The organism is Psychrobacter sp. Pi2-1, assembly GCF_904846645.1.
In the GTDB taxonomy this organism is placed as follows: domain Bacteria; phylum Pseudomonadota; class Gammaproteobacteria; order Pseudomonadales; family Moraxellaceae; genus Psychrobacter.
The window spans coordinates 1-115,343 of the sequence record NZ_CAJHBO010000007.1; the positions used below are offsets into that span (position 1 = coordinate 1).

General features: G+C 43.2%; 100 protein-coding genes, 1 tRNA gene and 1 pseudogene. 49 read left to right on the plus strand and 53 right to left on the minus strand.

Going from position 1 to position 115,343, the window contains the following annotated elements; genetic code table 11:
- Positions 1 to 269 precede the first annotated feature (269 nt).
- Together murJ and JMX91_RS05580 are read left to right on the plus strand one after the other, a co-directional pair.
- The gene (gene murJ / locus JMX91_RS05575; RefSeq protein WP_201548060.1) at positions 270 to 1,820 is read left to right on the plus strand and encodes a murein biosynthesis integral membrane protein MurJ; all 1,551 of its coding nucleotides are present in this window, start codon (positions 270 to 272) and stop codon (positions 1,818 to 1,820) included.
- Between the two features lie 129 nt (positions 1,821 to 1,949).
- Complete coding sequence (locus JMX91_RS05580) at positions 1,950 to 2,573, plus strand: hypothetical protein (protein ID WP_201548061.1); 624 nt, start codon at positions 1,950 to 1,952, stop codon at positions 2,571 to 2,573.
- A gap of 11 nt (positions 2,574 to 2,584) precedes the next feature.
- Here the strand turns inward: JMX91_RS05580 and JMX91_RS05585 are convergent, their stop codons facing one another.
- Entirely contained in the window at positions 2,585 to 3,295 is a 711-nt protein-coding gene (locus JMX91_RS05585; protein WP_265089169.1) for a GNAT family N-acetyltransferase, read from the minus strand.
- A gap of 125 nt (positions 3,296 to 3,420) precedes the next feature.
- Here JMX91_RS05585 and ribF point away from each other — a divergent pair, with 125 nt between their 5' ends.
- Positions 3,421 to 4,488, plus strand: a complete 1,068-nt coding sequence (gene ribF / locus JMX91_RS05590) for a riboflavin biosynthesis protein RibF (protein WP_201548062.1) — start codon at positions 3,421 to 3,423, stop codon at positions 4,486 to 4,488.
- An 81-nt stretch (positions 4,489 to 4,569) separates the two neighbouring features.
- On the opposite strand, the gene JMX91_RS05595 is transcribed toward ribF, so the two are convergent.
- The 4 genes from JMX91_RS05595 to JMX91_RS05610 form a co-directional block, all read right to left on the minus strand.
- Positions 4,570 to 4,809 carry a DUF2789 family protein gene (locus JMX91_RS05595; RefSeq protein ID WP_201548063.1) on the minus strand — a complete coding sequence of 80 codons (240 nt, stop codon included), beginning with the start codon at positions 4,807 to 4,809 and terminating at the stop codon, positions 4,570 to 4,572.
- Between the two features lie 289 nt (positions 4,810 to 5,098).
- Positions 5,099 to 6,082 (minus strand): malate dehydrogenase, encoded by a 984-nt coding sequence (locus tag JMX91_RS05600; RefSeq protein ID WP_265089172.1) that lies wholly within the window; start codon positions 6,080 to 6,082, stop codon positions 5,099 to 5,101.
- 381 nt (positions 6,083 to 6,463) lie between these two features.
- Positions 6,464 to 7,144, minus strand: a complete 681-nt coding sequence (locus JMX91_RS05605; RefSeq protein WP_227679294.1) for a hypothetical protein — start codon at positions 7,142 to 7,144, stop codon at positions 6,464 to 6,466.
- Between the two features lie 492 nt (positions 7,145 to 7,636).
- Positions 7,637 to 9,769 carry a lytic transglycosylase domain-containing protein gene (locus JMX91_RS05610; RefSeq protein WP_201548065.1) on the minus strand — a complete coding sequence of 711 codons (2,133 nt, stop codon included), beginning with the start codon at positions 9,767 to 9,769 and terminating at the stop codon, positions 7,637 to 7,639.
- Positions 9,770 to 10,116: 347 nt separating this feature from the next.
- Here JMX91_RS05610 and miaB point away from each other — a divergent pair, with 347 nt between their 5' ends.
- Entirely contained in the window at positions 10,117 to 11,610 is a 1,494-nt protein-coding gene (gene miaB, locus JMX91_RS05615) for a tRNA (N6-isopentenyl adenosine(37)-C2)-methylthiotransferase MiaB (protein ID WP_201548066.1), read from the plus strand.
- 94 nt (positions 11,611 to 11,704) lie between these two features.
- Here the strand turns inward: miaB and JMX91_RS05620 are convergent, their stop codons facing one another.
- The 5 genes from JMX91_RS05620 to JMX91_RS05640 all read right to left on the minus strand — a co-directional run bounded on the left by JMX91_RS05620 (position 11,705) and on the right by JMX91_RS05640 (position 17,011).
- Positions 11,705 to 11,959: a hypothetical protein gene (locus JMX91_RS05620; protein WP_201548149.1), complete on the minus strand. Its 255-nt coding sequence runs from the start codon at positions 11,957 to 11,959 to the stop codon at positions 11,705 to 11,707.
- Positions 11,960 to 12,109: 150 nt separating this feature from the next.
- Positions 12,110 to 13,324: an RtcB family protein gene (locus tag JMX91_RS05625; RefSeq protein ID WP_201548067.1), complete on the minus strand. Its 1,215-nt coding sequence runs from the start codon at positions 13,322 to 13,324 to the stop codon at positions 12,110 to 12,112.
- A gap of 787 nt (positions 13,325 to 14,111) precedes the next feature.
- The gene (locus JMX91_RS05630; protein WP_201548068.1) at positions 14,112 to 14,840 is read right to left on the minus strand and encodes a LysE family translocator; all 729 of its coding nucleotides are present in this window, start codon (positions 14,838 to 14,840) and stop codon (positions 14,112 to 14,114) included.
- Between the two features lie 176 nt (positions 14,841 to 15,016).
- Positions 15,017 to 16,309 carry an acetylornithine deacetylase gene (argE, locus tag JMX91_RS05635; RefSeq protein ID WP_227679295.1) on the minus strand — a complete coding sequence of 431 codons (1,293 nt, stop codon included), beginning with the start codon at positions 16,307 to 16,309 and terminating at the stop codon, positions 15,017 to 15,019.
- Between the two features lie 48 nt (positions 16,310 to 16,357).
- Positions 16,358 to 17,011 carry a UPF0149 family protein gene (locus JMX91_RS05640; protein WP_057761477.1) on the minus strand — a complete coding sequence of 218 codons (654 nt, stop codon included), beginning with the start codon at positions 17,009 to 17,011 and terminating at the stop codon, positions 16,358 to 16,360.
- A 212-nt stretch (positions 17,012 to 17,223) separates the two neighbouring features.
- Here JMX91_RS05640 and JMX91_RS05645 point away from each other — a divergent pair, with 212 nt between their 5' ends.
- Positions 17,224 to 17,664: a hypothetical protein gene (locus tag JMX91_RS05645; protein ID WP_057761479.1), complete on the plus strand. Its 441-nt coding sequence runs from the start codon at positions 17,224 to 17,226 to the stop codon at positions 17,662 to 17,664.
- 108 nt (positions 17,665 to 17,772) lie between these two features.
- Positions 17,773 to 18,234 carry a cell division protein ZapA gene (locus JMX91_RS05650; RefSeq protein ID WP_201548069.1) on the plus strand — a complete coding sequence of 154 codons (462 nt, stop codon included), beginning with the start codon at positions 17,773 to 17,775 and terminating at the stop codon, positions 18,232 to 18,234.
- 78 nt (positions 18,235 to 18,312) lie between these two features.
- Here the strand turns inward: JMX91_RS05650 and JMX91_RS05655 are convergent, their stop codons facing one another.
- The 4 genes from JMX91_RS05655 to JMX91_RS05670 all read right to left on the minus strand — a co-directional run bounded on the left by JMX91_RS05655 (position 18,313) and on the right by JMX91_RS05670 (position 22,695).
- Positions 18,313 to 18,603: a hypothetical protein gene (locus tag JMX91_RS05655; protein ID WP_224737782.1), complete on the minus strand. Its 291-nt coding sequence runs from the start codon at positions 18,601 to 18,603 to the stop codon at positions 18,313 to 18,315.
- A 314-nt stretch (positions 18,604 to 18,917) separates the two neighbouring features.
- Complete coding sequence (gene glyS / locus JMX91_RS05660) at positions 18,918 to 21,011, minus strand: glycine--tRNA ligase subunit beta (RefSeq protein ID WP_201548070.1); 2,094 nt, start codon at positions 21,009 to 21,011, stop codon at positions 18,918 to 18,920.
- Positions 21,012 to 21,020: 9 nt separating this feature from the next.
- Complete coding sequence (gene glyQ, locus JMX91_RS05665) at positions 21,021 to 22,022, minus strand: glycine--tRNA ligase subunit alpha (protein ID WP_227679301.1); 1,002 nt, start codon at positions 22,020 to 22,022, stop codon at positions 21,021 to 21,023.
- A gap of 460 nt (positions 22,023 to 22,482) precedes the next feature.
- Complete coding sequence (locus JMX91_RS05670) at positions 22,483 to 22,695, minus strand: PspC domain-containing protein (protein WP_201548071.1); 213 nt, start codon at positions 22,693 to 22,695, stop codon at positions 22,483 to 22,485.
- A gap of 743 nt (positions 22,696 to 23,438) precedes the next feature.
- On the opposite strand from JMX91_RS05670, the gene nadR reads away from it, so the two are divergent.
- The 3 genes from nadR to JMX91_RS05685 all read left to right on the plus strand — a co-directional run bounded on the left by nadR (position 23,439) and on the right by JMX91_RS05685 (position 26,012).
- Positions 23,439 to 24,497 carry a multifunctional transcriptional regulator/nicotinamide-nucleotide adenylyltransferase/ribosylnicotinamide kinase NadR gene (gene nadR / locus JMX91_RS05675; RefSeq protein ID WP_201548072.1) on the plus strand — a complete coding sequence of 353 codons (1,059 nt, stop codon included), beginning with the start codon at positions 23,439 to 23,441 and terminating at the stop codon, positions 24,495 to 24,497.
- A 127-nt stretch (positions 24,498 to 24,624) separates the two neighbouring features.
- Complete coding sequence (pnuC, locus tag JMX91_RS05680; protein ID WP_201548073.1) at positions 24,625 to 25,356, plus strand: nicotinamide riboside transporter PnuC; 732 nt, start codon at positions 24,625 to 24,627, stop codon at positions 25,354 to 25,356.
- Between the two features lie 221 nt (positions 25,357 to 25,577).
- The gene (locus tag JMX91_RS05685) at positions 25,578 to 26,012 is read left to right on the plus strand and encodes a DUF962 domain-containing protein (protein WP_102091859.1); all 435 of its coding nucleotides are present in this window, start codon (positions 25,578 to 25,580) and stop codon (positions 26,010 to 26,012) included.
- Positions 26,013 to 26,196: 184 nt separating this feature from the next.
- Here the strand turns inward: JMX91_RS05685 and JMX91_RS05690 are convergent, their stop codons facing one another.
- The 3 genes from JMX91_RS05690 to JMX91_RS05700 all read right to left on the minus strand — a co-directional run bounded on the left by JMX91_RS05690 (position 26,197) and on the right by JMX91_RS05700 (position 28,336).
- Complete coding sequence (locus tag JMX91_RS05690) at positions 26,197 to 26,808, minus strand: nitroreductase family protein (protein ID WP_057761493.1); 612 nt, start codon at positions 26,806 to 26,808, stop codon at positions 26,197 to 26,199.
- An 87-nt stretch (positions 26,809 to 26,895) separates the two neighbouring features.
- Positions 26,896 to 27,609: a pirin family protein gene (locus JMX91_RS05695; RefSeq protein ID WP_201548074.1), complete on the minus strand. Its 714-nt coding sequence runs from the start codon at positions 27,607 to 27,609 to the stop codon at positions 26,896 to 26,898.
- Between the two features lie 346 nt (positions 27,610 to 27,955).
- On the minus strand, positions 27,956 to 28,336 hold the full coding sequence (locus JMX91_RS05700; protein WP_057761496.1) for a DoxX family protein: 381 nt from the start codon (positions 28,334 to 28,336) through the stop codon (positions 27,956 to 27,958).
- Positions 28,337 to 28,473: 137 nt separating this feature from the next.
- On the opposite strand from JMX91_RS05700, the gene JMX91_RS05705 reads away from it, so the two are divergent.
- Positions 28,474 to 29,379, plus strand: coding sequence for a LysR family transcriptional regulator (locus tag JMX91_RS05705; RefSeq protein ID WP_201548075.1), 906 nt, complete (start codon positions 28,474 to 28,476; stop codon positions 29,377 to 29,379).
- A gap of 27 nt (positions 29,380 to 29,406) precedes the next feature.
- On the opposite strand, the gene JMX91_RS05710 is transcribed toward JMX91_RS05705, so the two are convergent.
- Together JMX91_RS05710 and JMX91_RS05715 are read right to left on the minus strand one after the other, a co-directional pair.
- Entirely contained in the window at positions 29,407 to 30,810 is a 1,404-nt protein-coding gene (locus JMX91_RS05710; protein ID WP_201548076.1) for a Na+/H+ antiporter NhaC family protein, read from the minus strand.
- 208 nt (positions 30,811 to 31,018) lie between these two features.
- Positions 31,019 to 31,093, minus strand: a tRNA-Gly gene (locus JMX91_RS05715).
- Positions 31,094 to 31,622: 529 nt separating this feature from the next.
- Between JMX91_RS05715 and JMX91_RS05720 the strand changes: the two genes are divergently transcribed.
- The 4 genes from JMX91_RS05720 to JMX91_RS05735 all read left to right on the plus strand — a co-directional run bounded on the left by JMX91_RS05720 (position 31,623) and on the right by JMX91_RS05735 (position 34,035).
- Positions 31,623 to 32,435, plus strand: coding sequence for a M48 family metallopeptidase (locus JMX91_RS05720; RefSeq protein ID WP_057761502.1), 813 nt, complete (start codon positions 31,623 to 31,625; stop codon positions 32,433 to 32,435).
- Between the two features lie 284 nt (positions 32,436 to 32,719).
- The gene (locus tag JMX91_RS05725; RefSeq protein ID WP_057761504.1) at positions 32,720 to 33,040 is read left to right on the plus strand and encodes a BolA family protein; all 321 of its coding nucleotides are present in this window, start codon (positions 32,720 to 32,722) and stop codon (positions 33,038 to 33,040) included.
- A gap of 74 nt (positions 33,041 to 33,114) precedes the next feature.
- On the plus strand, positions 33,115 to 33,474 hold the full coding sequence (locus tag JMX91_RS05730) for a SirB2 family protein (RefSeq protein ID WP_102094089.1): 360 nt from the start codon (positions 33,115 to 33,117) through the stop codon (positions 33,472 to 33,474).
- A gap of 165 nt (positions 33,475 to 33,639) precedes the next feature.
- Positions 33,640 to 34,035: a hypothetical protein gene (locus JMX91_RS05735; protein ID WP_057761508.1), complete on the plus strand. Its 396-nt coding sequence runs from the start codon at positions 33,640 to 33,642 to the stop codon at positions 34,033 to 34,035.
- Positions 34,036 to 34,225: 190 nt separating this feature from the next.
- On the opposite strand, the gene trxC is transcribed toward JMX91_RS05735, so the two are convergent.
- The 4 genes from trxC to JMX91_RS05755 all read right to left on the minus strand — a co-directional run bounded on the left by trxC (position 34,226) and on the right by JMX91_RS05755 (position 36,678).
- Complete coding sequence (gene trxC, locus JMX91_RS05740) at positions 34,226 to 34,663, minus strand: thioredoxin TrxC (RefSeq protein ID WP_201548077.1); 438 nt, start codon at positions 34,661 to 34,663, stop codon at positions 34,226 to 34,228.
- A gap of 148 nt (positions 34,664 to 34,811) precedes the next feature.
- On the minus strand, positions 34,812 to 35,432 hold the full coding sequence (locus JMX91_RS05745; RefSeq protein ID WP_201548078.1) for a class I SAM-dependent methyltransferase: 621 nt from the start codon (positions 35,430 to 35,432) through the stop codon (positions 34,812 to 34,814).
- A 75-nt stretch (positions 35,433 to 35,507) separates the two neighbouring features.
- Positions 35,508 to 35,696: a DUF2892 domain-containing protein gene (locus JMX91_RS05750; RefSeq protein ID WP_201548079.1), complete on the minus strand. Its 189-nt coding sequence runs from the start codon at positions 35,694 to 35,696 to the stop codon at positions 35,508 to 35,510.
- Positions 35,697 to 35,811: 115 nt separating this feature from the next.
- The gene (locus JMX91_RS05755; protein ID WP_201548080.1) at positions 35,812 to 36,678 is read right to left on the minus strand and encodes an MBL fold metallo-hydrolase; all 867 of its coding nucleotides are present in this window, start codon (positions 36,676 to 36,678) and stop codon (positions 35,812 to 35,814) included.
- A gap of 330 nt (positions 36,679 to 37,008) precedes the next feature.
- Here JMX91_RS05755 and JMX91_RS05760 point away from each other — a divergent pair, with 330 nt between their 5' ends.
- From JMX91_RS05760 to JMX91_RS05785, 6 genes are all read left to right on the plus strand, one after another.
- Positions 37,009 to 37,344: an ArsR/SmtB family transcription factor gene (locus JMX91_RS05760; RefSeq protein WP_265089171.1), complete on the plus strand. Its 336-nt coding sequence runs from the start codon at positions 37,009 to 37,011 to the stop codon at positions 37,342 to 37,344.
- A gap of 46 nt (positions 37,345 to 37,390) precedes the next feature.
- Positions 37,391 to 39,094: a SulP family inorganic anion transporter gene (locus JMX91_RS05765; RefSeq protein WP_201548081.1), complete on the plus strand. Its 1,704-nt coding sequence runs from the start codon at positions 37,391 to 37,393 to the stop codon at positions 39,092 to 39,094.
- Between the two features lie 236 nt (positions 39,095 to 39,330).
- Complete coding sequence (locus JMX91_RS05770) at positions 39,331 to 39,657, plus strand: beta-lactamase hydrolase domain-containing protein (protein ID WP_057761519.1); 327 nt, start codon at positions 39,331 to 39,333, stop codon at positions 39,655 to 39,657.
- Between the two features lie 64 nt (positions 39,658 to 39,721).
- The gene (locus JMX91_RS05775; RefSeq protein ID WP_057761521.1) at positions 39,722 to 40,054 is read left to right on the plus strand and encodes a TIGR01244 family sulfur transferase; all 333 of its coding nucleotides are present in this window, start codon (positions 39,722 to 39,724) and stop codon (positions 40,052 to 40,054) included.
- Between the two features lie 387 nt (positions 40,055 to 40,441).
- Positions 40,442 to 41,299, plus strand: coding sequence for a bile acid:sodium symporter family protein (locus tag JMX91_RS05780; RefSeq protein ID WP_201548082.1), 858 nt, complete (start codon positions 40,442 to 40,444; stop codon positions 41,297 to 41,299).
- A gap of 195 nt (positions 41,300 to 41,494) precedes the next feature.
- Positions 41,495 to 42,256, plus strand: a complete 762-nt coding sequence (locus tag JMX91_RS05785) for a glutathione S-transferase family protein (RefSeq protein WP_227679296.1) — start codon at positions 41,495 to 41,497, stop codon at positions 42,254 to 42,256.
- 84 nt (positions 42,257 to 42,340) lie between these two features.
- Here the strand turns inward: JMX91_RS05785 and JMX91_RS05790 are convergent, their stop codons facing one another.
- Together JMX91_RS05790 and ahpF are read right to left on the minus strand one after the other, a co-directional pair.
- Complete coding sequence (locus tag JMX91_RS05790; protein WP_201548083.1) at positions 42,341 to 43,789, minus strand: alanine/glycine:cation symporter family protein; 1,449 nt, start codon at positions 43,787 to 43,789, stop codon at positions 42,341 to 42,343.
- 259 nt (positions 43,790 to 44,048) lie between these two features.
- Positions 44,049 to 45,626 (minus strand): alkyl hydroperoxide reductase subunit F, encoded by a 1,578-nt coding sequence (gene ahpF, locus JMX91_RS05795; protein ID WP_201548084.1) that lies wholly within the window; start codon positions 45,624 to 45,626, stop codon positions 44,049 to 44,051.
- A gap of 439 nt (positions 45,627 to 46,065) precedes the next feature.
- Here ahpF and JMX91_RS05800 point away from each other — a divergent pair, with 439 nt between their 5' ends.
- Positions 46,066 to 46,314 (plus strand): YdcH family protein, encoded by a 249-nt coding sequence (locus JMX91_RS05800; RefSeq protein WP_057761532.1) that lies wholly within the window; start codon positions 46,066 to 46,068, stop codon positions 46,312 to 46,314.
- Between the two features lie 170 nt (positions 46,315 to 46,484).
- On the opposite strand, the gene ahpC is transcribed toward JMX91_RS05800, so the two are convergent.
- The gene (gene ahpC, locus JMX91_RS05805; RefSeq protein ID WP_057761534.1) at positions 46,485 to 47,051 is read right to left on the minus strand and encodes an alkyl hydroperoxide reductase subunit C; all 567 of its coding nucleotides are present in this window, start codon (positions 47,049 to 47,051) and stop codon (positions 46,485 to 46,487) included.
- A 268-nt stretch (positions 47,052 to 47,319) separates the two neighbouring features.
- Between ahpC and JMX91_RS05810 the strand changes: the two genes are divergently transcribed.
- Complete coding sequence (locus tag JMX91_RS05810) at positions 47,320 to 48,231, plus strand: hydrogen peroxide-inducible genes activator (protein WP_057761536.1); 912 nt, start codon at positions 47,320 to 47,322, stop codon at positions 48,229 to 48,231.
- Positions 48,232 to 48,270: 39 nt separating this feature from the next.
- Complete coding sequence (locus JMX91_RS05815; protein ID WP_201548085.1) at positions 48,271 to 48,942, plus strand: hypothetical protein; 672 nt, start codon at positions 48,271 to 48,273, stop codon at positions 48,940 to 48,942.
- On the opposite strand, the gene JMX91_RS05820 is transcribed toward JMX91_RS05815, so the two are convergent.
- The 7 genes from JMX91_RS05820 to JMX91_RS05850 all read right to left on the minus strand — a co-directional run bounded on the left by JMX91_RS05820 (position 48,908) and on the right by JMX91_RS05850 (position 57,729).
- Positions 48,908 to 49,522: a methyltransferase domain-containing protein gene (locus tag JMX91_RS05820; RefSeq protein WP_201548086.1), complete on the minus strand. Its 615-nt coding sequence runs from the start codon at positions 49,520 to 49,522 to the stop codon at positions 48,908 to 48,910. The genes JMX91_RS05815 and JMX91_RS05820 overlap by 35 nt on opposite strands.
- Positions 49,523 to 49,743: 221 nt before the next feature.
- On the minus strand, positions 49,744 to 50,277 hold the full coding sequence (locus tag JMX91_RS05825; protein WP_320157587.1) for a M48 family metallopeptidase: 534 nt from the start codon (positions 50,275 to 50,277) through the stop codon (positions 49,744 to 49,746).
- Between the two features lie 216 nt (positions 50,278 to 50,493).
- The gene (locus JMX91_RS05830; RefSeq protein WP_201548087.1) at positions 50,494 to 52,056 is read right to left on the minus strand and encodes a DUF1513 domain-containing protein; all 1,563 of its coding nucleotides are present in this window, start codon (positions 52,054 to 52,056) and stop codon (positions 50,494 to 50,496) included.
- 3 nt (positions 52,057 to 52,059) lie between these two features.
- On the minus strand, positions 52,060 to 53,211 hold the full coding sequence (locus JMX91_RS05835) for an imelysin family protein (RefSeq protein ID WP_201548088.1): 1,152 nt from the start codon (positions 53,209 to 53,211) through the stop codon (positions 52,060 to 52,062).
- 83 nt (positions 53,212 to 53,294) lie between these two features.
- Positions 53,295 to 54,971 carry a di-heme oxidoredictase family protein gene (locus tag JMX91_RS05840; RefSeq protein ID WP_413786778.1) on the minus strand — a complete coding sequence of 559 codons (1,677 nt, stop codon included), beginning with the start codon at positions 54,969 to 54,971 and terminating at the stop codon, positions 53,295 to 53,297.
- Positions 54,972 to 55,256: 285 nt separating this feature from the next.
- A complete protein-coding gene (locus tag JMX91_RS05845; protein ID WP_201548089.1) occupies positions 55,257 to 56,717 on the minus strand; it encodes an imelysin family protein in 1,461 nt (486 codons plus the stop codon).
- A gap of 355 nt (positions 56,718 to 57,072) precedes the next feature.
- Complete coding sequence (locus JMX91_RS05850; protein ID WP_057761553.1) at positions 57,073 to 57,729, minus strand: OmpA family protein; 657 nt, start codon at positions 57,727 to 57,729, stop codon at positions 57,073 to 57,075.
- Positions 57,730 to 58,104: 375 nt separating this feature from the next.
- Between JMX91_RS05850 and JMX91_RS05855 the strand changes: the two genes are divergently transcribed.
- From JMX91_RS05855 to minE, 5 genes are all read left to right on the plus strand, one after another.
- The gene (locus JMX91_RS05855) at positions 58,105 to 59,058 is read left to right on the plus strand and encodes an acyltransferase (protein ID WP_201548090.1); all 954 of its coding nucleotides are present in this window, start codon (positions 58,105 to 58,107) and stop codon (positions 59,056 to 59,058) included.
- A gap of 390 nt (positions 59,059 to 59,448) precedes the next feature.
- Positions 59,449 to 60,546 (plus strand): hypothetical protein, encoded by a 1,098-nt coding sequence (locus tag JMX91_RS05860; protein ID WP_224737783.1) that lies wholly within the window; start codon positions 59,449 to 59,451, stop codon positions 60,544 to 60,546.
- 71 nt (positions 60,547 to 60,617) lie between these two features.
- The gene (gene minC / locus JMX91_RS05865) at positions 60,618 to 61,442 is read left to right on the plus strand and encodes a septum site-determining protein MinC (RefSeq protein ID WP_201548091.1); all 825 of its coding nucleotides are present in this window, start codon (positions 60,618 to 60,620) and stop codon (positions 61,440 to 61,442) included.
- A gap of 289 nt (positions 61,443 to 61,731) precedes the next feature.
- On the plus strand, positions 61,732 to 62,544 hold the full coding sequence (gene minD, locus JMX91_RS05870; protein WP_057761560.1) for a septum site-determining protein MinD: 813 nt from the start codon (positions 61,732 to 61,734) through the stop codon (positions 62,542 to 62,544).
- Between the two features lie 2 nt (positions 62,545 to 62,546).
- Positions 62,547 to 62,837, plus strand: a complete 291-nt coding sequence (minE, locus tag JMX91_RS05875; protein WP_057762631.1) for a cell division topological specificity factor MinE — start codon at positions 62,547 to 62,549, stop codon at positions 62,835 to 62,837.
- Positions 62,838 to 62,914: 77 nt separating this feature from the next.
- Here the strand turns inward: minE and JMX91_RS05880 are convergent, their stop codons facing one another.
- From JMX91_RS05880 to pilG, 9 genes and pseudogenes are all read right to left on the minus strand, one after another.
- Positions 62,915 to 63,442, minus strand: a complete 528-nt coding sequence (locus JMX91_RS05880; RefSeq protein WP_201548092.1) for a cytochrome b — start codon at positions 63,440 to 63,442, stop codon at positions 62,915 to 62,917.
- Positions 63,443 to 63,580: 138 nt separating this feature from the next.
- Complete coding sequence (locus tag JMX91_RS05885) at positions 63,581 to 64,078, minus strand: hypothetical protein (RefSeq protein ID WP_201548093.1); 498 nt, start codon at positions 64,076 to 64,078, stop codon at positions 63,581 to 63,583.
- A gap of 17 nt (positions 64,079 to 64,095) precedes the next feature.
- Complete coding sequence (locus JMX91_RS05890) at positions 64,096 to 65,091, minus strand: chemotaxis protein CheB (protein WP_201548094.1); 996 nt, start codon at positions 65,089 to 65,091, stop codon at positions 64,096 to 64,098.
- Complete coding sequence (locus tag JMX91_RS05895; protein WP_201548095.1) at positions 65,081 to 71,956, minus strand: Hpt domain-containing protein; 6,876 nt, start codon at positions 71,954 to 71,956, stop codon at positions 65,081 to 65,083. The genes JMX91_RS05890 and JMX91_RS05895 overlap by 11 nt, the downstream gene beginning before the upstream one ends.
- Before the next feature lie 30 nt (positions 71,957 to 71,986).
- Positions 71,987 to 72,883: a CheR family methyltransferase gene (locus JMX91_RS05900; RefSeq protein WP_227679297.1), complete on the minus strand. Its 897-nt coding sequence runs from the start codon at positions 72,881 to 72,883 to the stop codon at positions 71,987 to 71,989.
- Positions 72,884 to 73,028: 145 nt separating this feature from the next.
- Positions 73,029 to 74,315: pseudogene (locus tag JMX91_RS05905) on the minus strand (methyl-accepting chemotaxis protein); the annotation flags it as partial.
- Between the two features lie 303 nt (positions 74,316 to 74,618).
- Complete coding sequence (locus JMX91_RS05910; protein WP_160022438.1) at positions 74,619 to 75,149, minus strand: chemotaxis protein CheW; 531 nt, start codon at positions 75,147 to 75,149, stop codon at positions 74,619 to 74,621.
- A 3-nt stretch (positions 75,150 to 75,152) separates the two neighbouring features.
- Entirely contained in the window at positions 75,153 to 75,515 is a 363-nt protein-coding gene (locus JMX91_RS05915; protein ID WP_057761573.1) for a response regulator, read from the minus strand.
- Between the two features lie 179 nt (positions 75,516 to 75,694).
- The gene (gene pilG / locus JMX91_RS05920; RefSeq protein ID WP_057761576.1) at positions 75,695 to 76,072 is read right to left on the minus strand and encodes a twitching motility response regulator PilG; all 378 of its coding nucleotides are present in this window, start codon (positions 76,070 to 76,072) and stop codon (positions 75,695 to 75,697) included.
- Positions 76,073 to 76,758: 686 nt separating this feature from the next.
- On the opposite strand from pilG, the gene JMX91_RS05925 reads away from it, so the two are divergent.
- The 7 genes from JMX91_RS05925 (at position 76,759) to JMX91_RS05955 (ending at position 85,250) form a co-directional block, all read left to right on the plus strand.
- On the plus strand, positions 76,759 to 77,982 hold the full coding sequence (locus JMX91_RS05925) for an efflux RND transporter periplasmic adaptor subunit (protein WP_201548097.1): 1,224 nt from the start codon (positions 76,759 to 76,761) through the stop codon (positions 77,980 to 77,982).
- Between the two features lie 259 nt (positions 77,983 to 78,241).
- The gene (locus tag JMX91_RS05930; RefSeq protein WP_057761578.1) at positions 78,242 to 78,964 is read left to right on the plus strand and encodes a response regulator transcription factor; all 723 of its coding nucleotides are present in this window, start codon (positions 78,242 to 78,244) and stop codon (positions 78,962 to 78,964) included.
- A gap of 85 nt (positions 78,965 to 79,049) precedes the next feature.
- Positions 79,050 to 81,179 carry a sensor histidine kinase gene (locus JMX91_RS05935; protein WP_201548098.1) on the plus strand — a complete coding sequence of 710 codons (2,130 nt, stop codon included), beginning with the start codon at positions 79,050 to 79,052 and terminating at the stop codon, positions 81,177 to 81,179.
- 256 nt (positions 81,180 to 81,435) lie between these two features.
- The gene (locus JMX91_RS05940) at positions 81,436 to 82,206 is read left to right on the plus strand and encodes a methionine ABC transporter ATP-binding protein (RefSeq protein ID WP_201548099.1); all 771 of its coding nucleotides are present in this window, start codon (positions 81,436 to 81,438) and stop codon (positions 82,204 to 82,206) included.
- Between the two features lie 49 nt (positions 82,207 to 82,255).
- Positions 82,256 to 82,912 (plus strand): methionine ABC transporter permease, encoded by a 657-nt coding sequence (locus JMX91_RS05945; RefSeq protein WP_413786650.1) that lies wholly within the window; start codon positions 82,256 to 82,258, stop codon positions 82,910 to 82,912.
- Positions 82,913 to 83,082: 170 nt separating this feature from the next.
- A complete protein-coding gene (locus JMX91_RS05950; RefSeq protein WP_201548100.1) occupies positions 83,083 to 84,063 on the plus strand; it encodes a MetQ/NlpA family ABC transporter substrate-binding protein in 981 nt (326 codons plus the stop codon).
- Positions 84,064 to 84,401: 338 nt separating this feature from the next.
- Positions 84,402 to 85,250, plus strand: a complete 849-nt coding sequence (locus JMX91_RS05955) for an aldo/keto reductase (RefSeq protein ID WP_102091823.1) — start codon at positions 84,402 to 84,404, stop codon at positions 85,248 to 85,250.
- Between the two features lie 100 nt (positions 85,251 to 85,350).
- On the opposite strand, the gene ccmE is transcribed toward JMX91_RS05955, so the two are convergent.
- From ccmE to ccmA, 5 genes are all read right to left on the minus strand, one after another.
- On the minus strand, positions 85,351 to 85,851 hold the full coding sequence (ccmE, locus tag JMX91_RS05960; RefSeq protein ID WP_101206027.1) for a cytochrome c maturation protein CcmE: 501 nt from the start codon (positions 85,849 to 85,851) through the stop codon (positions 85,351 to 85,353).
- Positions 85,852 to 86,094: 243 nt separating this feature from the next.
- A complete protein-coding gene (gene ccmD, locus JMX91_RS05965; RefSeq protein WP_201548101.1) occupies positions 86,095 to 86,316 on the minus strand; it encodes a heme exporter protein CcmD in 222 nt (73 codons plus the stop codon).
- 16 nt (positions 86,317 to 86,332) lie between these two features.
- Positions 86,333 to 87,121, minus strand: coding sequence for a heme ABC transporter permease CcmC (gene ccmC, locus JMX91_RS05970; RefSeq protein WP_160023569.1), 789 nt, complete (start codon positions 87,119 to 87,121; stop codon positions 86,333 to 86,335).
- 300 nt (positions 87,122 to 87,421) lie between these two features.
- Complete coding sequence (locus JMX91_RS05975; RefSeq protein WP_180958136.1) at positions 87,422 to 88,078, minus strand: heme exporter protein CcmB; 657 nt, start codon at positions 88,076 to 88,078, stop codon at positions 87,422 to 87,424.
- A 135-nt stretch (positions 88,079 to 88,213) separates the two neighbouring features.
- Entirely contained in the window at positions 88,214 to 88,843 is a 630-nt protein-coding gene (gene ccmA, locus JMX91_RS05980; RefSeq protein WP_201548102.1) for a heme ABC exporter ATP-binding protein CcmA, read from the minus strand.
- A 162-nt stretch (positions 88,844 to 89,005) separates the two neighbouring features.
- Here ccmA and JMX91_RS05985 point away from each other — a divergent pair, with 162 nt between their 5' ends.
- From JMX91_RS05985 to JMX91_RS05995, 3 genes are all read left to right on the plus strand, one after another.
- On the plus strand, positions 89,006 to 90,115 hold the full coding sequence (locus JMX91_RS05985; RefSeq protein ID WP_227679298.1) for a hypothetical protein: 1,110 nt from the start codon (positions 89,006 to 89,008) through the stop codon (positions 90,113 to 90,115).
- Between the two features lie 30 nt (positions 90,116 to 90,145).
- A complete protein-coding gene (locus tag JMX91_RS05990) occupies positions 90,146 to 90,967 on the plus strand; it encodes a YbjN domain-containing protein (RefSeq protein ID WP_201548103.1) in 822 nt (273 codons plus the stop codon).
- A 296-nt stretch (positions 90,968 to 91,263) separates the two neighbouring features.
- Entirely contained in the window at positions 91,264 to 92,178 is a 915-nt protein-coding gene (locus tag JMX91_RS05995) for a histone deacetylase (RefSeq protein WP_201548104.1), read from the plus strand.
- Positions 92,179 to 92,211: 33 nt separating this feature from the next.
- Here the strand turns inward: JMX91_RS05995 and JMX91_RS06000 are convergent, their stop codons facing one another.
- Both JMX91_RS06000 and coaBC read right to left on the minus strand, forming a co-directional pair.
- Entirely contained in the window at positions 92,212 to 92,994 is a 783-nt protein-coding gene (locus tag JMX91_RS06000; protein ID WP_201548105.1) for a sulfite exporter TauE/SafE family protein, read from the minus strand.
- A gap of 80 nt (positions 92,995 to 93,074) precedes the next feature.
- A complete protein-coding gene (coaBC, locus tag JMX91_RS06005) occupies positions 93,075 to 94,502 on the minus strand; it encodes a bifunctional phosphopantothenoylcysteine decarboxylase/phosphopantothenate--cysteine ligase CoaBC (protein ID WP_201548106.1) in 1,428 nt (475 codons plus the stop codon).
- Between the two features lie 128 nt (positions 94,503 to 94,630).
- On the opposite strand from coaBC, the gene radC reads away from it, so the two are divergent.
- The 3 genes from radC to JMX91_RS06020 all read left to right on the plus strand — a co-directional run bounded on the left by radC (position 94,631) and on the right by JMX91_RS06020 (position 100,494).
- Positions 94,631 to 95,314 (plus strand): RadC family protein, encoded by a 684-nt coding sequence (radC, locus tag JMX91_RS06010; RefSeq protein WP_201548107.1) that lies wholly within the window; start codon positions 94,631 to 94,633, stop codon positions 95,312 to 95,314.
- A gap of 349 nt (positions 95,315 to 95,663) precedes the next feature.
- A complete protein-coding gene (locus JMX91_RS06015) occupies positions 95,664 to 98,594 on the plus strand; it encodes an acyl-CoA dehydrogenase (protein WP_201548108.1) in 2,931 nt (976 codons plus the stop codon).
- 523 nt (positions 98,595 to 99,117) lie between these two features.
- Positions 99,118 to 100,494: a dicarboxylate/amino acid:cation symporter gene (locus JMX91_RS06020; protein ID WP_201548109.1), complete on the plus strand. Its 1,377-nt coding sequence runs from the start codon at positions 99,118 to 99,120 to the stop codon at positions 100,492 to 100,494.
- Between the two features lie 96 nt (positions 100,495 to 100,590).
- On the opposite strand, the gene JMX91_RS06025 is transcribed toward JMX91_RS06020, so the two are convergent.
- Positions 100,591 to 101,346, minus strand: coding sequence for a TSUP family transporter (locus JMX91_RS06025; RefSeq protein WP_201548110.1), 756 nt, complete (start codon positions 101,344 to 101,346; stop codon positions 100,591 to 100,593).
- A 464-nt stretch (positions 101,347 to 101,810) separates the two neighbouring features.
- Here JMX91_RS06025 and nhaA point away from each other — a divergent pair, with 464 nt between their 5' ends.
- The 3 genes from nhaA (at position 101,811) to JMX91_RS06040 (ending at position 105,282) form a co-directional block, all read left to right on the plus strand.
- Positions 101,811 to 103,013, plus strand: a complete 1,203-nt coding sequence (nhaA, locus tag JMX91_RS06030; RefSeq protein WP_102091810.1) for a Na+/H+ antiporter NhaA — start codon at positions 101,811 to 101,813, stop codon at positions 103,011 to 103,013.
- 215 nt (positions 103,014 to 103,228) lie between these two features.
- Positions 103,229 to 103,831, plus strand: coding sequence for a DUF2799 domain-containing protein (locus tag JMX91_RS06035; RefSeq protein WP_201548111.1), 603 nt, complete (start codon positions 103,229 to 103,231; stop codon positions 103,829 to 103,831).
- 77 nt (positions 103,832 to 103,908) lie between these two features.
- The gene (locus JMX91_RS06040; RefSeq protein WP_201548112.1) at positions 103,909 to 105,282 is read left to right on the plus strand and encodes an oxygenase MpaB family protein; all 1,374 of its coding nucleotides are present in this window, start codon (positions 103,909 to 103,911) and stop codon (positions 105,280 to 105,282) included.
- 132 nt (positions 105,283 to 105,414) lie between these two features.
- Here the strand turns inward: JMX91_RS06040 and JMX91_RS06045 are convergent, their stop codons facing one another.
- Positions 105,415 to 106,149, minus strand: a complete 735-nt coding sequence (locus JMX91_RS06045) for an NUDIX hydrolase (protein WP_057761619.1) — start codon at positions 106,147 to 106,149, stop codon at positions 105,415 to 105,417.
- A gap of 619 nt (positions 106,150 to 106,768) precedes the next feature.
- Here JMX91_RS06045 and JMX91_RS06050 point away from each other — a divergent pair.
- The 3 genes from JMX91_RS06050 (at position 106,769) to JMX91_RS06060 (ending at position 109,687) form a co-directional block, all read left to right on the plus strand.
- Positions 106,769 to 107,584: an SDR family oxidoreductase gene (locus JMX91_RS06050; protein WP_201548113.1), complete on the plus strand. Its 816-nt coding sequence runs from the start codon at positions 106,769 to 106,771 to the stop codon at positions 107,582 to 107,584.
- A gap of 4 nt (positions 107,585 to 107,588) precedes the next feature.
- Positions 107,589 to 108,860 (plus strand): AGE family epimerase/isomerase, encoded by a 1,272-nt coding sequence (locus JMX91_RS06055; RefSeq protein WP_201548114.1) that lies wholly within the window; start codon positions 107,589 to 107,591, stop codon positions 108,858 to 108,860.
- Between the two features lie 263 nt (positions 108,861 to 109,123).
- Entirely contained in the window at positions 109,124 to 109,687 is a 564-nt protein-coding gene (locus JMX91_RS06060) for an NUDIX hydrolase (RefSeq protein ID WP_201548115.1), read from the plus strand.
- Positions 109,688 to 109,769: 82 nt separating this feature from the next.
- Here the strand turns inward: JMX91_RS06060 and JMX91_RS06065 are convergent, their stop codons facing one another.
- A complete protein-coding gene (locus JMX91_RS06065) occupies positions 109,770 to 112,850 on the minus strand; it encodes an insulinase family protein (protein WP_201548116.1) in 3,081 nt (1,026 codons plus the stop codon).
- Between the two features lie 296 nt (positions 112,851 to 113,146).
- On the opposite strand from JMX91_RS06065, the gene JMX91_RS06070 reads away from it, so the two are divergent.
- Together JMX91_RS06070 and JMX91_RS06075 are read left to right on the plus strand one after the other, a co-directional pair.
- Entirely contained in the window at positions 113,147 to 113,608 is a 462-nt protein-coding gene (locus JMX91_RS06070; RefSeq protein WP_201548117.1) for a universal stress protein, read from the plus strand.
- A gap of 99 nt (positions 113,609 to 113,707) precedes the next feature.
- Positions 113,708 to 114,169, plus strand: coding sequence for a universal stress protein (locus JMX91_RS06075; protein WP_057761630.1), 462 nt, complete (start codon positions 113,708 to 113,710; stop codon positions 114,167 to 114,169).
- 107 nt (positions 114,170 to 114,276) lie between these two features.
- Here the strand turns inward: JMX91_RS06075 and JMX91_RS06080 are convergent, their stop codons facing one another.
- Positions 114,277 to 115,212, minus strand: coding sequence for a LysR substrate-binding domain-containing protein (locus tag JMX91_RS06080; protein WP_201548118.1), 936 nt, complete (start codon positions 115,210 to 115,212; stop codon positions 114,277 to 114,279).
- Between the last annotated feature and the right edge of the window lie 131 nt (positions 115,213 to 115,343).

The window sequence follows — 115,343 nt, forward strand, 5'->3', positions numbered from 1 at the left end:
ATGTCATCGAAGCTTTTCATGCTACCAGCCATCTGCTGGGCCAGTTTTTTAATGTCGTTTTGGTTAGTCATTGCTTATTCTCCTGTTAATGGATTATAAGCAGTTACACAGTTTTTAGGAAACTCCCTCGGCTTCCATATTTTATATTCCACATCCAATCCATTTATCTCGATTGTGAAAGTGCTATAATTCGTCAGTTTTTTTGCAACAGCAAATCAGTACACTACCTCTTACACAACCCTGTACACAACTTAGCAAGATAGGTTCTCATGGCAAAAAGTCGGTTATTTCGTTCAACCATGGTGGTCAGCAGTATGACCATGTTATCGCGTATTTTAGGTTTGGTACGCGATGTCGTATTGCTAGGAGTTTTTGGGGCTGGCGGTTTGATGGACGCCTTTTTGGTCGCCTTCAAAATCCCGAACTTTTTGCGACGACTGTTTGCTGAAGGGGCGTTTAGCCAAGCATTCGTTCCTGTGCTATCCGAGTACAAGGAAAAGTACAGCTTACAGCAAGTACAGATTTTAGTCAGTCGCACCTCGGGCGCACTCTTGCTGGTGTTGTCGATGCTGACAGTTGTTGTTATCTTAATCGCGCCTTGGGTAGTGACGTTGTTTGCCCCCGGGTTTGCCGATCAACCTGACAAATTTGCCATTACCGCTGAATTACTCCGCCTTACCTTCCCTTATTTGCTGTTTATTTCTATGACGGCTTTTGCCAGTGGTATCTTGCAAAGTTATGGCCGTTTTGCTGCGCCCGCCTTTGCCCCAGTCCTATTGAATTTATGTATGATTGGTGGTGCGCTGATTTTTGCGCCGATGTTTGATACGCCTATTATGGCGCTCGGCTATTCCGTGGCGATCGCAGGACTATTGCAATTCTTAATACAACTGCCTCAGCTATGGCAACAAAAACTACTGGTCGCGCCCAAGATTGACTTTCAGCACGAGGGTGTTCGCCGCATTCTAAAATTAATGCTGCCTGCTATCTTTGGTGTGTCTGTCACTCAGATTAACTTATTGCTGAACACCGTTTTTGCCTCATTGATGATTGGTGGTTCGGTGTCTTGGCTCTACGCGGCTGAGCGTATGAGCGAGTTACCACTAGGGCTGATTGGTGTGGCGATTGGTACGGTCATATTACCAAGTCTGTCAAAAAGTGAAGCACAAAAAGACGATGTTAGTTTCAAAAAGACCATCGATTGGGCCGCGCGCCTTATCATTTTGGTCGGTGTGCCTGCCTCGGCTGCGCTCTTTGTACTCGCAGATGTGCTGATGCAAGCCCTGTTCTTACGTGGTGAGTTCACCCTTCGTGATGCCCAGATGAGTGCACTGGCATTACGTAGTATGGCAGGTGGTATCTTAGGATTCATGCTGATCAAGATCTTTGCCCCTGCATTCTTTGCGCGTCAAGACACCAGAACACCTGTCAAAATCGGCATCATCTCTGTCATCGCCAATATGATTTTTAGTGTTATTTTTATTGGAATATTTTATTTCTTAGAGATACCGTTACATGGTGGTCTGGCATTGGCTACGACTGGCGCCGCTTTTGTAAACGCAGGCTTGCTATATTACTTCTTGCACAAGCGTGATATTTTCCGTTTCGGTCCGCATTGGAAAAAGCTGTTTACGCAGTTTGCTATCTCGACTGGCTCTATGATTGGCGTGCTTTATTTTATGCTGCCTTACTTTCCTACCGATGAAGCTCAGTGGCAACGTATCGTCGCGCTGATCATTATGTGTGCCGTCGGAGCGCTGGTTTACGGTGTGGTATTGCTAGCGACTGGTTTCCGTCCGCGTCAGCTAAAGCACGGTTAGGACAAAGTATAAGTAAATCCATAACGGGCTTACCAAACCAAAACAAGCCTGTCATGAGAAATGACAATGCACGCTGCTGATAATTGTCATAATAGATCACTAATGAATAAATGACATTTGAGGTTTAATATGACAACGAAACAGCCAATCTTCCAGCGCTTACCAATTCTGTTAGCAACTGGTGTACTCAGCACTGGATTACTTATTAGCGGTTGTAGCAATAATGAGTCGGCTGAAACTGCTACCGATAATGAAGATGTGGCAGCGACTGTTGATACCTCAGAAGACGTCACATTAGACAATGATACGACTGACCAAGCGATGGCCGATGAAATTGCTAGCGAAACAGGCGAAATTACAGATGGCACTGAAGATAAGACAGCGATTGATAGTGACAATATTAATCCAGTTACTGATGAGACTAAACAGAAAAGCCTAGTGACCAATCCAACTCAAGCCGGTACGCCAGAGGATACTGTCAAGCAAGCCCTAAACAGCTTATATTATGGTGACGTGAAGGATGCGGCGTCATATTACCAAGTTGATATGGCAAACTTTGAAGAAGAGCTTGCCAATACTCAGTCTGCGTTTCAACAAACGGTGGATGGCGTTACGATTACTGATACCAAATACAACGATGACAAAACTCGTGCCACCATCACTGGCGAGCTGATGCTAAAAGGACAGAGCGAACCTGCACCACTGACCTACCAGCTACAGAAGATAGAAGGTCAATGGAAGATTTTAGGGTAGAGCATCTTAAGCTAAATTGCCTCAGGCGCTTTATCTGAAATATCGTCTGACGTGACTGCTTTACCCAGCATCACAACATCAGCGATAAACCCTTCCATATCGCAGACTTCGGGCATATATCCCCACTGCTCAAAGCCAAGCTTACGAAATAATCCTAAGCTTGGATGGTTGTGAGCAAAGACAAGGGCGATAATATTTCGAATACCTAGGCTTGGTGCTTGCGTCAACATCCAACGGGTCAGCAAACTGCCTAACCCTTTGCCTTGATAATCTTGATTTAGATAAATGCTAATCTCGGTACTGATATGATAGGCAGTACGTGCGTACAAATCACTAAAGCTGCCCCATGCGACTATCGGTGCCTTTGTTTGATCTATATTATTTGATGGTAATGCCTTGACCACATATATCGGTCTGGTTGCACTATCCAAATGCTCTTCAAACCAAGCGGCACGCTCTTCTAGCGTAACCAATGCAAGATTGGCTGTTGCTTGTTTGCCCGGTATGCTTTGATTATAAATGGCTAAGACTTCTGCTAAATCTTCTTTATTTGCACGCTGCACAACGAACTGATCGGTGAGCTGATATGTCGATAGTTCGGTTGGTATGGTATTTAAGGCAGCAGCAGACATAAGATCTCCATCGTTGTCGAGATTGTTGTTAGGATTGGTATTAGCATCATTGGCAATAAAGAATGGCCACCCTATGCGCCATAGTTGCATTACACGTAGACTATAGGATGTTAGTGTGGCTATTTTACTTTATAATGGCTGGTTTTAGACACATCAATTTTAAGCATAGATGTGTTTTTTCGTTTTTTATTTGGTCTCATCATAGCTGAAAACTTATGAAAACCTATTTTCTTGAGCAACTGATTTCGTCGCCACACACTTCATCTACGGACACTGTCCCAGTAGAGTTGGCATCTTGCGTGCTCACTATCGGCAATTTCGACGGTGTGCACCTTGGTCACCAAGCCATGCTAGCCCAAGTTCGTGAGATTGCACATACCCAAAATTTGGGTGCGGCGGTCATGATTTTTGAGCCGCAGCCACGCGAGTTTTTTGCACCTGCTAAAGCACCTGCACGTTTGACGAATCTGGCAGAGAAGCAAGCACTGCTAGCAGAGTATGATGTTGAAACATTGATCGTAGCAGGTTTTGATACAGAATTTCGCTCGCTATCAGCACAAGCATTTGCCGATATATTAGCCAAGCGTTTGAACGTAAAAGCGTTGGTGCTGGGCGATGACTTTCGCTTCGGCCATGATCGTACTGGCGACAGTCAGTTTTTGCGTGATTATGGTTTGGATGTGACCAACCTGCATACGGTCACTGATAATAATACTGATAGCGACAGTATTGATACGATCGATAACGACGCTGCCCGTATCAGCTCTACTCGTGTTCGTGACTTACTATTGGCAGGTGACCTTCAGGCGGCCAACAGATTACTTGGTCGTGACTATGCAATCACAGGAGTGGTTGTGCGCGGCGACCAGATAGGACGAACAATAGACTTCCCTACAGCAAATATCGATTTGCAACGTATAAAGCCTGCCCTGCATGGTATTTTTGCAGTCGACGTGGTGAGCTTAGATGATAATGGTAATGTGATCGCTGATGGTTTGACTGAGCTTGCCACCGACGGTCATAAAGGTGTTGCCGGCTTGCGTCCGCATAGTTTGTTTGGCACGGCTAATATTGGCAAAAGACCTTCTGTTGATAAAGGTGATGACTGGCGACTAGAAGTCCACTTTCCGCAGTTGCAAGCTGATTTATACGGACTGAACTTACACGTACGTTTCCTGCACTTTTTGCATGGTGAGCGTCGCTACGATGGCTTGGAAGCATTGAAAACTGGTATTAACCAAGATGTCGCTGATCTACTTGAATGGCGTAATCATCAAATATAGTATTTGATGATACTTTATCTACGAAAAAACCCCATAATACTATCCGTATCGTGGGGTTCTTTATATTGATTCTATGCGTTATTAAGCATCAGGATGCAGACGGACATTCAATTCGTCAATTGTCTCCACCCATACCGCATCTTTGCTCCATTCTTCTTGCAAGAACATGCGCTGGTTGTCATTCCAAATATCAGACTCTGTTAACTTTTCTTCTTTTGCTAATTGATTGTTCGCGATAAACTTATCAATTGCTTCGTCAGAGCTCTCTAAACCTAACTGAGCAAATAGCTCATTCATGTTATATTCTGGTTCACCCAACATACTTTTCTCCTTAAATGGTACGTATAAAATCATAGTTATTATTCAAATTAACACGTTTATTGTAGCAAGCTTTATTCTAATAGCTGTTAATCAACGTTTATCTAACGTTATCAATTGTATTGTCGGTAATCGACACCTAGCTATTTGAGGTTATAAACAAGGTTACCCCCATTTAACCTATCATCATTTAGCTTAATATTACCGGCATAAAAAAAGCCCTCTTATATACGAGGGCTTTTTTCTTTCTACTTATCACCTAGCTTGAGCTGAATGATATAAAGGCTTCGCCTTATGGTAGTAGATGTGCTACTGCATCACGCTCTTCGCTAAGCTCTTGCTCAGTGGCAGCCATTTTTTCTTTAGAGAAATCTGATGACACATCAACGCCGTCTACGATAGACCAGTCGCCGTTAGTACAAGTGCAAGGGAACGAGTAGATAAGGCCTTCAGCGATACCATATTCGCCGTTTGAGTAAACACCCATAGATACCCAATCGTTTTCATCAGTACCTAGCGCCCACGTACGCATATGTGCGATAGCAGCATTAGCAGCCGAGGCAGCAGATGATGCACCGCGAGCCTTAATGATTGCTGCACCGCGCTGTTGTACTTCTGGGATATAAGTGCCTTCGTACCAGTCACGATCAACCAACTCTAGCGCAGGCTTGCCATTTACCGTACAAGCGGTTAGATCTGGATACTGAGTTGATGAGTGGTTACCCCAGATGATCATTTTTTTCACGTCATTAACCGTGCTGTCAGTCTTACCAGCCAACTGTGCCATAGCACGGTTGTGGTCTAGACGCGTCATTGCAGTGAAGTTGCGTGGATCAAGATCTGGTGCATTGCGCTGAGCGATAAGTGCGTTGGTGTTGGCAGGGTTACCGACGACCAATACTTTCACGTCACGGCTAGCAACTTCGTTCAATGCTTTGCCTTGTGCTGAGAAAATCGCAGCATTGGCTTCTAGCAGGTCTTTACGCTCCATACCTGGACCACGAGGACGTGCGCCAACTAATAAAGCATAATCGATATCTTTGAATGCAACATTCGCATCATCAGTCTGAACAATACCCGCCAATAGTGGGAATGCGCAATCTTCTAGCTCCATAACCACACCTTTTAGGGCGTCAAGCGCTGGCGTGATTTCAAGTAATTGCAAAATAACTGGCTGATCTTTACCTAGCATCTCGCCAGATGCAATACGAAATAGCATCGCGTAGCTGATGTTACCAGCGGCACCAGTGACGGCAACACGTAAAGGCTGTTTCATTGACATTGAATACTCCCTAATTAATGATTATGTAGCTTATGATTCTAATTGATGATTATCGTTTTAGATATCGACTTGTTCGCTGCAGAACAGCATGTATAAACCGAGAGCTAGTGTAGCACTTCATCGCAGTGACCGTCTAGATACAGTCATAGACCCGTCAGGGATTATATTGTTACATTTTATACGAGAGGATTTCTGCAGAGGCTAAGCGCTTACGGATAAAGCACTAGAGGGCTTTATCACATGATAACTAAAGCACATTTTCACTACGTTATGCGTAGATATAATGGTCAAAATAGGCAATTTGCACCATTAAATTCGGCTAAGTGAAATGGAAAACGGTATCAAAAAAAGTTTGGGCAAGTAACTAAGCAAAGGCTATCGTCCACCTGAAATGATAAATTTACTGCCACAGCTGTCTACAACGTCATGACAAGTGCCAAAGTCACTGCCTTCATAACATACGTGTATATCAGTGAGTATCGATTGGCGACGGCTGCCTTCTTGACAGATAAGATCCACACTATTTGAAGACATACCACTATTGAGGCGGGTCATTTGACTGATAAACCGTGATTTAGAAACGGTATAACTATTACCAGTATTTAGCTCATTCGGTAATTTTAGTCCACCTGCATAGTTAGTAATCTGTCGAAAGTAACTGCTGGCGCTAAGCGGACTACAAGCTCCATAACGTTGCCACGTCTGGCTACGCACTGTTGTGTCAGGCATGATGCGGTTAACGACTTTTAGTTGTAGCGGGGTAAGGCGTGGCTCACTACCGCGACCGCAGCGCTCGCCATATCCCATATCTAGACCAGATACGGTTAATGAATACCCTTCTAAACACTGGCGCATACGTGCCCGCGTTGGCTGCATATTACATAATGCTGGTGTCATCTCAATCATCAATACGCGCTGACCAGTCTTAACCGTGCTAGCCGCCTGTACTGGCAGCAATACAACACCTTGTATAAGCAGTAAAGCGCCAAAGCTCATCGTCGCTTTGATACTACCTACACTGTGTTTGCTAGCCAAATCTGCACGCAATTGCACCATAGAGTTAGCAGCCTTGTTGCTTGCGTTTGTATCTGTCTTTGTATTTGCCTTCGATAAAGAGCATATCCGATTAGATAACGAATATTTGGTTTTTGGCGACGTAGACAGACTAAAATATTTTTTGATCATAGGACTGAGGGCAGTTAGTTAGCAATGATAAGACATAGGCTATAACTTAAATCATTAGACGCGATACATAAAACACGCATTGACCTAAGAACAAGACTGAAAAATAGGGTTTCCCATTAAGGCAATGGTAACAAAACGTTTTTTTTAATCTATAGCAAAAACGTAAACGTTGTCGCCTTCGTCAAGAATTGCGCGCTGATCAGATAGGTATTTGTCAGATGATTATGTATGAAACAACTGATAAACGACTACATATAAAATAACGGTCTATAAAGTCATTCATCACTGGTCAAACAATCTAGTGTACAAAAATAAACCACTAACAAAAAATTATTAGTGGTTTATTGTTTATAACATCACTGACTAAAATGAAGCAGGTACTGTACCCATACGCTGACTGATTGGCTGACTACGACCTAAAAGGCTACTATAGATAGTGGCGTTTTCCATCACGTGTTTGACATAGTTACGTGTCTCAGGAAATGCAATCGACTCTACATACTGATCTGCGGCGAGAGAACCATAAACTGGCTGCCAGCGTTTGGCGTTATTAGGACCAGCGTTATAGCCTGCGGTTGCCAATACTGGTTGATAATTGAGTTTGCCCAAGATATCACCCATATACCACGTACCATAACGAATATTGGTATCACCGCTGTTGGCACGGCTCGCACTATACATCTCGCCTAGATTACGAGCGATATATTTTGCGGTATCAGGCATAACTTGCATCAGTCCGCTCGCGCCTACGTTTGAGCGCGCAGAAGATACAAAACGGCTTTCTTGACGCATAATACCGTACGCCCATGCTGGATCAATACCTGCTGACTCACTATAACGCACAACTGCGCTTTGATGCGGCATTGGATGCGAAAGTGCTAAGCTATCCACTCTATCAGTATTATCAACCGCATAAATCGCTCGATCGAGCCAGCCCATATCATAGGCTTGACGAGCAGCGGCAATAATCAAATTGTCATCACGATTGTCACGAGCTTGCTTCACTGCCCAGTTCCACTCGCGGTTGGCATAAGCACGACTGGCCTCAGAGTTATATAACGCAAACGCACGAGCAAAGTTAGCATCTTGCATGACGCGCGCGCGATCAGCGGTACTGACGTTAGGCAAATTACTACCGCCTAAACGGCTAGCATCAAAACGTTGCCCTATTTTATCTTTTGCCATCAGGCCATAGTAGTCATTACTTTTTGCTAAGTTCTGATACATTTTCTTAGACGTATTGCGCTTATTACTATCGCTTGACTGCTCATACGCACGAGCTAGCCAATACTGCCACTGAGCTTCTTTTTGCGTTTCGCCGTCCATTTTTGAGATAGCTTCTACCACATCATCCCAACGACTGAAGCGAATCGCCGCCATGGCATAGTCTTCAGCTTCTTCAAAATTAAAGTCATTGTCCAAACTATTGCGGAACCAATCGACTGCTTCAGCGTTAAAGCCATCATCAGTGTTGTGATTCATACGCTGTACGCCAAGCGTACGATAAGCATAGCGTCGGGTTTCGTCATTCAACAATTTGACCGCGCGCTGATTGTCTTGCTTGATATCAAAGTCTAATTGTAACGCCGCTTCGCGATACGACTTGTCAGCCACACGGCCAATAGCATACAGATACAAATACTGATTGGTTTGACTGGCAGGCTCACGAGCAAAACGGCTAAAGAAAGAAGACGGATTTAGCTGAATTTCACTGAGCGCCGAATAAGCAATTGGCGTACCAAGGCGTGAGGACAATGCCATAATATCACCGGTCTTGCCTTTACGTAGCATACGCTTGAGACGAGCCGCACGATCTTGGTTACTAATCAGTGCGTTGTTGTTCATCTCCATCGCTAGCTGATCGCATAATGCTGGTTGCTTTTTGGTGGTTAGCCAAACATCAGATTTGGCTGCCATGGCACGCATGGTGTCACCACCATTATTAAACCCAAGCGCAACGGCACAGCGCTCACTGGCATCGGCATTGGTAATTAAATTGGCTACCTGTCTAACCGAGGCATAATCATTCGATCCTGCTTTAGTCTCCGCAAAATCAGCCACTAATTTCTCAGCCATGACCGTATCTGGATACTGACGCACAAACTGCGAGACCGCCGCTGAACTCTGTGAATTGAGATCTAGATTCATACGCCAATAGGTCGGATACATCGCAAACAAGCCGCCGCTCATGACTTGCTCATAGCTATAGAGCGCACTCACATCACCGCGATCTGCGGCGATAGCGGCTGCCATAAATGAGTCGATACTGGTGTCTTGCTGATAATCTTGTTGATAGTTACTTTCTTGTTGGTAGCTTTCCTCATCGCCCCACGTCAACTCGGCACAAGCGACTTGTGACACACCAAGTGCACTTACCGCTGTTGCCACGCTCAACGCGCTCAGCCGTAGCGTCCCTACTGTGATTCGCTTTGACGCGTGTTTTTGACTGATAGACTCTTCATCCTTGATGCTATGCGCAACACGCAACTTTGTCATACTGACTCTCTTTATGATATCTCTACAAATATGTGAATAACGGTTCGCTAAGTACCGCCAAGGGTATAGCAATCATCATACTATACTCATTGTGCTTTCAACTATCTCCTTTACCTTTTGTTAATAAATAGGACAGCACGGTGTAACATAGAAGTGATAACGAGCCGCAGTTTTTATGAATAGTAATATGAACGACAGTAAATAATTGATACTGCTATGAATTATTTATCATATTGATACCTCATCGCTCGTGCTAATTTTTCACATTGGCACAGGGTTGTGATAAAATACGCCACCTGTTAATCGGCTACTCCGCTATATTTTTGGTCAATCATGGACTTATCCTTATGAGTGTTACTGTATTCAATCCCCGCATCGATGACGATGCTGTTGCTGAGACGACTGTCACCGCACGTGCTGTCACTGCACTCAAAGAAGCAAGTTCAGCCCAAGCGCCCGTCGAAAAAGCAGCGACAAAAAAGGTCTTTGTCACCACTCAAGGCTGTCAGATGAATGTCTATGACTCTGGCAAAATGCTAGACGTGCTAGGCGACTCCCATGGTATGGAAGTGACTCATGATATCGATGAGGCCGACGTACTACTGATGAACACCTGCTCTATCCGCGAAAAAGCGCAAGAAAAAGTCTTTTCAGAACTGGGCCGTTGGCGCAAACTAAAAGAAAAACGCCCTGACCTCGTCATTGGCGTCGGTGGTTGTGTCGCTTCACAAGAAGGCGATAATATTCAGAAGCGTGCGCCTTATGTCGACATGGTATTTGGCCCGCAAACCTTGCATCGCCTGCCAGAGCTGTATGATCAATCAAACGAACAACGTGAAATCGCACCTAAAAATCGTATCGGTACGATTGATGTGTCATTCCCTAGCATCGAAAAGTTTGATTTCTTACCAGAGCCAAGAGTAGAAGGCTACAAAGCCTTTGTCTCTATCATGGAAGGTTGCTCAAAGTATTGCTCATTTTGCGTGGTGCCTTATACGCGTGGTGAAGAATTATCGCGTCCACTTGATGACGTCTTGGCTGAGATTGACAGCCTTGCCGCTCAAGGTATCCGTGAAATCAACCTATTGGGTCAAAACGTCAACGGCTATCGCGGCGAAAAAGACGATGGCAGCATTTGCCGTTTCGCTGAGCTATTACACTATGTATCGCATGTCGATGGTGTCGAGCGTATTCGCTATACGACCAGCCATCCGCTAGAGTTCACTGATGATATCATTGACGCGTACGCACAATTGCCAGAGCTAGTATCGCACTTACATCTACCGGTTCAGAGTGGCTCAAACGCTATTTTGGCAGCGATGAAGCGCAACCATACGATTGACGTTTATATTAATCAGATTAATAAGCTAAAAGCCATTCGTCCAGATATTCACTTGTCGAGCGACTTTATCATTGGCTTCCCTGGTGAGACCGATCAAGACTTCCAAGATACCTTGAACTTGGCAAAAGAGTTGAACTTCGATCACTCTTACAGCTTTATCTACTCTAAACGTCCAGGCACGCCAGCCGCTGAGTTGCCAGATGATGTAAGCTTCACGACCAAAAAAGCTCGCTTGGCTGAATTCCAGAAAGTCATCATTGACTCAACGCTTGCTAAAACGTATGAAATGGTCGGCACTACGACTCGCGTCTTGGTTGAACAAGTTGCTAATCGTCATCCTGATTGCTTAATCGGTACAGCAGATAACACTCGTACCGTCATGTTCCCTTATGACGAAGACAAAATGGATGAGTTACTTGGTAAAATCGTCAGCGTGCGTATTACTGATTTCGTTAGTCCGCACATGGTCAAAGGTGAGCTAATCGAAGTATTGGCATAGCGGTTAAGGTAACAATGGTTAAGTTTGAATAAGAATAAAAAAGCCGTTCACTATAATAGCGAACGGCTTTTTTGTGCGTGAATATTAACTACCACTATTCTGATAACCAATCTGTCTTCCGTAACTGCTGCTTGGTCTCGCGGCGACGTTTTTTGCGGACGATATCGATATCTTCTTTCTCATGAATACCACCTTTTCTTAACAGTGGATCTAGTGCCAAATAGTTGCGTGGTTTGACAGTACTTAGCGACTGTTGCGCACCTGTCATATTTTGACGTTCTAACTGCGCTTGCTGCTCTAACTGCCGTTCAATTTGTTTGGCCTTTTTTAAGGTTTGTTTTAAGCTCATGTTTTTACCTATATTTTCAATAATTCTAAATCTGTTTTATATATTCGAATGACAGCATAGTGAGGTCACGACTAGGAAATCGAGCGCAAATAGTACACTTAGTACATTTAGCTCGATTGAAACTGTCGTGACTCGCTATGGTTTTATTCGCTAGCCTTTAATACACATGACCTGCTTTAGCGTATGCACCACTTCGACCAAGTCAGCTTGATTGGCCATCACTTCATCGATGTCTTTATAAGCGCCGGGTATCTCATCGATGACGCCTTTGTCTTTGCGACACTCGACGCCATCCGTCTGCGCCTTTAGCTCATCGATAGTGAACGCTCGCATGGCTTTGCCTCGACTCATCTGGCGCCCTGCCCCATGTGAACATGAGCAAAACGATTCAGCCTCGCCCAGACCACGTACGATAAAGGACTTTGCGCCCATAGAGCCTGGGATAATACCTAGCTCACCTGCATAAGCACTGATAGCGCCTTTACGCGTCACATAGACCTGCTCACCGAAATGTACCTCTTCATTGACATAATTATGATGGCAATTAATGGCTTCTTTGGTCAGCTGAAATCGTGGCAATCCTGCTTGTGGCGACTGCAGTGACTTAATCACTAAGCGCATCATCTCGCGGCGGTTCTCTAACGCGTAGTCCTGTGCCCAGCTTACTGCTTCGACATAATCAGCAAAGCTATCAGACCCTTCGGCAAAGTAAGACAAATCTCGATCTGGCACATGACCAAAGCGCGATTGACGTTCTTTTTTGGCAAGGTTAATAAAGTACTGACCGATACAATTACCGATGCCGCGGCTACCAGAATGCAGCATCACCCAGACATCGTTGTTTTCATCCAAGCACAGCTCAATGAAATGATTGCCACCGCCGAGTGTTCCCAACTGCTTTGCCCAAGTACGCTCAAAACCTTTAAGCATTTTAAGCAAACCTGGGTGTTTATCAGTAATCGGTTTTAGGCGTTTGCCTAGTGGATCAAGTGTTGAGTTCTTGGCTTGGATTTGCTTATGCATGTTGAAGCCGACTGGCACTTGCTGCTCAACGATCAACCGCAGTGACCTTAAGCTATCAGGCAGATCGCTCGCCGTCAGGGACAAACGTACTGCGTTCATACCGCAGCCAATGTCTACCCCAACTGCGGCAGGAATGATGGCTGACTTGGTCGGTATCACGCTGCCGACTGTTGCGCCTTTGCCAACGTGCACATCGGGCATCACTGCAATGTGGGAATGCACAAACTCTAGCTGGGCTAAATTGCGTAACTGCTGCATCGCACCTTGCTCAACATCGGTGGTGTAAATTTTGACTGGCACGCCGTGTTTGGGATTTTTGTTTAATACTAATTGAATGCTCATAATTTATTACTTCCATTTTATTATTTTATAACCATGCATTTTTTATCATTACCAATTTTATAATTTTTAGACATTACTTATGTATCTCAATTAAACGAAACGTTTAACAAGAAATGAAATTAATAAATTATAAAATTTAGGTAATAAAAAACCGTATTCTTATTAATTAAAAAATCAATAAAAATTCATGGTTAATTTATTATGGACATTTTAAAGAAAGATAATATAGATCAGAACCGTCGGCCACAGCGTAAATATTATATGCATAGAAAAGCTTTAGCTGAATCATAGCCTGAGTCGCTTTATTAGCAATAGCGGTAAAGAAAAATGTTAGGTAAACAGATAACAGCAAGCGCAATATGGCTTAGCACAATCGCAGAGCAAATTTGGCACAGTAGACTTAGAAAAGAGATAGCGCAAGTAGATACAGAAAGCTATTCGTTGATATCGATAGATGGGATATCACTCAATAGCTTATATAAAAATTTAGCCAAACCTTTTCGAAGGTGTCATTGCTGTCATGTGGTTTACACATGTAATCTTTAAAAACGTCTTGGTAGTTATATAGGACACGATGATTCCTCCATAGGTTGTGGCTAATGTCAGGGCGACAATAGCAGGTTAATTGAAACGATTTATCGCTTATGAAAGATAAGCAATATAAATCAATGAGCCAATAATAACGATTTAAAAATTAAAGTCAATAATTAATTTGGCCTGTATAGAAAATAATTTAATAAACGTGTGTTTAATTAATCACTTTGATTTAAAATCGTATCGGTAGTTTTTAAGCTATAAAACTATTTATCACTTCAGCCAATAGGGCAGCAGCGATAATTATAAATATTACCCCACATCCACGATTGAGCCAAGCTAAGCGGTTACCAACATCGAGCCAGCTTGCCAGCTTTTTACCACCTAGCGTATATACGATTTGCCAAATTGTTTCGCTCATGAATAAACCAATGGTCAGTAGGACATATTGTGGCCATAGTGGCGCGCTAAAATTGATAAATTTAGGGAAAAATGCCGCAAAGAACAAGATAGCTTTCGGATTAGATAATGACACCCAAACACCAGTACGAAACAAGGTCATGTTGCTCGGCGCTATTTTAGTAGCAGCACTAGAGAGCGAACGCGGCTGTGGTGTACTGGGTACGCCGTCAGTGGCAGCATAGTCTGCTGCTACCTCGGCACTCAACTCTTTAGCATCACTCATCAAGCTACTGTCACCAGCATCGCGCCAAGAGCTGATACCCAAATAGATTAAGTATGCAGCACCCACGGCTTTGATAATAGTCAGTAGCCACGGTGACTGGCGACTGATTACGTCCAAGCCAAGCAGTGTCGATAGCAGTAATACAAACAAGCCAAGGCTCAGACCTGCTAGCGTCCATAAGGTTCGTTTGACGCCATAGTTCATGCCGTACTGAAATGCCAGCAGCATATTAGGACCAGGGGTCGCTGAGATAAAAAACGTACTTGCGAAAAACACTGCAAACAGATGCCAAGACATCAACCCACCCCTACTTTGTCATGTGTAAATGGTTCTAAGACGAACGGCTATACGACTTAAATACGCGACTAAAAAATAAACACCGCCATTAAGACGGTGTCACTTATACCTATATGTCAAAAAAGTCTCGCAGAAATTATTAAAGTAACGACACGCCTTCTACTTAATAATTACGATTACATGGACGGCTGAGTCGTACAGCTATCTAACAGCTTCTTTAAGAATGCATCACAGCGTTCAATTTCGCTAAGCTCCACATATTCATCCGCTTTATGCGCCTGTTCAATACTACCAGGGCCACAGATGATCGTTGGAATACCTGCATTGGTAAACTGACCGCCTTCAGTCGCGTAAGCCACTTTATGACGCTCATCATCTCCTGTCAGCGCAGCGATTAACGATTGCAACTCAGCACTATCATTATCAGTCATTGCTGGGACGCTTTCTTCTTGCATCAGCTCAATGCCAGTCTCTGGCGCGCGTGCTTGCATTTGGGCATTTAGCTCAGCGACTTTTGCCTGAATGGGCGCTAGTATATCGTCTTGCGTCATATGCGGCAGGTTACGATAGTCAAAAGTAAACTCGCATAGGTTGGGCACGATATTGGTCGCTGTACCACCATGTATGGTACCTACTGACAATGTCGAATAAGGCACTGTAAATAATGCATCCCCGTCTTCTAAAGTGTCATCACGAGCGCTCAGCTCTTCAGCAAGCGTATCTACATAGCCCACCAGTTTGCTGGCATAGCTGATTGCATTGACCCCTTGAGCAATCAATGACGAATGCGCTGATTTGCCATGAACACGGCAACGATAAACCGCAATACCTTTATGTGCGACCACCATCGCCATATTGGTGGGCTCACCGACGATACAATAATCAGGCGTGATACCACGTGCTTTTAGGTCTGCCAAAATCAATGGCGCACCCAAACAACCAACCTCTTCATCGAACGACAAGGCCAGATGCAATGGACGACGTAGCTGACCGCTATTCGATAACTGCACGGCTTGTGGCAATACCGTAAGCGCACAAGCGATAAAGCCCTTCATATCACACGCACCGCGTCCGTATAGCTTGTCACCACGTATCGTCGCGGTGAACGGCTCTGATGTCCAGTCCTGACCATCGACTGGCACCACATCCGTATGACCAGATAAGACCAGACCGTTATTGATAATATCAGCATTTTCACCAGCTGGTACGGTCACAAACAAGTTGGCTTTGGTTTTAGCTTCATTAAAGGTCAAATCTACCGTCAAACCCAACAGCTCACAGTACGACTTTACATCATTAATCAAAGCCAAATTAGAATGGCGACTAACTGTATCAAAGGCGATGAGACGTGTTAACCAATCAAGACTTTGAGTAGGATGCTCGACACTTTTCAGCTGGACATCGCTGCTACTGTCAACGTTATCGCTATTAATGACGTTGTCGCTATTACTACTGTTATTTTGGATCATAAAATATCCTTACTACAATTTTCAGAACTATGATATGTCAGAGCTGACTTACGATGGATTGTTATGATTCATCACATCAACCACTGGCGGCATTGGTTTTGGTAGCTTACCTTCTGCCTGTAGCTCTTTGGTTGTTTTGGCATCGATAGACAAACCAGCGATGAGCGCGATATCTTTGACAGCCTTACGTTTACGCGTGGCAAAGCTTACGGGTACCATACGAGCAAATTCATAGATATAGAGATAAGACTCTTCGCCACCTTCAAAATCTTCATCATCTTCGAGACGAATTGCGCCAATCTTAGCCAAATCAGATAGCATCTCGTTTTCTTCACTGGTCAAACCACAATCGGTAATACCGAAACCGGTCATAAAACCGTTTGCCCACTGTTTCAACGCCATCACGCGCTCGTATAAATCATGTTCATCATCTGGGATGAGCGGCATATACGCGTAGGCATCATCTTTGTCTTTGAGCTGAAACACGATGTCTTCCGCTTCTTCTGTCAGCAAGGTCAATGCAGGCTCTGGTAGCGGGGCAAAGCTGAGCTCTTCAAATACCTTAGCCCAAGTTGCTTCGTCAGGCGCATTACAAGCCGTCATAAGCCCTGTCATCATGCCATGCACTTCGCTGATAGACACGTCAGTCCAATCATCAAACGCGGTCAGCCAAGTATTCCAGCCAGAGATATTATCATTCATAATAGATGTCCTAGTAATTGATTACTGCTTATAAAATAAAAATAGTCGCGATAAAATGTCATGGACAAGTCATCGAAAAATAAAAGTGAAAAGACAAAGCCTGATGCTTGTAATTACTTTGTTGATATAGATATTATGCGGTCACCTATGGCATTATTAAATGCAGCGAACAAAATTCATTCACGCTTACTTGTTAAGGATAAAAACTGACTATGTATGATCAACTTAGAATATTAGAAAAAATGGTACTCGACATCAAAAAACAGTATCAGCTTGTCAGTGCTGAACTTAGCAGCTTAAAACAACATCCTGTTACTGATTCAAAAGAATTTGCCGCACTAAAAACCAAATTAGACAACAGCCATAACGAACGTGACGGTGCCAAGAAACAACTGAACGATCTCGACAAGCGCTATCAGAGTCTTGCAGAAGCGCACCATATGATCGGTGAAGAACAAGACAAACTACAAAAACAGATCAGCCAATTACAACAACAAAACAGCGAACTGCAACAACACAATAATGAGCTAAAGCAGCAGTATAGCGATATCAAACAACAAAACAGTGAACTGCAAAAGAAGAACCAATTGGCAGCCGAGCGTACGCAAGTCGTATTACAGCGCCTAACCCGTATCGATCAAGCAGAAGGCTAACGTTTTCTTGTAGCAGATAGCAAAGACGTACTGTTTATTCAACTGCATAACGCTATTTGTAAAATCTGATATCACTCATTTCACTGACCAGACATTGTAGGATTTATCATGACCGATGACCAAAGCAAACCGATAGAAAAGCAACCAAAAAATACTCAAGCGCCAAGTGCTCCAGTAACAAGTGCTCCAGTACCAGCGCAAAAAACGACACCAGCAGCATCAAATATATCAAGCGCCATGGCACAATCTAATACCAAAACACCTAAAGCGCCTGAACCACAAATCAAAAAAGTTGATATTGCGATTGCTGGAGTTACTTATCCGATATTTTGTCCTGTACATGAGCAAGAAGAGCTACTGTCAGCGGTTTCGTATATCAACAACTATGCGCTCGATCTAAAAAGAGATGCGCCAAGCCTTAGCCAAGAAAGCATACTGGTACTGTGCTGCTTAAACTTGTATGAAAAAATCCATGCCAATCAAAGAAGTGACGAAGATCGCTTGCAGAAAGACAAACAGTCCGAGGCATTGCTCAATAAAATCATGAAAGATGCTCATTCTATTCTGTAGATGCATCGTATTGTATTAAACACATAAGCGCCTAGCCAATAAAGTTAGGCGCTTTTTTATGGTCAATCATTTATCTATTTATGCATAAGGCGTGTAGGTCTTGCCTGCGTGAAAGTCTGCCTGATGCTCATAATTGCAAAAGAATAACTCTTGGTTCGCTTCAACGTTGCCATCGGTAGCTGTGCTTGGTTTGGTTTCAAGTACACCGCGATATTCAGCCAAGCTGTTGCCACAGAAATTGCACTGACGCGGAGTGGTCACATCCCCTTCTTTTGGCATCATACTTTTAGGTGCACGCGGGTACATAAACTTATAAAAAGCCCACATTGAAGCCCAAATAATAAGGATGACGATAATAACAGCAAACACGGCAGTGCTCCTTCGATTACGGGTAAACGTGAGAAATAATGAAATCTACTAAATAAGATTATTTAACAGGTCTTGATAGCATAAATTTTACCGTCAATAATAGCGATAATACAATGCCTTTACCGTTTAATTGCTAATTGCGCTAACTGACTGGCTATATCTAACGGATAACTATATGAGTAAACCAGTCAACTGCATAGAAAAAAACCTGGCCACGATAAGCCAGGTTTTTTATCAAAAGTAACTGTCAAGTTAAAGCAATAATCAGGTTAAAGTAACTATCAGGCTAAAGTAACAATTAGCTTTTAGCAGAGTTACAGCTGTAGCTCGCTAATATCAGCTACCGTCAAGAACAAGGCGCGAACCTGCTTTAGTAATGCCAAGCGATTGTTTTTAAGCGCAGCATCTTCACTATTAACCATTACTTGATCGAAGAACTGGGTCAACGGCTCATCTAAGCTAGCCAGCGTTTGCAATACTTGCGTATAGTCCGCTTGCTCCAGCAGTGGTTGTACCACTGTCTGTGCTTGTTTCACATTCGCATATAAGTTTTGCTCAGCAGATTCAGACAGTAGTGCTTCATCGACTGTATCAGCAATGCTCACTTCTGACTTGGCCAATATATTAGCAACACGTTTGTTTGAATCAGCCAACATCGACGCTTGTGACAGCTCGCTAAATGCTTGCACGGCACGGATACGCTGATCAAAATCAAGCGGCATATGCGGGTTAATCGCTTGCACTGCTTGAATCGTATCGACACTAACGCCTTGCTCTGTATACATCGCACGATAGCGCGAGTTTAGGAATGCCATGACTTGGGTAAAAGTATCACCCATTTTGGCAATCTTACTACCTTCAGCATCGCTATAGCCTTTGATCGCTTGCTCAACGAGCGCTACCAGATTAATCGGCAACTGCTTTTCGATCAAAATACGCAAGATACCAATAGCAGAACGACGTAAGCTAAACGGATCTTTTGAACCCGTTGGCGCTTGGTCAATCGCAAAAATACCAACGAGCGTATCTAAACGATCAGCCAATGCTAAGCAGATGCCAATCGGTGTCTGTGGTAATACATCACCGCTAAACTTGGGCAGGTACTGCTCTTCTAAGCTTGCCGCAACCGCTTCAGGTTCCTCATTCAAACGCGCATAATACGTACCTGCGATACCTTGCAATTCAGGGTACTCGCCGACGAGCGAGCTGGCCAAATCTGCTTTAGATAAGATACCCGCACGTACGGTTTCATCGACATTAATATCGTGGCCTTGCTGCTGCATCAACGTGGCGATAAACGCAGCAAGCTTGGCAATACGCTCAGATTTCTCCCAAATCGTACCCAGTTTGTCTTGGAATACGCGAGTTTTCAGACTCTCTGTGAGTGCAAACAACGGCTGCTTTTGATCCTGCAAGAAGAAAAACTCGGCATCAGCCAAACGTGGACGCACGACTTTTTCATTACCTTCGATAATCTGATTGGGGTCTTTAGACTCAATATTGGTGATAAAGATAAAGTAAGGCTGCAATTTGCCCGCTTTATCGGTCAAGCAGAAATATTTCTGATCCGCTTGCATGGTCGAGATAAGCGCTTCTTGCGGCACTTGTAAAAAGCGCGCCTCAAAGCTTGCTCGTAACGCAATGGGGAAATCAACCAATGCGGTGACTTCGTCTAACAAATCTTGCGGTACGATGGCATCAGAATTGACTTCATCTGCCAATGCTTTGACTTGGTTTTTGATCAGCATCTGACGCTTATCAAAATCCGCCACGACTTTTAGACCATCTAATAGTTGCTCATAGTCATTGGCATGAGCAATATCATGGTAGTCAGGGCTATGAAAGCGATGACCACGAGTTTGCGAGCCTGTCTCATGCCCTTGGATAGTGGCATCAATGACAGTATCATCCTGCATCAATACGACCCACTGTACGGGACGAACAAACTCGTTGCGACTTGCGCCTGAGCGCATACGTTTGGCAATCGGTAGGCTATCTAACGCCGTTTGAAAAATAGCCGGCAGTAGCTCGGTAGTCGCTTGACCACTGATCGTTTGCTCAAAACCAACATAGTCACCTTTATCGGTGTTAATGGTCGTAAGCTCGCTGGCTTCAATACCCAAGCCTTTAGCAAAACCCATCGCCGCACGGGTTGGATTGCCATCGCTATCAAATGCCGCTTTAATCGCTGGTCCGCGTTTTTGCTCAGTACGATCTGGCTGCTTATCGCTAATACCTTGAATCTGAATTGCCAAACGGCGCGGAGCAGCAAAGGCTTTGATACTATCAAAGGTAATATCTGCTGCAGTTAATTGCTCAGTAACACTGGCTTGTAGCGCATCACGTAATGGTTTTAGGCTCTTTGGAGGTAGCTCTTCACACCCCAGTTCAAATAGAATAGTACTCATGGGATGCTCCTATTTATCGTTAGTAGATTGGTTAGTGTCAGTATTTTCTTTTGCTACGCCATCTGCTGCTAAGGTGTCTGCTGCCACGTCTTCTTTTGGTAAATACTTATCAAGTGCGGCTTGGCGATGTTCTTCATCAGCCAATGGGAAGCCTAACTTGGCACGAGCTTCTACATAACCAAAGGCAACCTTACGAGCAAGCGTACGCACACGTAGGATAAAACGCTGACGCTCAGTCACTGAAATAGCGCCACGTGCATCAAGCAAGTTAAACGCATGAGATGCTTTTAATACCATCTCATAAGCTGGCAATGGCAATCCTGCATCGACCAATTTGTCTGCTTGTTGCTCATAAAAATCAAACATCTCGCCCATCATTGGCACATCAGCGTGCTCAAAGTTGTAGGTAGACTGCTCGACTTCGTTTTGATGAAAAACATCGCCATACGTGACACGGCCAAACTCACCGTCTGCCCAGACCAAATCATAAACGCTATCAACGCCTTGTACATACATGGCCAAACGCTCAAGCCCGTAAGTGATTTCGCCAGTGACTGGGAAGCACTCGATACCGCCGACTTGCTGGAAGTACGTGAACTGCGTGACTTCCATACCGTTTAACCAAATCTCCCAACCAAGTCCCCACGCACCAAGCGTTGGCGATTCCCAGTTGTCTTCTACAAAACGCACATCATGCACCAATGGATCAATACCGATGGCTCGTAGTGAGTCCAAATACAACTCTTGGATGTTCGGTGGATTCGGCTTTAGCACGACTTGGAACTGATAATAATGTTGCAGGCGGTTCGGGTTATCACCATAGCGCCCGTCAGTAGGACGACGTGATGGCTGTACATACGCTGCATTCCAACGCTCAGGACCTAACGAGCGCAAAAACGTCGCGGTATGAAAAGTACCTGCACCGACTTCCATGTCGTAGGGCTGCAATACAACGCAGCCTTTATCGGCCCAATAATTTTGCAAAGTTAAGATTAAATCTTGAAAAGTCATCGGTTGAGAGTCTTTATCTTGTGTCATCGGGGTTATCGCTTGGGATGTCATAGTTTCGGTTTTCATAGTAAAGCCATTGTGAAATGAGTATTATTAAATAAATCTCTGATAGCGCACGCGCGACCTATTCGGCAACGACTCTATCTGCCTGCTCACCTTACTAAAAATTGACTATTTTATCCATATTTACATCAACTAAATTTGCATAGTGGGCACAAAACCTCGGTTGTATAGCGTATTTTCAGGCAAATCATCATGGAAGTCGCACTAATACAATAAATAAAAAAATACCCAAATGCGCTAGCATTCGGGCAGGAGGAAAATTGTATCTTGGGCATCCTGATTAATCAGGCTTTTTATTTTTTGGAGGTCTACTGTTTTTAGCAACTACGTCTAACTTAAACTTGACTCTTTAACTGGTTCAAAAAACCTAATTTTAAAGATAACCATCAGGCTCCTATTATTGATAAGACTGACTATTAGCTCTTGGCATGATTATCCATAGGATGATATAAATCAAAATGCCTGGTACTGCTGCGCTTAACGATGAGATAATGACAAATAATACTCTCACCCATGTTGGCGACCAACCAGCATATTCTGCAATGCCACCCATCACACCTGCTATCATGCGATTGTTTGGTGAGCGATGTAATTTTGCTAACTTAGCCAAATCAAATACCTCTCTATTTTCTATTCTTGTTTATTTTTTATTCTATTTTTCTGATTGTCTTACGTATTTAGCCAAAACATTATCTTGCTTTGCTAACTTACGAACCAGTATATCAATAATTCAGGATTTATCTGTTGAAGGTATAGCAGTACTTTGTGAGTTTATGCTACTCAAGCTTACCCTAATCTGTCATAGCACCATGCAAGCCCCTGATTTTAAATAGTTATTTCAAAATGTTTCAAAAACACCTTTGTTGCTATAACCTTGCAATTTAGCTTCACGTATCTCGTTATTTTTAATTTAATCAAAGAGATAAGCTCGCTTTATAACGCTAAAATCGAGTCAAACTTTTAATAGTCTGAATAATATTTTAGCTAACCAACTTTGCTCAGTGAAAAAATCCTCAATTAAAAAACGTGCGATTTCGTGTACGTACGATATACCTTATTTTTACAATAACCCACCTGCAAATCATCTAAAACCTTTATACCATGCTGAGAAGCAACTCAGATTTCAGACGTTCTATGATGAAAACTAGGATACTGCTCAACTGTTAGATAAAAGTACCTTTACGAAGAATATTAGAAGTAAAGAATATGGTTGGTTTACGATTCTTAATAGGTGTCTACTTTGGATCTTGATAGATGTCTAGTTTGGATCATTTAACTTAGACAGCATCGACCGTATTTTTTGGAATAGACATGGAACACTGAGAGTAAAATAAAAAAATAATAAGGATAACTATGTACGACACTGGATTGATGATTGGACATTTCGAGCCGCTGCATTTAGGACAGATGCGCAGCATATTGGATGCAGCAGGACAAGCCAAAACCTTGCATATCGTCATTATGGCGCATCCATCGCCGCATCCAGATTTTGCCATTACCTTACAAGACAAAGCGCGCTGGCTACAGATGGCTTGTGCCGATTTACCATTTATTCATATTCATACGACTCATGAGATAGAGCTACCGCTGCACGAACATCTGTATAGCACTAGCGATGATGTCAGTATCGATGTCGCTGCTAGTAATGCCAAATTGCAACGTTTGATGGACGCCTTATCACTATCAACAGAGACTGTATTGTTTATGGCGGAAAACCATCCGCTCACTCGCAATGACATACAAGAGCAGCTGCTTTTGCCAGTCGTTACTACGCCGCTACAGCCGGAATTTGACTCTTATGCGATTGCGCGTGATCCCGTTGCCCATTGGTCAGCACTTCATCCGCAAGCACGCGCCGACTATACCAAGACTGTCGCTATCGTCGGCGGTGAAAGCTCAGGTAAGACAACGCTAGTCCATAAGCTTGCCAACTATTATGGTGCCAGCTTTGCCCTAGAGATGGGACGTCTGTATGTCGGTACAGATTTGGGTGGTAGCGAGGTTGGGCTGCAATATAGTGATTATGGTCCTATTTGTCTCGACCATGCTGAGGCAATCCGAGAAGCTAAAGCCAATGCAACTGCCCCTATCACCATCGTTGATACTGACTTTGTCACTACGCAAGCATTTTGTGAAGAATACGAGGGTCGCACGCATCCTTTTGTAGCTGCTTGCATTGATGAGTTTCGTTTAGACCACACCATTATGCTAGATAACAATACGCCATGGATTGATGATGGTATGCGATCTTTGGGTACGCCTGAAGCGCGTGGACGCTTTGAGCAGCGTTTGATCGATATTTTTGCGCGTCACGATATTGCACCGCATATGATTGATCAGCCCGACTATGACGCTCGCTATCAACAAGCACTACTATTGATTGATCAATATATCTATGGCAAAAAATCATAAACTGTACTTAGCATATTTATAATAATTTATTCAATTAGCACATGTTATTTAACTAGCACACTTTATTTAACTAATACATGACAGTTAGCACTATATTGATATCAGTATTTACTTTAGGGGAAAAGCGATGCGTATTCAGCTATTGGACAACATCACCGGAAAATGGGCGATGCAATGGATTATCATTTGGTTTATTTGCGGTGTTATTGCCTTATCCGCAGGTTTTTGGCTCACGACAGACCATACCACGCTTGATTGGTTTTACTTGGCGGTCTCGTTCATTGGTTTGGTTTGCGTGGTCTCGTTATCATTCCGCAAAAACGTCATGGGCAATGGCTTTGGTATGGGGGCAACGGCTGGCGAAGTCATCGTACAGGCAACGTCTGGCGCAGTTGGTTTGATGCTTGCTCCATTATTTAACTTTTTTACCCATGTTTACGGTATTTTTTATTGGTCGAAGCACACCGATCCTGATGGCGACATGATACCCAAGTCAGCAAGTAAAGCTGTTTGGTTGGTTACCGCTACCTTCATCATCGTTGGACTTGCACTGTTCCCTACGGTAAATGATTTATTAGCGAGCTACGGCTATGCGGTCGTACAGGATGATAGTAGTCTGTTTTTGGGATTTATCTCTTTCTTTTGGATTAACGTCATTGCCTTTGTGCTGTCCATCACCGCTCAGGCAGCTATGATTTTGCGTTATTCATTTAACTGGTGGTTATGGACTATCGTCAACTTTGTCTGGCTCATCGTGAATCTGATGTCTGGCAACTATATCTTTGCTATTCAGACTATGGTGTATCAAGTAAACGCCTTTATCGGCCTGTATGAATGGCATCGCAGCGAGCAGGGATAATGCGTCTCTTATAGAAAAACCCCTTGGGAATTTGAATAAAATCTTGCTGATATAGCATCAATAGCACGATTGAACTTGACTGTGCCGTCTATCAGATAACATGGTAGACAGGCGCAATTAGTGCTACAACTGATATTAACAATTGTCTTCGCATTGAGTTTAGTAGCGAGTCCATTAGCGAGTATGAGTTACTTATCTTATTTACTAACAGGGAGGTTAGTATGTCTCGTCAACCAAAAATGTCCAAACGTACGCTAGAGCAATGGCTTAGTGAGTACTCTGTCAGTCACCAAAACTTGGTCAATAAAAAAATCCATTGGTTATGTGTGCCAACCATCTTTGTCAGTCTGCTAGGTATGGGCATGTCGCTATCCGTGTGGTTTACCTTGGTACTAAGCGCATTAGTATTATTGTTTTATATGCGTTTATCTACGCCACTGTTTTTAGCGATGGGGATGTTTATTCTTATCTGTCTATCAGTGATGGCAGCGATGCCATGGGGCTTTAAAGCATGGGCAGCGGTATTTGTCGTTGCATGGATTGGCCAGTTCATAGGACATAAAATCGAAGGCAAAAAACCTTCTTTCTTTAAAGATTTACAGTTTTTATTAATCGGTCCAGCATGGGTGGCTAATAGTTTGATGCAACGCAAATAGTCGTTGGTCTCTACGTAATTTTGTAGAGATTTAACGTAGCTGTATGCTATTGATAACATCTACAACCTTTACCCTTAACAAAATAATGTCACTAACAAAAAACGCCACCCAGAGATTACTGAGTGGCGCTTTCTGTTTTACATAAGCTTTCAGGACTATATAAAATAGAATAAACTAGCTTACCTTAAGCACCAAACACTTTCATACGCTCTTCGACTGGCTTAAATGCTTTTTCGCCCGCTGGCTGCTCAATTGTTCCAAATACCAATTGTGCATTTAGCGTCCAGTCTTTGTCGATATCCCAAGCACTAGCTACTTTTTGATCGATTACTGGATTGTAGTGCTGTAAGTTTGCGCCAACATCGATACTGGCTAGTGCCGTCCAGATAACATACTGATGCATGGCGCTGGTTTGACTTGCCCAGATTGGGAAGTTGTCAGCATATAGTGGCGCTGCTTCTTGCATGCCTCTGACGACTGCTTGATCTTCAAAGAACAGCACCGTACCAGCACCATTACGGAAACCATTGACACGCTCTTTGGTCGATTTGAACTTCTCTTCATCACCAACGATTTCGCGTAACGTATCTTCGGTCATATCCCACAATTTACGATGGTCATCGCCGAACAATACAACGATACGTGTCGATTGCGAGTTAAACGACGATGGCGTGTGCAAAATAGCATGTTCAACTATTTTCACGATTTCGTCGTTAGCTACTGGTAGCTGGTTGCTTAGCGCATAGATAGAACGACGTTTCTCTGCAAGCTGCTGTAATGTTGTTAAATCTGACATAGTGTTTCTCCATATTGTTAGTAAAATAGTTGTTAATAAAAATAATTTGTAGCGTTAATGGTTATTGATAAAGATCTTTGTTCTTGACTACATAAATAGTGGCACTTCCATCACTAGCACACGGCTAGCTACTGTTGCGTCCATCGTAAAGCTCTGAGTATCCCAAATGCCAAGGCCGTCACGAGTAGACAGGATTTGGCCATTTATCACTGCTTTACCGCTGAGCACAAATACGTAGACACCGTTGTTGGGATTATTTAACTGATAAGTTTGCGATATACCTTCGTCAAAACTACCCATGCTAAACCAAGCATCTTGATGAATCCAAACCCCTGCATCATCGGCATTAGGTGATAGCACTTGGCTAAACTCGTTAGGTCGCATGATATCGCCCATATGCACTTGCTGATAACGCGGTGCGACATCCATTTTGTTTGGCATCACCCAAATCTGCAGAAACCTCACAGCCTCTGCATCGTCACCATTCATTTCACTATGGGTAATGCCTGTACCCGCTGACATTACTTGAATTTCACCAGTTTCTATGACGCCCTCGTTGCCGATACTGTCGCCGTGAGCGAGTTTGCCGGATAGAGGAATACTGATAATTTCCATGTTACGGTGCGAGTGATTGCCAAACCCCTGACCGCCAATGACAAAATCATCATTAATAACGCGTAAAGCACCAAACCCCATACGCTCCCGGTTATGATAGTTAGCAAAGCTAAAGCTATGACGACTTTTGAGCCAGCCATGATTGGCGTCACCACGGGAGGCTGAGGCATGATAGATCGTTTTCATGGTATATCCTTAGCTATCAACAGATTAATCCTCTATACACTTATTATCGATTAATCTATTTAAACAATGGGCTTATTATAATTATTAATTCTACATAGATAAACAACACTAAATGCAATTAACTATTCTGTTTAGTAGAACAATCAGAGCAGTTTTAACGTAATATAGATTTTTTACATATATTAGCACAGCTAACTTTATATAAATTAATTTAAGTTATGCTTATATAAAAAACTGTCTGCTGTTGAAATTTTCTGTGAAAATGTTCATGACGCTCTTTATTTTAAACTCCCCCTTTATGATTGTTCTTCGTAAGCTTGTAAGAGGTAGCTCAACTACTGCCTGCTTATCGCTTATTGTCTATTGAGTAAGCACCCGCACCATGAGCAAAAATCATCAAAAACCCACCTGCGATCGAAATATTTTTCATAAATGAGATCATCTGTGATTCGTCAGTCCAGAACTGATGAAAAATAATAGCTGACACGATGCTAAACCCGGCAAACAAGAAAGCGATTGGACGAGCTTTATAACCTAGCAAGATAGCGATACCACCTAGTACCTCAAACGCGATTACCAATGGTAGTAACATACCAGGCACACCTACTGACTCCATATAGCCTTGAGTAGTCGCATAATCTGTGATTTTACCAATGCCTGCAAAGATGAAAATGATTGATAATAATAGACGACCGAGCGGTGCGCTAAATTGCTGTAATTTGTCCATAATAATGCTCCAAAAGTGTGCTTAATCATGTCTCTAAGTAGAGAATAGCGCGATTATAGGCGTTGACTAGCATAGGATAAACAGCAATAATCACAAATGTAAGTTCTTGGGGTAAGAACAATCATGAGGCATCGATAATGGGACAACTAGAAGATATGGCAATGTTTGTACGCATTGTCGAAGCAGGTAGCATTACCAAAGCGGCTGAGCAGTTGAATATCGCAAAGTCAGCCGTGAGTCGTCGTCTCAAAGAATTAGAAGCACGCCTAGGCAGTCAATTGATCAGCCGTACCACTCGCCACTCTAAATTGACCCAAGCAGGTGAGCAGTATTATCAGCAGGTAAATCATATCTTGCGAGCAGTCGATGCGGTCAATGAAAACACTAGTGAAGCTCCCATGCGTGTCGAGGGAACGCTCAAAATGACGGCACCATTATCGTTTGGGGTCAGGCATCTGAATGATGTGATTGATGAGTATGCCAATCAGCACCCCAATCTGAGATTCGATCTGGATTTTTCTGATCGGCGTATCGACTTGATTGAAGAAGGTTATGAGTTGGCAATTCGCATTGGCGATCTGCGCGACTCTAGCTATCAGGCAAAACAGTTGGCATTGATACGCTGTGTGATTTGTGCCAGTCCTGACTATCTGGCAAGGATGGGTGTACCCGAAACCCTAGATGATTTAGACAATCATGAACTGTTGCAATATAGTCTTGGTCAAACGAGCAGTATAGAGCTGGTGGACGCTGAGGGCAAAAAACATTACCGTACTATCGATGCCACAATAAAAGCCACTAATGGCGAGTTCTTGGTTGATTTGGCGGTAAAGGGACACGGCATTACCTTCGTGCCCACGTTTATTGCCTACAATGAACTGGCACGAGGTGAACTTGTACCTGTCTTCCAGCAGTACCAGTTGCCTGTATTAAAAGCATATGCCGTTTATCCAAAGAATCGTTTTTTATCGCAGCGTTGTCGTTATTTGATTGACCTTATTGCAGAGCGATTTGGCGATCATCCTTATTGGGATAAGTATTGATAGCACTATTAAATAGAACCGTAAGGGTTACGCATCGGCACTCTTCCCCTCTTTCACCCGACTAATCGTCAGCCCCGTGAACCCGAATAGCAGCGTCAATAGCAGTGACAAATAACAGAAGAATGCATAAGGCAAGTAATCTAATACTGGCACCCCTAACGCCTGACTGATAAACACCCCGCACACACTCCAAGGCACTAATGGATTAATCACCGTTCCCGCATCCTCAATCGTCCGCGACAGATTCTTCGGATGTAGATGTAAGCGCTCAAATGTCGAACGAAAGGCCGTACCAGACAATAAGATGCTCAAGTACTGCTCACCGATCAGCACGTTAATGCTTAGTGCCGACATCGCTGCCGCAAAGATAGCTCGTCCTGATGTCGTCAATGTATCCTTAATACCAGATAGCAGTGCTGGCAGAATCCCTAATGCCGTTAATAGACCACCTAAGCTTAATGCCAGTATCACAATCGCCTGAGTGAAAAACATACTCTGTACACCGCCACGCGACAGCATACCACCTACTTCCCCTAGCTCTAATGACTCAGCAGGAGCATAGCCTGCAAACAAGTAACCACCCAATTGACCAAAGCTTGGTGAGCTATGTACATAAGTAATGATTAATGCCACTGCTATAGTACAGATAATCGTATAAATCGCATTAACCCGAAACAGTGCTAGCCCAACCAATACCACAAACGGCAGTACCGAATACCCATGTACCAAACCACTGTCTATCAGCTGACCTTGCAATATCGTCACTTGACTTAGATCAGCGCTAGTCGTCTGTCCTGAGAACATCCAAAACAAGATAACTGTCAGTATCCACGCAGGGACTGTCGTATACATCATATTGCGAATATGCTCAAACAGATCAATACCAACGACAGAGGACGCAATCGTACAGGTATCCGACAAGGGTGACATCTTATCACCAAAGAATGCACCTGATACCACTGCCCCTGCCGCTATCGCCACATTGGCATCAAAGGCATTGCTCATACCAATAAAGGCTACGCCAAGCGTTGCTGCAGTCGTCAAACTACTACCCAAAGCAATACCGATAATAGAGGTGAGGATAAAGGCAGAGATATAATAGTACTCAGGTGAGATCAGCTGAAAGCCTACATACATTAAAGTAGGAATAGCACCTGACATCATCAGAGCGGCAACCATCAGTCCAATAAAGAAGAACAAATAGATGGCACCAATACCACGCATGACGCCTGAGGCCATTTGTGCTTGCATGTCATCAAAGCTAAGTCCTTTGTACATACCGATAGCCAGTAGCACACAGATAGCTAGAATAAGAGACAGGTGCGGCACCCAGCCAAAGCCAATCATGGTGATGCCCATGATACCGATGACGATGGCGGATATGATAAAGGCGAGCTTGGCACTGATTAAGGTGAGGGGTTTTGGTGGCATTGGATACCCTTATGTTGCTATAGGTTTAGTTTGCTCAGGTATTAGGGTACACGTCTATTCTTCAATACTGATAATCTCTATCCTACCTACAGTTAGCTTTAATTTTTGCTTTCTATGTTTTCGCTATTAGTGGACTTAGGACAGATTTTACACATAAAAAAAAGCCTCACTGTGAAGTGAGGCTTTTTGCGCTTTTTCAAGCCATATTTGGAGCGGGAAAAGAGATTCGAACTCTCGACCCCAACCTTGGCAAGGTTATGCTCTACCACTGAGCTATTCCCGCTTAGTATCAATCCGTAGCGTTGTTAACAACTACTCCGTCTCGATAGGCTGGCTATTTTAGCAAATATTCTGTGGGTGTCAACACCTTTTTTAAAATTTATCCCTAATATTTTTAGCTAAATGTCCTTTTTTTAGAGTAAATTAATATAAGCAATTGATTTAAAAACAGGAATTAATTTTGATAATATAAAAAATATCTCACATTAATCATAGAACTTTAAGTCTGGGCTTCATTTCCTTTAGCTTTACAACAGTCATAAGACAATCGATAAAAGAAAAGTGCACTATTTTCACTCTAATAAAAAGATATCGTACTTACAATCATACGCTTTATTGTTACTTTTCCTATCTTGGTTTTAGGTGGTTAACATTATTATACTTATGTCCAATGGCAGTTAAGGTAAACTTTTACTGTTTAAGCGGATGAATGAGCACTACTAAAAGATTAATAAACACGGCTCCCACCTCTGCTGCACTATTCTTTAACTTGTTTGACTTTATGTTTTTCCATCTTATAGAGAGGATATTTTATGAAGAAGTTATTAACCACGACAGTGATGGCCGCTTCGTTGTCAGCACTGACTTTAACTGGTTGTACCAGCACTACCAATTCTGGCGCAGTTGGTGTTGATCGTCAGCAGTTGCTATTAGTGTCTAGTGAGCAAGTATTGGCACTGTCTGCCCAAAGCTATGCCAAAACAATACAAGACGCAAAATCAAAAGGTGTGCTAGATACCAATACCGCTCAGCTAAACCGCTTAAAAAATATTGCGAACCGTTTGGTTGGTCAAGTTGGCGTCTACCGCGCAGATGCAGCCAAATGGCAATGGGAAGTACACACCATCAAGTCTAACGATTTGAATGCCTTTGTGGTGCCGGGTGGTAAGATTATGTTTTATTCAGGCATCATCGATCGTCTGAACCTCACTGATGATGAGATTGCTGCCATTATGGGTCATGAAATATCTCATGCATTACGTGAGCATTCACGTGAGCGTCTATCACGCGAGTATGCAACCCAAACTGGTATCGGTCTGGCTGCTAGTATATTTGGCTTATCACAAGGACAGGCTGAGCTAGCAGGTACTGCGGGTAATTTAGGCTTGAGCCTACCCCACAGTCGCACTCAAGAAAGTGAAGCTGATCAGATTGGTCTTGAGCTGATGGCACGTGCAGGTTATAACCCTCAGGCGGCTGTTACCCTGTGGCAAAAAATGCAAAAAGCAAGCCAGGGTGAGCCACCACAATTCCTCAGCACTCACCCAACGAGCAGCAGCCGTATCGCAGAGTTACAGTCATTGATGCCAAAAGTTACGCCTCTATATCAACAGTCGCGCCGCTAATAAGTAGATAATTAGTTACTCCTACGCTTTAGCAGTGCATGTTTAGATATCATAGAAGCAAAGTACAGCCAAAGCGTTGTGCTTTGCTTTTTTAATTATAGCTATACATGACAGGTTTTATAATTGACAAGTATTGCAGTTGATAAGCATTGTAATGGGCAGGGTTTGCAATTGTTCGATTTGGCAATCGCACTCTATACCACTTACCGTGTCTGTTATAATGCCGATAAATATTATTTGCAGATTGCCCAATCAAATTGCGCAAAATACACTGAAGGATTGTTATGAGTACCACACCTACTGCCGACGCACTTCATACCGAATTACAAGCGCTTGCGCCGCAGCATATCGAACTGATCAATGAGTCGATGTCTCATGCTGGTTACTTTGAAGGTAAAGAAAGCCACTTTAAGCTCACTATCGTTAGCGATGCATTTGAAGGCAAACGACTGGTCGGGCGTCATCAGCTGATATACGGCTTAGTTACGCCTTTACTTACTTCACAAGGCGGCCAAGTACATGCCCTCGCTATCCATGCCTATACTCCGACAGAATGGCAAGGTCAAAGCCCTGCGAGTCCATTATGTGCTGGTCAAAACAAATAGCCGACTATGTTTGAATCGCAACTACATATTTTAGATTAGCCTATATACTGCAGTTTTAGAGGGAGCAATATTCAATGAAACACCTACATATGCTGATGGCAGCGCTGACTGTTGCGCTATTTTTATATCAAAGCTACTTAGTACTCAGCGCAGACCGCCGCGCACCACGTGTGGTCAAAATAGCCACGCATATTATCTATGCCCTGCTTATCCTGTCAGGTGCGATGATGCTAATGCAATTGATGGGTGCCAATGCTCCTGTACAGTGGGTGTTTGCCAAAATCATCTTACTTATCGCGGCTATTAGCTCAAGTATTAAAGCGTTTAAAGTTGATGCGACACCAGTGCAAAGAAAAACAGGTATTCTTATCGCTGCCGTTGCTTATATCGGGATCGTGATACTTGCCTTTGCTAAGCCCGCAAACTTATTTTAATAAGCGATTTGCTTTATTAATAAGCAACCATTTTAGAAAGCTGTCGATATTTTGATGATACGATGCGAAAATTTTTCATCATCGATGGATTTTCAATATCTTAATTGCGCTATTTTTGCTATCTTAAATAGATATAAATACAATCACTTAGCCACTGGAGCCATTATGAAAACGTTTACGACAGCGACACTACTAGCTGGCATTTTTGCGCTCTCAGGCTGTGCCTCTACTGGTAACATCACCCCGCAATATGTACCGCCAAGTACTTATCAAAACTACAATTGCCAAGCCCTTAGCCAAGAGTACACTCGCGTCAACCGCTATGTCGAAGCGGCTCGCAACGAGCAATCTACGCTATCGGCATCAGGCGTCGGTGTAGGCGTCTCTGCAGGACGCTGGGGTATCTCACCAAATATCAGCTTTGGTCTAGGCAAGAGCAACAATACCAAAGCACGCGACGCAAAATTATCACGTCTCTACGGTGAGCGTGATGCAATTGTCCAATCGGCTCGTATTCAACGTTGTAGCTTTGCCAATGGTATCAAGATTTATGGTGAATAAGCTTAAGCAAGTGCAAAGCTATCTAAACGACTAAGATAGTGCATGACACCGTAAAATAGTACATGACACAGCAAAAAAGCCAATATGCAGATCGCATATTGGCTTTTTTATAATAGCTACGGTTTTTTATAAGAAAACATAAGTATTTGGATAAATAGCTTAGATGATAAACAGTCTTATCTGGCTCATATTACGACTGTAAGCTTTGCACCCACTGGATGATTTGATGACTTGGTAGCGCACCTGATTGACGTGCGACTTCTTTACCATTTCTAAAAGCAACCATCGTTGGTAAGCTGCGAATATTATAAGGCGCGGCTGCCTGCTCGTATTTATCCGTTTGTACCTTAGCAAAGACTACTTGCGGTAATTGGTTAGCAGCGCTCTTGAACTCTGGCGCCATCATGACGCAAGGCTGACACCAGCTCGCCCAAAAATCTACGATAGTCAGTACATCGTTCTTTTGGATAACCTTATTGGCTGTTTGCGCATTTAGCTCATGCGGACTGGCAGTCAATAATGGCTGACCACATTTACCGCATTTTGGTGCAGCGCTTAATCGTGCAGCAGGTACACGGTTGGTTGCTTGGCAATGTGGGCATACTAGATGAAAATTTTGCTCACTCATTATTTAATTCCTATGCTAATTATTTTGTTATTTCAAATACTGTCCATGAACTCTTTTATCTAAAAGCTAGTTACGTTGCTTGCTGTAGTTATAGTCGTCGTCGCATTGATTGGTAAATAATTTTAGCATAGTTAATTGGGCTTATCCTTTATGCGATTTGCTGTGCCACACCGCTATACACATAACTCATCGGTCGTGGACCGGGCAAATACGCTTCGCTCAACTCGTCAATGACAAAACCACCTTCTCTAATAAGCGCCGGAATATCGCGATCTAAATGACACCCACCTGCTATAGGTTTCCAAATAGGCGTCAATCGATGCTGCCAACGCTCAACAGAAGAATCTGGTGCCAGTCCATGCTCACAAAATAGTAAGCGACCGCTAGGTTTTAGCACGCGCGCCATTTCTCGGAGTTCCGCTACTGGGTCATCAATACTGCACAAGGTAAAAGTCATTACAATCGTATCAAATTGATCCGTATCAGCATGGATACCTTGTACATCGACGGCTACCATTTCAACCGGAATGCCAATGCCAGCTGCACGCTCAAGAGCCAGCGACTGCATTTGAGCCGCTGGATCCACACCGATAATAGAAGAGACTTTGTCAGGATCATAAAACTGTAAATTCAGACCGCTACCAATGCCAATCTCCAATACGTTACCGCGTGCTTGCGGAACAATTTTGGAACGTGCTTTCATTACATTGCCCGTACTACAGGCAATATCTATCATTTTGGGCAGCACATACTGCTGATAAAGGTTCATATACCACTCACCACTATATTCAACGTTATCTTTAGTCTATTACTGATTGCACAAAAATACAGTAAATGAATACGCTTACGACTGACGCTTGCACGTATTGATACCGAGTATCGAATAAAGCGCGCATGAGCGGAATAAGCCAGTAAACAGAGGAATCAAGCCAACGATACCCCATAGGCTTTGATAATAAAAACCTAAGGCAATGATTATGAGACCAGCCACAACACGTAATGTTCTATCGGTACGACCTACATTAACTTTCATAATAAATTCCTTGAAATGATAAAAGCGATAATATTTGAGATCAAATCCTATCAAGTTAATGACTATTGACTCATAGTTGATTGATCATAATTTTGCCATTTCTGTAGCAGCTTGACTACAAAGCGTTAATAGGTACTTTCAAATAACGCGTACCATTATCTTCTGTTTCTGGAAAGCGTCCTGCATCGATATTGATTTGTACAGCAGGAATGATAAGGCGAGGCATATCTAAAGTCGCATCACGGCGCTCACGCATCTGTACAAACTCTGCTTCGTTTATACTGTCTTTGACATGGATATTTTCTAGTTTTTGTGCGGCTACTGTCGTCGTTGGGCAATGCTGACGACCTTTGCTCGGATAATCATGACACAGATACATGACCGTATCTTCAGGAAGTGCTAGCAGCTTTTGGATAGACTGATAGAGTGTTTTGGCGTCGCCGCCTGGGAAATCACAGCGTGCTGTACCCACATCAGGCGCAAACAACGTATCGCCGACGAATACCACTGTTTTTTCATCATCAGCGGCTAGATAGGCCATATCGGCACGCGTATGACCGGGTACATACATCGCAGTGATAGTAATGTTGCCAAGCTCTAAGGTCTCGCCTTCGTCTGTCAAAATATCAAACTGGCTGGCATCAGTGCGAAAACTGGTGTCAAAGTTAAAAATTTGCTTAAAGATTTTTTGTACTTCGGTGATATGCTGACCAATGACTAACTGTCCACCAAGGCTTTCTTTTACATGAATGGCCGCTGACAAATGATCTGCATGCGCATGGGTTTCAATAATGTACTTAAGCGTCCAATCTTGCTCACGTACAAACTCAATCACTTCATCGACACTGCTAGTATTGGTTCGGCCTGATTTAGCATCGAAGTTCAATACAGGATCGACAATGGCGCATAATTTTTGCTCAGTATCAGCAAGTACGTGGGTATAGGTTTCTGTATCGCTGTCTAAAAAAGAATGAACTTGCATGGCGGCCTCTTTGATTATTTATACATAAGTTATTTATACATATTTTGGACATAGGGATTTTTATCTTTAATTAACCCTTAAATATGATATTCAGTCGTATATAATGCGTTCCTACGACTTATCTGATGCCACCAATATAACAACCACCATACAATTTATCAATTTATATAATGTAATTAATGATAACTTGCTATGTAGCGTGATATCATTGATAATCAACTATATATTGTTCAAAACATCATGACATTTGTTACCATCTAATGTAAGGAATTTGTTCTGACTACTTCTATTTCAGCCGAAGGTACACCTACTCGCAGTACCACTGACGATGTGTCATCTGATACTGCAGATTTAGTACCTGCCGATCTTGCCAAGCAAATGCAGCAAGCATCGCTACAAGCCAGCCAACTATTAAAGTCGCTATCGCACCCCGATCGCCTACTTCTTCTCTGTCAATTGACCCAAGGTGAATATTGTGTCGGTGAGCTGGAGGATTTGGTCGGGGTTGGACAGCCGAGCTTATCGCAGCAATTGGGTATATTGCGTAAAGACGAGCTGGTCGCCACACGCCGCGAAGGTAAGCAAATTTACTATAGTATCGCAAGCGAGGATGCGCTAGCTGTACTCGATCTACTGTATCAACGTTTTTGTGCCAAAACAGAATAACGCCGCCCTCGCCTAATTATTTATACTATCTACTGTGGTGATTGATATGTCCTCTATCGTCGCTCGTCTGATTCCAGCTTGGCTGCGTCAATACCAGCTCTCAGCGTTGCCGACTGATCTCGTCGCAGGCATAGTGGTGGGCGTGTTGGTCATACCGCAGAGCTTAGGTTACGCAGTGCTTGCAGGACTGCCGCCTGTGTATGGCCTATATGCAGCGATCGTACCTGTCCTCGTTTATGCTTGGCTCGGCTCTAGCAACGTGCAAGCCGTAGGTCCCGTTGCCATTACCGCCATTATGACCGCCAGTGGTCTACTGCCTTATGCTGAGCAAGGTACTGAACAGTATGCACTGATGGCCAGCCTATTGGCACTGATGGTAGGTGCACTGCTATGGATAGCAGGACGGTTAAAACTTGGCTGGATCATGCAGTTTATCAGTCGCGGCGTGTCCGCAGGGTTTGTAAGCGGTGCAGCGGTACTTATATTTGTCAGTCAGCTCAAATATCTGACCGACATTCCAGTCACTGGCAATAGTTTGATTGGGTATCTATCTACTATGCAGCGCTATGCCAGCCAGCTGCATCCATTGACCTTAGCTATCGGTATTACCGCATTTACGCTATTGGTTGCTAATCGCTATGCAAGTGAGTGGATATGGCAGACGTGGCTATCATCGTCATATGCCAAATGGGCAGAGCGCTTATTTCCGCTTATTTTACTTGGCCTTGCTATCGTACTTAGTATGGCACTGCATTGGAGCACACATGGCGTGGCGACCATCGGTCGTATTCCACAAGGTCTACCAAGCTTTACGTTACCGCATATCTCAGACTTACAAGAAGCACTGAAACTATTGCCGACAGCAGGATTGATGGCATTAATCGTATTTGTGTCGAGCAGTTCAGTCGCTAGTACCTATGCTCGTTTGCGGGATGAGAGCTTTGATGCCAATCGCGAGCTGACTGGCCTTGGGCTGGCCAATCTGTCTGGTGGACTGTTCCAAAGTTTTGCGGTTGCAGGAGGTTTTTCGCGTACGGCTATCAATGCCGACTCAGGCGCTAAGACACCACTTGCAAGTCTCGTCACCGTATTGGTAATGATTGCCGCGCTCATAGCCTTTAGCAATGCGCTTGCTCCACTGCCCTATGCACTACTGGGCGCAACGATCATGGCCTCCATCATTGGCTTGATAGATATTGCGACGTTGAAATCTGCATGGCAGCGCGATCGCTTAGATGGTGCTAGCTTTTTGGCAGCGTTCGTCGGTGTGCTTATATTTGGACTAAACACAGGGCTGGTCATTGGTCTCATGGTGTCATTCGCCAGTCTTATCTGGCAATCAAGTAAGCCTCACGTGGCTATCGTTGGGCAGCTGGGCGGTACAGGACATTTTCGTAATATCAATCGCCATGACGTCGTAACTTTTAACAATTTATTGATGTTGCGTATCGATGAGAGTTTGTTCTTTGGTAATAGTGAATCTGTACATCGACGCATCCTCAATGCCATGCAGCAATATCCCGCTGCCAATGAAATTATATTGATTATGGCCGCCGTCAATCACATAGATCTGACCGCCCAAGAAATGCTTAGTACTTTAAATAAAGAGCTTGCGCTGCAAAACAAGCGCTTACACTTTAGCTTTATCAAAGGTCCTGTGATGGACATCATCGGTCACACCCCATTGATTAGCGAGCTATCAGGGCAAGTCTATCTGAGTACCTTAGATGCTGTCGATGCGTTAAAGTAATCTATATTTTGCTCATAACAAAGTCGCTGCTACATTAGTTTCACTCAATCTCAATTACTATTGTCGCCTACAACACAATATCGCTACGATAGCGCCTGTGTTATGCTAGACGCACTAAATAGGGAATCAATTAACCTATAAATCAGCCTAAAAAATGCTGTTTTATAGTCCTTTGATATTCTTAGCCCAACCCTCAATAATAAATATACTTTAACAAATATAACTGAACCTATTTTATGACCGATGATTTAACGATTTATAAGCAAATATATCCAAGCCAGTGCGTTAAAATTGCTGAACTTGGCTATCGCTCAGTGCTTAATATTCGCCCAGATGCCGAGATTGAGACACAGCCTAATAGCTGCGATTTGGCAACGGCTACTGAACAGGCAAACCTAGCGTATCAGCATCTGCCGTTTGATGATGAGCGCTTAAGTATGCTGACGGTTGAGCAGTTTGCCGATTTCTATCACTCAATGCCCAAACCTATATTAATGTTTTGCGGTACAGGGGCACGTGCCAAGCTACTGTACCAAAGCGCATTGATGCAAGGCCTGTTATAACAACCATAGCTCGAACTCACACGTTTTATAAACCCAACAACACCAATAAAAAAAAGGAGCTCTTATGAGCCATGAAGTTAGCTTTACCGGACAAATCACGCCTGACCAAGTGCCTATGATTGCCGAAAATGGTTTCAAAACCATTATCAATAACCGTCCTGATGGTGAAGAGCCAAATCAGCCAACCAGTGCCGAAATCGAAGCAGCAGCCAAAGAAGCTGGTCTTGCTTATAAAGAGATTTCTTTTGCAGGTAATGAGCTGAACCAAACTCACGTCGAAACGTTTGCAGATTTCTTTAATCAAGCTGAGCAGCCAATGCTGATTTTCTGCCGCACAGGTAACCGCTCAAACGGTATCTATGAAGCCGCTAAGCAAATGGACTTACTAGACGACTAAAGCAGTACAAACTGATTAAACAACTAAAGTATTTAGCCCACAGAATCTTGTGGGCTTTTTACTGCGCTTATCATTATGCTCAAAGTTGCATTGACTACAAACAGCCCGCTCACTACCTAGTCACTGCCTAATCATTTCCCGATAGCTTCCAACAACCTCGACCAACCTCGATAGTCACGACAAGTGGGTTACTATACGAGCGTAATACCGCTATTATCATTTGATATGCATGAGCTAGATTAATGGTTGAGACACCTAAGTAGCTAGACGATTGAATACCTAAACACATGGATTGTGAGCAGCTGCCTGATGACAAGGTTGCCCCGCTGCTATTTACTTTCAAAAAGCCATCTTGATATGGCATTTTAGTTTTACAAGGAATGTTTGATGAATAATACCGCGCTAGCATTACTGCCACTAGCCCTTGCCTACATTATGTTCACTCTAGGAGCAGGGCTAAAACTGAGTGATTTTAAAGTCATTGCCAAATATCCAAAAGCGTTCTTTGTCGGCTTAATCAATCAAGTTGTGTTGGTACCGTTGGTTGCGCTAGCAGTCGTGCTAGTGACGGCTCCGCCACCAGCGATTGCTTTTGGGATTATGCTGATTAGTTTTTGCCCCGGCGGTGTCACTAGTAACATGCTGACCTACTATGCCAAAGGAAATGTCGCGCTCTCTATCGCGTTGACTGGTGTGGTCAGCATACTATCGGTCATTACATTGCCTATCTTAATTACGTTGGCTTTTGATCATTTTATGAAAGATCAGGCAAACTCTATTAGTGCGATAAAGATTGGCATAGTCATGTTCTTATTGACCACATTGCCCGTATCTCTTGGTATGCTTGCTCGCCACAAATTTACTGACTTTATGGTACGTCGTAGCAGCCTTCTAAACGGCTTGGCCAGCGTGTTTTTTGTACTAATTGTCTTTGCTGCTATTGCCTCTAACTGGCAACTACTACAAACACAGTTCACTCAAATTGGTTTAGAGCTTATCTTTATTATTGCTATCCTATTCGCTATTAGCATCTCAATCTCTAGAGTCCTAAAGCTCAGCTGGTTTGATACTAAAACCATCTCGATAGAAACCAGTATCCAAAATAGTACGACGGCTATTACCTTAGCGCCTATCATCATGGGCGTGAGCACACTGCCTGTTATTGCTCTGCCTGCTGCTTTGTACGGTGTGCTGATGTATGTCGTTGCGCTGCCTGTTATTTTCCTAATTAAAAACAAGAACTGATTGTAGTAAGTACGAGAAACAAAAAGCGCCCTTCTAAATAATTGCCCGTCTAAATAAGCGCCCTTCCAAACATTGGAGGGGCGCTTATTTTGTAATAGGATCTAAATGATAGAAATATAGCTCGGGTTATAGACTGGTCAATACTCAATATTGAGTACATAATAAAATGCTACTGTTATCGCTTAATAGGACTCTATGATGCAAAAACCGCTATTAATTATTGGTAATAAAAACTACTCGTCTTGGTCGCTACGAGCATGGCTGTTGCTCAAAGCATTCAATGTTGATTTTGATGAGCAACTTGTCGAGTTGTTTCATCTATCATCACGTCCAACACTTGAAACACATTCACCCACAGGTAAAGTGCCTATTTTAGTCTATGGTGAAAAAGATAATAAAGTAACCGTTTGGGACACCTTAGCGATTGCGATGCATGTCAATGAGTACTTTACGGATATTGATATTTGGACAGGTATTGATAAAACTAACGCTGAAAAACGAAATAATAACCAAAGTAGAATAAATAGTGCCTATTGCCAAAGCATCGTGGCTGAGATGCATTCGGGATTGACAGGTATTCGTAACGAGATGCCGATGAATATACGAGCAACGGCTAAGATACAACCAAGTAGTGCTTGCCTAGCAGATATCGCTCGTATCGAAGACATCTTTGCCGATTGTTTAAAAAATCGCTCAGCAGACAGTTTCTTATTCGGAGATTTCACAGCAGCTGATGTGTTCTTCGCTCCAGTGGTGCTGCGATTACAGACTTATGCTGATGTGTCCAATATTACTTTGCAGCGACTTACTAAGCAGTATTGCCAAACCATGCTAAATCATCCACATATACAGGCGTGGCAAAAATCAGCACTGACAGAGACTCGAATTATTGAAGAAGATGAAGCAGGCGAGATAATATCGATAGCTGGCGTATTGGCGAATAACCATTCATTTTAGGCATAAATAGTATCTTGCATAAAAAAACCACTTCAACTCAGTTAAAGTGGTTTTTTCTTTCATGAGAAATAAAGCCTACAGGTACTACTGTTTTTGGTCTAACGCTTCTTTTACCGCTTTTTTGCCCCATGCGCTCAGATCAAGGTCCAGCTTCTCATACTCTTGCGCATCGAACAACGGCTCTTTAACCCCTGATTTTAACTGACTTGCAAAGTCGTCAAGTAGACGCTTAGCTCGCGGAAATAACATTATCAAGGCCAATAAGTTTGCGAGCGCTAGCACGCCCATCAACGGATCAGCGAAGAAGAACACTGCGGTTGCGGCAGGAGCCACTGCGCCCAAGAATAATACCGCAATCACAACAATTCGCAAAATCAGTGTCGCCATATTAATATTCTTTTTGATCAAGAAGTTAATGGCATTTTCACCCATATAATAGTTATACATAATAGAGCTTAGGGCAAATAGCAATATCGATATGGTGAGAATATACTGCGCCCAATCCCCAAGCTGGGTCGTTAGCGCCTGCTGTGCCAGTACAATACCATCGACTTCAGCACCTGGTTGATACACGCCGCTCAGTAAAATCATAAATGCGGTGGCACTACATACGATTATCGTATCAATAAATACAGATAATGACTGCGAGATACCTTGACTCACAGGATGAGTGGCGTAAGCGGTGGCGGCAATATTAGGCGCAGAACCTAGACCTGCTTCATTAGAGAATAAACCACGCTTCATACCTTGCTCAATCGCCACACCAATACCACCGCCCACAACAGACTCAATGCCAAAAGCATTTTTGACAATCATTACCATCAGTGCAGGCAGTTCTGTAAAGTTAAACGCAATAATAATAAGTGCCATACTGATATAGATTAATGCCATAACAGGAATGACAACGTCGGCTACTTTTGCAATGCGCTGAATACCGCCAAAGACAATAAATCCGCCCGCAATTACCAGTACCACACCCGTTATCCAGCGGGCAATCCCAAAGCTTTCAAGCGCTGATCCTGCTACCGTGTTGCCCTGGAACGCCACAAATCCGATAGAAAAAGACAGTAGTAGCGAGATCGCATAGATGACGGCGAGCCAGCGATAGTCTTTACCTAACCCATGTAAAATATACGTCGCAGGGCCACCGCGAAAGTTACCATCATTATCTCTACGCTTATAAAGCTGCGCTAAGCTACATTCCACAATGCTGGTCATCATGCCAATTAAGGCCACAACCCACATCCAGAATACCGCTCCCGGTCCTCCTAAAGATATTGCAACCGCAACGCCAGCAATGTTACCGCCGCCTACACGTCCACCGATAGAAACGAGCAACGCCTGACGGGCAGAGATTCCGTCGTCTCCTACCTCATCCGTTTTGAACACACGGAACATACGTTTAAAATATCTAAACTGAGCGAACCTACCTACGATGGTAAATAATAAACCAAAGATAATTAGCATAGGCACAAGCGCCCAGCCCCACGTTAGATCCCCGATTAGGGCGAAAAAAGCTTCAATATATTCCATGCCTACTTTCCTTATAGTTCATGACGCTATGACAGGTTTTATTGCATACATTATTGCATCAACAACACCAGTTTGTAATGCAAATGTCGAATTTGTAACGTAAATACTGATATTTTCTGAGTGAAGTCGCATTATTAGCTCACGCAAGTGGCTATTTCCTAAATATTAGGATTTGTTCTATAGAGAAGTATTTATGCGACAGCATAAAAAAACCACCTCAACCGAGGTGGCCTTTTATACTGAAACTAAACTGAACAGCTTACTGCATGACCAAGTATTCAAACGCTGACAATGCCGCTTTACTACCTTCACCCATCGCAATGTTAATTTGCTTAAATGGCACGGTGGTTACATCACCACAAGCGAAGATACCTTTACGATCTGTACGGCAGCGCTCATCGATTTCGATCTCACCAAAGCGGTTTAGATCAACGAAGCCTTTGATGAATCCAGTGTTTGGTACTAAACCAATCTGTACAAACACCCCTGATAAATCACGCTCATGAGTCTCACCTGTGCTGCGATCTTGGTAGACGATAGACGATACTTTGCCCTCAGTCGCTTTGATCTCTTGTGTCGCTGCACCGGTAATGAACTCAATGTTGGTCTTCTCTTTCGCTTTATTGATCAGTACTTGGTCAGCTTTTAACTCATCAGCGAACTCGAGTACAGTAACGTGATTAACGATACCTGCCAGGTCCAATGCTGCCTCAACGCCTGAGTTACCGCCGCCGATTACTGAGATGTCTTTACCTTTAAAGAATGGGCCATCACAATGCGCACAGAAAGCCACGCCTTTACCGATATTCTCTTCTTCGCCCGGTACACCAAGCTTTCTCCACTGCGCACCTGTCGCTAAGATAATACTACGAGTATTAAACGTCTCACCAGTATTTAGATGGATACTGTAGTTCTCTTCTTCAGTCTCGCCAATTTCTTTAACGCTCACATGCTCTTTTAATGTGATGTTGTATTCAGCCAAGTGCTTAACAAAGTTGGTCGATAAATCTGTACCGTTGGTTAGCGGTACTGAAATCAAGTTTTCGATATCTTGCGTGTCTTTTACTTGTCCACCGATACGGTCAGCGACCATTGTAACTTTCAAGCCTTTACGCGCTGTATAAATGGCAGCGGCCACACCTGCAGGGCCAGCACCGATGATAGTGACATCTTGCTGCTCTAATTGTTCAGCATCGTCTTCTACTTCTGACAATAAGTCAGGGAACTGCTCTTGCAGTTTTCCAATCAATTTAGCAGTGTCGATTAGGCCGTTAGCAAATGGCTTACCATTCAAAAATACAGCTGGTACACCTTGGATTTTATTCGCTTCTACTTGCTCTTGGAACAATGCCCCATCGATCATCTCATTGCTGATACCATCGTTTAATAGCGCGAATTGGTTCAATGCTTGAACGACTTCTGGGCAGCTATGGCATGACAATGACACGTAGGTCTGGAACTGTAGCGGCTTATTAAAGCGCTTAACTAACTTTTGGATGCCTTCATCCAACTTTAGCGTATGACCACCCGCTTGCAGAATCGCCAAAATCAATGACGTAAACTCATGACCACCTGGGATACCGCTGAATACGATACCAGTATCAACTGATGCGCCATCAATGTGACTGACTACTTTGAAACTAATCGCACTAGGCAAACTATCGTCAGTTGCTTCTGCATCGAAGTTGATTTTGTCTGTCGTTCCAGCAATCTTAGTCAAAAAATCTACTAATTCTGCACGTTTTGCATGCGTACCATTACCCAATACAAAGGTAATTGGACGTGTCATATTTTCGCTATAGCTTTTAACGGCATCTAATAAATTCTGATCTATCATGTTTGTTCCTCATTATGACTGAATATGTAACGGCAGCTGTCATGCTACGCGTCTAAATATAAAATAGTTGGTGTTAATAATTTTGTATAAAAGATTATATATAGTGGGCTCTTGCCCTTTGATGTGTCTATTATCAAGCGTTTAGCGAATTTCGGCAAGCTGAGAAACTCAAACTTTATGTTTTATAAAACCAATCGTTTATTGTTTTAAATAATTAAATACAAATACACAAACAAATGATAGTGATGGTACATGGTCTATTTTTTCGCTACAATCGAATGGTATTGATAGCAATATGCATTATCAATATCGTGAAATAACTATCTTTATTACCATTAAACTTTCACCCCTTCCAAACAAAGTCTCACCATCATAAGCGTCTTAACCATAACGTGCTTACGCTTATTCTAAGCTTGCACTAAATAACAAGGATGACAACATGACAATGACAGACACATGGCAAGATCACAGTGATATTATCGATGAGCTTAAGCAAAAGGACACGCATTTTGCGAGTATCTTCGACGAGCATACGACTCTAGATAGGCAAATCAATAAGCTTGAAAACGATGTGGTCAAGCATGCCAGTCGCGACGAAGAAATCGAACAGATGAAACGACGAAAGCTACAGCTTAAAGACGAGATTTATAAAACCATTGATAAAAATAAAGCACAGTCTCGCGCTTAATGTTGCGTCTATACTTAGAGATATGCTGAAAAAATAATACTAACAATACCTATGCTTAAGACGTAAAAAGACCCCATCAACTTATGTCAATGGGGTCTTTATTTGTAACACTGACTTAAATCAGATGTTTAAGATACAGCGCTACTTTTATCTAAGTATGAAATGCCTACTTAGATTTTACCAACTAGGTCAAGACTTGGCTTCAATGTGTCGCCGCCTTGTTCCCAAGCTGCTGGGCAAACTTCGCCGTCGTTTTCACGAACATACTGTGCTGCTTTCACTTTGCGTAGCATGTCTTTTGCACTACGGCCGATACCGCCAGCATGGATTTCAGCGACTTGGATCAAGCCATCAGGATCTACTAAGAACGTACCGCGCTCAGCCAAGCCTGCTTCTTCAATCATGACGTTGAAGCCACGAGTGATTTTACCAGTAGGATCGCCGATCATTGGATACTGTACTTTACCGATAGCTTCTGAAGAATCATGCCATGCTTTGTGCGTGAAATGCGTGTCAGTAGATACTGAGTATACTTCAACACCAAGGCCTTTTAGCTCGTCATAATGAGCGGCCATGTCTTCTAATTCAGTTGGGCAAACAAACGTGAAATCAGCTGGGTAAAATAGGAAAATCGCCCAGTTGCCTTTTACGTCTTCTGAAGTGATGGTTTTGAACTCACCGTTTACGTATGCATCTGCTGAAAATTCTGGGATTTCTTGATTGATAATAGACGCCATGGTTGGCTCCTCTATAGTTAAGTAAATTGGAAATTATTTATATGGTTTTTTCAATTAGCCCTCTAGCTCTCTGGGCTACCTGACAAACTATACGCGAATTCTATGGTTAATCCAGTTAAAAGTTTTTAATGTGATGTTTTGTTTTATTAAACTTGTTAAACTATTATCTCTACATTTTATCATTGGTGCTTAATTGGTAATTTGCTACCTTATAAAGGTTGACTAAACATAATAATTTGCATTAAAAACCCATTAAAAGAGAGGTTTTATGATTACTTTACGACAACTTGAGTTTGCCCTAGCCGTCGCCAAACATCGTCATTTTAAACGTGCTGCTGAGGATTGCAATATCTCGCAGTCTGCACTGAGTTTGGGTATCGCAGAATTAGAAAAACAGCTAGATACTCAGATTTTTGAGCGTAATAATAAACAGGTATTGATTACCCCTATCGGTCAAGACATCCTTACGCGGGCGCAGCGAGTGTTTTCTGAAGTGAGTGATTTGACCACGCGTGCTCATAGCCATCAGACGCCGCTTGCCTATCCCATGACTGTCGGTATCATTCCGACGATTGCGCCTTATTTGCTGCCAAAAGTACTGCCTGCGCTGCGTGCACAATATCCAGAGTTCCGTATGACCATCGTCGAACAACAGACAGAGCGGTTGCTTGAGCAAGTACGCTACGGTCATATCGACACCGCTATTATTGCGCTGCCGTATGCGGTAGATGGGCTACACAGTTTTGAGTTTTGGAGTGAAGACTTCTTTGCTGTATTTCCAAAAGATGACATACATGCCAAGCTTGATACCATCAATGCTGACGAACTGGCAACTGCCAACCTCATGCTACTTGGTGAAGGACATTGCCTAACTGACCAGACCCTGTCTGTTTGTCATTTTGACCGTGCCCAGATGAAGTCAAGCTTCTCAGATGCCAGTTTAAATACTTTGATTCAAATGGCGCTTGCCAATATGGGCACAACGCTCGTGCCTGAAATGGCACTCGATCAGCTGCACCTGCAGAATCAAAATGCCGTCGCCATACCATTGGCTGAAGACGGGCCGCATCGCCATATTGCCTTTGTCACCCGTCTGAACTATGCGCGTGTCGATGATGTTAGCTTGCTAGGTGATGTATTTAACAAAGCATTTAAAGACGCAGTAGCTAATAAAGAATAATCAAACCATTTTTACCACGGTCATAGTGAAAAACGACATATGAAAACTGTCTCAAATAAGCATGATGTGCTTGGCAAGTATTTTGCACAGCATTTGTCAACTATGACCAGTGATATCTCGCCAAAGCAAATAGATAGGCTTTGGCAGGATATCGTGACGCGCTATGGCGAACTACAACGTGCTTATCATACACTCAATCACATTGAGCAGTTATTGGTACAGTTTGAGAATATTAAACACTATCTTGCTGAGCCGCATATCACTGCATTGGCACTGTACTATCATGATGTGATATATGACCCAACACGCTCCGATAACGAGTTAAAAAGTGCAGATTTTGCGACAGATGCCTTAAGTCCTTATCTCAGTCCAGAGCAATGCCGACAGATCCACGCTCTCATTATGATGACGGCTAATCATAAGATAGATACGTTGGTAGACAGTGACAAATATAATGATGCTGCGTATCTGTTAGATATGGATTTGAGTATCTTGGGCGCGCCTTGGCCTACCTACAGGCAGTATGCAAAGGCGATACGTCAAGAATATGCACACGTCGCCGATGACAGCTACCGTGATGGGCGCACTGCAGTGTTACAAGGATTACTAGCACATCCCAAACTCTATCTGACTGACCATTACTGTAATCAATTAGAAACGCAAGCTCGAGATAATATCAAGTACGAGCTTGCTTCGCTCGCAGCTTTATAAATAGCTCACTACCCTGCCGTGCTGGATGTGAATTATAGCTGGGCTGCATAATATCGATATCAAAATGACTTTGAAAACGTTGTTTGTACTCTTCCTTGCTGCCGCCGAATGGTGGCTCTTCCCGTCCAAAATCCGTGTCGAATAACAACCCAACTAATTTGCCTTGTGGTTTTAGCAGCTTTGCCATCTGCTGCACGTATTCATCACGGCGTGATGGATTAATCGCACAAAAAAACGTCTGCTCAAGTATCCAATCAAATTGATACTGCTCAGCTGATAAGCTAAAAAAATCTGCACAGACCAAATGCTCAGAGGGGAAACTAGGATAGCGCTCTGCAAACGTCTCAATCGGTGCAGGGGCAAAATCAACCAGCGTGACATTGGTAAAACCTTGCTCATATAGATAGCCCACTTCATAGGCGTTACCTGCACCTGGCACTAGTATCGCCTGATTTTTTGCACTCTTAGGTAGCTGGTCGATATAAGCTTTTAGCGGTGGTGATACCTGCCCCATATCCCAACCGATGCTGTTCTTCTCATAACGCTGCTGCCAAAACTCCGCTTGGTTGACGTTTTCCATATAACATCCCTGTATATAAACCTGCTGATTAAACGACACGATTTGCACCGTTATTACTTATCATATCAGGCTTATTCAGACGTGTCCCTATTTTAAAAAATGATGATAAAAATAGGACTAGGTGCTCAGCATAATGAAAGTTACGCAGATGATATCGAGGTGCTTACTAGAACTATTTAGCTAATTAGTTAGATAGTTAGATAGTTAGTTAGATGATACGTTTAATCCAGCTGCCCTGTCTTGCCCGCTAGGATATTATGCCATTGCTGGTAATCTGGCATCGCTGTGGCAACGGTTTGCCAAAACGCACGGCTATGGTTGGCATGATGCAAGTGGCACAGCTCATGAACGATTACGTATTCGGTGCATTCGATAGGATAAGTAGGAAGATAAACCGACAGCCAAATTCGTTTTGCACGCGTGTTGCAACTGCCCCAACGTGTGTGCATTTTTTTCAATCGTATTTCATTGGCATAAGCGCCAACGATTGGCTGCCACTTATCAAATAGTGCAGGTGTGACTCCAGAGAGTTGTTGCCGATAATAGGTGATTTTTTGATCGGGACTAAGCGTAAATGACTGCCCTGCACCCCATAATAAAACTGAATTATTAGCAGTTAAAAAGTCTGATGACGTATTGTGTCTACGTCTATATTGTTCTAATACTTGCGGGTGATGTTCAATAGCCCATGGCACCCGTTTAGCCACAGCATGCAATATTTGTGATGCGCTGACATGCATCGGTGCAGAGACCATCAACGTATAAGGCTTTAAGCGAAAATTGATATTTTTAACACGCTTTTTACTGATGTGTAGCTTGATGCCTACCTGTGCAAGCTGCTGTCTGACAGTAACTAAATTGGTGTCTAAGCTAATGCTCTACCTCCTTGGCTGACTATTACTGTCATTCTAGTGATAGTCGTTATTAATAGTCATGCCTGTTCGTCTGTCGCTCTTGCTTAGCGTCACTTATTATAACGCTTGTAAGTGGTTGTCAAACGACATCATATGCAGTTGACTGTCTTTGATAATCCGCTTATGAGGTTCGATGTCGTTTACGTCCAATTTTACTTCTGGTAAAGCATTTACCCTTAGCGCTGTTAACTGACCTTGACCATCACTGACGATAAATCCTGTTGGCTCGGCATGTTTATCAATTTTACTCATTGAAGCACTAGAATTAGCTAACACCGAAGCCCCTGCACAATCTGGCAGACTTACATCATCAATCAGCTCGCGAGTATATAAATCATAAATCGCCGCACAGCCACCAATCGGCGTGGTCACACACAGTAAGTTGCGCTCACTATCTACCGCTACGCTAGCGATATATTGGTGAAAACGTTGCCATTGATTGTTTGGCATAGTGAGTGGTGTAAAACTGGCATCACCACGTTTATGGGTAAATACCAATGGGACATTGATATGTCTTTCACCTTGAAACTGTATACCGATCATCACTGTACCATCGTCGTGCATGGCTAAATGACGCACACTCATCTGATTATGCTCTGGAGTCACTTGCTCGAGCAGTGTGCCATCGTGACGATTCAAATAAACCAGTGAGGGTCGCATGGTATCTAGATTTAGCTCTTCGCGTGAGGCCTGCTCGGTTTTGATACCACCGTTTGCAATGACGAGCGTTTCGCTATCAGGATGCATAATCAGTTCATGTGGGCCGATACCATATGAGTCAAACTCTGCTACCTTTTGATAAGCGTCATTGGCATCATAGATACCAATTTTACCTGCCAAACTCACTGTGTCGTTCTCAGTTACATAGAGCAAGCTGCCATCTAAACTGTAGCAAGCATGACCATAAAAGTGACGGTTTACATCAGCTGTAATCGCATGTTGTACTTGCCCATTTGACGTATTAAGTACCCAGAATTTTTCGCTTGGACGGCGACCCATAACGACGACATCACGTCTTTGATCCACATTGCTATGCTGAGTTTGAGCTTCATATATATTGACAGGCAGAGGCTGAACAACGATGTCGTGGACACGCTCAGGCATAGTCGTCTGCCAAACGATTTGTCTGTCAGCATCAATACCTACCACACCAAAGTCGTGCTCATTCTGGCTTGATGTAGCCTGACCTTTTGGCATAGATGCGACGCCACTGACCCAACTGACTGGTCGTGCCAGCATCGTTGTCGTATGCATGACAGCAAAGTCAGGTGCATCACGCTTATCGTCATCTACAGCGTGATAAGCCTGTTTCCATGTTGCCGCTGCTTGCTCACAAGCATAACGCAAGCGCGAAAGTTTCGGCATTGAATCAGGACCAGCTCGTAATACCTGCAGTTGCGTACAAATACCATCTACATAATCTTGCAGACTGGCATCTGGATACTGCTGCTTACGATAACGATGATGAATACCAACTAATGCTGCCGTGCCAACTACTGTCAGCACTGAAGTCGTCAAAAGCTCATGAGTTGACGAAGTTCTCCTAGACAGATTAGACCTATTTAACTGGTCATGAGTCTGGGCTACTGACACTGCTGTACCCGCTTCGATAGTAGACATTGTCTAATCGCCATCAGTGCTGTTAAAGCCCACGCGGATACCAAGTGCTGGGATTAACTGGCGTTTAATAAGACGAGTGACATCAGTCAGATGATCGTATAACGCTTGTTGATCGTCCTTACTAGCTTCTGATAAATCTTCTGGCATTTGTGCTAATAATGCAGTCGTGTCAGCCAATGCAGTCGATAGATTATCCGAAACTTTGTTTTCGTCATTGCTGCCAAGAATAGCTGTCAGTACTGGGTCAGTCATGGCTTTATTAATCGTATCTAACTTAGCATTGATGATAGCGCGACTTTGACCAGCAGTAGCAGCAGGCAAATGCCCTTTTGCTTTACCTGTCAGACCGAGTGGCTGATCAATAGCGTTAGACTTCATAGTCTCAATTAATGACAGTAGAGAGTTAATCCATTGATTTAGACCTCTATCGCTCTCTGCTGTTTTGTCTATCGCCAATAAATCAGTCGCGTTTTGCTGCCAGTTTTTCTCGATGTCTTTTAAACGTGTGCTTAACGCACTACTGGCACTAATCACATAAGCACACTGACCAGTGTCTAAACTTTCATTGGCAAACAAAGCTTCTTCCAACCCTGGCACACCTTGTACGATCGCGCTCTCGCCAGCAAGCTGCTCTGGCGTTAGTTTTGGATTGGCAGCGATTAAATCAGCCACGCCACTATGTACGAGTCCGCGCTCGTCAGGGTAGTAGTTAATGTATAGATTGCTCATACTAGCGGTCGCAGGACCAAAGTTGACCATCTCAGCACTTGACCATGCTTGTGCCAATACTAGCCACTGCGCACGTAATGCTTGTAGCTCATCGCCACTTACTGGAGCTTGGGTACAATGCTTCTGCGCTAGCTCGTTTAACAGATCGCTTTGCTTTGCTGCATCAGCATACGCAGGAATCACGATATCGTCTGCCACATGCGTCAAATACGTTTTTGCAGTCTCAGGGCTGATATCTACTGCAACGATCTGCTCAGTGCTTTCCTTGCTGCTTTCTGCTGAGCTGTCAGCAGTCGAGTTATTCTGTGCAACTTCTTGACTATCCACTTCTGCAGACTTGTTGTCGTCGGCAGGTTTGACACAGCTGATCAGCAGCCCGGCACTCAATGCAGATAGCGCCATCGCCAAAGCGTGATTTATTTTCATAGATTTCTCGGTAATGTTATAAGTAGTGATTTATAGTGTTTTTATGCTGACCTTCTAATAGTGACTGTATTACAGTGACCTTATTATAGCGACTTTAGGAACGCATTTAGCTCGGCGCGACCTTGCTTGTCTAATTTCAATACTTGTTGCTGTTGCTTTTCGGCTTCTCCGCCGTGCCAAAGAACCGCTTCCATCAGCGTACGAGCGCGTCCATCATGTAAAAACGTCGCTTGTGGATCGACCGTTTGCGCAAGTCCCACGCCCCAAAGTGCGGGCGTGCGCCATTCATAAGAATTGGCTAAAAATTCAACTTGAGCGTCTTTTGGTGGTAGCTTACCTGCGATGGTACGATCAGCGAGAGCATCACCCATATCATGCAATAGCAAATCTGTGTAAGGATAAATCACTTGTCCGTGCTGCTCAAGATGATCATCGTCGGTTTTTGGCAACTGATATCTTGGCGTATGGCAGCTTTGACAGCCCATATCATAAAAACGCTTTTTGCCAGCTAACACAAGCTTATCATCTGCATTACGGCGATGCGGCACTGCTAGATTTCGAGTATAAAACTCTACAAATTTAGCAACCTCATCGTTTACTTCAACGGGTGATTTACCATTACCCTGTTCATCAGCGCCTGTCGCCGCATTTAGGCAAGCGGTCTGCGTTGGCATACAGGATTCGTTAGGACGGATGTTCGACGTCAGACCCATATCTTCGTTAAAGGCACTTTGGTTCTGAGTAATCAGCTTGGTTTGACCCGCTTTCCAGCCAAATCGTCCAAGCGCACGCTTACCGGTTTGCGGATCCATCACCCAGTTAAATTTACCACTGATATCACCATTACTACCGTCGTTGGCTTGCTTTTTAATGTCATCGTCAGGTATTTGCTCTAGCAGCCCAAGCCCAATCATCGGTAGCGCCACACGCGGTGATACCATCATGTCATCATCAAAAGCACCGTAACCAGGTTTGGTCAAATTAAACGTTGGCGCACGTAGCGTCTCGACATATCCGTCAGCAAAGGTAACTGGTTTGTCTGTCCACTGCACCGCAATTCTCGCTTCAGCAGGCACGCCTTGAATACCGCGATCTTGTAGCTGCCCGCCATACATAGGATGAGCTATCTTTTCAATCAGCGAATCCTGTAGCTGCTGGCGCTGCTCATCGGTAGACGCTGGCATAGACAGACGAATTAACAAACTATCAGCATCGTCATCGGCAGTCATCGGCGCATGACCTCGCCCATCTTTGACATGACAAGACTGGCAAGCAGCCACATTAAATAATGCACCCAGTCCATCACGACTATCAGTACTAGCAGGTGCAACGACCCATGGCTGCTTAAAGAAAGCATTACCAATAAAGAACGCCCCTTTACGAGAAGCTGCTAGGTTAGATGAGGGTTTTGAGTAGCTCTCAGCACTGCTAATACTAATACCAGAGTCACCGCCCTGCTTGATCTCTTGAGGGTCAAAGCTCACCAGTTGCTGCATCGGCACGCCTGCCAATGCTTCTATATTTTTGGCATGTTCGGATGACAGCGATTGGCTGTTTTCACTGCTGCTTTCATTACTTGAGGCCTGCTCTGAAGTATTATCAGAAACATTGTTAGAAGTGTCGTCAGAAGCGCTATCAGATGGTTGACACGCACTGATGGCCATTGCACTGGCGATAATTAGCGCAAGCTTAGAAGGTATATGTCGTAGGATTTGAGTAGCAAGAGGAGAGTCAGAGGGCTTAACATAATTGGCGTTCATAGAAATCAATTGCCTTAGCGCTAGAGTAGAACCATTAAAATTTTGTCATACCATCTCATTATATGTCGGCACAATCATTGCCTATCGACATATAATGAAATGATACACCGGCCAATTGGCTTATTTAATGCTCATAAAAATGCGTTGCCAACGGTGGCTGACAACGCACGTATTATATCTAATCTAAGTATCCAATAAACAGCAGTTACTGACCTATAACGACTAATAAAACGTCGCAAAGCCAATGAAAAGCTTTTAAATAAGGGCCGCTAGCTTAAGTTTTTCTTAAAACTGTGACCCTGCATCTGCGTCTAGATTATCGATACCAACGGCTTTTGCAGCGTTTTCGATACTGGCCGTCAGCTCTTGTAAGCTAGTGATACCAGCTTCAACCCATCCACGACGGACGTTTTGCTCTTCAGCAGAGATACCTTCTTGGCTGGCTTGACCGACAGTTGCAATCATCTGGTCAATCTTGATGCCGTCTTTTTCGCCTTTTTCAACGATAACGTTAAACGCGCCTTCTACTTTGTTGAACTCAGCAGCCAATTTATCAGCAGCTTCTGTGTGGCCGTTATCCGTTAGATAATCTTTGATACCGTAGCCGCCCACTGTCTTGCCAGCGACTGTTGTATAGCTACCATTAAAGACGTTTTGGATACCGCGCGCATTATTGGCATAGCTTAAATGGGTCAAATCACTAAAGCATTCGTGCTCATCTTCGGTAGAGCCAGTAACAAAAGCAACCTGCATACGCTCAGAAGCCAACTCACCTAATGCTAAGCTGCCCATTTGATACATAATTTGGCGCAGACCATTGTCATATTTGCGCGCTATCAAATCACTACGCAAAGTATTCTCAGTATCAGGCTGCCACTGAGCTTCCATCGCGGTCAAATCATCAACCAATAGTTGAGTTGCAGCGGTTAAGAATTCCCCGCGGCGCTCACAGATACCGGCATCTTCGTTGACGGTCTCACCACTAGTACACTGTCCGGCTTCAGTCGCATAGTCAGTGACTGGGCGATTGCCTGCGCCTTCTTTTACGCCATTGTTGTCTTGACCCCACAGCATAAACTCAATCGCATGATAGCCAGTCGTTACATTAGCTTCACTACCACCGATTTCATTCATTTCTGCAAGTAGCTCAGGTGTGATCGTACTGGTATCTTGCTTGATACTACCCACAGTAATGCTGTCGCTATTGATGATGTTCTCTTGGCTGTTATATTCGCCTTCATAGTCGTCACCGACATAATCAATCAATGCTTCATCAAGTGGCCAAGCATTGATCTGCCCTTCCCAGCTATCGATGCTGTTGATAGCACGTTTGTCATTGGCAGTCACAAAGCCTTCATCAAAACGGAAAATTTCAGTTTGTGAATATGGCTGACGTGCTGCTTTATAGGCAGCCTTTGCAGCATCAAGGTTTTCTTGTGTTGGAGTGGCCACGTAAGTTTCTACCGCAGTTTGTAGCGCTTTAGCCGTGTCCAACGAATCTTTATAAGCGGCGTGTGCCATATTTGCATAACTGATAATCAATCTATCAATATGTGCTTTTTCGGCAGCAGTCATCTCTGAATTATCAGCTGTCTCTGTGTTTGCTACTTCTGTTTGCGTTTCTGTCGCAGCATTGGTGTCTTCATCGGCTTGCTTTGTACAGCCCGACACCATCAACAATCCTGCAAGTGCAACAGCTAAAGTAGTTGGTAAAAGCTTACGGCTCGTTACTGTGGTAATCGTCATACATATCCTCAAGAAATATAGCAAAAAATTCGTTTTGGTTAAGTAGCCTCAATTATTTTGATAATCAAGCCATGTTACAGCAGGCTATCTTAGCCATGCACATTGACTCTCAGTGCGCACGATAAGACGTTTAATATTGCATCAATAGCAAACACTGACAAATTATAGTGTTATTGATAATCATTATCAATATTTAATTTAATATTAACTATATCTATCAATAATCAATGTTTTATTCAAACTGAAAACATAAAAAAAGAGCCAGCATATCGCTGACTCTTTTTGAAATATATGTGCTCAAATATCTAGCACATACTTAATAGCTATATAGCTATTTATTAGTTATAGCTATTGATTAGTTTACGCTCTGTGGTGCGTTAACTGTTAGCTCAACACGGCGGTTTTGACCACGGCCATATTCAGTGTTGTTGTCTGCGATTGGACGTGACTCACCGTAAGCAACAACGTTTACACGGTTTGAAGCAACACCGCGAGCTGTTAAGTAGTTAGCAACTGAATAAGCACGATCACGTGACAGACCCATGTTGTAAGATGCTGAACCTTTGCTATCAGTGTGACCAGCGATAGTAATTGTGTTTTGGTTATACTGGTTCATCGTTGAAGCAAGCTTATCAAGCGTTGGCTTGAATGATGAGCTAAGGGTTGCATCATCAAATGAGAACGTGATGCTACCTGGCATAACCAGATCAATGTTACCAGTGGTTGGGTTCTGCTCAACAGTTACGCCTGTACCAGCCATTTGCTGCTCAAGTTGACGAGCTTGACGCTCCATGTAGTAACCAACGCCTGCACCTAGTGCTGCGCCGATAGCTGCATCACGACCAGTTTTGTCGCCGCCTGTTGCTTTTGAAATAGTTGCACCACCTGCTGCACCAACTAAACCACCTAGAGCAGCTTTGTTTAGACGCTGTTGTCCAGTGTTTGGATCTGTTGTACAGCCGCTAAGTGCTAGACCTGATGCTACTGCTGCAATCATTAAAGTATTACGCATAATATTTCCTCTTAAGTTTAAAAAATCGTGCTTTTTATAAAGATTGTCCATTAATCTTTTTTAAGTACTTATCTACATTCCCCATTATTATGGCAACTACAACCTATCTCTGTGTAATATTTTGTCATACCTCTGTATGAGAAATGCAGGTTATATTTCAATGATTTTATAGGTCAAATCTTCGCGCCTTGCTACCACTAGTCACGTTTACAACCGTACACTACAACATGTTTCTGCTAAAATTATATTGCTAAATTTGTCGGCTTTAAATAGTCATGATTTAAAGCTTTACGTTCATAATATTCCTGATTTTACTAGGACAGATTCAGCGACATACGGCTTATTATTAATCAGATAGACTGAAAAGGATTGAGCATGCGATTGACATCTACCATTCGAAAAATGCATAAACGTTCGCCTAAATTAGGCAAAGCTGTGTCGCTTGCAACAGCTACTGGTGTCATCGCCGCCAATAGCTTCGGTGGTAGTATTCCTTTGTGGTTAATGGGTGTTGGTAAGGTCATTACTGGCGCCTCTATTGCAGACAAAGCCGTTATCAAAATTGCTACTCACTGGATCAGTAGCAACAGTGCCTTAATCGACAATATGTTGCCTCGCAAAGATTGGCGTATCAGTCTACCCGACGATATTCATACCAATGGTAAATACCTACTGGTGAGCAACCACCAATCATGGGTCGATACTAGCATCGTGCAGTATATTGGCGAAAAACGTTTACCACTCACGCGATTTTTTACTAAGTTTGAGCTGATCTACATCCCTATCGTTGGTCAAGCTTTTTACTTTTTAGATTTTCCAATGATGCGCCGACACTCAAAAGAAGCCATTGCCAAAAACCCTGCGCTAAAAGGCAAAGACATCGAAGAAGCCAAACGTGCCTGCGCCTTATTAAAAGATAAACCTTTTACCTTATTAAATTATTTGGAAGGTACTCGTTTTACCAAAGCCAAACAAGCTCAGCAAAAATCGCCTTATAAGCACTTGTTGAAACCTCGTGCAGGCGGATTATCATTGGCTATCAGCGCACTAGGTGAAGATATCGATGGCATATTAGACATGACAATCGTATATCCTGATGGTGTACCAAGCTACGGGGACCTTTGGAAAGGCAATATTAAACGTTTGGGCGTTGACTTGCGCTACATCGATATACCAGATGCGTTGTTCGAAAGTATCAAGCAAGGTGGCTACGAAAATGATGAAGATACAAAAGCTCAAATGTTCGACTGGGTTGAACAGGTGTGGCGTCAAAAAGATGAACGTATTAGCACTATGTTGGCAGATTTCGAAACCAGTCCTAAAACGTAAAATGCCTAATGAGAATGCTCAGCAATACTAAATTGGCTGACCGTTAGACCTTATCAAATACCAAGCACAGTCTATGCAAGCGTACTAAGTACTAAATATCGATGTAACAAACGTTAATGTAATAAGTATCGAGCACGAGATAAAAAGTTATAGGGCAATAAAGTTGCGGGTACAAATGTCACAATAGTCATATCTTACTTATGATGTTTACTGTTAAAACAGCCATGCATCATAAGTAAATTTTAATCAAGGATGGGTTGTTTTTTAGCCTTATTCATTGATAATGTGACTAATCATGAACTCATAGATTTTCGATGTCTACTTTGATAGTAAATGGTAGTAAATATCGAATTCTGACCCATTTTTTGTGCCATTTATTACTTATAAGGTATGACTGTGCCCACCTCTACTACTAGCTCGCCGTTAGCTACCGAATCTGTTTTGAGTCAGCCTCCTTATCCAATAAGTGATGAGCCACCAAAACCGAACCATCCAAAGCCGAGTCGCTTTAAGCTCACTTACGATATTGTCATGATTATTGCCATCAGTATTGATCTGCTATTGATCAGTATCGACGCTATTTTGATGAGCAATTTTAGTAGTAATGCTGCAGAATGGCTAACCATCAGTGAAGCGCTCAATTGGTATCAAACAACCCTACATGATCCTCTACGTACTGCTGGAGGATTTTTTACTATCTTTTTGGTCGTTGAGTTGCTATTGCGCTGGGCGATTGCCATCAAACAAAAAGTCTATTATCGCTGGTTCTTTTTCCCATTCGTTCATTGGTACGAAGTATTAGGCTGTTTTCCGCAGCTACGTGCTTTGCGACTGCTGCGAGCGGTGGTTATTGGACGACGTCTATATCAGCTTGGCTACCAAGTACTGCCGCAGACGTGGATCAACCGAATCAAATTCTACATTGACCTACTGTTAGAAGAGCTCTCCGATCGCGTTATTTTGACAGCGATACAAAACTTTCGACAAGAGCTAACCAGTTCAGACACGCATAAATCATTCATCGAGTCGACCATTGCAAAAAATCGAAATGAGATTGAAGCAGCTGTATTGTCCGTGCTGCGTACAGAGCTTGCACCGAAGCTGCAAGAACTGACTGCCTCATCAGGTGGCGGCAGTATATTGGCGAGCGAAATGGGCAATGCTATTGAGGAAGGGTTGGCCAACACTCCTGAGTTGCGCCGCTATCTACGCATGATACCTATTGCGGGCAGCCTGATTGAGTCACAGCTACATCACGTCGGGCACAATATCGGTGAGAATGTCGTAAATGCATTAAACAAGCGACTTTTAGACCCTAAGCGCTTGGATATATTAATGATGGAAATTGCTAGCGGTATTGCGCAAATAGATACCAATAATACAGCGCTAGATACTTTAATTTCTAGTATCATTGATGACAGTTTGACTGCGTTTGAAGCGCAAGTAAAAGTGCAGCAATGGAAGCACCAAGATATGCTAAATCTATAGTTTAGCTATCTAATAGCATGATGTAATAAGAGACATAATACCGTGACAGAATTATTTTTAAGGGTTTGTATATGACAGTTTCAGCTAACGATAACCAGACTGCACCAGCGCTAGCTTTCTACGGCAAGATGCTGACGTTTTCACGCGTACAGTTTAGTACAAGCGATCTAGCAGCTATAGAAGCTCAGCTAACTGAAACGCTCAGTAATAAATCGAGCAATATCCCTATCCTTATTGATAGTGACGTTGAGCAGGATTTATCAGCACTAGTAGAGCTGTTATGGGCATGGGGATTGCAGCCTATTGGCGTGGTGACAGGTATGCTTGATGCGCAAGCACGTGAGCAGCGCTTAGCGATATTTCCAGCAGATGGTAAGCGTATTGAGCGTATATTACCAAGTAAAAAAGCCTCCATCCCTACTCAACCATTAGCAGAGAACAACAACGCCGAAACCGTTAGTGCTAATAGCGTCGATGATACTTCTACCACGAGCGAACCTGCTACTGAAACGACACTATCTAATATGCCAACCGAGACATTGGTAAGCACTCAGCATATTACTAGCTTAATCTATGATCAAATGCTGCGTTCAGGGCAGAGCCTCAATCACGTTGGTGGCGACTTAATTTTGACCAGTAGTATCAATAGCGGCGCTGAAGCGATTACTGACAATAGCTTACATGTATATGGCCGTGCACAAGGGCGTTTGGTGGCAGGCGCAACAGGGGATAAAGATGCCCGTATATTCTGCCAAGTCTTTAATCCGTCATTGGTGTCAGTAGCAGGAACCTATTGCTTACGAGACAATTTACCTGAGCATGTCATCGACAAGTCGGTACAAGTAAAATTTGTAGAGGGCGAAGGCTTAGTATTTACCGTGATGGATGAAGCTTAAGACGCCATTAAAAATAATACACCGTGAAGTGACTTTATAGAAAACTAAGGTAGTTAAGCTGCTCTATTCGACAAGCCAAAAAGCATGACTATGGCCCTACTAATACCACGCAGAGAGGCTAATTGAGCGATACATAGGTTGTTTTTCTACTTTAGTATCGAGCTGCTATAAATTTTTGTTTATTTATGCTAGGCTAGCTTCGAAGATAGTGTATATATGTTAGGTGAATAACATGTAATTTTGCTATTTATATAAAATATATCCCATTGATTCATAGGAGTGTGCCATTGTGGCGAAGATAGTTGTAATCACTTCAGGTAAAGGCGGTGTGGGTAAAACCACGACAAGTGCTTCTTTTGCCGCTGGTTTGGCGTTACGTGGCTATAAAACGGTTGTTATCGACTTTGATGTAGGTCTACGTAATCTAGACTTAATCATGGGTTGCGAAAACAGAATTGTTTATGACTTCGTTGATGTCATCACTGGAAACGCGCGTTTGTCGCAAGCACTTGTCAAAGACAAACAGCTTGAAAACTTATATATCCTGCCCGCCAGTCAGACACGCGATAAAGACGCACTGACAGACGAAGGGGTATCAGAGGTAATGGCTGAGCTCTCTAAACAGTTTGACTATATTATTTGTGACTCGCCTGCCGGTATCGAGCGCGGTGCACAGCTAGCGATGTATCATGCAGATGAAGCTATTATTGTCACCAACCCTGAGATCTCTTCAGTGCGTGACTCAGATAGAATCATCGGCATTCTGCAAAGTCAGACGAAAAAAGTAGAAGAGAACCAAGGGACTGTTCGCGAGCATTTGATTATCACTCGTTATAATCCTGAACGTGCGGCTGCCAATGAGATGATGGATATCGATACTATCTCGAACGATATCCTAAAAGTTCCACTACTTGGTGTTGTTCCTGAGAGCCATTCAGTGCTCGAAGCGTCCAACCATGGCGAACCAGTTATTCATTATACCGACTCTGTTGCTGGTCAATGTTATGAAGACATTGTCGCCCGTTTCTTGGGTGAAGAGCGTCCACTACGTCATATTGACGTGAAGAAAAAGAGTCTATTACAGCGCTGGTTTGGGGGATAATGATGACTAAGAAAAAAGGATTTTGGAGTAGCCTATTTGGTACTGACGACAACAGTAACGCAGGTAGCGCAAATTTAGCAACTGAGCGTTTAAAAGTTATCGTTGCTAGCGAAAACAGATTGAACAATCGACTAACGGTTGATCGTATCGAAAAAATGAAACGTGAAATTTTAGAAGTCGTGAACAAATACGTTAACGGTGTGCAGATTGATGATGTCAATATCAACCATCGTTCTGAAGACAGCTTAGATGTGTTAGAGATGAATATCAATTTGCCTGAGCATAAGAAATAGCATTCTAACAGTACGTATTTCTACAATGAATGAAAAAAGCCCCAAGTTTGATACTTGGGGCTTTTAATGTTTATCGATTATTTCATACGGGCAATAAGGTTGTCCTTCTTGATAAACTGATGGTATAGCGCGGCGGCTATATGCAAGACCGTAAAACCAATAATCATTGGCCAAATAATCTCAGTATGCAAGTTATTGTAAAAACGAGCCAAGCTTCTATCTGGGGTTACGAATACAGGGATCTGAAAGATACCGAAAATATCAACCGGTCGACCGCCATATACTGCCATCAATAAGCCAACCAGTGGCATAGCAATCAGTATGGCATAGAGAGCAAAATGTGACAGCTGTGATACGAGCGTTTGCCATTTTGGCATGGCTAGCGGTGGTGGTGCCTTAGTAAAAACGCGGTTGATGACTCGGGCAATCATCCAAAATAATAAGCTCACGCCGAACGCTTTATGGTATCCAATAAACACATTACTATCTAAATTCTCATATAGCAGTATCATTATCCATATGGTTAACAGTAAGGCTGCACTAATCCAATGAAAAATACGGCTACTAACCGACCACTTTGATACATTCGAGTTGGCATTATTCATGAGTGACTCTACTACCTTTATCAGGAATTATCTCTAATCGATTTTATAAGCCAGCTAATGCTCTTCAATAGATGAAGTCATTAATATTACTGGCTTACTATTTATAGAATGGAGAATACCTTAAATAACGATAAGAATCTAGCTATCCGAATCAATCAGGTGATGGGCAATTTTATCCAAATCTGGCACTAAGTATAGCTCGTCATCAATCATCACTGTTTGATATAGGTAGGATGAGACGTCATTTTTATCAAAATACTCTTCCCTACCTTCGATATTAGCACCACTAAATTGTTCCGGTGTCTCTACATCTTTCACTTCAGAAATTCGTGCTTGCAGCTGACGCAAGTCACCTGCCGTTTGTAAGGCAAATCGGTGATCAGTCGTATTACCTTCCAAAACAATCATTTTGTCTGGAGCATGATCTTGCAGTAGCAAATGAAATACAGCCAAATCTTGTTGTTGCCAATCGTATCTAGAAACCTGCTGCTGGGACTCATTCACACTCAAAATTAGGCTGCTTGGAATGATCCAGTCCGGCTGGTTAGCTGCTGGAACAATAGTAACGTCAAGCATACCGTTGTTGGTAGTCAACAGACTCACAGCCTCAAACGAATGTTTTAAAATTTGTGTCATACGTCACTCGCAATAAGTTAATGTGAACGGCTAGCTGCCCTTTCACCAATGTAATCGGTTAGTTTTCTTGCTAAATCGGTAGGGCTACCAACAAAATTGCAATACCCTGAGTCAATGATAGCCTGAGGTTGACTTGGACATGCGCTCAAGCTCGGATCTTGTGCCCATAATTGACTGTTATTGTCTTGGATTAAGTCTAGATACTGAGAGCCATCATTACCCATACCTGAAAATATAATATTAATAAGCTCGCTACCATGAACATCGCTGGTATTTTTGAGCAGCTGCCCAATTGCAGGCTTATATTCACCATGCCAATCTTGATCCAATAGTATCACGCGACCTGTTGAATCACAGACAACCTGCTTATCAATAGGTACTATCAGACACTCTCCTGCTCGTAATCGCTGTGAAGAAGCGATAATCTTACAGCGCCAGTCATTATGACGATTAAGTATGCGGGGCAACGTACCAATCATAGCCTGATTAAAATGATGCGCCAATAAAATACAAATTGGCAGTGTGGCTGGCACATTATCTAAAAACTCTTTTACCGCGCTAGGACCACCCATAGAGGCACCCAAAAATACGACATAATGCCAGTCAGTGTCAGCTCTTTTGTAAGCTGGAGCATCTACCAGTGTTGGCAAGTCAAGCAGTTGAGCAAATTTACGCTTTAACTTACGTTGCCACTTTGCATATTCTTGGGATTCGTTTAGATACGGTGCTTGACTGAAGCCCACCAGTACTGCTGCTGGTTTGGATGCCACCGTCGCTATTGCCACACTGTCATCATAATCACTGTCTATCAGCCAAATATCGATAGCTGAATTAGAAAGCTCACCTGTTTCCTGCCACTGTGCTCGTGACACACAGCCGACCAGCATAAAGCCGAACCCACGTACCGTATCTGAAAAAGCCATGCGCTGACGATGGTCTTCTGCCACCACCATCACTTTAATATCATTTTTATTTTTTTTTCGCAGCGCTAAAACACGTGCATTATCCTTCATTAGTCAGGCTGACCCCTTCACCTAGTAATTTTTGCATTTTATCAAGTAGATCTTTTTCTTGGAATGGTTTACCCATATAGTCATTCACACCAATCTCCAAGGCACGCTCACGATGCTTTTCGCCAGTACGTGACGTTATCATAATAATCGGAATTTGCTTTAGACGACTATTATGTCGGACTTGAGTGGCGACCTCGAAGCCGTCCATACGAGGCATTTCGATATCAAGCAATATCATATCTGGTGTCATATCTTGCAATATCTCAATTGCGTCAATACCATCTTTAGCGACTGCCACATTGAACCCTTGGCGCTCTAAGAAACGTGAGGTTACTTTACGTACCGTCACGGAGTCATCGACGACTAAAATGGTAGATTTAGACTCTATACGTCCTCTCTTCGCATCAGCAGCTTTCGTAATATTCTTGACCAATTGCGCATTACGCATAAGAGCGATCAGATCTAAGATGAGCATGACCGAGCCATCACCCATGATAGTAGCAGCTGAAACTCCTGGAATATTTGATAATTGTTGGCCTAGAGGTTTGACAACAACTTCTATGCGCGAACCTGCAATCTGATCCACTTGCAAAGCAATATTCTGTCCGGTACGATTTTTAATAATGATAAGCGGTAAGCTAGTATTGGTATTTACGACCAACTCATTTAACTTATTACCCGATAAGATTTCATTTAGATAGCGTACTCGATACTCAGTGTCTTCGAAATTTAATGTAGCATCATTTGATTGATAGTAGTCATAGAGCTTCTCTGGATTCACTCGAACCACGCGCTCAATCTGTACCAATGGAATCGCATAGTAGCGATCTGCAGCACGAACAACCAATGCGTCAGACACGGCTACCGTCAATGGTAGGCGCATTGTGAAACTTGAGCCTTTACCCAACTCTGAAACGACGGATACTGAGCCACCTAGTTGACGAATTTCACTAATAACAACGTCCATACCAACGCCGCGTCCAGAGATCTGAGTCACTTGCTGACTAGTACTCAATCCAGCGTTGAAGATGTATTGCATAATATCAAGGTCTGACAGACTATTATCATCTGCATCAATTAGACCCTGAGAGATGGCTTTGCTACGTACCGCTTCAACATCAATGCCTCGCCCATCATCTGTTAATTGGATGACGATCTCACTACCTTCACGATGTACCTCAAGAGTAATACGACCGCTGCGCTCTTTGCCTGACTTTAGACGGGTCGACGTGGTTTCAATACCATGGTCGACAGCATTACGTAACATATGCTCAAGCGGTGAAGTAATGCGCTCTAGGATGGTTCTATCCATCTCGTCGTCAGCATTAATAATAGTCAGTTCAACAGACTTATTAAGCTCATTAGCTGTTTGACGTACGATACGTTCTAGACGTGGCGTCAAGCGCGTAAATGGCACCATACGTGAATTCATCAAGCCGTCTTGCAGTTCAGTCTGGGTACGAGACAACTGTAGCAGCAGGCTTTCGCTATCACGGGTCTTTTCTAATAATGTATGGTTAATATCAACCAAATCCGAGGCCGACTCTGTTAAAGATTTAGATAGCTGATTCAAAGATGAGTATTGATCCATCTCTAGAGGGTCAAAGTCTTCATTATCGATGAGTTCCTCATCTATCTGAGACAGAATCTGTGCTTCTAGCTCGATCTCCATACGACGTAGCTGATCTGCCAAGCGTTGTACTGTCGTACCCATCTCTTCAATACTGTTTGTTAAACTACTGATACCCATATCGATACGAGCACGGTTAATCGCTGACTCACCAGATAAATTAATCATGTGCTCAATCAAACCACCTGAGATACGAATCATCTCATTGCTACTAGCGCTCTGATCTTCCTCATGAGTATCTCTAAGCATAGACGGCATTTCACTGATATCTTTTGCAAGATACTGCGAATCTTGGTTTTCTTTGGCAATCAAGATTGCTTCACGCTGGGCTTGTAGAGACTCTTTAGGTATCGTTTTTAGGCTATCAGGGTTTCTACCAAACTGCTCCAACGCTTCAATCAACAACGTAGGCGTCGGTGGGTTAACATGTTGTTGAAGAATAAATACTGCATCAGCTAGCCAGTCATGACTTGCAACCAGCAACTCTAATACTTTTTTGGTGGCTGGACGCCGATTACTGACAAAATCAGTATAGACTGATTCCATTTCGTGAGCTAAGTCAGCGATACCAGAGGCAGTGACCATGCGTGCGCCACCCTTTATGGTATGCAAGTCACGTTGGAGTGCTTGTAACGCTGTGGTATTACTCGTGTCTTTTAAGAACAAGTGCAGATACTTATTACGATTAGTAAGCTCTTCTGCTTCTTCTAAAAATACTGCTAATATATCAGGATCAGGCAATCCATTGGCCCATGATTGCTTAATCATGCTATCCAGACTTAGGGTACTCAATACCTCATTATTACTGTCAACAACATTGGCAGCAATACTACGCTCTGTAGGGGCAAAATGATTTTTTGGTACTGGTATGACTAGATCGACTACCTCTGGTAACGTTTTTGCTTTTTCAAGCTGGCGCAACTGTTCAATTAGCTCTGGAGTAAAGAAAGATTTCTTATGACTCACAATATGCATCACTTGTAGTGACATCGTGTCTTGCACCATTTGCATGATTTCAAGCCACTGCGCAGTTGGCGCTCTTCGGTTCTCTACAAACGACTCGTAGACACTTTCTGCTTCGTGAGTCAAATCACCAATACTACGGATACCAGCCATCCGTGCACCGCCTTTAATCGTGTGCAAATGACGCTGTAAAACTTTCAGCGCATTGATATTGGTGATATCGGCACGCCACTTATTGAAACTTTCATCTAGTGCAGTATCAAGCTCTTGAGCTTCTTCTAAAAATATTTCTAACAGCTCGGCATCAGTATCAATAGTCTCAAACTGTAGCTCAGCTGCTGGAACAACTTTAACGGTGAAGCCAACGTCCTCGTTCTCATCCCTTTCTTGATAAATACTCTGTAAATCATCAATGACTTGTTTATCTATTTTTAAGGAGGTACTTCCAGCTAAGGCATCAAACAAGCCAATCAGCTGAGCATGACCTGCATGCAATATCGCTTGAATGTCTTGATTTTGAGCTATATCAATATGATTACTCAAATAACGATACGCATGACCCAGCTCATCTAAAATCGTGACGAATTTTGGAAATGCTTGCGCCTTTTCCTTAAGAGAAGCTATTTGTGAAACTTGCTGCTCTATATAGCCTTGAATATGCTCTATTTCAGTATGATTCAACGCATCATCTAACTCCCACTCAGCATCGAGTAACGTATCAATATTACTGTCTAATAACTCTTCTATCGTCGGTTTCTTATTTGTCATGACGGTAGTGTCATTAGCCACGTATTGCTCACCAAGCATGGCTTGCAATGACGCTATATCATGCTGACTCTGCGACCCATCGTCCTCTGCTGATACATCGTGCTGCTCTATATTTTGCTTATAGTTATTTAGATAACCCTCTATTAATGTGGCTGACTGGGCCAATGCTGCTAGGTGCTGAGCATTCATGCCTATATCTTGTTGTTGTAATGACTCCAAGCTATGCTCGATGGTCGCACTGACTTCGCTGATAGCGGCCAAAGCACTAGAACCCGAAGCACCGCGCAAAGTATGAAATGCGCGTACGATTTCATCTGTGATTTCTATAAAATTTTGCTCTCTGTTGTCTTTGACAAACTGTTCGATACAGTCAAGCAACTCTTCTGCTTCATCAATAAAGATCTTACAAAATGCTTTTTCTTCTTCAGTTTGAGGGGTAAGAACAACCGCTGCCTCTGCCATTTTTTCATTGACCGAATGAAAAGTCTGCAAGGTAGAGTCTATAGCTTCATTACTATTGTCATCATAAGCATTGCCAGTCTCAGCCGTATCAGACCATGGCGTCTTTTCTTCCATCTCATCTATAGAACTATCTATTGATTGTGCAAACAAAGCAGAGTAGCTAAATTCATTCCCCTGCTGTTTGCTATACGCATCAGCACACGCAATCCACACTGGAACAACAGCTGGATAGTCTTGAGTACCCTGTTCAAATGCTATGAGCATATCAGGATAAGCTGCCAGCACATCTGCAATCAGTTGACGCATATCAGCTGAGATAGCGATGCTGTTATCTAAGACACGGTTAAGCATGTTTTCTATAGACCATGCTAGTTCAGCTGTATAGTTAGCGCCTACCATACGGCCCGAACCTTTTAAGGTATGGAAACCACGGCGGATATCTTTCAAGCCATCTAGATCGGTCGAATTTTTCTGCCAGCTTTCATATAACGGTACAACTTCTGCCAATACTTCATTGGCCTCTTCTATAAATATCTCTTTGATATCAGGATCTGCATCGTCGGCATCAGCTGGTAGCTGATTAGTCTCTTTAATAAAAGGTGCAAGACTCTCTGGAATATCCAATGTAGATAAATATTCGTTGATATTTGCGTCTTTGTTATTCAAGTCAGTAACCAACTCGGTACTATCGTTATTAGAATCTTTAACAGCCTCATCAATTTCTAGTAAAGATTTTTCTAATTCAACATCATTTGACATAACTTCTTTAGGAGTAAGTTCAGCTAGCGTCAGTCCAGTGTTCACAGGCTGCTGACTCATAAGATTACTACTTTGTAAAATAGTAATAGCAGGATCAAAGCTTGGTGGTCGCTGAGCTAAAAAATCTGCTAACAATGTTGGTAGATTTTTTGTAGTTTCAACCACTAGATTTACAACATCATCTGTTACTGGCAATGTTTTATCTAATAAACGATTGAGCAGGTTTTCAATTGACCATGCTGTCTCACTGATACTGAAGGCACCAACCATACGACCTGAGCCTTTTAGAGTATGAAAACCTCTACGCACTTCAGTCAATGGTGTTAGATCCTGAGAATCTTGCGCCCAGATAGGAAGGAAATCTTCAAGATCAGTAATAATTTCAGTCACTTCTTCAATAAAGATATCATGGACATCTTCATCTGTTTCAAAGTTATCAGGCTTTACGTGTTCACGAGCCTGCTTTAGTGCATCACTTTCATTACTATTAGACAGACTCACACTATCTGGTTCAACTACACTCTCATCGCCCACATTGATAACAGGGCTAATCTCGCCATTATCATCGTAACGTACAACATTCGTCGCGGCTGACTCTTGAGCGAACACAGTTTCGTTAAGCGTTTCTGGTAAATCGATATCAGTATCAAGAAGCTGTGTTGCTCTAGCCGTATGTTCATTTGCTAAAGTAAGCAACTGCTGGTCAAAAACCTGCTGTGCAAGATAATCGAGTAATAGCTCAATAGACGTTAAGCTTTCAGCCAACGCTTGCACCAAACTCCAGCTCGGAGTAGTAATATTACGAGTAGTTAACTGTGCAAATAGACTACCTATATCATCCATTGTATGACGAATTTCTGGCAATTCCATATCGTCAAAGGCTTGACCAATACTGGTAAACACAGTAGACGCTGGCAATAACCCAATATCTTGATGCTGTATATAATCGTTGAAATTTTGCTTTATCTCTTCTACTGCAATTCGAAGCTCACGTAGGCCATCGTCGGTAGGAATACGGCCATGCTTACCTGCTAATTCTGCCTCGTTACTACTTATCACTTCAGGCACAGTAGCAAAAGAGGTCGCATCACCAATCTTAAGAGAAATAGTTTGTTCAGTACTATAAATAGCGTTGTATAACTCTTGCAGCTTGCGTTCAATTTGCCACTGCTCTTGCGCAAAACTTGTTTCTGATACGAGAGACTGTTTCAAATCTGCAAGGATTGATTCCACCTGAGACACATAGTAAGTCCAGCCTCGGTTTTTGAGCTGTTCTTTGATATGTTGTAAAGGAGCTACTAAGCTATCTGGCTCATCCAGCTTAAAAATAAGCGCATCAAGCTGAGTTAATAATTGCGGTAAAAAACGAGACGCTGTCGTAGTACTTTGAGATACTTTATCCAAAATAGACTGCGTACGTTTGCTACTGTGCGCTAGATAACTCAATTCGACATAGATTGCGGTGGTCAATCTTACAACTATAGTTGAAGGTACTTCATTTGATTGGGTACAAGATTCGATAACTTGATCAAGCTGACCTAATAATGGGGCATAACGCTCAGGAAGCGGCGTCTCGTTTTGGGCCAGATCGCTTAGCAATAACTCAGTCATACACCATAATCTTTGTAAATTATTATCTTGTGTTGTCTGCCTGAGATACTGACTGGCTTTTTCTAAGGTATTGAGTGCTGACGACTGATTTGTATTAGTGATCAGTAATGCTTGTACTTGCTGACGCCATACGAGTAGCAACTGCTGACACTGTTCACTTGTCAAGCTAGCGATAACTTGTTCTGTCGGAACGGCCGCTTCAATACTATTGACGATATTCTCGTTATTCGCATGAACATTTGCATATTCATGCTGAATATCACTAACGTTTACAAGAATGTCAGTTTCTATTTCTCGTTGAGACAGGGCTTGGGTCAGCTCATCAACGGCCCTATTTATCAGCTCTATATGATAAATTCCTGTACGCGCATACTGATTAACCTCTCGTTGCAATAATCGATGAGAGAACTGACCTATACGGTGCTCTCTAATAGAAAAATCATCACAATTTCGTAATCCTGCGAGTTGACTCAATTTACTAGCAACATCTGCGAGTAAAGGAAGTTTAAGCATGATGAGCGCACCACTAATCTGATGATAACTTGATATCAGTTGCTCATGGTTGATGCTAGATTCACCTAATTGCCAACCATCAGATATCTGTGTTAACTGCTGATTGAATAATGGTAGCAACCATTGAAACGTCACTATGTCATTGGACTGGTTTTTCATAGGTTTATCCTAACTCGTCTATGCACTAATTTAGGCACTAATTTTTTGCCACACATTAACCTGTGGGTGCGCAATGCGGCGCATATTTGAAGGACGCCAGAACAACGCCTCACCTGGAGCCAATATAATATATCCCTCTAACGCGCACTGCTCTGATAACCGTGCCAAAATATCACGCTGATCAAATTTACGAAAATATAGCAGCATGTTTTGGCAAATAATCACATTCTGAAGATGCGTAGTGGGTGGTTTTTTTTCAATGATATTGTGTACAGAAAAATGGACATGTGGCTGCAATACAGGTGCTACCTGCCAATTCTCCTGCATAATATTAGCCGCTTCTGGTGTGTCAGATTTCAATCTGCTTAATATATCTTTAGATGGCAGCGGCTGAACAAACGGCTGACACGATTGTGGAATTAAAGTTTGCTGCCTGTTATCGTATTGCCCCAATCGTGCACTTTTAATAGCCTCTTCGCTGATATCTGTCCCTAATATGGCATAGTCTTGACATTTCTGTGCGGCTAAGCTCATCGCCATTGACCAAGCTTCTTGTCCACTTGCGCAGCCAACACTCCAAATACGAAACAAACTATCCATGTTGTCCGCTTTGCGATGCTGCAGTGCATACTCTGTAACAAAGTCGATAGAGGGTCTATGTCGAAAAAACCGACTCTCATGAATGAGTACTTTATTTAACAACTGCTGATGCAGCCCATCATTTTTCGATAGTTGATACCATAATTGTTGAACGCTCAATCCGTTCGACATCGCCGTATAGTCGATTGCATTGGCCAGCCACTGTAGTTGTATGTCTGGCAGCACAAATCCAGTTTCCTGCTCTATGTACTTCTGCCATCGCTGCACATCCAAACTATCGACTTTCATCAAAGTATTACCCAATGTCAGCTCAACTGTATTAAGCAAATGATTTGGCTCATCAACATTAGCTAAGCTAAATAAATTACCTACTATAATTAGGCTTCTTTCTATTACTCTTACAGCAGCAAATTTATTCAATACAAAGAGAAATCAAATGCTATTAATCTCACTCTAAAAGAATAACTAATCACTAAACGCTTTCTTTCAATGCGCCTTCCGTATCCAACACTTCATAATCTACTAGCTCGTCGTCGTTCGATACCTTAAAGCCCGTTACCGATTCCTGTAGTGCTGCTGCCATTTCACTTAGCTCACCAATAGAACGGGCTGTTGCCATCGTCCCAGAAGAAGTTTGTGAAGTAATATCTTGAATGATGTTCATGGTGTGAGAAATGTGACCAGCAGACTCAGCCTGTTGTAATGCCGCGTTCGAGATGTTTTGAATCAAGTCAGCCAAAGTATTAGAAACGCTCTGTACTTCTTCTAGTGCTTCACCCGCATCTTTTGCTAAACGTGCGCCGCGTACAACTTCAGAAGTTGTTGACTCCATTGACATAACCGCTTCGTTGGTATCAGCCTGAATGGTTTTTACCAATGTTTCAATCTGCTTAGTAGCGTTTGCTGAACGCTCAGCTAGACGCTGTACCTCATCAGCAACAACCGCGAAGCCTCGGCCTGCTTCCCCTGCCATCGATGCCTGAATAGCGGCGTTCAATGCCAGAACGTTGGTCTGGTCAGCAATATCATTAATTAGTCCAACGATATCACCAATCTCTTGCGAAGACTCACCAAGACGCTTAATACGCTTTGACGTTTCTTGAATCTGATCACGAATAACGTTCATACCCTCAATAGAGCGCTGTACAACTTCTGCTCCATTGTGAGAGATAGCAACTGAACGCTGGGCAACCGTTGCAGATTCCGCAGCATTATTTGAAACCTGATCAATTGAGACAGTCATCTCATTAATAGCGGCTGATACACCAGCAATTTCTTGTGCTTGATGTTCAGAAGCTTCAGCCAGTTCAACAGCATTCATCTGCGTTTGCTCTGAAGACTGTGAGACTCGGTCAGCAGTACTGTTAATAACCAGTACCAACTGTCGTAATTGGTCAATTGCAAAGTTGACTGAATCAGCAATCGCGCCTGTAAAATCTTCTGATACAGTCGCATTAACGGTCAAGTCACCCTCTGCCAAATCACCCAACTCATCAAGCAGACGTAGAATAGCGATCTGGTTACGTTCGTTTTCTTCTTGAATTTGACGCGCTCGCTCAGACTCAGCTTCTGCTTCTTGGCGACGACGCAAGGTTTCTTTTTCAATAAGTGATCGCTCTGATCCACCACGGTTTTTCAGCAGCTGGTACAAAGCAAACAGAATCCCTAATGCGCCGATTGCAAATACAGCCGCTGGCAAGATAACGGATTGATTGAAACTATCGAAATACTGGCTTACCGATGATAGCGAGTTAACCAGCCAAATCAGACAAGCCAAACTTAATAGAACAAAAAATCCTAACAATAGCTTCCAAGTACTATCAGCGTCTTTGCCATCTGCTGATGTTTTGGCCATACCAGCTACAGGTTTTTTTATCACATCACTCATCTTGCGTCTTCCTTTCAAACAGTCATCAAAGTCTAATTGTGGCTGACTTTGACAATCGTATTGTTATCTAAACAATGATTAGCAAAGCCTGTATAAATGCTGACATCGAACCCTATTATGTCAGTCGCTATTTCTCTGTCGTTACTTAACAGACAGGTCTTCTATTATCGACAATTATATTGCAGCATCTGAATACTGAGGATCTTGTGCGAGCAAACTTGGCATAAATACATACCAGTCTTGGTCATTTTTGAAAAACTTGCCATGATTATAAGGCGCGAATGGCGACTCTGGATCTATGGCTTCTGGACGATACTGTTCTTGTGTAAACTGTTCGATACCAAGTACTTGATCCACCAGCAGTCCTGAAAAGTTATTGTCATAATCAATGACGATAACTTTCCGTTGGCTCATTTGTGTCAAGCGACTAGGGACTTGCAAAAAATGCGACAGATCCGTCAAAGGCAATAGTCGCCCACGAATGTTAGCAATACCTAGCATCCATGGCTTTACTAGAGGTAGGCTAGTATATTCTGGCATAGATAATACCTCTGATACCTGACCCATAGGGGCAACTAAGCGCTGCCCACCAATTTCAAATACCACACCTTGCCAATCAAACTCTTGGCCACCGCGGCGACCGCTTTTGCGTGCGCGTGCCAAATCTGCTAAACGCAGAAGCTCGATAAATCCTCTAGAAGCCACAAGTTACTCCATCACTTTGCGAATCATATTGACCAATCCACTTTCATCAACTGGTTTGTTCATATATTCTTTGGCGCCTTGACGCTTGCCCCAAACTCTATCTGTTTCCTGATTTTTGGTACTGATCATGATGACAGGGATATGGGCAGTGGTTTTACCGCGGGTGATCTTACGCGTGGCCTGAAAACCATTCATTTCAGGCATGACCACATCCATCAAAATCACATCTGGTAAATGTTCAGCTGCCATCTGGCAACCCTGCTCACCATTGGTCGCTTCCAACACTTGGAAGTTGTTTTTGGCAAGCATATCGCGAAATTTCGCCATTTCTGATGGCGAGTCGTCAATGACTAAAACGGTAGTCATAGGAGGTTCCTTTAAGTTCTAAAATATCTGTGAAGATATATTGATATATAGTTCAGATAAAATGATTAGAAATAGCACTTATAAATCTACTGGTAGCTATTCTTTAATCATAATTATTCAGTATTGAATAATCTGGAGCGATAATATCAATCACTCCCTGTAAGTCTATATTTATTCGATTAACGGTACTGATTAATGGCATCAAAAAGCTCATCTTTACTAAATGGCTTGGTCAGATACTCATCAGAACCCACAATACGACCACGCGCCTTATCAAATAGACCATCTTTAGATGACAACATGATTACAGGTTTATTGGCATAATCAGGGTTATTTTTTATCAGTGCACAAGTCTGATATCCATCTAGACGTGGCATCATAATGTCGACAAAAATAATATCTGGATTGTTATCTACAATCTTTGCTAACGCATCAAAACCATCGATAGCGGTCACTACTTCACAGCCCGCTTTTTGTAATAAAGTTTCTGCAGTACGGCGAATGGTTTTTGAATCATCAATTACCATTACTTTTAAACCTTCAAAATTATTTTCCATTCTCATTGTCCTGTAAACGACTATTTGTTCGTAACGCTATCTAGCAATACAAAGTTTGCTTGGCTATTTTAAACTTTTATATCATCTATTGTCAGATCGATATAAGTACCTACATTTGCATTGTCTGCGTTGAAATTTGTTATAACAGCGAATCTTCTACAATTAATGCCTACTGACTAATCGCGGTATCAATATAGCGTACTATACGCACTTTATTATTATTAATCTTACAAAATCTAGCGTTATTTGAGTGCCTTGAATAAGTTAACTTACCCTGCGCATATCCAATAAAAAGTCAAATATAACAACGATTCTAATTAACTATAAATCCACTTTTTGATATATAAATAAACTGGAATTTAAATATAAGGCATCGTTATTATATTTTTGTATTGTATATAATTGGCAATGATATTACTGGATAATTTTCATTTGTAATAAAAATGTATCATTATATTTTATAGTGTTTGTTTTAGCACAGTTATTATTGCTTTTCCAGTAATTAGTAAAATTATGTTCGAACTCATTAGTATCACAAATAGCTGTTCTTATTTATTAAAGGCGTAACTTCAACTTTCCTTAATACTTGAATTATCAGCTTTCTTAAGTTTAGTAAATATCTTACAGTCGTTCCACCGCGTTACAATTCACTATATAATAATATGACGATTACAATGGTGACTGCTATGACAGCTTCTAGACGTTTAAGAAAAATCCTCTATTTATTCAGCGTACTATTTATCGCAGCTTGTCAGCCGTCACCTGTAAATGAATCGACTGTTACTGACACTGAAGCAGAGACCGCTGACACGCCACTTATCATCACAAGTGATAGTGTCACAATGACGCCAGAACATATCTTGAGTATCAAACCTTCAAGGTATCAGCCGAGTCTCGGATTACAAGGTAATATCGAACCTATCAAGCAGACCACATTCGTTGCGGTACATCCGATTCGTATAGAAGAGACAATGGTTAGTGAAGGTCAATGGGTAGAAAAAGGCACGCCATTGCTCGTATTTAGACGTACGGGCACGGCTAGCAAAGCTGAAGATTTGAAAAATCCTGAACAAGGTAATTCAGAATCAGGGGATACTAATCAGAACAATCCAGAAGATACGCAAAACTTCGATGCTAAATCTGCACAAGCTGCGCCAGACACGGATATCGCTGTTGTAAGAAAAACTGATAGTGACAAAACATTAGAAGCAAATTCTGCGATAGATACTGATAGTAATATCTCTACTAATCAGGGTGCAGACGTTAATACGGCTAAACAAGGTGCACCGTATAATTCGATTACCATCCATGCCAGCTTTTCGGGTCGAGTAGAAAGCTTATCTGCGGATGCAGGACAACAGCTAGCGGCGCGCGAGCCTCTACTACAGATCAGTGATGAGACTAAACTGCACTTTATGGCTACCCTGCCTATACAAGCAAAACCACAGCTTTCAGTGGGACAAACGGTCAATTTTACTGCCGATAGTATTTCAGATAAGTTTACAGGACAGGTCAGCAAACTGGTATCGACCAGTCAGCCCAAAAAGCTCTTAGTCTATGTTAATGTCATCGATAATGAAGTAAGTCGTGATAAATTATTGCCAAATATGAAAGTCACAGGGCGCGTCAATTATGGTCAAATAGATGTCGGTACTATCGTACCTAGGCGCGCGCTACATGATGTTGATCTGACAGAATTGCAAACTCCTCCTTATATGCCGCTACAACCATTGACTGCAAATGTTTGGATTATAGGCCAAGATCAGCGTCTAACGCGTCAACCTATTGAGGTAGTTGAATACGATCCTACTACGCAGCAGTATTTGATAGCAGGTGTGAGCAATGATAGCTTAATTTGTTTGGCTGACTTACCTGTTGATTCTAAAGGCAAAAAAGTCATTGTGTCATGATAGCTTATGCTGACTGTTACATTTGGTAGAAACATTAACAAAGCTTCTCTTGTTTTGTAACAGCATAATTAGGCAATATGACTCTACCATATATAGCATTATCCGAGTATTAAAATACGACTCATATTTAATTATGCGCTATTCTGTATGTTTGAAAACGTAGAGGCTTAATGGTTTAACTATTAATTATTACCAACAGCTCATCATTACCAGAAACGTTATGCTTTTATAAATCACAATAACAATTAGAGGACATCCCATGAGTAAACAGATTTTATTGATTGAAGACGATCCAGATTTGGCTGAGCTGATCAGCGATTATTTGACCATGAACTATTATGACGTGCATCATGCTGGTCTTGGTCAAGAAGGTCTCGACTTATTAGACACCAAAGAGCGCGATATTGACTTGGTTGTATTGGATCTTATGCTACCTGATATGGACGGTATGCAAGTATGTCAAAAGATTCGTGGCAACAAGAACAACATGACCAATAAAGTGCCTATTATTATGCTAACCGCAAAAGGCGATACAACAGATCGCGTGTTGGGGCTAGAGATGGGTGCTGACGATTATATCGCCAAGCCTTTTGAGCCACGTGAGCTTTTAGCTCGTATCCGTGCGGTTATTCGTCGTCATGAGCAACCAAATCAAGCCGATAGCCAATCAGACAGCTTAACCTTTGGCCGTTTGAGTGTGTTCCCTGATAGTCATGAAGTCACTATCGATGACCAACCGGTACGTCTAACCACGCATCAGTTTCAGTTGTTACATTACTTTGCCACTCATTCTGGCAAGGTGTTGAATCGTGAGCAACTCTGGCAAGCGATGCCAAACGATGACAGCTCAGACAACATTGACCGTGCAATTGACGTACATATTTCGCGTCTACGTGCTTTGATTGAAGACAATCCACGCCAGCCAAAGCGTATTATTACTGTACGCGGCGTCGGCTATCAATTTGCTACTGATCAGGTGTAATCATAAAGGATGCCTAATTAGCTGACTCATGGTGTAAACTCTATACCATGAGTCGGTACAAGCGTTTAATAATAGAGATCGTTTAATGCAGCAATTGGGTTTTCGTTCCGTATTTGCCAAACTATTTGCCAGCGTTATGCTGGCACTTACTTTATTTGCTGTAGCAATGGTGCTGTTGACCCAACTTGTTCATGATAAAGATGCGGGCATACGCTCAGAGATATTAGCCACACAGATTCTGGGCCAGATCGATCCATTCTTGCACGAATTGAATATTTCTATCAGCAAAGACAATCGTTTGCAGTCGCGTTTTATGCTGGCTGTCGTTAAGAAAAGCTTCGATATTTTTGATGAGTCACTGCAAGCAAAAATGGGATTGTATGACAGCGAAGGTCGGCTGCTTATGCAAACTGACAATAGCGACCTACCCCTAGAGCTCCCCCCTACTCCGTCTTTGTTCTCACGCGTTTTTCCATCACTTGCAGATACATCACCTACCAAGCAAGCCCAAGTGTATAGCAGTACGGGTTATACCTTACTGTATGAATCACGTCTAACGCCTAAAAAACCTGTCCTTTCTGCAGCCCTGAACTTGTTCACTGGTACGCTACTACTCTTGCTCATTATGGCAGGTGTACTATGGTTGATTGCACGGACGATGACATGGCGTATTGACCAGTTGAGCCAACAAATGACTCAATTGGGTGATGGTGATTTTACGGTGCGAGTGAATGCACGTGGTAATGACGAAATCGCTGCACTAGCACGTGGATTCAACCAAGCGGCACAAAAAATTGAACACTTAATTGATGCCAATAACTTGCTACTGGCACATGCCTCTCATGAGCTGCGTACACCGATTACACGTATTCGCCTACAGATTGAAATGATGGATATGTTGGCTGGTGCGCTGCCAACTGATACCAAAGCAAAGTTCGATAAACGAGCACAAGCGATCAATAGAGACTTATCAGGTCTTAATGACTTAGTAGAAAGCATATTACTGGTTAGCCGTCTGGATGCGGGTCATGCCTTACAGCAAGTTGAAAACCTCGATTTATACGATTTGGTAAATCAAGAGCGTCAGCACTATCCTGAAGCCACGCTGATTGGTGAGCACATTGTGATAGATGGTCAATCATCAATGTTGACTCATTTGATTCGTAATTTACTTACCAACGCTATGCTACATGGCAAGCCACCTGTTACGGTATTGCTATATGGTGTTCAGAGCATAGAAGAAGCCGGAACTGTGCCCGACTATCTATTACAAACCGTGCTATGCAGCAGCTTTGTCGATTACAACAGTTTAGATTTTGACGATTATGAAGAAAACGCTGATGCCAAAATAATTGAACACCAAACTGCTAAGCAGGAAGCTACTAGTTCGGTTGATAAAAATAAACCAGAAGCGATTGACTCAATAGTAGAACTACCAACGCCGACTATCTATAAAAACGGTGAAGATATAGCTGCCAGCAATGAGAACAACGAGACTGATGATAATGCCAGATTTGATAATGAACTTTCAGATGACAGCTCGATAGATAGTGCTAACAAACCCCAACCTACTACTGGCGAATCATCACTACTTTCTGACTATTACAGCTTTACCAGTGAGTTGACCGACAGAATTAAGAAAGTTATTTGGAAGGCTGTTCCAGATTCTACTGAACCTGCTAACAAAGCCGATAATATCAACAATGCTAACGCGACTGAAGTAGCATCAACAAACTCTATAAGCAACGTAGAAAACGCGAATACTGGCACTCTCGTCGAGAATAGTGCTCAAAAATCAGATAAATCTATTACTGATACCGCTACTAAAAATAACGGCTCAAATAATACGAAAGATGACACCAAATCTAACAGTTCAAACAATGAGAACTCAGGCCCAGTCGTGCGTAAAGAAGGCTTATTTGCTAAGCATATGAAAAAAGCCAAAACTGAACCTGAACGTCCACTGCCAAAATATGCGGTGCTGGCTGTAATCGACGAAGGCACTGGTATCCCTGAAGGTAAGCGAGAAGAAGTCTTTAGTCCATTTGTACGTTTACAGCAAAAAAACAAAGGCTCTGGATTAGGGTTATCGTTAGTCTCACAAATCGTTACCGCCCATCAAGGACGCATTATTACAGATACGCTAAATGGTCATACTAGATTTTTGGTGACCATCCCCATTCATCATGACCCTCATTACAACTATCACGAGTAATCAATCCCCATCGTTATATAGATAGCTATCACGCTGTCATCTTCAAATTTGCCATTTTAATTGCTTATGATTAATAGCTATTAATCATAAGCCGGACACGTATGTGCATATCCAAAGTGCCTGATAATATGCTATATTACCGCCCCTTATTATACGGTTATTGACTGTTGTCGTTTTGACGAGCTTCTTACATATTGAAAGAGGCCTGATGACGCGTTTTTAACCATTAAAAAATTTATTAAATTTTGAGCCCTCCATGAATGACATGATTGTCTTAAACGATGTGACCAAAAGTTTTTTAAGCGACCGATCAATCAAAGACAAAGACGGCAAGCCACATTGGTTTACCGCTGTTGAGCCGACATCTCTGACTATCAAACAAGGCGAAATCTTTGGTCTAATGGGTTATTCAGGTGCAGGTAAATCTACCTTATTGCGCCTAATCAACATGCTTGAACGTCCAGATTCGGGTCAAGTCGTGATAGACGGTACTGACCTAACCACGCTGTCTGCCAGTGAGCTGCGTATTGCCCGTCATAATATCGGTATGATTTTTCAGCAGTTTAATCTGATGTCTAATCAAACGGTTTTTGACAACGTGGCATTTAACTTAAAAATCTCTGGTTATCCAAGTCGCGACATTCATAAGCGCGTCATGGATTGTCTTGCGATTGTCGATCTGACCGATCGAGCTGGTCACTATCCTGCGCAGCTATCAGGTGGACAAAAACAGCGTGTGGGTATTGCCCGCGCGATTGCCCCTAGTCCAAAAGTATTGTTGGCCGATGAGCCAACCAGTGCGCTTGACCCTGCAACGACCCGTAGTTTGCTGACTTGTCTGCGCGATATCAATGAGCAACTTGGCGTGACTATCGTCATCGTGACCCATGAGATGAGTGTTATTCGTAGACTTTGTGATCGCGCAGCGTTATTGCATCAAGGACAACTATTAGAAGTTGCGGCTGTGCAAGATGGTCTGATTCAAGCAACCACCCCGATTGGCAAAGGCCTAGTCGTCGAGGACTAATGAGGCAGGAGAAATAGATATGTTAACTGGTACTGAATTATCCGCCTCTATAGACAAGCTACTTGTGTTACGCAAAGAGATCGTGAGCGCGTTTATTGATACGTTTGTGATGCTCGGTATTTCGACCACAGTCGCAATCGTCATCGGTGGACTGTTTGGCGTATTCTTGTTTTTGTCTAGTGATCGACAGTTTTTGCAAAACAAGACGTTGTACGGTGTGCTTGGCGGTATTACCAACTTTATGCGTGCTTTCCCTTTCGTAATTTTGATGATTGCGATGAGTCCGTTTACCAAGGCCATCGTTGGTACGGGTATTGGACCGATCGCTGCATCATTGGTGCTTGCTATCGCTGGTTCGTTTTATTTTGCGCGCTTGGTCGAGCAAAATTTGCGTGAAGTGCCGCGCGGTATTATCGAAGCAACCGAATCTATGGGTGCCAGGCCTTTTACCATTATTAAAGTATTACTTAATGAAGCGCGCTCAGGTTTAGTATTGTCAGTCACTATTCTTTGTATCAGCTTGCTCTCTTATTCAGCTGCCGCTGGTATGATCGGTGGTGGCGGTTTGGGTGATTTGGCCATTCGTTATGGCTATTATCGCTATCAAACCGAGGTAATGATTTTTATCGTGATTGTATTATCCATCATGGTTATCTCGATTCAAGCCTCTGGTAACTGGCTCGCCAATCGTTTAGACAAACGTTAAACCGCTTTAGAGAATACTTGACATTACGAGCGACTAGGTTTATTTTTGGCAACACTCAACCCTTATCTCAGCTCTTACAACAAAAGCAGCATTACTATTTATAATGTTGCTTTTTTAATGTTCAGACGATAAACGTTTTACTCAATCCCATTCATTATTAAGGACATATTATGAAATTAACAGATATCAGCCGTCAGTTAGCTACCGCATTTGCCGCTGTTGGTGTATCAGGTCTAGTTTTAGTTGGTTGCAGCAACTCATCAGCGCCAGAAGCGAACCAAGAGCCAGTAACTGAAGGTACCACTGCAGAAACGACTGCGAGTACTAGTGACATCGATCCTGAACACACCAAAATTGTTATCGGTACGACTGAAGGTGATTTTGCTGATATGGTTCGTAACCAAGTAAAAGGCACACTTGAAGCTCAGGGTTATGAGGTTGAGTTAGTTGCATTTACTGATTATGTTCGCCCCAACCTTGCCTTGGCAGAAGGCGACTTGGACATCAACATCTTCCAGCACAAGCCATATCTTGATACCTTCAAAAAAGAGAACAACCTTGATCTCGTTGAAGTATTCCAAGTGCCAACTGCCCCGCTTGGCATCTACTCAGGCAAAAAGTCTAGCCTAGATGAAGCATTCAAAGGCATGAGTGTTTCTGCGCCGAATGATCCAAGTAACTTTGCTCGTGCGTTGGTCATGATGGACGATCTTGGCTGGATTAAACTAAAAGACGACATCGACCCACTGACAGCGTCAAAAGCTGACATCGCTGACAACAGCAAATACGATATCGACATCGTTGAGCTAGAAGCAGCCCAATTACCACGCGCGCGTGATGAAGTTGATTTTGCAGTAATCAACGGTAACTATGCAACTGACTCTGGTATCAAGCTGACTGAAGCTTTATTCCAAGAGCCAAGCTTTGCTTATGTGAACTGGTCAGCGATCAAATCTGCTGATACTGGTAAGAAATGGGTTGAAGATGTCACCAACGCCTATAACTCAGAGGCTTTCAAAAAGTACGCGCATGAAACCTTCCCTGGCTACAAGTACCCAAAAATCTGGGGTTCTGACACTAGTGCAAGCACTGATACCGCAGCTAAAACTGACAGCACTGAAACGGTAGAAACAGAAGCCGCGGCTCAATAAGACTTTAAATCAAAAATACCTAGCTTTTTAGGTGTTATGATTGATAGAAACGCCCATTACTTAGAGTGATGGGCGTTTTTTTGTCTTTAATTTTGGGAGTGCTGTCTTCCAATACCGTTATTAAAAGACTAACTGTGCATTGAATAACTATTAAACAACTATCAAAAATCACGTTACAGCCTGTTTGCCCTTTGTAGGAAACCGTCACTTACTCTTCCACTTGTCCTTGGTTTTTCTTATAGTGGACAGGCTTAATAGTAATTTACTCGTTAGACCATACTATTGATGACATTTAAAACTAATGAAAATTATAAGACACACATAACAAGGATAATAATATGAGCGCTAAAAACTATAATATTCGTACCGCTGGACAAGCAAACATCCCCATCCTAGGGCTAGGTACTTGGCAGTCAACTGGGCAAGACTGCGTAGATGTGGTCAAAAAAGCGTTAGAAATGGGGTATGAGCATATCGATACCGCTCAAGCTTATGGCAATGAAAAAGAAGTTGGCGAAGGTATCAGACAGTCAGGCGTGGCTCGTGATAAGTTCTTTTTGACTACCAAGATTTTTCCAGATGATATGAAGTTTGAGCCAGAAAAACTGGTCGCAGCAGCCAAGCGTTCTTTGGAAGATTTGGGTACAGATTATGTAGATCTGTTGCTATTGCACTGGCCTGATGACCGCGTGCCATTATCTGAGACCATTCCTGCGCTGTGTGAACTCCAAAAGCAAGGTTTGACGCGTCATATTGGTGTTTCAAACTTCAATATTGCTAATATCATTGAAGCCAAGAAATATGCTGATGTGCCTATTGTCGTGAACCAAGTAGAGTTTCATCCCTTTATTAAGCAAAACACATTGCAGACCTTCTTAAATAATCATCATATTCTACTAGAAGCCTACTCGCCATTAGCGCGTGGTGATGTATTTGATAACGAAGTAATTAAAGAGATTGCAGATAAGCACAACGTAACGCCAGCACAAATCTCATTAGCATGGATCTTGTCAGATAAGCATCGTGTGGCTATTCCGAAAACGTCTAACCCTGATCACTTGCAAGGCAATCTAGATGCCATTAAAGTTGAGTTAAGTGCAGATGAGTTAGAAAAAATCGGTAACCTAGCCAGCTCTGATGGTCGTAAAATTGAACATCCTGACTATAGCCCAGTATGGGATGACTAATAGGGTTAATAAGTACGATTATTTGATTAGCTAAACACAGCTCAATAAAAGGCCACCGATAATCGGTGGCTTTTTTATACCGTATGAAAACTTATAATCGTTACTGTTGTAGCGTTTCGGTCTCATGAATCTTTTCAGCAGGATTATACTGTTCAGAAGAAGGTATCGCTCCACTGCGATTGTTTTCTTTCATTGATTTAGCGACTTCTGGTGGCATATAGTTTTCGTCATGCTTAGCCAACACTTCCCCAGCGACAAAGGTATCCCCTTGCATTTTACCAGTGGCCACGACGCCTGAGTTTTCGGCAAATAAGTCTGGCAAAATACCTTGATAAGTCACAGGTACGGTTGATTGAAAGTCAGTAATCGCAAACTCAACATTTAATGGATTGTCTGCTGCACGCTGCACACTACCGGCAACCACCATACCACCAGCACGAATACGTTTGTCCTGAGGCGCTTCGCCTTGGGCAATAGCGGTTGCATCAAAGTAGTAGTCAGTTTGCTGCCCGATGGCATAGATAACCAACATAACTGCTACGGCCGCACCTGCCAGTGTAAACATCACCCACGTCAGTTTTTTCCGACGAACTGCATTCATACCACTACCCCATTAATGAGTCACTGTTTTATAAATCATAATCAATCTACAAAACAGAAAAATTTGAAGAAACCACCATTAGAAAAACGTTCTAAAAATGTCTTTCTAATCGTACTCTTCTAATCGCTATATGGTAGCATTTTTCAGATAAATCAATAAGCCCCATCGCTATTCGCAAGGTCATATTTTTGTCAGTAAAAGGATACGGCTTCTTACGCTAAAACCATGATATTAAGATAATTTTTATTCAGCTTGTTTAGTCGCAGGCGTTGAATTTTTGGTCGTTCGTTGTGCTTGACGCGCTTGCTGGATGGTCAGCTGTTTGATAAGTGACTGTCGCTGTCTGCGGCTATAGATAATAAATGCCAACATCACGCCGATCGTTATCGCCCAGCACGACCACACAAAAACCCCATGCTTACCCATGGCAAAAAACTCAGATACGCTATAAAAGTAAGGCTGCATAGTGTTTTCCTAGCCGTTATTTGTATTGACCACGAATGTATTCTTTGACCCACGCTTTGCCTTGATCACGGTATAGAATCAGCGTGTTGGTACGATAAATCGCTAATGTTGCAACCAGTAAATAGCTGCCTATAATCATCAGTAACAAAGGCATCCACATATCTGCCGACATCTTCGGTGCGGCGGTCAAGCTAAAGGTCGCGCCTTGATGCAAGGTATTCCACCACTCTACTGAATACTTGATAATAGGCAGATTCACTGCGCCCACGATAGATAAAATAGCAGCCGCTTTACCGCGATTGGCCGTATGTTCAAAAGCGGCAAACAGTGCCATCACACCCGCGTACAAAAACGCCAATATTAGCATTGACGTAAGGCGTGCATCCCATACCCAGTAAGTACCCCATGTTGGTTTCGCCCAGATAGAGCCTGTAAGCAAACTGATGACACACAGCAGAAACCCCATTGGGGCAAGTGCCTGCGCGACCAAACTGGCTGTCTTAATCTTCCATACCAAATAGATCACTCCCAGAACCGCAAGAGAAAAATAGATAGAAATGGCAAGACTAGCAGCGGGAACATGGATAAATATAATGCGATAGCTATTACCTTGAAGATAATCAGGCGGTGCAAAAGCAAGGCCCCATACGCTACCAATGAGCAAACAGAGACTGGCCAATATCGCTAACCACTTGACCCAAGGGCTAAAGATACGAAAAAACTGCTTGGTACCCACAGTGGTCAAGAAACCCTGCCAAATGCGCTGCCACAAGCTAGGGGATGAGACGTTATTCAGGTTGGGCATGGGAAGAAACCTATTACACAGCTTACTGGCGATAAAGGATGCGGTCTACCAAAGCACCACTATCAACTCACCTGCTGGCGTTAAACACTGGATAGAATCTACAAAGAGCTGTTTACGTATTCAATTGACTATTATAGCAAAATTGCCAGTTTTCACCACGATGTTAATACATGTGATGCAGATAACTAAATTTCGATGACTGGATTTAGATGGCCAGGTTTAGATAACTATATTTAGACAACTGGGTTTAGATAACCAGATTTCGACAACTGGACTTTAGGATTGCAACAAGCAAATCGTTTAATTGAGCCATGACATTTTTAAAGTTGTAGCAATCACCCAAGGCATAACTAGGACAGAAACAATACTTCCTGCTAGTAATAAGGCTAGAATAGGCAAACCGTTCAGCCCAGAGGCAAATAAATCAACCGCACCTGTAGCAAAAATCAATACTGGCAACTGCATCGGTAAAGCAATCAAAGGCACCAATACTGCCCCATTCTTTAACGATAACGTCAAACTACTGGCTACTGCTGATAACATCAAAAGCATTGGGCTACCTGTCACGATAGAAGCCATCAATATCCACGCTTCAAACCAACTAAGCTGAAATAGTGGTACGGCAAGCAAGCTAAGCGCTGCCACAATACCACTACTAAAAATCCAATGAATGACCAGTCTAATCAGCACCCATAGCGGTAGGGACGCTTTGGCCACGACCAATTGCGCAAGCGTACCATTATCAAGCGCAGGCTTGAATAATCCATCAACGCCCATTACCAGTGACAGCAACGCAGCAATCCACACTGCTGATACGCCCAGACGCTGCAATAGCGCAGGCTCACTACCCACTGCCAACGGAAACAAAGTAATAATCACTAAGAAAAGTACCAATGGATACAACCATTGTACCGCTCCTTGCTGCTTGACTTGCCATTCGCGGCGCCACAGCTGCATAAACCCAATACTGCGAGGCACTACAACAATAGCATTTGGACTTTTATTCATGGCTGCTACTGATCCTACTTGTATTGGACTGTCTGTCATTATTTGTCCTTGTACATATACCGATGGTACTGATAGCAATCAAACTTATACCATGTAATTTGACAAATCGAGCACTTGATTGGCGACACCAACTGCTTGATGACTGGTCATTAGTATCGATCCGCCAGCCTGTGCAAACTCGCATAACCGCGCTTCCATACGTGCCACCATATCGACATCTAGCGCCGTGAAAGGCTCATCAAGTAACCAGAGCGGTGTCACATCAGGAGTTAGTAGGTACAATCGCGCCAACGTGATGCGGCGCGTTTGCCCAGCGGACAGATGACTTGAGCTGATCGTTTCAAACCCTTGTAGCCCAACCCATGTGAGTGCATCGTCAATATCAGCAGCGCTTGGCGTGATGCCATATAAGTTCAGTAGAAACGTCAGGTTTTGTGCTACTGTCAAATTCGGATGGATGCCTAACTGGTGCGAGACATATAAAGGCTGGATGGGCAGGCACGATTGTCCTTGATAAGTAACTTCACCTGACAAAACAGGTAACAATCCAGCCAACTGCATGAGTAACGTGGTCTTTCCCGTCCCATTTGCCCCGATTAGATGGCAAATACTACCCGCAGATAGCTGCAACGCAACGCCTTCGCACAGCGATATCTCACCGCGCTGAACCGTCAGCTCCTCAAGTGCAAGTAAAGGCGTATCCAAAACCGTCATCAAAACCTCTGGTTATTTATCAAGCAGCAGTCAATATTCATCACAAACAAAGGCAATGTTCGTGGCATAATACCCTATGCTCGCTACAAACACACAGTATAACAAATTGTCGATTACTCTGACTTCAAAAAGTACAACCTCAAAAAAATACGACTTTAAAATATGACTTCAAAACCTATGCCGACTTCACAAGATAGCCAAACACAAATGCCTGATGCAGACACTAACAATGACAACGCAGACACTAATTTGTCAAAAGAGCCATCAGCCAGCCGTTTGACAGTAGATAGCTTGATTGATGCTCAAGTTAACTTTATGCAGCAGTGGTTGCACAATCAAGCTGAGCCACTAGCGATGGAAGCTTGGCAATGGTTTGGTGCGCAGCCTTTAAGCAAATATATTACCTGTGACCATTTACAACAGCTGATGAAAGACTGGCTGTTAAATCAGCCGATGACTGAGGTGATGCGTACCGATATCCGTGCTATTTTGCACACTGTTATTTATCATCCAGTCAATGACAACGTACCTTTGTCTGAGCTGGTCGATGATGCCCAAGTCGAAACGCTGGCCAACTATATCGGTAGCCATGAGCAGCAGCGTAACATATTGATTCATACGCTGGTCGGTAACGAAACCTTTGCAGATCTATTGACCCAAACACTCTATCACGCTATCAACGACTTTATGGAAAGCACCCTCGATAAAGCAGGTGGCGTTGGTAAATTGATGAAGCTTGGGCGCAGCTCTTTTGAAAAGGCGACCAACAGAAACCTCGATGAAAAACTGCAAACGTACCTGCATCGCAATATCAAAGATTTGACACGCAAAGCCGAAGCCAATGCCCAAGAACACTTATCAAATGAAGAAGTGGCACGCCTGATGGTCATGGGCTGGGAGCGTATCAAAGACCAACCGATTAGCGAGCTACAAACCTACTTAAGCGACGAGCCTGGTAATAGTAGCATTGACCATATCGAAGCCAGTATCCAACAAAGCTACAATCGCCTGCGACTGTCACCATATCTGCACAGCTTAGTCTCGGCAAGCATTGACACTTGGTATGCCAATCATCAGGCTGACACGATGGCGACCATTGCGGCGAGTTTGCATATTGACGAAGCGGCCATGAAGCAATGTAGCACTACACTACTTCCTATCGTTTACAATGCTCTTGAGACGCCTTGGTTAACGGCTCATATTCGTGAAATGCTAGCAGCGTTCTATGCACAGCCTGCTATCAAAGAAGGTTTGGCATTCACTCACGATTAATTTATAACTCTTACTTGTCAGCATACTATTATGAGTCAACGCAATAAACTCAGCTTGTGGCAAAAAATCAAACGGTTACTGACTGCTTCCGCACCGCAGTCAGTCATCGATGGTGCAAGCGAGCAAGGGCGTGCATCACTTGCTGACGGCGAGATTAATAATACAAAAAATATATCAGCTGATATCTCTCATGAGTTAGAGGCGAAACAAGGCAATGAACAGGATAACCCTCAAGCACAAGCACAAGCACAAGCAGATACACCTCAACTCAAAACCGATAACTTAAAAACCGATAGCGCAAATGCAGAACCTCAAAACCAAAGTGACATGCCTATCGTCGACTGCTTAAAGCAATACTTCAATGACAAGCAGTGGCACTACACGCATTATCGACCCAAAACCAACGACAGCCAAAAGTCGCATCATTTATCCTTGAGAATGCGTCATAAGCAAATAAACTGTGGCTATCTGTTTCGGGTGCAAGAAAAAAACAAACTACTGGCCATCTATGGCATCTTGCCATTTTTGATACCAGACACTCATCAAAGTGCCGCAATGCTACTTATCACCCAAATCAACTATGACATGCTAGTCGGTAATCTAGAGATGGATGTCAACGATGGTGAGATACGCTACAAAAATGCTATCGATGTCGAAGCAGTTGGTATAGATAATGAGATTATTGAGCATTTACTACAAAGCGTGGTCGCGATGACCACGGTTGCCAACGAGCTATTTGGCAACTTGGTCAATAATCAAGACCCTGCCGAAGACATGCAAACGCTACTTGTCGAGCTACGTCAACAGTCAGACGCGCGCACGTTCTTTTTACCGACTCAGTTTGTTCAATAGCTCAGTTTGTTCGATAATTAAGTTCATTCGATGAACCGGTTTTTCAATCAAGCCATAATCTACGATAGCTAGGGCGTGTCCTCATTTTAAAAATGGTGATAAAAATGAGATAAATTGCCGTCAAACGAGGAAAATAGTGCAGATAATATCGAGATATTGACCAACTATTTGACGATGTTTGGCAAAATTTAGCTGTTTTTAGCCCATTTAGAGGACACTCGTTTGAATTGAGGACACGCCCTAATACTTGCTTCTTTATCTATCCAAAAAACCATCAATACTAAGCTAGAAATCTTATGCTAAAAATTGCCTACTCTGACGTTTTTCGATATTCCGTGCCAGAAAAGCACCGTTTCCCCATGCAAAAGTACATTATGATTCCTGAGCGTTTGCTGGCAGAAGGAACGATCAGCCAAGATAACTTCTTTGCCCCTGCTCGCTTGAGCGAAGATGAGATTTTGACCACGCATACTGCAGAATACTGGTATCAGCTTAAAACTCAAACACTGCCGCGCAAGGCTGCTCGTGCTATCGGATTTGAGATGACACCGCAGTTGGTAGAGCGTGGTCGTTATATTGCCCATGCAACATATGAGTGCGCGCTATATGCTCAGCAATATGGCGTGGCCATGAACGTCGCAGGCGGCACCCATCACTCCTTTGCTGGTCATGGAGAAGGCTTTTGTGTCTTCAATGATGTTTGTATCGCTAGCAATTTATTGCTAAATCGTGGACAGGCAAAGAAAATTTTAGTGATCGATTTGGATGTTCATCAAGGCAATGGCAACGCCAGCATCATGGCAGATGAGCCACGCGTTTTTGTCTTTAGCATGCATGGTGCAAAGAACTACCCGTTTCGTAAGCAAGTATCAGACTTAGATATTGAGCTAGACAATGATACTGGCGATGCTGAGTATTTACAGATATTAGAAGATACGCTGCCACGCTTAATCGCTGAGGTTGCGCCAGATATGATTTTTTATCAGTCTGCTGTCGACGTGCTCGCTACCGATAAGCTCGGCAAACTTGGTTTGACACAAGCAGGGTGCAAGGCGCGTGATGAATATGTTCTGCAGCAAGCAAAAGCCGCTAATATCCCTGTCGCTATCGTGATGGGTGGCGGCTACTCAGAAGATATCGAAGATGTGGTCGAAGCGCATTGTAATACCTTTCGTTTGGCACAGCAGATATTTTTTAAAGAATTGGCCTAATAAAATATCGCTGAAAAGGCTTATACACTTTAGCTATAACAATGCGGTAATACCTTGCCAGCCAACGCGTATTCCAAGCACGATTAAAATCAATAAAATAAGCTGACGAAAACGCGCTTGCGGTAAATAACGACGCAAACGGATTCCAACCAAAAGAGTCACTATAGACAGCACACTCAAAAAAGTAATCAGCTGCCACTCACCACTGCTCAGTGCCATGATAGGCTCACGCAACACGATAATTTGAGCAATCTTTCCTAAGAAATAGCACATGTTACCGACTTTGGCGATGGTATTTTTATCGTCACTGGCAGACAGTAGATACATCATCAGTATGGTCGACATTGCATTGGTCGAGCCGCCAATCACGCCTGCACCAAAGCCAACGGTAATTAACATAGGCTTGGTGTTTGGTAGACGGATTTGTTTGCCGAGTAAACTACTCACAACGTAGAAAGCAATGACCGCGGCCAACAATAAAAGAATATAAGCGCTATCGACCCATAGCAATAGTTTTGCACCTAAAATGCTACCTAGTAAGCTAGTAAGCGCAAGCAACCAATAGCGTCTGCCGTAGTAGATAAAGTTTTGCCAAATAGTTCGTTCACCGCCTACTAGCCAGGTCATCACATTAACGACTAGCGAAGGAAAAATCACTAACACAATGGCGTGTTGCAATGGGTACATACTAGCAAGCGCAGTGGTCGTCACTAGCGTTGCGCCAAGTCCACTAATACCATGCAGCAGTGAAGCAAGCGCAAAAATGATCGTCAGCACTAGCATCTGAGTGCTATCGTTACCAGCTATATTCATCATATCGGTCACACCATTTGAGGCTCAGCGTCTGTATCTACACACTATCTACATGCTAGCTATCAGATTTAGCGCCTGTAGCTCTAACTATCTTTACGTTGACCGATTGCTTGACCAATAATGCTAGCCAGTTGCTCAGCAATTTTATCTTTACTGGTCTTCTCAAGTGTTACCGCGTCACGCTCATAGCGCTCAGAGAAAAACACCTGCATCGCATTGTCATCGCTAGCAAAACCGATATCTGCACGTGAGACATCATTACAGGCAATCATATCTAAATCTTTTGCGACCAATTTACCACGGGCATAACGCTCAATATCTTGCGTCTCTGCGGCAAAACCAACGACAAACAACGCAGGATGCGCAAGAGAAATCGTCGCTAGAATATCAGGGTTTTTAACCAGACTGAGTGTCATGGCATCTTGTGTCTTTTTAATTTTTTGCGGTGCAGCTTCTTCCGTACGATAATCTGCCACGGCTGCGGTCGCGATAAAGATATCTGCTTTTACAAACTGGTTGTCATCATAAGACTGTAGCGAGTCATTATTGTAATTATGGTTGTAATCATGGTCGCTTACATCATCATCACCGCAACCACAGTCGCCATTGTGATGCTCGTGAGAATGGTTATGAGAGTGCTCATGTTCATGTGGGTGCTCATGAGAATGGTCATGCTCTTCTTCAAGGACAAATTGAAGCTCGCTATGCGTACCTTCCACACATTGCTGCGCCGCTATCAGCATATCTTCGGCAGACAGCACATCGATTCGTGTGACATTGAGCGGTGTAGGCAATGCCACTTTACCACCAGCGATTAAGACAACGTCTGCACCAGCAGCCACACAAGCGCGCGCCAATGCAAAACCCATTTTTCCTGAAGAGTGATTAGACAAATAACGCACAGGGTCAATCGCTTCTACTGTTGGACCTGCGGTAATGACTACTCTTTTTCCTGCCAGTAATTGCGGCGTCGTATTCATCGCTATGAACAGTAACACCTCATCTAATAATTGCTCAGGCTCAGGCAATCGCCCTGCTCCCACATCACCGCACGCTTGCTCACCGCTAGCTGGTTGGATAATCTGATAATTCATATCGCGCAATGTTTGCACGTTTAGGTTGACTGCTGGATGCGCCCACATCTGCTGATTCATGGCAGGCGCAATAATGACGGGCGCTGTAGTGGCAAGACACACTGTGGTCAATAGATCATCAGCCATACCCATGGCCAGACGCGCAAGCGTATTGGCTGAAGCTGGTGCAATCACGATTAAGTCGGCCCACTTAGCCAGCTCAATATGTCCCATGCCTGCCTCGGCTTGCTCATCGAGCAACGAGACATGCACCTCGTTACCCGTCAACGCTTGTAGCGTCAGCGGTGTGATAAATGCTTGTGCACCCGTCGTCATGATAACGCGCACATCAAAGCCTGCCTTAACTAACAAGCGGGCAAATATAGCAGATTTATAAGCGGCGATACCGCCAGTAATAGCAAGCACAATATTGGACATAAGCGTGGCATCAACAAAAAAGTGAAAAGATAAAATTGCGCTTATAGTAACAATTATGAGATAAATTGGGTAAGATTTTCCGTATCTATCTCAGATAACGAGTATCCACCCATTTTCAAGGAGTGACAATGGCGATCAAAGACTGGCATGAGGATGACAGGCCACGCGAAAAACTTTTAAAATTTGGTGCAGCTCATTTGTCTGACGCCGAGATACTGGCCATATTTTTGCGCACCGGTACTCAGTCTCAATCAGCGATTGAATTAGCGCGGCATTTGATTGATCAGTTTGGTAGCTTAGCCGAGCTATTAGCCGCCCCTCAAAAGACGGTTCTTGCTTGTCATGGTATGGGTCCTGCAAAGTACGCCCAAATATTAGCCTCACTTGAGATGGGTACGCGCTATCTGGATAGTCAGCTCAAAACTGGGCAAGCACTAGGACGCTCACAAGCGGTCAAAGACTATATCAGTACTCAGTTGCGCGGTGAGCACCGTGAAGTATTTGCAGTGCTCTGTCTAGACAATGCCCTCAACCTTTTAGACTTTGAGATATTATTCACTGGTGGTATCTCATCATGTTCTGTCTGTATCAAGCACGTACTGCGGCATGCACTAAGCCACGCTGCTAGCCAACTTATTATCGCCCACAATCATCCTCATACCGATGCCAAACCATCAACGGCAGATAATTTATTGACCTACGAGCTAAAAAAAGCCTGTGACCTATTAGATATCTCGCTTGTCGATCACATTATCGTCGGACGTAACGACACTTTATCTTATGCCGAAAGCTGCCTTGCCCCTTTTAACTAGCTATTTGGCTAGTTTTCGATAATAGCTGGCTATGTGCTCCAACTAGTCATATGCCTAACCTGTAAATAATTATGTTTGATACATATCATCGACAGAGCGTAGCATTTTGGCTCTTGATAGTTATCGACAACTGTTTCATATTAGTAGCTATTCTTGTCATTTATTTGTTAATTACTTACTAGACCATTAATACTAGTATTTAAAAGACGTACAACCAAGCATTTATGGATTAACAAATCATTCGATTTACTTGTAAGACAGTAAATGGCAAGACGAAAAACAATTATAGTTAGCTCTTTCATTTACGTACTTTTCGCATTTTTTATTCAGCGCTTTAAAGGAGATAGTCATGGCAATTGGCTTGTTTATTTTGGCAGTCATCATTCAGTTAGCCGTGGTCTTGGCCATCTTTTTGTTGTCCTTATCACGGGTCACCGGTAGCATCGTCGCCCTGATTACGGTTATCGTCACCGCAATTATCAGCCCATGGTCGCTCATTTTGGGTATACCAATGGCCCTACTGTGTTTGGTCTTACTCGTTGCACCGCTTCGCCAATCGTTAATCACTAAGCCTGTATATAAGGCGCTGGGCGGTGCGATGCCGAGTATGAGTGATACAGAGCGTGAAGCGCTTGATGCGGGTACTAGTTGGTGGGAAAAAGAGCTGTTTATGGGTGCGCCAAACTGGGATACCTTTGCCAATTATCCTTATCCGCAGCTTTCAGAAGAAGAGCAAAGTTTCATCGATAATGAAGTAGAAACCTTATGTGCAATGCTTGATGAATGGCAAATCCAGCATAAAGATAAAGACCTATCACCTGAGGCATGGCAATTTATTAAAAGTAATGGCTTCTTAGGTTTAATCATTCCAAAAGAATTTGGCGGCTTAGAATTTAGCTCTTATGCGCAAAGTCGTGTAATGAGTAAAATCGCTTCGCGCTCGCCGACTGCCGCTGTGACCTGTATGGTTCCCAACTCGCTCGGTCCTGGTGAGCTATTGATGCACTATGGTACAGACGAGCAAAAGCAGCGCTGGTTGCCAGGTCTTGCCAAAGGTGATGAAGTGCCTTGCTTTGGTTTGACTGGGCCTGAAGCTGGCTCTGATGCAGGTGCTATTCCTGATACAGGTGTGGTCTGTTACGGTATGCACGAAGGCGAGCAAGTGCTTGGCCTGCGCATGAACTTCTCTAAACGTTGGATTACCCTAGCACCTGTCGCCACTGTCGTTGGTTTAGCATTTAAAATGTACGATCCTGAAGGTCTGCTTGGCAATCCTGAAAAAACCGATTACGGCATTACCTGTGCCCTCGTTCCAGCTAATCACGAAGGTGTGGTAACAGGGCCACGTCATAATCCAATCGGCTCACCATTTATGAATGGTACAGTCGATGGCAAGGACGTCTTTATCCCATTAGATTACATCATCGGCGGTGTCGAGAACGCTGGTCGCGGCTGGCGTATGCTAATGGAATGCTTGGGTGTTGGACGTGGTATTTCTCTGCCAGCTCTATCGACATCAGCCAGTGAAATGACCTATCTATCTGTTGGCGCATTTGCAAAAGTTCGCGAACAGTTCAAGATATCCGTAGGTAAGTTTGAAGGTGTACAAGACGCCACTAGCCGTATGGCGAGTAACACTTATATGTTAGAAGCGTTCCGTCATTTGGTCACTTGCGGATTAAACCAAGGTGGCACGCCATCAGTCATGACTGCCATGGCAAAATACTATGCGACTGAAACCATGCGTAGCGTCGTCAACGACGGTATGGATGTGGTCGGTGGTCGTGCTGTACAAATGGGTCCCCGTAACTTTTTGGCGACACCTTATCAGGCGATTCCTGTCTCTATCACTGTCGAAGGCGCCAACATTTTGACCCGCTCACTCATGATCTTTGGTCAAGGCGCGATGCGTTGTCATCCTTATCTATTCGACGAGCTTCAGTTACTACAAAGCGAAGACAAAGCGGCTGCCACTGAAAAATTCGATACTCTTTTCTTCAAGCATTTAGGCTACACGTTTAACCGTGGTGCAAAAGCCTTTGTCGCAGGCTATATTGGCGGTAGCGATAAGGCCCCGAGTTTCGCAGATGCTTTTACCCGTCCCTATTACAAACATATTAACCGCTTAAGTGCGAGCTTTGCCCTAACTGCTGATATGGCATTAGGACTACTAGCAGGAGATTTAAAGCGTAAAGAGATGCTCTCTGGTCGTTTATCAGATATCCATAGTCATCTATTTATTGCGACTGCTATTTTGCAGTTCTATGAGCATGGTAGCAAGTCAGAATCTGAGCGCTTACATGCCGAAGTTGCGCTACAAAACAGCTTGTATACGATTCAAGAAGCCTTTGTGTCATTCTTTGCTAACTTCCCGAATCGTATGGCAGCCAATGTGGTTAGCTTTGTGACCTTCCCAAGTGGACGTATCTTTATCCCAGCAAGCGATGAGCTAAAACGCCAATTGGGTGATACTTTCATGGATGATTTTGCAGCCAATCCATTCCGCGATTATCTTAAAACCATGGTTTATTACAACACAGATGCAGACGATGTAACTGGTCGTATGGAGCATGCTTATCAGACGTTGGTCGAAATTGAACCGTTGTGGCAGAAGTTCAAAAAGGCAGAACATCAGGACAGCTTTGAAGGTCTAACCTTTGAAGATCATGTGGTACATGCCAGTCAAAATGGCGGCATTACCGAAGAAGAAGCAGAAGTGCTGATTCAATATAACGCCATGCGTTTTGATTCATTGTTGACTGATACGTTTGACGAGCATCTATCGGAAGCGCTAAAACGTGACAATCCGCATGCGCTTGAAAATGCAGTTCACCAACTGACTGATTATGCACAGCTAAAGAGACAAGCTCAGAGTAAAAACGGTATCGCTGTGGATACCGATGCATCTACCGTTAATGAGCTAGCCACTAACGAACCAGCTATTAACGACCTAGACAGCACTGCAAATACAGACGACCATACTGGTGATGCCAATCCTAATCATGGTTATGAAAGTGATGGCGATGTAGAGTTGGTCAGTGAGCAAGATACTGTCAAAGAAGTAAATTCGCAGACAGATTTTGAAGAGTCAGAGCCTGAAGTAGAGGCACTCGATCATCGCCATCGTGATGCTGAATCACATCTTAACGAGCGTATGGGCAATAATCATAATCGTCATATTGCACCACCTGACGAGATACATGCTGAAACAAGTGATAATAATATCAAACCTTTAGAACGCCAACCACCTTTGTCACGCGAAGAAGATGATAAGGTTTAATGGTCTATTCTGTTTTTAATATTGCTATTAGCAACCGAGTATTATTAGATTTTATAGTAAAATTTTCACTTTTTATTAGCCAGATTATCTATAAACGATAGTCTGGCTTTTTTGATCTATCGAAAACTTTAAGCTTAACTAGTCGTATGAGTCTTATTCTTTCCTTTATATTTTGATAATTTAAAATCAATGGTCCGATATCAATAGTTTGACATATTTGCTTACCCTAAAAACTCTTTCATGAATATTTTGTTTCATATAGGAAACAAACGGTTTAGAATAAATATTGACTATATTATGGGCACATAGTTGTAACAAGGAATGTACATTTAGAATAAAATCAGAAAAAAATCTTGCAGTGCCCTTAGCTATTCTTTTATATTGTCCACAAAAATGTGACATCGAGCGACAATCGCGGGAACTTAATAGTCATAACAAGCTTTATAGTAAGGCTGATAAGTACAATCATGTTGTCTAATGAACACTTACTATAAAGCTGTTATGCACACAAAGGATATGAATTATGTGGAAGAATTTGGGACTGACGGGCAAGATCATTGTTGCCATGGTGCTCGGTATTGGACTGGGCCTATTTCTAAACTACTCAGGATTGAACGGCGAAGGTGGCTTTGTTAATACTTACATCACTAATGGCTTCCTTGCTATTATTGGTAAACTATTTGTCAACTCGCTAAAAATGTTGGTCGTACCTTTGGTGCTTATCTCATTGATTTGCGGTGTATGCGGTATTGGTGATATTCGCCTACTTGGACGTATTGGCACCAAAACGTTCATTATTTATATGATAACCACTGCACTCGCTATTGCGACTGCGATTGGTCTTGGCTCGCTATTCGGTATCGGTAAAGGTATGGATATCGCAACCGAAGCCGAGTTTGAAGCTGCGTCAGCGCCGCCTCTACTTGATGTATTCTCTAACATCATCCCATCGAACCCAATCAGTGCGATGGCAAATGGCGATATGTTATCGATCATCTTCTTTGCTATTTTGATCGGTGTCAGTATCTTGATGGTAGGTAAACCTGCCAAAGGCTTAGTGCAGAGCCTAGAGCTGATCAACGAAGTTATCTTAAAGATGGTCACGATCATCATGAACCTTGCACCATATGGTGTATTTGCACTATTGACCAAAGCAATGGCTGAGCTAGGTTTAGACTTGATTTGGTCACTACTTGGTTATGTCGCGGTATTGGTTGGTTCATTGGCCTTCCACTTCTTTGTTACCATGATGATTGTACTTAAAGTCTCTTCAGGCCTGTCTATCAAGACGTTCTTGGCAAAAATGCGTGAAGTACAGATCTTTGCTTTTAGTACCTCAAGCTCGAACGCGACGATTCCTATTACCTTGCGTACGGTTACCAAGCGTATGGGTGTTAATAACTCAGTTGCGTCGTTCACTGTTCCTTTTGGTGCTACCATCAATATGGATGGTACGGCTATCATGCAGGGTACTGCGACCATCTTTATTGCCAACATTTACGGCATTGATTTGGGCGTGACTGAATACTTAACCGTCATCTTGATGTCAGTACTAGCGTCTGTTGGTACGGCTGGCGTACCTGGTGTTGGTCTAATCATGCTGTCTATGGTATTTGCTCAAGTGGGTCTGCCAATCGAAGGTATCGGTCTAATCTTGGGTGTGGATCGTATCCTTGATATGCTACGTACCGCAGTTAACGTCGGTGGTGATGCTGCTGTTACTACTATCGTGGCAAAATCAGAAGGCAAAATGGATCTGGCTATTTACAACGATCCTAACGCTGGTGCAAAAGATGTATTTGATGGTCATATCGATGAAGACAATGAGCGTGAGTTCTCTGAAGTCTTTAGTGATGGCATCATGGGTAGTGAATACGATGATGTTGATCGTCGCCGCTAATCACATCTATTGGATAAATAATGTCATAAAAAAACCTCAGTCACCCATGCACATGGACTGAGGTTTTTTTGTGATAGATAGATTTATTATTTTTATTTAGCCAAAAACATACTTGGTCAGCATGGCCAAACATACCACGACAATCATCGGACGAATGAGCTTGCTGCCGCCCTTTACCACCATATGTGAGCCAAAATAGGCACCGATGGTTTGTCCAACCATCATCGCTAGCCCCACTTTCCACAATACGTTACCACCCAAAATAAAGAATATGAGTGAGCCGATATTGGTAGATAAATTCAATACTTTTGCCGTACCTGTCGCCTCGATAATCTGTCGCCCACGCAGTGCTACATTGCCAAGCGCAAAAAACATACCCGTACCTGGACCGATATAACCATCATAAAAACCAATCAACGGTGCCACGACTTTTTGCCATTTGCCCTCTGAGATACGCGGTGCAGCTTCTACTTCGCCAAGCCTAGGGGCAAATAACGTATAGATACCGATAGCCGCGATTAAAAATGGAATGACCTTTTCAAGCAAGTCAGGTGGTGACATCTGTACAGCGATGGTACCGATAACGGAACCAATAAAAGCGGCAATGATAGCGACTTTGATACGTTGCGGTTTGACGACCCCTTTTCTAATCATAGTAATAGACGCCGCTAGGGCGCCTGATGCCGCTTGCAGTTTATTGGTACCGAGCGTTAATACTGGTGGGATGTTGGCCAGTAGCATGGCTGGAATGGTCAACAACCCGCCGCCGCCAGCGATAGCATCAATAAATCCTGCCAATGCGGCCACCGCAGTAAGCATTAAAATAATCTCTAACGAGAAAGTTAAGTCCATGACCCTGACCTGCAAAATATGATAAGAAGAGAAAAGAAGTTCTGAGATAAGGCTAAAATATCGTTATCGATAAGCTGACAGCTTACCAGTGCTAGCAAAAGAAATAATGACACGTTGCACAGCGCTGCTCATTATAAAGATAAAACCGTAAAAAAAGCCAAAAACGTAACAAAGTCTGCTAAATTTGTCTAATAACGTTCCGAATATGCTCAGCCGAATAGCGACTTATTAAAAAGATGTAACGACTTACAACTATTGTGCTCGTCAAATCCTCTTTATAATATTGCTATTGTGAATATAAAAAAGTAGACCGTTGGCACTGGCTCAACGTATTTTGTTGTCTATATTGATAAGAGTATGAGAAACTGTTTCTGTCTATTTGCTACCTCAAAATTATAGGTAGCGCAGACATTGATGGATATTTGAGGTTATTTAGTAAATTGTATTTAGCGAATGAGGATGATATGGCAATACGAAGGATTAAGGCATTTTTTGAATTTGAGGCAGCAGGCGGTATCGTCTTAGCATTGGCTGCCATTGCTGCAATGATCATTGCCAACTCCCCTCTTAATGTTTGGTATGAAGGTTTTATTCATGCACCAGTCGCCATTCAGATTGGTGAGTTTGCGATTGCCAAAGATGCTCATCACTGGATCAACGATGGTCTGATGGCGGTTTTCTTTTTCTTGGTTGGATTAGAGCTGAAGCGTGAAGTACTCATTGGTGAGCTATCCAATGTCAAACAGATAATACTACCAGCAGGTGCCGCATTGGGCGGTATGATTATGCCGGCGATTGTCTATCTGCTCTTTAACTACAACGAGCCTGAGTTTTGGAAAGGTTGGGCCATTCCTGCGGCTACAGATATTGCCTTTGCACTCGGTATTTTGAGTCTCTTAGGTAATCGTGTACCTAACTCTTTAAAGGTATTTTTGGTCTCTATTGCGATTTTTGATGACATTGGTGCGATTTTGATTATCGCTTTATTTTATACCAGTGAGTTATCGTTAGAATCATTGGCAGTAGCTGGTCTATGTTTGCCGTTCTTATATGTTCTTAATCGTCGTAACGTCACCAATATTACGCCATATCTACTCATTGGTCTGATCATGTGGATTGCCGTACTCAAGTCTGGTATCCATGCAACATTGGCCGGTGTGGTATTAGCACTGTTTATCCCGATGTTCGACCGCACTGATCCTGAACATTCTCCGCTTGAAGAGCTAGAGCACGATCTACACAATACCGTCGCTTTTGGTATTTTGCCAATCTTTGCTTTTGCCAACTCGGGTATCTCTCTCGAAGGCGCAGGTTTTGCTGAGCTATTCCACTCAGTGCCGCTAGGTATCGCCGCTGGTTTATTTATTGGTAAGCAGTTAGGCGTCATGTTCATGTGCTGGCTAATCTTTAAACTTGGTATCTCAACCATGCCAAAAGGTATGGACTATAAGCAGATTTACGGCGCAGCTCTATTGTGCGGTGTTGGTTTTACCATGAGTTTGTTCATCGGTGGCTTGGCGTTCGCTGGCGACACTACTATGTTTGATGAGCGCTTGGGTATTATTATGGGTTCAATCGTCTCTGGTATTGCTGGTTACATCATGCTAAAAATGAGCTTAAAAGACAATGCTAGCGGTACATCGGTCGACTTGACTCGCCCGCATTAATGAATACCTTTGAGATATAGAGTAGCTTATAGTGGTACTGCTTAATATTGATCCCACTTATAAGCTGCTCTATTTTATTTGTATGTACGTTATCGAGATACCTACAAGTGACCTAGCAATCGATGACTAGACTATATAACGTGATTAATTGCATCATTTATTTGTGTTCATAGTTATTATCGTTATCATAATTATTACAGCTATCGGAGCTAACCATGTACCGACCTATACACCGCGTTGTACGTCAACTGGCATTAGGGTTATCTGTGTTCGGTAGTATTTATCTGCTAGCAGGCTGTGCAACACTCTCCAAGCAGGAATGTCTCGTCGGTGACTGGCAGGCTATCGGCTATAACGATGGCGTAGCAGGTTACCATTCAGACCGATTAGCCTCTCATACAAAAGCCTGTGCCAAAGCCAGTGTCGCACCTGACTATCAGGCATGGGAGCGCGGTCGTAAACTTGGTCTGCAACAGTACTGCACCATCAATAATGCCTATAACATTGGTAGACGTGGTCGTCAGTTGAACAACGTTTGCCCTATTACTATAACCAACACATTGCAAGCGGCTAATCAAAAAGGTCTAGATTATTACGCCTTAGACAGTCAGTTAGACAAAGACAATCGCCTCCTAGATACTTATCAATCAGAATTCGATAAGCTAGAAAATGGTGAAATGCTAGACTTTTCTAATGAAAAAGAAGCCCGTGCACGGCTGCTATCTCTATCTGATGAGATTCGTGATACCAAACGCCGTATCCGAACAACACAGCAGCAATTAGATTCATTGAACCAATCCAGTAATTTTTACGAATGATTGTGATGCAAAGCTATCTTAATGCAAGTTTTACGCTCTAAGGCATGTCTTCACTCTAAAAATGGTACTTGATAATTATGGATAAGAAAATCATCAATACGGCAAGTACTCCAACTGACAAACCTGACTTTCCATCATCGAATGCTCAATCATCGAACACTTATCAGCGTCATGGACGTACCACTGCTATCAATGACCATAGTGATTTGCAGGTTTTAAAACGCATTAAACGTTATCTATTACCAAAAGAATTTACGATCTCGCCTGCTCTACTTGATGAAATCGTGGCAGGTTACGATATTGGCGATCCGCTTGCAGACGCGTTAGCCGCTCAGAACATAAAGTTTGCAAGACCTTTACAGCATACTATTCTTGGCGATAGTCTAAACCATAAACTTACGAACAACGACCTTGTAAATAATCCATCATTTAGCGCGCTCACTGAGCAATTTAGCAGCCATCCTGACTGGTTCGACCCAAAGCTTGCCCAGATAGGTGCGGTTGCCTATCGGCGCTATCCACTCATGCTCATTTGGCTACTGCGTAATGTTGCTCTGATGGCTGGCTATAGCATCCCTGCCCTCTCGCTACCGCTCATTCAGACAGGTGCACTGATGCACGATGCGCTACCGCGACTGATGCGTACTTATGCTTATATCCTAGCTGTGTCTGAACACCCTTCATCTAATATGAGTGCAGTTAATCAAAATAAACCTGTCGAGCAAGTGTTAGCCATTGGCTCTGAGGGCTGGCGACAATCGATCCAAGTACGTCAGATACATACTTTGGTACGGCAAAACTTACTCAAAGGGAAAGGCAATGCGGCTACAGGCCTGATACCAAATGCCGAGCAACATCATAACCCTGACGGTAGTTGGAATACTGACTATTGGGGCATCCCTATCAATCAAACCGATATGATTGCCACCCACTTGCAGTTCTCGTTACTGATTATGCGCGGTCTACGATTGTTGGGCGCACGTATTAGCACAGAAGAAGCTGAAGGTATCCTGCATCTATGGAGTCTTGCCAGTTATTGGATGGGTGTTGATCTAGATCGTTTACCAAAAGATGAGGCTGCGTGTTGGGAATGGCTCTATACCTATCTATCGATACAGCAGCTAGACTTTAAGATGGGTCAGCCATTGGCAAAAGCATTGCATGATTTACCGCGTCAGCTGATGGGTGAAGATAATCGCCGTGGACGTTTTGTTGAAATGGTCAACGCGAGTGTCACCCGCACCTTAGTTGGTGATGATATAGGCGATGGTCTGGACTTACCAAAGTCAAAGATACGCTTTGGCGTGTTGTCTTCGGTACCGATTCTTTTTGCGCTCGATACTGCAAGGCAGCATAATGCGTCCGTTGCTCATAAGCTAGAAGCATTCCGTGCCAAGCGCCAAGACAATATGAACTGGTGGCTTAAAAAGAACGATGATTATTATAAGTAGATGACCATAGTCATTCCACTATAAAAGCATTACTGCGTTAACCTCGTTTGAAGTATTACATATACATCTACACTCGGTTGCCTTGTACTACTTTTAAATTGCATCGACTATATTATAAATAGATGACATTTATCAGCGTTTGTTTTCTACGCGGTAATACCATTCTAGCTGTCGATCAAACCCTGTTTCTAATAGGTTAGCAATTACCCGTCCTGTTAGCCCCCATACTGTCTCACCATCGACCTGCCAGCTCGGCGTCAGTATGGTAGCCATTTGCTCTTGCATCTTATACTCAATTTCATACTCTACTGTTGGTTGAGTGACTAACGACTCTAAATCTGCCCAAAAGATACGTGATATCTCTCCCGCTTCAGGTACGAGTACCAGACCTGGAGCGATAAGCGCGACGATTGGACGTACGCTCATACCACTTTTTGAAGTTTGGATAGGTAGCTGACCAAGCAACTGGACTTTATTGGGCGGTAGCGCTGTTTCTTCACAGGCTTCACGCAATGCGGTAACGACATTATTGCCATCGCCTCGATCATGTTTACCACCCACACAAGACACTTCACCCGCATGACTGTTCATATGGGCGGCGCGGCGTGTTAATAATAATTTAGGCCTGCGCTCATGAGTGATCGCAACCAATATTGATGCATCGGCAATCGGTGTCTGATATAAGCTGTCCAAAATACGCGTACTTTGTGAGGTGTTGCCACTCTCGTACATCGCTGGACTCGTCAGCGCGTTCAATGTCTCGTGCTGTACTCGCTCGGCCAGTTTTCTGAGTGTAGGATGACGAATAAAACTTGGGACAGCGACGCTAAACTTGTTAAAGAAATCAATATTTTCGGGTATGGTCATTATCAAATCCTATGAGTGGTCATCTTCATATTATTCATGAAAATACCTGTGCCAGCATAACAGTATAACCTGTTGCTAGTATGGCAGCCTTTCTTATTAGTCCGATTATTGCTTTAGTAGATGTATCTCATATTGATGTCGTTTCAGGCAAGGTGCGACGTATTAACGTATCGGCTGATTGCTATACATATATCCGGCAACTATGGTAAATATAAAATTGCTTGCCGCTTATGTATATGCTTTGTTATGTAGACTGAGTCTCTATCAAGGTAAATCTTTCAACTAAATGATTGTTTTTTGCTGTATCTTCACACCTTCTTAAATTACTCAATACCTTATCCCATCTATTCTAGACAGTAATAGCTTTATCGAATGAGACTTTCCCAATATCCTTTTTGCTTGATATTCGTTCATGGTAATAAGTCTCATAGCCGCATTTTTAAACTACCAAACATTAACCGAGTAATATTTCAAAAAATGTATCTGAGTATTATGATAGTCGTTAGCAAGGCTATGAGGCAGACATTCTAAAATAGCATTATAAAAATATCGATGCCAGCGTCATAGGTTTGCTGTAATAAAAATAGATAACACCTCAAAAGAACGAAGGATACAGATTATGACAGACCAAATTGACAACATGATGCCACCTGCTGAATATATCAATGATAACTATAAAGGCTCAGGAAAGCTGGCTGATAAGCGCGTTTTAATCACTGGCGGAGACAGTGGTATCGGCCGCGCAGTGGCTTTTCATATGGCACGCGAAGGTGCCAAAGTTGCCATCCTTTATCACTCTGACGAAGAGAGCGCAAGTGAGACGCGTGAAGGTATTGAAGCAGAAGGCGCAGACGCGTTGGTATTGCAGGGTGATACCGCAGATAGTAGTAGTTGCAAAGAGGCAGTAGAAGCCGTCGTGACAAAATGGGGCGGCATTGATGTGTTAGTCAATAATGCTGGTATGCAAAAGCCGTATCATGATTTGTCTGAGGTCAGTGATGAAGACTGGCAACAGCATTTTGATGTCAATATGGCAGGAATGTTTTATGCAACCCGCGCCGCCCTCGAGCATATGAAAGAAGGTGATAGCATCATCAATACCACCTCGGTGAATGCGTATGTCGGCAATGATGTATTGGTGCCGTACACCGCAACCAAAGGCGCTATCGTCGGTTACACCCGCGCGTTATCGCAACAACTACTTAGTCGCGGTATTCGTGTTAATCAGGTGGCGCCAGGTCCTGTAGTGAGTGAGATTCAACTGGTATTTAAAGACTTTGATAAAGATATTTTAGAATCTATGTCTTCACCAATGGGGCGTATGGGTCAGCCACGTGAGATGGGTGCTGCCTATGTATTTCTTGCTTGCCAAGACAGTAGCTTTGTGACTGGTCAGACCTTACACATAAACGGAGGCATGATTACCAATGGCTGATATCATGGATTCTCCTGACTCCTCTGACCTGCTATCTGTCTGTTGGGCAGATAGCAGTACTCATCGCCGTTGGTTGCTCGCTGAAGGGCAACGTTTGCTCGAACATTATGCCAAAGCGCGCGTGCCCTCAGGGTTTGCTACTTTGGGTCATGATGGGAGCATGGTAGATGATACTGCAAAGAGCATTATCACTGCGAGGATGGTGCATTGCTATGCGCTAGCGGCACTAATGGGTATACCGGGGGCAGCAACATTTGCTGACCATGGCATAAACGCGTTGCTCGATGGCCCATTACGCGACTCGGTACATGGCGGTTGGTTCAGTGATGCCTCTTTAACTCATGAAAACCCATCACGCAAAAACGCCTATCTGCATGCGTTTGTCGCGCTTGCTGGCGCGTCTGCTAGCATTGCTGGTCGCCCGCGCGGTTCAGAGCTCATGCAAGCTGCAATAACCGTTATCGATGAGCACTTCTGGTTAGAAAATGAACAATCGATGCTGCCCTCTTTTGCGGCTGACTGGTCTGATCCCGAAGATTATCGCGGTGCCAATTGCAACATGCATACGACTGAAGCCTGCTTAGCCCTGGCAGATGCCACGGGTGAAACGCGTTGGCTAGACCGTGCGCTACACTTAGCCAAGCGTTTCGGCCATGATATTCCTAGTAATTACGATGGTCGCCTACCTGAACATTTTGATAGCAAGTGGAATCTGTTACCTGACTACGATGCGAATGAACCTTCTGATGATTTGAGACCTTGGGGGCTCACACCTGGTCATTTTGCAGAATGGGCAGGACTGCTGCTGAAAGTTGAGTCTGCCTGTATTGCGCATGGTTATGACGTACCTGATTGGCTGCTACCTGATGCTACCGCATTATTTGATAGCGCTATCGAGCGCGGCTGGGCACCTGACGGTCAATCTGGCATGGTCTATACCATCGGCTGGGATGATGAGATTTCAATACCAAACCGTCCTTACTGGGTACAGGCTGAGATGGCTAATACCGCGCTGATGCTATCGCGCCGTACGGATGATCCACGCTTTGAACATTACTACCGTTTAGCTTGGGATTATATTGCCAGTACTTTGATTGATCTTGAGCATGGCGGTTGGCGTCATGAGGTAGATGCAGATGGCAACTTAAGTACGGTCGTGTATCCGACGCGCGAAGATCTTTATCATGACTTTCAAGCCACTGTAACGCCATTAATTCCTATCTCTGCGTCAGTCGCAGCTGGACTACTCACACAGATGCTCGAAACAAAAACCTAATTGCTATAACCTACTTTTTACGACCTAATTCCTAAGTAGGATATACTCGATAAGAACGCTCTGATGGCGATTGAAATGCGCTGTCAGAGCGTTTTTGTTGTAATCATAAAAATTAAATAAAATAGCTTTTCTCGTGAAAAATTAAAGGATATGCTTAAAAGCATTTTCCACTATCATTGTTGTATACAAAAGCAAACATCAGAACGGCAAAAAAACTTTTAAGATAAGTGGACACACAATATTTACTAATAAAGGTAGTTGGTATGAGCTATTGTCTCCAATGCGGTCATGAAGCAGAACGAAAAATCCCACCTACGGACAATATGCCGCGTTTGGTATGCCCCAATTGCCATTATATCCACTACGAAAACCCAAAAGTTATCTGTGGCTCGCTGGTGGTACATGAAAATAGAGTACTACTCTGCCGCCGTGCCATTGAGCCCCAGTACGGCCTATGGACGATACCTGCAGGTTTTATGGAAAACGGCGAGACCATGGCTGAGGGTGCCGCACGCGAGAGCTACGAAGAAGCTGATGCCATCGTACTGAATCCGCATCTATACTGCATTTATGACTTACCAGATATTGGGCAGATCTACTCTATCTATCTGGCCGATCTAAAAGATGGCGCATATGGTATTGGCTCAGAAAGCCTCGATTGTGCATTGTTTAGCGAAGAAGATATCCCATGGGATACACTGGCGTTTGAAGCCATTCGCCGTACTTTAAAAAGCTACTTTGCTGATCGTAAGCAGTATAACAATTTGTCAGAATTTCCGATTCATCAAGACAAAATTGGCAAAGATTTGAGTATCAAGCGATATTAGTCAATTACCTAACCGCAAAAAGCCAAGCATGATGCTTGGCTTTTTTGTGCTTAACTTTTAATCAAAAACAAACCTAATTGTCTTAGCTCTTTATTCTACAAACCTCAAAGCCAAGACCTTTTACTGCCTCTTCTTTGTCGTAAGGCGCTAGCACTGCACGTACATGCTTTTGCCCTTGCAGATATTGCTTGGCAACACGCTGCAAATCAGCAACCGTTACGGCCAATATCGACGCACGCATTTTACGCTGCCAGTCAACACCGCGATGATGCAGGTTTGCAAAGCAGGCTTTGATTGCTTCGCCTGCAGGAGAGCCCGGCTTATCCATACCCGAGATAATACCCAAGATAGCTTCTTCCAATTGCTCATCGGTCTGTGGCTCGTTTAATAACCACTCGATACTGGCGTCAAAGTGAGCAAAGGTCTCAGCGCACTGTGGATCACGATAGCTAAAGAACTTAAAGGCACAAGCGTTGGCATCGTAACCTGCACCGCCACCATAGGCACCGCCGCGCTCACGAATTGCACTGTGCAAATAGCCGTTACGTAAGTAAGGCGCCAATACCATGAGTGCAGCGGTATCAGGATGGTCAGCAGCAGGTACAGTATAGGCACTGGCGTTATGATAGACATTGGTTGGTACTAGCCATGCTAGATCTGCAACCTCGAGCACGTCGTTTTTAACATCGTCGCCACTCTCTAATGCCTTACCCGTATCTGTCGCACCATTTAGCGCAGTATCTAATTGCAGGTTTGCAAACTCGCTTGGGATATTTGCTGCTGCGTTCGTTAGATCATTAAAAGCGGTCGTCGCTTGGCTGTCTTTCCAGCTATCAACGATTAAACTGCTTAAACGTTCGGTTTGCTCTGCTTCACAGATAATAACGGCATGCTTAGGCAAACTGATCAGACGTTGATGTAAATCCATCAGGCTGGTAGCCAATTGGTCCCACTGGGCGTCGTCAGTGCTGGCATGTGCCAAGAAATCTTTAAGTGCGTTCAATGCTGGTAGACCACTGCGCACATATTCCAACTGCGCTTGGCGACTCATACCGCGACTGGCCGTTTGCATCGCATAAGAGTGCCCTGAGCCTGCTAGGTTTGACTGCCAACCTGCTTGACGCTGCTGCAAGATTTCTTTGATACGGTCATGCTCAGAGAAAATACTGTGCTCCATGACTTCTTTGAGCAAATCAATCGCTTCAGGCTTGCGATTTAGCGCACGCGTTGCCACCACGAAATAACTGCTAATCGCTTGACTATCATCAACATTGGTACGTTGGCTAATACGAGCGGTCACACCAGAAGAATGTGCTGCTTGCTTAGCTTGCATCTCATGAGCGCTAAGCGAGTCAGTACCTAGCTCAGACAATAGACTTAAATAAATAGGCAACAATGGATGATTAATCACATCATTGACTGGTAGCTCATCTGCGCTCGCATTACCGATTGCCTCAGTGAGCGGGACAATCACTTGATAGTAATAAATACCATTAGTGCCCGCTTCATACTCAAATAGCGTGCTGTCTTGCCCGCTCAAACGCACCTGCTTTTGCGTGCCTTCTTTAAAGCTAATGTCCGTTGGTACATCTTCTAGACCTACTTTTGGTAATAAGCTTAAATCATCTGGCGCAGCTTGACGTGCAGCCAAATCTAAAGCTTGTTGCTTCAAGATAGCTTTGTCATCAGCGGTCAAATCCATCTCGATAGTATCCAAACGAGTCTGTTCAGCTGCTGCCAAACGGGCTGTTTTTTCGCTATCAGGGGTCATCGTTACGCGTACGCGATGCTGATTGTCTAACAGATGCGTTTTAATCAAGTTCGGTAGCCACTGTGGATCGACGACTTGCTCGCGTAGCCACTGTAGATGCTCGTCTACTTCCCAAACATCGATAGGATTGCCATCATGAATGGCGGTACTAAAGCCCTCTAGCATAAGGTTTAGACCATAAGGAATGCTATCGCCGCCGATGTGACGCTGATCAATCTCAATCTGATGCAGAATGGTTTCGATTGTCTCATCATCAACTGGTGAATTGGCTACTTCGGTTAGCAAGTCGATAATACCTTGCTCTACTGCTTCGGCATGTTCAGGGTTAGAGCCGCGCAGACCCGTATAAAAGACCATCTCATAATGACTGTCATCTAGACCCAATAACGGACTTGGCGCTTTACCTAGTGGATGGCTATCAAGATAAGCACGCAATGGCGAGCCTGCATGCTCAATCAGCACGCCTTCTAATAGACGCAATGCTAAGCGCTGCTTAGGATCGGTAATTGATGGTAGTAACCAAGCAACCACGTGATGCGTCTGATCTGGGCCTGCTTCGTCAGCAGTATAAGTATCAACCGCACTGATTGGTGCAGACAAACGTTGCTCTGGACGCGATACATGCTTTTTGCCTGCTTCAAACTGAATCAAGGCATCTTCGTGTATCTTCGCTTGCGTCTCAGCAACAGGAATATTACCGAAGCTCATGATGACACTGTTTGACGGATGATAATGGCTCTGGTGAAACTCGGTCAGCTCAGTGTGCGTCAAGTCAGGGATATCGGCAGGGTCGCCGCCTGAATTGTAATGATAGGTCGTCGTTGGGAACAGATGATGAGCAACCGTATGATATAGCTGATCAATCTCGCCACTCATTGCGCCTTTCATTTCATTAAAAACGATACCTTTAAACTGCGGCTTATCATTTTCGTCAAGCTCTACGCGGATGCCTTCTTGGGCAAAATCGAGCGGATGGATATTTGGGAAAAACGACGCATCCAGATAGACAGCAAGCAAGTTAAAATAGTCGTTTTTGTTTTGCGTCGCATACGGATAGGCGGTCCAATCGGCTGCAGTCATCGCATTCATAAACGTGTTTAGTGAGCGTTTAATCATTGAAAAGAACGGATCACGTACTGGGAACTTATTCGAACCACACAATGCCACGTGCTCTAAGATATGCGCCTCGCCTTTTGAATCCATCGGCTGGGTGCGAAAACCGACCAAAAACGCATTTTCATCACTTGGGTGTGCCAGATGATAATGCATCGCTCCTGTTTTTACATGCTGACTGATCAGCACATCCATCGATAGCGCCTCAATATGGCGATGCTCAATCAGCTCAAATGCTGGATGCAAGGTTAAATCAGCAGTAAATGGCGTGTCCGTCATAGTTATCCTTATCGCTTATTATGCGTATAGTGCCCTGACTGTCAGGGAAAATAGAGTAATAAATTGGCTAAAAAAGAGTTGGCTTAGCGCTATTAGTGGGGCTGCGACATGGATAAGTCAAGGCAACAGCCATGCAATAATCCATCACATAATCTACGCGGCTATCAACTCTAGCTATTAATGCCTTATAGTTACAAATTCATCAATATCCACAATTTTATTATGGATTTATTACTTAACAAAGACGGTCTGCACTGCTACTATAAAGTTAACTATCAACAGGAGTGGAGTACTTTATGAGCTACCGACATGTTTTACTGGTCACTGATTTGCTATCCGATGCAGACAAAGTGGCGCTAAAAGCCAAGCGTATCCTCGCAGGCTCTCCTGAAGCCAGACTGTCCGTCTTGCATATAGTCAAAGATGACATGGTACGCTTCGGTTATGAGCTCGTGCCTGCCTCTAGCCTCTCGGGTGATGTCGATAGTGAAAAGTGGCAAGAAGCACGGGCGAAATTAGCGCAATTTTTGGCACGCAACGAGCTAGAAGCGATTAACTCTGAGGTAACCGCTGCCATCTCTAATAGTAAAGGTATCATTAACTACTGCCGTGAAAAAGAGGTCGACTTACTTATCATTGGACGTCATGAGCGCCATGGTATCGCTGCTTGGTTGGTTGGAGCCACTGCCGATAGTATTTTGCCAAATGTCCCTTGCGATAGCTTAGTGGTGAAACTTGATCAGCCTGTTCCGGAATAATTGGCATTGCTCTCATCCGCTGCTAAAGACGACAAGCTTTACTTAACAGCGCCCTAGAGTAGTGCTATAGTAAATACTATCTGACATGAGGAAGACGCTATGAGTTACGAACATATTTTACTGGTCACCGACTTACTCTCTGATGCAGATATAGTCGCCCAAAAGGCCAAGCGCATCGTTGAAAACCGTCCAGGCTCTAAGCTATCTGTTTTGCATATTGTCAAAGACACCATGGTTGGCTTTGGCTATGAGCTGGTGCCTGCCTCTAGCCTATACGATGAGATTGATGATGAACGCTGCCAAGAAGCGCGCGCAAAACTGGCGCAATTCCTTGAACGCAATCAGCTAAATGCAGCAACGTCAGAAGTCACGACTGCTATCTCTAGCAGTGAAGGTATCGTCAGCTACTGTCATAAACACGATGTCGACCTATTGGTCATCGGTCGTCATAAGCGTACTGGTATCGCTGCATGGATCAGTGGCGCAACTGCGGATAATATCTTGCCCAATGTACCTTGCGATAGCTTTGTAGTAAGACTGGACAAACCTGTTTCAGCATAACAATATGCTTTGATTGTCTTGTATTCTCTAGAGCATGTCTCAAAAAAAGCGCAGCGTAACTTTTGACGCTGCGCTTTTTTATGGCTGATAGTTTTTAGAGTCATCGCTTAATCTTGTTGAATAATATCTATAAAGGTTTGCCAAATCGGGCTTTGGTGACGAGCCTTATGCCAGACCAGCCACCATGTCCTTGATAGATCAATCCCCGCCACGTTCACTTGTACCAACTTGCCTGTCGCCAGTTCCGTCTCAATCACATGCTGCGATAGACAACCCAGGCCAATATCTGCACTTACCATGTGCTTAATGGCCTCAGATTGATGTATCGCCTTTACCACTTCTGCATTAGGTAGATACTTAAGCAATTGCTCGTCGATAATCTGCCGTGTGCCTGACCCTGCCTCACGCACCAGTAACGGCAACTGCGCCAACTGATTAATATTCAGCTGATAGCAGTCCTCATCTTGGCTATAGGTAGCCACATTCTTTAGCCATTTGCCATCACGCTTGGCAAATATCACTAGCGTATCGGTACGCCATTTGTGCTGCTCAATAACTTTCATATCTATGGGACGCGGCATCCCTTCTACTAGCGCAATATCAATATTTAGCTGCTCAACCTCGCTTACTACTTCTTGCGTATTGGCAATATACATATCGACATTGGCATCGGGCAGCGCCTCATATAGCTTACCAAGCAATGACGGCAGCACGTAGTTGCCGATAGTGGTACTAGCACCGATATGAATCTGCCCTGCTTGATACTGATGATAATGCTCAAGCGTGAGCGACTGACCCAAGATAGCCTGTGCCTGTATATAAATAGGATGAGCATTGGGGTGTTGATTAAGCCTGCGACCGACGCGCTCAAATAGCGGCATCTGTAGTCTAGACTCTAACTCTGTCAGTGCACTGCTGACTGCTGATTGTGATAAATGCAGCTCCTCACTGGCGCGACTGGTACTGCCTGTCTGATAAATACTGACAAAAACAGCGAGCTGCTTAAGCGTAATCTTTGGCACTGTCTGCACAGATTTTTTCATGTTATCAATGATGCCTTATGTCAGTTTTTGCGCTGTTTTATCCGTGATTTTTGTCTTTTTTGATGCTCATGCGCGGTATATCGACTCCTATCATAGAATACAACCTAAAAAATCGATAGTTTGTATCTTAT

Coding starts and splice junctions, on each gene's coding strand:
- JMX91_RS05730 (WP_102094089.1), top strand. CDS start 33,115: ATGAAACACCTACATATGCTGATGGCAGCGCTGACTGTTGCGCTATTT.
- JMX91_RS05685 (WP_102091859.1), top strand. CDS start 25,578: ATGTCTCGTCAACCAAAAATGTCCAAACGTACGCTAGAGCAATGGCTT.
- JMX91_RS05745 (WP_201548078.1), bottom strand. CDS start 35,432: ATGAACCTTTATCAGCAGTATGTGCTGCCCAAAATGATAGATATTGCC.
- JMX91_RS06045 (WP_057761619.1), bottom strand. CDS start 106,149: ATGACCATACCCGAAAATATTGATTTCTTTAACAAGTTTAGCGTCGCT.
- JMX91_RS05940 (WP_201548099.1), top strand. CDS start 81,436: ATGAATGACATGATTGTCTTAAACGATGTGACCAAAAGTTTTTTAAGC.
- ccmC (WP_160023569.1), bottom strand. CDS start 87,121: ATGCCCAACCTGAATAACGTCTCATCCCCTAGCTTGTGGCAGCGCATT.
- JMX91_RS06020 (WP_201548109.1), top strand. CDS start 99,118: ATGTGGAAGAATTTGGGACTGACGGGCAAGATCATTGTTGCCATGGTG.
- JMX91_RS06000 (WP_201548105.1), bottom strand. CDS start 92,994: ATGATGAATATAGCTGGTAACGATAGCACTCAGATGCTAGTGCTGACG.
- JMX91_RS05890 (WP_201548094.1), bottom strand. CDS start 65,091: ATGAAGGATAATGCACGTGTTTTAGCGCTGCGAAAAAAAAATAAAAAT.
- JMX91_RS06025 (WP_201548110.1), bottom strand. CDS start 101,346: ATGGACTTAACTTTCTCGTTAGAGATTATTTTAATGCTTACTGCGGTG.
- JMX91_RS05750 (WP_201548079.1), bottom strand. CDS start 35,696: ATGAAAGTTAATGTAGGTCGTACCGATAGAACATTACGTGTTGTGGCT.
- JMX91_RS06040 (WP_201548112.1), top strand. CDS start 103,909: ATGGATAAGAAAATCATCAATACGGCAAGTACTCCAACTGACAAACCT.
- JMX91_RS05830 (WP_201548087.1), bottom strand. CDS start 52,056: ATGTCTACTATCGAAGCGGGTACAGCAGTGTCAGTAGCCCAGACTCAT.
- JMX91_RS05765 (WP_201548081.1), top strand. CDS start 37,391: ATGTCCTCTATCGTCGCTCGTCTGATTCCAGCTTGGCTGCGTCAATAC.
- pnuC (WP_201548073.1), top strand. CDS start 24,625: ATGCGTATTCAGCTATTGGACAACATCACCGGAAAATGGGCGATGCAA.
- JMX91_RS05770 (WP_057761519.1), top strand. CDS start 39,331: ATGACCGATGATTTAACGATTTATAAGCAAATATATCCAAGCCAGTGC.
- JMX91_RS05700 (WP_057761496.1), bottom strand. CDS start 28,336: ATGGACAAATTACAGCAATTTAGCGCACCGCTCGGTCGTCTATTATTA.
- ccmD (WP_201548101.1), bottom strand. CDS start 86,316: ATGCAGCCTTACTTTTATAGCGTATCTGAGTTTTTTGCCATGGGTAAG.
- JMX91_RS05780 (WP_201548082.1), top strand. CDS start 40,442: ATGAATAATACCGCGCTAGCATTACTGCCACTAGCCCTTGCCTACATT.
- JMX91_RS05880 (WP_201548092.1), bottom strand. CDS start 63,442: ATGAATAATGCCAACTCGAATGTATCAAAGTGGTCGGTTAGTAGCCGT.
- JMX91_RS06070 (WP_201548117.1), top strand. CDS start 113,147: ATGAGCTACCGACATGTTTTACTGGTCACTGATTTGCTATCCGATGCA.
- JMX91_RS05585 (WP_265089169.1), bottom strand. CDS start 3,295: ATGCAACTATGGCGCATAGGGTGGCCATTCTTTATTGCCAATGATGCT.
- JMX91_RS05810 (WP_057761536.1), top strand. CDS start 47,320: ATGATTACTTTACGACAACTTGAGTTTGCCCTAGCCGTCGCCAAACAT.
- JMX91_RS05630 (WP_201548068.1), bottom strand. CDS start 14,840: ATGTCTTGGCATCTGTTTGCAGTGTTTTTCGCAAGTACGTTTTTTATC.
- JMX91_RS05620 (WP_201548149.1), bottom strand. CDS start 11,959: ATGAGCTTAAAACAAACCTTAAAAAAGGCCAAACAAATTGAACGGCAG.
- minC (WP_201548091.1), top strand. CDS start 60,618: ATGACAGTTTCAGCTAACGATAACCAGACTGCACCAGCGCTAGCTTTC.
- JMX91_RS05895 (WP_201548095.1), bottom strand. CDS start 71,956: ATGAAAAACCAGTCCAATGACATAGTGACGTTTCAATGGTTGCTACCA.
- JMX91_RS06050 (WP_201548113.1), top strand. CDS start 106,769: ATGACAGACCAAATTGACAACATGATGCCACCTGCTGAATATATCAAT.
- JMX91_RS05850 (WP_057761553.1), bottom strand. CDS start 57,729: ATGCGTAATACTTTAATGATTGCAGCAGTAGCATCAGGTCTAGCACTT.
- JMX91_RS06060 (WP_201548115.1), top strand. CDS start 109,124: ATGAGCTATTGTCTCCAATGCGGTCATGAAGCAGAACGAAAAATCCCA.
- JMX91_RS05815 (WP_201548085.1), top strand. CDS start 48,271: ATGAAAACTGTCTCAAATAAGCATGATGTGCTTGGCAAGTATTTTGCA.
- JMX91_RS05775 (WP_057761521.1), top strand. CDS start 39,722: ATGAGCCATGAAGTTAGCTTTACCGGACAAATCACGCCTGACCAAGTG.
- JMX91_RS05595 (WP_201548063.1), bottom strand. CDS start 4,809: ATGTTGGGTGAACCAGAATATAACATGAATGAGCTATTTGCTCAGTTA.
- JMX91_RS05835 (WP_201548088.1), bottom strand. CDS start 53,211: ATGAAAATAAATCACGCTTTGGCGATGGCGCTATCTGCATTGAGTGCC.
- JMX91_RS05845 (WP_201548089.1), bottom strand. CDS start 56,717: ATGACGATTACCACAGTAACGAGCCGTAAGCTTTTACCAACTACTTTA.
- JMX91_RS05625 (WP_201548067.1), bottom strand. CDS start 13,324: ATGAGCATTCAATTAGTATTAAACAAAAATCCCAAACACGGCGTGCCA.
- JMX91_RS06035 (WP_201548111.1), top strand. CDS start 103,229: ATGTACCGACCTATACACCGCGTTGTACGTCAACTGGCATTAGGGTTA.
- JMX91_RS05860 (WP_224737783.1), top strand. CDS start 59,449: ATGACTGTGCCCACCTCTACTACTAGCTCGCCGTTAGCTACCGAATCT.
- JMX91_RS06075 (WP_057761630.1), top strand. CDS start 113,708: ATGAGTTACGAACATATTTTACTGGTCACCGACTTACTCTCTGATGCA.
- JMX91_RS06015 (WP_201548108.1), top strand. CDS start 95,664: ATGGCAATTGGCTTGTTTATTTTGGCAGTCATCATTCAGTTAGCCGTG.
- JMX91_RS05725 (WP_057761504.1), top strand. CDS start 32,720: ATGAGTACCACACCTACTGCCGACGCACTTCATACCGAATTACAAGCG.
- ahpC (WP_057761534.1), bottom strand. CDS start 47,051: ATGGCGTCTATTATCAATCAAGAAATCCCAGAATTTTCAGCAGATGCA.
- JMX91_RS05605 (WP_227679294.1), bottom strand. CDS start 7,144: ATGGTGCAATTGCGTGCAGATTTGGCTAGCAAACACAGTGTAGGTAGT.
- JMX91_RS05990 (WP_201548103.1), top strand. CDS start 90,146: ATGAGTCAACGCAATAAACTCAGCTTGTGGCAAAAAATCAAACGGTTA.
- JMX91_RS05820 (WP_201548086.1), bottom strand. CDS start 49,522: ATGGAAAACGTCAACCAAGCGGAGTTTTGGCAGCAGCGTTATGAGAAG.
- JMX91_RS06055 (WP_201548114.1), top strand. CDS start 107,589: ATGGATTCTCCTGACTCCTCTGACCTGCTATCTGTCTGTTGGGCAGAT.
- JMX91_RS05610 (WP_201548065.1), bottom strand. CDS start 9,769: ATGACAAAGTTGCGTGTTGCGCATAGCATCAAGGATGAAGAGTCTATC.
- JMX91_RS05930 (WP_057761578.1), top strand. CDS start 78,242: ATGAGTAAACAGATTTTATTGATTGAAGACGATCCAGATTTGGCTGAG.
- JMX91_RS05580 (WP_201548061.1), top strand. CDS start 1,950: ATGACAACGAAACAGCCAATCTTCCAGCGCTTACCAATTCTGTTAGCA.
- JMX91_RS05935 (WP_201548098.1), top strand. CDS start 79,050: ATGCAGCAATTGGGTTTTCGTTCCGTATTTGCCAAACTATTTGCCAGC.
- JMX91_RS05735 (WP_057761508.1), top strand. CDS start 33,640: ATGAAAACGTTTACGACAGCGACACTACTAGCTGGCATTTTTGCGCTC.
- argE (WP_227679295.1), bottom strand. CDS start 16,309: ATGATCCAAAATAACAGTAGTAATAGCGACAACGTCATTAATAGCGAT.
- JMX91_RS05640 (WP_057761477.1), bottom strand. CDS start 17,011: ATGAATGATAATATCTCTGGCTGGAATACTTGGCTGACCGCGTTTGAT.
- JMX91_RS05710 (WP_201548076.1), bottom strand. CDS start 30,810: ATGCCACCAAAACCCCTCACCTTAATCAGTGCCAAGCTCGCCTTTATC.
- JMX91_RS05785 (WP_227679296.1), top strand. CDS start 41,495: ATGATGCAAAAACCGCTATTAATTATTGGTAATAAAAACTACTCGTCT.
- JMX91_RS05855 (WP_201548090.1), top strand. CDS start 58,105: ATGCGATTGACATCTACCATTCGAAAAATGCATAAACGTTCGCCTAAA.
- JMX91_RS05925 (WP_201548097.1), top strand. CDS start 76,759: ATGACAGCTTCTAGACGTTTAAGAAAAATCCTCTATTTATTCAGCGTA.
- JMX91_RS05645 (WP_057761479.1), top strand. CDS start 17,224: ATGTATGATCAACTTAGAATATTAGAAAAAATGGTACTCGACATCAAA.
- JMX91_RS05705 (WP_201548075.1), top strand. CDS start 28,474: ATGGGACAACTAGAAGATATGGCAATGTTTGTACGCATTGTCGAAGCA.
- glyS (WP_201548070.1), bottom strand. CDS start 21,011: ATGAGTACTATTCTATTTGAACTGGGGTGTGAAGAGCTACCTCCAAAG.
- JMX91_RS05885 (WP_201548093.1), bottom strand. CDS start 64,078: ATGACACAAATTTTAAAACATTCGTTTGAGGCTGTGAGTCTGTTGACT.
- JMX91_RS05825 (WP_320157587.1), bottom strand. CDS start 50,277: ATGGTCTCTGCACCGATGCATGTCAGCGCATCACAAATATTGCATGCT.
- ribF (WP_201548062.1), top strand. CDS start 3,421: ATGAAAACCTATTTTCTTGAGCAACTGATTTCGTCGCCACACACTTCA.
- murJ (WP_201548060.1), top strand. CDS start 270: ATGGCAAAAAGTCGGTTATTTCGTTCAACCATGGTGGTCAGCAGTATG.
- JMX91_RS05995 (WP_201548104.1), top strand. CDS start 91,264: ATGCTAAAAATTGCCTACTCTGACGTTTTTCGATATTCCGTGCCAGAA.
- JMX91_RS05695 (WP_201548074.1), bottom strand. CDS start 27,609: ATGAAAACGATCTATCATGCCTCAGCCTCCCGTGGTGACGCCAATCAT.
- minE (WP_057762631.1), top strand. CDS start 62,547: ATGACTAAGAAAAAAGGATTTTGGAGTAGCCTATTTGGTACTGACGAC.
- JMX91_RS05975 (WP_180958136.1), bottom strand. CDS start 88,078: ATGCAGCTGTGGCGCCGCGAATGGCAAGTCAAGCAGCAAGGAGCGGTA.
- JMX91_RS05800 (WP_057761532.1), top strand. CDS start 46,066: ATGACAATGACAGACACATGGCAAGATCACAGTGATATTATCGATGAG.
- coaBC (WP_201548106.1), bottom strand. CDS start 94,502: ATGTCCAATATTGTGCTTGCTATTACTGGCGGTATCGCCGCTTATAAA.
- JMX91_RS06065 (WP_201548116.1), bottom strand. CDS start 112,850: ATGACGGACACGCCATTTACTGCTGATTTAACCTTGCATCCAGCATTT.
- JMX91_RS05755 (WP_201548080.1), bottom strand. CDS start 36,678: ATGCAAGTTCATTCTTTTTTAGACAGCGATACAGAAACCTATACCCAC.
- radC (WP_201548107.1), top strand. CDS start 94,631: ATGGCGATCAAAGACTGGCATGAGGATGACAGGCCACGCGAAAAACTT.
- JMX91_RS06080 (WP_201548118.1), bottom strand. CDS start 115,212: ATGAAAAAATCTGTGCAGACAGTGCCAAAGATTACGCTTAAGCAGCTC.
- ccmE (WP_101206027.1), bottom strand. CDS start 85,851: ATGAATGCAGTTCGTCGGAAAAAACTGACGTGGGTGATGTTTACACTG.
- JMX91_RS05650 (WP_201548069.1), top strand. CDS start 17,773: ATGACCGATGACCAAAGCAAACCGATAGAAAAGCAACCAAAAAATACT.
- trxC (WP_201548077.1), bottom strand. CDS start 34,663: ATGAGTGAGCAAAATTTTCATCTAGTATGCCCACATTGCCAAGCAACC.
- JMX91_RS05915 (WP_057761573.1), bottom strand. CDS start 75,515: ATGACTACCGTTTTAGTCATTGACGACTCGCCATCAGAAATGGCGAAA.
- JMX91_RS05840 (WP_413786778.1), bottom strand. CDS start 54,971: ATGAACGCCAATTATGTTAAGCCCTCTGACTCTCCTCTTGCTACTCAA.
- JMX91_RS05955 (WP_102091823.1), top strand. CDS start 84,402: ATGAGCGCTAAAAACTATAATATTCGTACCGCTGGACAAGCAAACATC.
- JMX91_RS05690 (WP_057761493.1), bottom strand. CDS start 26,808: ATGTCAGATTTAACAACATTACAGCAGCTTGCAGAGAAACGTCGTTCT.
- nadR (WP_201548072.1), top strand. CDS start 23,439: ATGTACGACACTGGATTGATGATTGGACATTTCGAGCCGCTGCATTTA.
- pilG (WP_057761576.1), bottom strand. CDS start 76,072: ATGGAAAATAATTTTGAAGGTTTAAAAGTAATGGTAATTGATGATTCA.
- JMX91_RS05790 (WP_201548083.1), bottom strand. CDS start 43,789: ATGGAATATATTGAAGCTTTTTTCGCCCTAATCGGGGATCTAACGTGG.
- glyQ (WP_227679301.1), bottom strand. CDS start 22,022: ATGACTTTTCAAGATTTAATCTTAACTTTGCAAAATTATTGGGCCGAT.
- ahpF (WP_201548084.1), bottom strand. CDS start 45,626: ATGATAGATCAGAATTTATTAGATGCCGTTAAAAGCTATAGCGAAAAT.
- JMX91_RS05600 (WP_265089172.1), bottom strand. CDS start 6,082: ATGAAACAGCCTTTACGTGTTGCCGTCACTGGTGCCGCTGGTAACATC.
- miaB (WP_201548066.1), top strand. CDS start 10,117: ATGAGTGTTACTGTATTCAATCCCCGCATCGATGACGATGCTGTTGCT.
- JMX91_RS05985 (WP_227679298.1), top strand. CDS start 89,006: ATGACTTCAAAACCTATGCCGACTTCACAAGATAGCCAAACACAAATG.
- ccmA (WP_201548102.1), bottom strand. CDS start 88,843: ATGACGGTTTTGGATACGCCTTTACTTGCACTTGAGGAGCTGACGGTT.
- JMX91_RS05720 (WP_057761502.1), top strand. CDS start 31,623: ATGAAGAAGTTATTAACCACGACAGTGATGGCCGCTTCGTTGTCAGCA.
- nhaA (WP_102091810.1), top strand. CDS start 101,811: ATGGCAATACGAAGGATTAAGGCATTTTTTGAATTTGAGGCAGCAGGC.
- JMX91_RS05950 (WP_201548100.1), top strand. CDS start 83,083: ATGAAATTAACAGATATCAGCCGTCAGTTAGCTACCGCATTTGCCGCT.